Annotated in this window: 103 protein-coding genes (2 of these 103 cut by a window edge); 42 read left to right on the top strand and 61 right to left on the bottom strand. The window is 41.3% G+C overall.

All coding sequences use genetic code 11. From position 1 onward, the window contains the following. From AQ505_RS24540 to AQ505_RS24625, 18 genes are all read right to left on the bottom strand, one after another. Positions 1–248 carry the 5' portion of a hypothetical protein gene (locus tag AQ505_RS24540; RefSeq protein WP_062550588.1) on the bottom strand. The gene continues 151 nt to the left of window position 1, outside the view, so 248 of the gene's 399 nt are visible here — the first part of the coding sequence; the start codon lies at positions 246–248; its stop codon lies beyond the left edge, outside the window. Between the two features lie 51 nt (positions 249–299). After that, the gene (locus AQ505_RS24545) at positions 300–548 is read right to left on the bottom strand and encodes a hypothetical protein (RefSeq protein ID WP_062550589.1); all 249 of its coding nucleotides are present in this window, start codon (positions 546–548) and stop codon (positions 300–302) included. A gap of 119 nt (positions 549–667) precedes the next feature. Beyond that, positions 668–1,237, bottom strand: a complete 570-nt coding sequence (locus tag AQ505_RS24550; RefSeq protein WP_062550590.1) for a DUF420 domain-containing protein — start codon at positions 1,235–1,237, stop codon at positions 668–670. Between the two features lie 21 nt (positions 1,238–1,258). Continuing rightward, positions 1,259–1,966 (bottom strand): SCO family protein, encoded by a 708-nt coding sequence (locus AQ505_RS24555; RefSeq protein WP_062550591.1) that lies wholly within the window; start codon positions 1,964–1,966, stop codon positions 1,259–1,261. Next, positions 1,966–2,316, bottom strand: a complete 351-nt coding sequence (locus AQ505_RS24560) for a cytochrome C oxidase subunit IV family protein (RefSeq protein WP_062550592.1) — start codon at positions 2,314–2,316, stop codon at positions 1,966–1,968. The genes AQ505_RS24555 and AQ505_RS24560 overlap by 1 nt, the downstream gene beginning before the upstream one ends. A gap of 19 nt (positions 2,317–2,335) precedes the next feature. Then, complete coding sequence (locus AQ505_RS24565; protein ID WP_062550593.1) at positions 2,336–3,043, bottom strand: cytochrome c oxidase subunit 3; 708 nt, start codon at positions 3,041–3,043, stop codon at positions 2,336–2,338. 30 nt (positions 3,044–3,073) lie between these two features. Next, the gene (locus AQ505_RS24570; RefSeq protein WP_062550594.1) at positions 3,074–3,664 is read right to left on the bottom strand and encodes a cytochrome c oxidase subunit 3; all 591 of its coding nucleotides are present in this window, start codon (positions 3,662–3,664) and stop codon (positions 3,074–3,076) included. A gap of 10 nt (positions 3,665–3,674) precedes the next feature. Further along, positions 3,675–4,550 carry a heme o synthase gene (gene cyoE / locus AQ505_RS24575; RefSeq protein WP_062550595.1) on the bottom strand — a complete coding sequence of 292 codons (876 nt, stop codon included), beginning with the start codon at positions 4,548–4,550 and terminating at the stop codon, positions 3,675–3,677. A gap of 17 nt (positions 4,551–4,567) precedes the next feature. Next, the gene (locus AQ505_RS24580; RefSeq protein ID WP_062550596.1) at positions 4,568–5,626 is read right to left on the bottom strand and encodes a COX15/CtaA family protein; all 1,059 of its coding nucleotides are present in this window, start codon (positions 5,624–5,626) and stop codon (positions 4,568–4,570) included. Positions 5,627–5,717: 91 nt separating this feature from the next. Next, positions 5,718–7,598: a cytochrome c oxidase subunit I gene (locus AQ505_RS24585; RefSeq protein WP_197286264.1), complete on the bottom strand. Its 1,881-nt coding sequence runs from the start codon at positions 7,596–7,598 to the stop codon at positions 5,718–5,720. A 20-nt stretch (positions 7,599–7,618) separates the two neighbouring features. Next, positions 7,619–8,857, bottom strand: coding sequence for a cytochrome c oxidase subunit II (locus AQ505_RS24590; protein ID WP_062550598.1), 1,239 nt, complete (start codon positions 8,855–8,857; stop codon positions 7,619–7,621). A 68-nt stretch (positions 8,858–8,925) separates the two neighbouring features. After that, positions 8,926–10,140 carry a hypothetical protein gene (locus AQ505_RS24595; RefSeq protein ID WP_062550599.1) on the bottom strand — a complete coding sequence of 405 codons (1,215 nt, stop codon included), beginning with the start codon at positions 10,138–10,140 and terminating at the stop codon, positions 8,926–8,928. Positions 10,141–10,154: 14 nt separating this feature from the next. After that, positions 10,155–10,742, bottom strand: a complete 588-nt coding sequence (locus AQ505_RS24600) for a c-type cytochrome (protein WP_231634981.1) — start codon at positions 10,740–10,742, stop codon at positions 10,155–10,157. Then, on the bottom strand, positions 10,735–11,271 hold the full coding sequence (locus tag AQ505_RS24605) for a DUF3341 domain-containing protein (RefSeq protein WP_062550601.1): 537 nt from the start codon (positions 11,269–11,271) through the stop codon (positions 10,735–10,737). Before AQ505_RS24605 ends, AQ505_RS24600 begins: the two co-directional genes overlap by 8 nt. Positions 11,272–11,273: 2 nt before the next feature. After that, positions 11,274–12,746, bottom strand: coding sequence for an NrfD/PsrC family molybdoenzyme membrane anchor subunit (nrfD, locus tag AQ505_RS24610; RefSeq protein WP_062550602.1), 1,473 nt, complete (start codon positions 12,744–12,746; stop codon positions 11,274–11,276). Between the two features lie 23 nt (positions 12,747–12,769). Continuing rightward, the gene (locus tag AQ505_RS24615; protein WP_062550603.1) at positions 12,770–15,844 is read right to left on the bottom strand and encodes a TAT-variant-translocated molybdopterin oxidoreductase; all 3,075 of its coding nucleotides are present in this window, start codon (positions 15,842–15,844) and stop codon (positions 12,770–12,772) included. Positions 15,845–15,888: 44 nt separating this feature from the next. Next, a complete protein-coding gene (locus AQ505_RS24620) occupies positions 15,889–17,184 on the bottom strand; it encodes a cytochrome c3 family protein (RefSeq protein ID WP_062550604.1) in 1,296 nt (431 codons plus the stop codon). 252 nt (positions 17,185–17,436) lie between these two features. After that, the gene (locus tag AQ505_RS24625; protein ID WP_062550605.1) at positions 17,437–18,417 is read right to left on the bottom strand and encodes a deoxyhypusine synthase family protein; all 981 of its coding nucleotides are present in this window, start codon (positions 18,415–18,417) and stop codon (positions 17,437–17,439) included. Between the two features lie 161 nt (positions 18,418–18,578). Between AQ505_RS24625 and AQ505_RS24630 the strand changes: the two genes are divergently transcribed. Then, positions 18,579–19,712, top strand: coding sequence for a BamA/TamA family outer membrane protein (locus AQ505_RS24630; RefSeq protein ID WP_062550606.1), 1,134 nt, complete (start codon positions 18,579–18,581; stop codon positions 19,710–19,712). 8 nt (positions 19,713–19,720) lie between these two features. Here the strand turns inward: AQ505_RS24630 and AQ505_RS24635 are convergent, their stop codons facing one another. After that, complete coding sequence (locus tag AQ505_RS24635; protein WP_062550607.1) at positions 19,721–20,503, bottom strand: O-methyltransferase; 783 nt, start codon at positions 20,501–20,503, stop codon at positions 19,721–19,723. Positions 20,504–20,547: 44 nt separating this feature from the next. Between AQ505_RS24635 and AQ505_RS24640 the strand changes: the two genes are divergently transcribed. Then, entirely contained in the window at positions 20,548–21,417 is an 870-nt protein-coding gene (locus tag AQ505_RS24640) for a transglutaminase-like domain-containing protein (protein ID WP_062550608.1), read from the top strand. Here the strand turns inward: AQ505_RS24640 and AQ505_RS24645 are convergent. The 4 genes from AQ505_RS24645 to AQ505_RS24660 all read right to left on the bottom strand — a co-directional run bounded on the left by AQ505_RS24645 (position 21,414) and on the right by AQ505_RS24660 (position 25,383). After that, positions 21,414–22,334: an alpha/beta hydrolase gene (locus tag AQ505_RS24645; protein WP_335337980.1), complete on the bottom strand. Its 921-nt coding sequence runs from the start codon at positions 22,332–22,334 to the stop codon at positions 21,414–21,416. The genes AQ505_RS24640 and AQ505_RS24645 overlap by 4 nt on opposite strands. Next, a protein-coding gene (gene prfB, locus AQ505_RS24650) for a peptide chain release factor 2 (protein WP_157262551.1) occupies positions 22,334–23,411 on the bottom strand; the annotation gives its coding sequence in 2 pieces (ribosomal slippage) (positions 22,334–23,350 and positions 23,352–23,411; 1,077 coding nt in all). The genes AQ505_RS24645 and prfB overlap by 1 nt, the downstream gene beginning before the upstream one ends. An 83-nt stretch (positions 23,412–23,494) precedes the next feature. Then, entirely contained in the window at positions 23,495–23,995 is a 501-nt protein-coding gene (locus AQ505_RS24655; RefSeq protein ID WP_062550609.1) for a hypothetical protein, read from the bottom strand. Positions 23,996–24,078: 83 nt separating this feature from the next. Beyond that, complete coding sequence (locus tag AQ505_RS24660; protein ID WP_062550610.1) at positions 24,079–25,383, bottom strand: amidohydrolase; 1,305 nt, start codon at positions 25,381–25,383, stop codon at positions 24,079–24,081. A 100-nt stretch (positions 25,384–25,483) separates the two neighbouring features. Here AQ505_RS24660 and pgi point away from each other — a divergent pair, with 100 nt between their 5' ends. Together pgi and AQ505_RS24670 are read left to right on the top strand one after the other, a co-directional pair. Further along, entirely contained in the window at positions 25,484–27,130 is a 1,647-nt protein-coding gene (gene pgi, locus AQ505_RS24665; protein WP_062551205.1) for a glucose-6-phosphate isomerase, read from the top strand. A 75-nt stretch (positions 27,131–27,205) separates the two neighbouring features. Next, complete coding sequence (locus tag AQ505_RS24670; protein WP_062551206.1) at positions 27,206–27,733, top strand: DUF4251 domain-containing protein; 528 nt, start codon at positions 27,206–27,208, stop codon at positions 27,731–27,733. Between the two features lie 72 nt (positions 27,734–27,805). Here the strand turns inward: AQ505_RS24670 and AQ505_RS24675 are convergent, their stop codons facing one another. The 11 genes from AQ505_RS24675 to AQ505_RS24725 all read right to left on the bottom strand — a co-directional run bounded on the left by AQ505_RS24675 (position 27,806) and on the right by AQ505_RS24725 (position 40,936). Next, positions 27,806–28,882: a glutaminyl-peptide cyclotransferase gene (locus AQ505_RS24675; RefSeq protein WP_231634982.1), complete on the bottom strand. Its 1,077-nt coding sequence runs from the start codon at positions 28,880–28,882 to the stop codon at positions 27,806–27,808. A 7-nt stretch (positions 28,883–28,889) separates the two neighbouring features. Then, positions 28,890–29,252 (bottom strand): YraN family protein, encoded by a 363-nt coding sequence (locus tag AQ505_RS24680; protein WP_062550612.1) that lies wholly within the window; start codon positions 29,250–29,252, stop codon positions 28,890–28,892. Then, positions 29,253–31,253, bottom strand: a complete 2,001-nt coding sequence (dnaG, locus tag AQ505_RS24685) for a DNA primase (RefSeq protein WP_062550613.1) — start codon at positions 31,251–31,253, stop codon at positions 29,253–29,255. A 55-nt stretch (positions 31,254–31,308) separates the two neighbouring features. Continuing rightward, on the bottom strand, positions 31,309–31,974 hold the full coding sequence (locus tag AQ505_RS24690) for an SGNH/GDSL hydrolase family protein (protein ID WP_062550614.1): 666 nt from the start codon (positions 31,972–31,974) through the stop codon (positions 31,309–31,311). Between the two features lie 5 nt (positions 31,975–31,979). Next, on the bottom strand, positions 31,980–33,527 hold the full coding sequence (locus AQ505_RS24695) for a serine hydrolase (RefSeq protein ID WP_062550615.1): 1,548 nt from the start codon (positions 33,525–33,527) through the stop codon (positions 31,980–31,982). A 44-nt stretch (positions 33,528–33,571) separates the two neighbouring features. Then, a complete protein-coding gene (locus AQ505_RS24700; RefSeq protein WP_062550616.1) occupies positions 33,572–34,513 on the bottom strand; it encodes a hypothetical protein in 942 nt (313 codons plus the stop codon). 61 nt (positions 34,514–34,574) lie between these two features. Continuing rightward, positions 34,575–35,762, bottom strand: a complete 1,188-nt coding sequence (locus AQ505_RS24705) for a M20 metallopeptidase family protein (RefSeq protein ID WP_062550617.1) — start codon at positions 35,760–35,762, stop codon at positions 34,575–34,577. After that, positions 35,746–36,195, bottom strand: a complete 450-nt coding sequence (locus tag AQ505_RS24710) for an SPOR domain-containing protein (protein ID WP_231634983.1) — start codon at positions 36,193–36,195, stop codon at positions 35,746–35,748. The genes AQ505_RS24705 and AQ505_RS24710 overlap by 17 nt, the downstream gene beginning before the upstream one ends. A 70-nt stretch (positions 36,196–36,265) precedes the next feature. Next, positions 36,266–39,577 (bottom strand): preprotein translocase subunit SecA, encoded by a 3,312-nt coding sequence (gene secA / locus AQ505_RS24715; RefSeq protein ID WP_062550619.1) that lies wholly within the window; start codon positions 39,575–39,577, stop codon positions 36,266–36,268. Between the two features lie 218 nt (positions 39,578–39,795). Continuing rightward, a complete protein-coding gene (locus AQ505_RS24720; protein WP_062550620.1) occupies positions 39,796–40,446 on the bottom strand; it encodes a hypothetical protein in 651 nt (216 codons plus the stop codon). 4 nt (positions 40,447–40,450) lie between these two features. Beyond that, positions 40,451–40,936, bottom strand: coding sequence for an RNA polymerase sigma factor (locus tag AQ505_RS24725; protein WP_197286265.1), 486 nt, complete (start codon positions 40,934–40,936; stop codon positions 40,451–40,453). Between the two features lie 232 nt (positions 40,937–41,168). On the opposite strand from AQ505_RS24725, the gene purD reads away from it, so the two are divergent. Further along, entirely contained in the window at positions 41,169–42,440 is a 1,272-nt protein-coding gene (gene purD, locus AQ505_RS24730; RefSeq protein ID WP_062550621.1) for a phosphoribosylamine--glycine ligase, read from the top strand. Between the two features lie 103 nt (positions 42,441–42,543). Here the strand turns inward: purD and AQ505_RS24735 are convergent, their stop codons facing one another. Both AQ505_RS24735 and AQ505_RS24740 read right to left on the bottom strand, forming a co-directional pair. Continuing rightward, on the bottom strand, positions 42,544–43,554 hold the full coding sequence (locus AQ505_RS24735; RefSeq protein ID WP_062550622.1) for a hypothetical protein: 1,011 nt from the start codon (positions 43,552–43,554) through the stop codon (positions 42,544–42,546). Between the two features lie 86 nt (positions 43,555–43,640). Then, a complete protein-coding gene (locus tag AQ505_RS24740; RefSeq protein WP_062550623.1) occupies positions 43,641–44,498 on the bottom strand; it encodes a DUF6266 family protein in 858 nt (285 codons plus the stop codon). 490 nt (positions 44,499–44,988) lie between these two features. Between AQ505_RS24740 and AQ505_RS24745 the strand changes: the two genes are divergently transcribed. The 6 genes from AQ505_RS24745 to AQ505_RS24770 are packed head-to-tail and all read left to right on the top strand — an operon-like array spanning position 44,989 to position 51,036. Continuing rightward, positions 44,989–46,713, top strand: a complete 1,725-nt coding sequence (locus AQ505_RS24745; protein ID WP_062550624.1) for an HAD-IIIC family phosphatase — start codon at positions 44,989–44,991, stop codon at positions 46,711–46,713. Between the two features lie 11 nt (positions 46,714–46,724). Beyond that, positions 46,725–46,961 (top strand): acyl carrier protein, encoded by a 237-nt coding sequence (locus AQ505_RS24750; protein ID WP_062550625.1) that lies wholly within the window; start codon positions 46,725–46,727, stop codon positions 46,959–46,961. A 25-nt stretch (positions 46,962–46,986) separates the two neighbouring features. Continuing rightward, positions 46,987–47,394, top strand: coding sequence for a VOC family protein (locus tag AQ505_RS24755; RefSeq protein WP_062550626.1), 408 nt, complete (start codon positions 46,987–46,989; stop codon positions 47,392–47,394). Between the two features lie 2 nt (positions 47,395–47,396). Next, positions 47,397–48,851 carry an MBOAT family O-acyltransferase gene (locus AQ505_RS24760; RefSeq protein ID WP_062550627.1) on the top strand — a complete coding sequence of 485 codons (1,455 nt, stop codon included), beginning with the start codon at positions 47,397–47,399 and terminating at the stop codon, positions 48,849–48,851. A 5-nt stretch (positions 48,852–48,856) separates the two neighbouring features. Continuing rightward, positions 48,857–49,765 (top strand): hypothetical protein, encoded by a 909-nt coding sequence (locus tag AQ505_RS24765; RefSeq protein WP_157262553.1) that lies wholly within the window; start codon positions 48,857–48,859, stop codon positions 49,763–49,765. Positions 49,766–49,767: 2 nt separating this feature from the next. Further along, complete coding sequence (locus AQ505_RS24770) at positions 49,768–51,036, top strand: sialate O-acetylesterase (protein ID WP_062550629.1); 1,269 nt, start codon at positions 49,768–49,770, stop codon at positions 51,034–51,036. Between the two features lie 115 nt (positions 51,037–51,151). On the opposite strand, the gene AQ505_RS24775 is transcribed toward AQ505_RS24770, so the two are convergent. Continuing rightward, positions 51,152–52,300, bottom strand: a complete 1,149-nt coding sequence (locus AQ505_RS24775; protein WP_062550630.1) for a TlpA disulfide reductase family protein — start codon at positions 52,298–52,300, stop codon at positions 51,152–51,154. Positions 52,301–52,424: 124 nt separating this feature from the next. Further along, positions 52,425–53,606, bottom strand: a complete 1,182-nt coding sequence (locus AQ505_RS24780; protein ID WP_062550631.1) for a formimidoylglutamase — start codon at positions 53,604–53,606, stop codon at positions 52,425–52,427. 35 nt (positions 53,607–53,641) lie between these two features. Between AQ505_RS24780 and AQ505_RS24785 the strand changes: the two genes are divergently transcribed. The 9 genes from AQ505_RS24785 (at position 53,642) to AQ505_RS24825 (ending at position 67,819) form a co-directional block, all read left to right on the top strand. Continuing rightward, positions 53,642–54,658: an NAD-dependent epimerase/dehydratase family protein gene (locus AQ505_RS24785; protein ID WP_335337981.1), complete on the top strand. Its 1,017-nt coding sequence runs from the start codon at positions 53,642–53,644 to the stop codon at positions 54,656–54,658. A 4-nt stretch (positions 54,659–54,662) separates the two neighbouring features. Next, positions 54,663–55,961 (top strand): HAD-IB family phosphatase, encoded by a 1,299-nt coding sequence (locus AQ505_RS24790; RefSeq protein ID WP_062550633.1) that lies wholly within the window; start codon positions 54,663–54,665, stop codon positions 55,959–55,961. A 115-nt stretch (positions 55,962–56,076) separates the two neighbouring features. Continuing rightward, entirely contained in the window at positions 56,077–57,039 is a 963-nt protein-coding gene (locus tag AQ505_RS24795; protein ID WP_062550634.1) for a tryptophan 2,3-dioxygenase family protein, read from the top strand. A gap of 120 nt (positions 57,040–57,159) precedes the next feature. Then, positions 57,160–58,224, top strand: coding sequence for a branched-chain amino acid aminotransferase (locus AQ505_RS24800; RefSeq protein ID WP_062550635.1), 1,065 nt, complete (start codon positions 57,160–57,162; stop codon positions 58,222–58,224). Between the two features lie 99 nt (positions 58,225–58,323). Further along, a complete protein-coding gene (locus AQ505_RS24805) occupies positions 58,324–60,444 on the top strand; it encodes a S9 family peptidase (RefSeq protein WP_062550636.1) in 2,121 nt (706 codons plus the stop codon). A gap of 193 nt (positions 60,445–60,637) precedes the next feature. Then, positions 60,638–62,248 carry a tetratricopeptide repeat protein gene (locus AQ505_RS24810; RefSeq protein ID WP_062550637.1) on the top strand — a complete coding sequence of 537 codons (1,611 nt, stop codon included), beginning with the start codon at positions 60,638–60,640 and terminating at the stop codon, positions 62,246–62,248. Between the two features lie 338 nt (positions 62,249–62,586). After that, a complete protein-coding gene (locus AQ505_RS24815) occupies positions 62,587–65,361 on the top strand; it encodes a TonB-dependent receptor (RefSeq protein WP_062550638.1) in 2,775 nt (924 codons plus the stop codon). 95 nt (positions 65,362–65,456) lie between these two features. Then, positions 65,457–66,710 carry a hypothetical protein gene (locus tag AQ505_RS24820; protein WP_062550639.1) on the top strand — a complete coding sequence of 418 codons (1,254 nt, stop codon included), beginning with the start codon at positions 65,457–65,459 and terminating at the stop codon, positions 66,708–66,710. Positions 66,711–66,754: 44 nt separating this feature from the next. Continuing rightward, the gene (locus AQ505_RS24825; protein ID WP_062550640.1) at positions 66,755–67,819 is read left to right on the top strand and encodes a phytase; all 1,065 of its coding nucleotides are present in this window, start codon (positions 66,755–66,757) and stop codon (positions 67,817–67,819) included. A 41-nt stretch (positions 67,820–67,860) separates the two neighbouring features. Here AQ505_RS24825 and AQ505_RS24830 read toward each other — a convergent pair whose 3' ends face one another. The 9 genes from AQ505_RS24830 to AQ505_RS24870 form a co-directional block, all read right to left on the bottom strand. Next, positions 67,861–69,672 carry a hypothetical protein gene (locus AQ505_RS24830; protein ID WP_062550641.1) on the bottom strand — a complete coding sequence of 604 codons (1,812 nt, stop codon included), beginning with the start codon at positions 69,670–69,672 and terminating at the stop codon, positions 67,861–67,863. A 33-nt stretch (positions 69,673–69,705) separates the two neighbouring features. Then, on the bottom strand, positions 69,706–71,496 hold the full coding sequence (locus tag AQ505_RS24835) for a hypothetical protein (protein ID WP_062551208.1): 1,791 nt from the start codon (positions 71,494–71,496) through the stop codon (positions 69,706–69,708). A gap of 41 nt (positions 71,497–71,537) precedes the next feature. Next, positions 71,538–72,368, bottom strand: coding sequence for a DUF4249 family protein (locus AQ505_RS24840; protein WP_062550642.1), 831 nt, complete (start codon positions 72,366–72,368; stop codon positions 71,538–71,540). Between the two features lies 1 nt (position 72,369). Then, positions 72,370–74,919, bottom strand: coding sequence for a TonB-dependent receptor (locus tag AQ505_RS24845; RefSeq protein WP_062550643.1), 2,550 nt, complete (start codon positions 74,917–74,919; stop codon positions 72,370–72,372). Beyond that, complete coding sequence (locus AQ505_RS24850; protein WP_062550644.1) at positions 74,919–75,935, bottom strand: FecR family protein; 1,017 nt, start codon at positions 75,933–75,935, stop codon at positions 74,919–74,921. The genes AQ505_RS24845 and AQ505_RS24850 overlap by 1 nt, the downstream gene beginning before the upstream one ends. A gap of 10 nt (positions 75,936–75,945) precedes the next feature. Next, the gene (locus tag AQ505_RS24855; RefSeq protein ID WP_231634984.1) at positions 75,946–76,557 is read right to left on the bottom strand and encodes an RNA polymerase sigma factor; all 612 of its coding nucleotides are present in this window, start codon (positions 76,555–76,557) and stop codon (positions 75,946–75,948) included. A gap of 7 nt (positions 76,558–76,564) precedes the next feature. Beyond that, positions 76,565–77,044, bottom strand: coding sequence for a hypothetical protein (locus AQ505_RS24860; RefSeq protein ID WP_062550645.1), 480 nt, complete (start codon positions 77,042–77,044; stop codon positions 76,565–76,567). A 62-nt stretch (positions 77,045–77,106) separates the two neighbouring features. After that, positions 77,107–78,114, bottom strand: a complete 1,008-nt coding sequence (locus AQ505_RS24865) for a hypothetical protein (RefSeq protein WP_062550646.1) — start codon at positions 78,112–78,114, stop codon at positions 77,107–77,109. Next, positions 78,107–78,907: a TIGR04325 family methyltransferase gene (locus tag AQ505_RS24870; RefSeq protein WP_062550647.1), complete on the bottom strand. Its 801-nt coding sequence runs from the start codon at positions 78,905–78,907 to the stop codon at positions 78,107–78,109. Before AQ505_RS24870 ends, AQ505_RS24865 begins: the two co-directional genes overlap by 8 nt. Positions 78,908–79,079: 172 nt before the next feature. On the opposite strand from AQ505_RS24870, the gene miaB reads away from it, so the two are divergent. From miaB to AQ505_RS24915, 9 genes are all read left to right on the top strand, one after another. Further along, on the top strand, positions 79,080–80,528 hold the full coding sequence (miaB, locus tag AQ505_RS24875) for a tRNA (N6-isopentenyl adenosine(37)-C2)-methylthiotransferase MiaB (protein ID WP_062550648.1): 1,449 nt from the start codon (positions 79,080–79,082) through the stop codon (positions 80,526–80,528). Positions 80,529–80,547: 19 nt separating this feature from the next. Further along, entirely contained in the window at positions 80,548–81,777 is a 1,230-nt protein-coding gene (locus tag AQ505_RS24880; RefSeq protein ID WP_062550649.1) for a sigma-54 interaction domain-containing protein, read from the top strand. Between the two features lie 36 nt (positions 81,778–81,813). Further along, positions 81,814–82,326: an LPS assembly lipoprotein LptE gene (gene lptE, locus AQ505_RS24885; protein ID WP_062550650.1), complete on the top strand. Its 513-nt coding sequence runs from the start codon at positions 81,814–81,816 to the stop codon at positions 82,324–82,326. 31 nt (positions 82,327–82,357) lie between these two features. After that, on the top strand, positions 82,358–83,419 hold the full coding sequence (locus AQ505_RS24890) for a hypothetical protein (protein WP_062550651.1): 1,062 nt from the start codon (positions 82,358–82,360) through the stop codon (positions 83,417–83,419). A 14-nt stretch (positions 83,420–83,433) separates the two neighbouring features. Then, positions 83,434–83,784 (top strand): preprotein translocase subunit SecG, encoded by a 351-nt coding sequence (gene secG / locus AQ505_RS24895; RefSeq protein ID WP_062550652.1) that lies wholly within the window; start codon positions 83,434–83,436, stop codon positions 83,782–83,784. 237 nt (positions 83,785–84,021) lie between these two features. Further along, entirely contained in the window at positions 84,022–84,315 is a 294-nt protein-coding gene (gene groES, locus AQ505_RS24900) for a co-chaperone GroES (protein WP_062550653.1), read from the top strand. A 58-nt stretch (positions 84,316–84,373) separates the two neighbouring features. Next, on the top strand, positions 84,374–86,014 hold the full coding sequence (gene groL, locus AQ505_RS24905; protein ID WP_062550654.1) for a chaperonin GroEL: 1,641 nt from the start codon (positions 84,374–84,376) through the stop codon (positions 86,012–86,014). Between the two features lie 99 nt (positions 86,015–86,113). Continuing rightward, positions 86,114–86,770, top strand: a complete 657-nt coding sequence (locus AQ505_RS24910; protein ID WP_062550655.1) for an MgtC/SapB family protein — start codon at positions 86,114–86,116, stop codon at positions 86,768–86,770. A 78-nt stretch (positions 86,771–86,848) separates the two neighbouring features. Then, entirely contained in the window at positions 86,849–88,276 is a 1,428-nt protein-coding gene (locus tag AQ505_RS24915; protein WP_062550656.1) for an L-serine ammonia-lyase, read from the top strand. A gap of 23 nt (positions 88,277–88,299) precedes the next feature. On the opposite strand, the gene AQ505_RS24920 is transcribed toward AQ505_RS24915, so the two are convergent. The 5 genes from AQ505_RS24920 to AQ505_RS24940 form a co-directional block, all read right to left on the bottom strand. Continuing rightward, positions 88,300–88,920, bottom strand: a complete 621-nt coding sequence (locus AQ505_RS24920; protein WP_231634985.1) for an SGNH/GDSL hydrolase family protein — start codon at positions 88,918–88,920, stop codon at positions 88,300–88,302. Positions 88,921–89,009: 89 nt separating this feature from the next. Further along, positions 89,010–89,342 carry a DUF2752 domain-containing protein gene (locus tag AQ505_RS24925; protein WP_062551211.1) on the bottom strand — a complete coding sequence of 111 codons (333 nt, stop codon included), beginning with the start codon at positions 89,340–89,342 and terminating at the stop codon, positions 89,010–89,012. A 12-nt stretch (positions 89,343–89,354) separates the two neighbouring features. After that, on the bottom strand, positions 89,355–89,801 hold the full coding sequence (locus AQ505_RS24930) for a DUF5684 domain-containing protein (protein ID WP_062550657.1): 447 nt from the start codon (positions 89,799–89,801) through the stop codon (positions 89,355–89,357). Positions 89,802–89,877: 76 nt separating this feature from the next. After that, entirely contained in the window at positions 89,878–90,573 is a 696-nt protein-coding gene (lipB, locus tag AQ505_RS24935) for a lipoyl(octanoyl) transferase LipB (RefSeq protein ID WP_062550658.1), read from the bottom strand. Between the two features lie 10 nt (positions 90,574–90,583). After that, entirely contained in the window at positions 90,584–91,225 is a 642-nt protein-coding gene (locus tag AQ505_RS24940) for a 4'-phosphopantetheinyl transferase family protein (RefSeq protein ID WP_062550659.1), read from the bottom strand. A 66-nt stretch (positions 91,226–91,291) separates the two neighbouring features. Here AQ505_RS24940 and dcd point away from each other — a divergent pair, with 66 nt between their 5' ends. The 4 genes from dcd to AQ505_RS24960 all read left to right on the top strand — a co-directional run bounded on the left by dcd (position 91,292) and on the right by AQ505_RS24960 (position 96,255). Further along, positions 91,292–91,828 carry a dCTP deaminase gene (gene dcd / locus AQ505_RS24945; protein ID WP_062550660.1) on the top strand — a complete coding sequence of 179 codons (537 nt, stop codon included), beginning with the start codon at positions 91,292–91,294 and terminating at the stop codon, positions 91,826–91,828. An 85-nt stretch (positions 91,829–91,913) separates the two neighbouring features. After that, a complete protein-coding gene (locus AQ505_RS24950) occupies positions 91,914–94,607 on the top strand; it encodes a TonB-dependent receptor plug domain-containing protein (protein ID WP_062550661.1) in 2,694 nt (897 codons plus the stop codon). Between the two features lie 7 nt (positions 94,608–94,614). Continuing rightward, positions 94,615–95,376, top strand: coding sequence for an enoyl-CoA hydratase/isomerase family protein (locus AQ505_RS24955; protein WP_062550662.1), 762 nt, complete (start codon positions 94,615–94,617; stop codon positions 95,374–95,376). 3 nt (positions 95,377–95,379) lie between these two features. After that, the gene (locus AQ505_RS24960; protein ID WP_062550663.1) at positions 95,380–96,255 is read left to right on the top strand and encodes an SDR family oxidoreductase; all 876 of its coding nucleotides are present in this window, start codon (positions 95,380–95,382) and stop codon (positions 96,253–96,255) included. Between the two features lie 62 nt (positions 96,256–96,317). Here the strand turns inward: AQ505_RS24960 and AQ505_RS24965 are convergent, their stop codons facing one another. Next, on the bottom strand, positions 96,318–97,367 hold the full coding sequence (locus AQ505_RS24965; RefSeq protein WP_231634986.1) for a 3-oxoacyl-ACP synthase III family protein: 1,050 nt from the start codon (positions 97,365–97,367) through the stop codon (positions 96,318–96,320). 77 nt (positions 97,368–97,444) lie between these two features. On the opposite strand from AQ505_RS24965, the gene AQ505_RS24970 reads away from it, so the two are divergent. Continuing rightward, the gene (locus AQ505_RS24970) at positions 97,445–97,726 is read left to right on the top strand and encodes an ATP-dependent Clp protease adaptor ClpS (protein ID WP_062550664.1); all 282 of its coding nucleotides are present in this window, start codon (positions 97,445–97,447) and stop codon (positions 97,724–97,726) included. A 62-nt stretch (positions 97,727–97,788) separates the two neighbouring features. Here AQ505_RS24970 and AQ505_RS24975 read toward each other — a convergent pair whose 3' ends face one another. Further along, complete coding sequence (locus AQ505_RS24975) at positions 97,789–98,388, bottom strand: thioredoxin family protein (RefSeq protein WP_062550665.1); 600 nt, start codon at positions 98,386–98,388, stop codon at positions 97,789–97,791. A gap of 99 nt (positions 98,389–98,487) precedes the next feature. On the opposite strand from AQ505_RS24975, the gene AQ505_RS24980 reads away from it, so the two are divergent. Genes AQ505_RS24980 through AQ505_RS24990 form a run of 3 tightly spaced genes read left to right on the top strand, consistent with a single transcriptional unit; the run spans position 98,488 to position 102,301 of the window. Further along, on the top strand, positions 98,488–100,980 hold the full coding sequence (locus tag AQ505_RS24980) for an outer membrane beta-barrel family protein (protein WP_062550666.1): 2,493 nt from the start codon (positions 98,488–98,490) through the stop codon (positions 100,978–100,980). A gap of 14 nt (positions 100,981–100,994) precedes the next feature. Next, on the top strand, positions 100,995–101,549 hold the full coding sequence (locus tag AQ505_RS24985; RefSeq protein WP_062550667.1) for an NUDIX domain-containing protein: 555 nt from the start codon (positions 100,995–100,997) through the stop codon (positions 101,547–101,549). 17 nt (positions 101,550–101,566) lie between these two features. Beyond that, positions 101,567–102,301 (top strand): lysophospholipid acyltransferase family protein, encoded by a 735-nt coding sequence (locus AQ505_RS24990; protein ID WP_062550668.1) that lies wholly within the window; start codon positions 101,567–101,569, stop codon positions 102,299–102,301. 25 nt (positions 102,302–102,326) lie between these two features. On the opposite strand, the gene AQ505_RS24995 is transcribed toward AQ505_RS24990, so the two are convergent. Both AQ505_RS24995 and AQ505_RS25000 read right to left on the bottom strand, forming a co-directional pair. Next, positions 102,327–103,085 (bottom strand): LytR/AlgR family response regulator transcription factor, encoded by a 759-nt coding sequence (locus AQ505_RS24995; protein ID WP_062550669.1) that lies wholly within the window; start codon positions 103,083–103,085, stop codon positions 102,327–102,329. Then, a complete protein-coding gene (locus tag AQ505_RS25000) occupies positions 103,082–104,110 on the bottom strand; it encodes a sensor histidine kinase (RefSeq protein ID WP_062550670.1) in 1,029 nt (342 codons plus the stop codon). The genes AQ505_RS24995 and AQ505_RS25000 overlap by 4 nt, the downstream gene beginning before the upstream one ends. A gap of 255 nt (positions 104,111–104,365) precedes the next feature. Here AQ505_RS25000 and AQ505_RS25005 point away from each other — a divergent pair, with 255 nt between their 5' ends. The 4 genes from AQ505_RS25005 to AQ505_RS25020 all read left to right on the top strand — a co-directional run bounded on the left by AQ505_RS25005 (position 104,366) and on the right by AQ505_RS25020 (position 108,843). After that, positions 104,366–104,539 carry a hypothetical protein gene (locus AQ505_RS25005; RefSeq protein WP_157262555.1) on the top strand — a complete coding sequence of 58 codons (174 nt, stop codon included), beginning with the start codon at positions 104,366–104,368 and terminating at the stop codon, positions 104,537–104,539. A gap of 222 nt (positions 104,540–104,761) precedes the next feature. Next, positions 104,762–106,333 (top strand): M28 family metallopeptidase, encoded by a 1,572-nt coding sequence (locus tag AQ505_RS25010; protein WP_062551213.1) that lies wholly within the window; start codon positions 104,762–104,764, stop codon positions 106,331–106,333. 186 nt (positions 106,334–106,519) lie between these two features. Further along, complete coding sequence (locus AQ505_RS25015; protein WP_062550672.1) at positions 106,520–106,897, top strand: BlaI/MecI/CopY family transcriptional regulator; 378 nt, start codon at positions 106,520–106,522, stop codon at positions 106,895–106,897. Continuing rightward, positions 106,894–108,843 (top strand): TonB family protein, encoded by a 1,950-nt coding sequence (locus tag AQ505_RS25020; protein WP_062550673.1) that lies wholly within the window; start codon positions 106,894–106,896, stop codon positions 108,841–108,843. The genes AQ505_RS25015 and AQ505_RS25020 overlap by 4 nt, the downstream gene beginning before the upstream one ends. 94 nt (positions 108,844–108,937) lie before the next feature. Here AQ505_RS25020 and AQ505_RS25025 read toward each other — a convergent pair whose 3' ends face one another. The 4 genes from AQ505_RS25025 to AQ505_RS25040 all read right to left on the bottom strand — a co-directional run bounded on the left by AQ505_RS25025 (position 108,938) and on the right by AQ505_RS25040 (position 114,179). Then, the gene (locus tag AQ505_RS25025; protein WP_062550674.1) at positions 108,938–109,708 is read right to left on the bottom strand and encodes a succinate dehydrogenase/fumarate reductase iron-sulfur subunit; all 771 of its coding nucleotides are present in this window, start codon (positions 109,706–109,708) and stop codon (positions 108,938–108,940) included. A 22-nt stretch (positions 109,709–109,730) separates the two neighbouring features. Then, a complete protein-coding gene (locus AQ505_RS25030; RefSeq protein ID WP_062550675.1) occupies positions 109,731–111,710 on the bottom strand; it encodes a fumarate reductase/succinate dehydrogenase flavoprotein subunit in 1,980 nt (659 codons plus the stop codon). 29 nt (positions 111,711–111,739) lie between these two features. Then, a complete protein-coding gene (locus AQ505_RS25035; protein WP_062550676.1) occupies positions 111,740–112,420 on the bottom strand; it encodes a succinate dehydrogenase cytochrome b subunit in 681 nt (226 codons plus the stop codon). A gap of 220 nt (positions 112,421–112,640) precedes the next feature. After that, entirely contained in the window at positions 112,641–114,179 is a 1,539-nt protein-coding gene (locus AQ505_RS25040; RefSeq protein WP_062550677.1) for a trypsin-like peptidase domain-containing protein, read from the bottom strand. Positions 114,180–114,400: 221 nt separating this feature from the next. On the opposite strand from AQ505_RS25040, the gene dapF reads away from it, so the two are divergent. After that, the gene (dapF, locus tag AQ505_RS25045) at positions 114,401–115,186 is read left to right on the top strand and encodes a diaminopimelate epimerase (RefSeq protein ID WP_062550678.1); all 786 of its coding nucleotides are present in this window, start codon (positions 114,401–114,403) and stop codon (positions 115,184–115,186) included. On the opposite strand, the gene AQ505_RS25050 is transcribed toward dapF, so the two are convergent. Next, on the bottom strand, positions 115,187–115,343 hold the end of the coding sequence (locus tag AQ505_RS25050; RefSeq protein WP_062550679.1) for a helix-turn-helix domain-containing protein. 2,126 nt of this gene lie beyond the right edge of the window; 157 of the gene's 2,283 nt are visible here — the last part of the coding sequence; its start codon lies off the right edge, out of view; its stop codon occupies positions 115,187–115,189. It lies immediately after the preceding gene.

Raw genomic sequence — 115,343 nt, forward strand, 5'->3', positions numbered from 1 at the left:
CAACCACCAGATAAGATATAAGCAGCCACACCTAAACTGATCATTTCGGCACAATTCATCGCATAGCTGACATACATAGCCGCATAGAAATAGCCGGGTTCTATCTCAAATCGGAAACCACAATGACTGCAATTGGTATTCGTATGCTGGATGTTAAATCCATACAGACTTCCCGTAAAGATATCGCCTCTGCGGCATTGAGGGCATTTACCATGTACAACTGCATACAATTTTGACGTTTTCTTCATAGAGATCAGTAAATCGCAACAGGCGATGAGCGGGAATGGCAGGCTAAGATATTAGGCGACTTCTTCAGTGTTTTTCTTACGGAACTTCACATACCAAAGGATGCCCATTCCAGTAATTAACAAATAGGGAATTGACAAAAGGTAAAGAATTCCTGAATTCAGGCCATTTCCTTGTGTATTCCCATTTTTCACACTTTGCTCTGCACTTACCGTACACATGGCACATTGTGCATTTGCGGCAGGAACATTAGAGATCACCATAGTGACCATAAAAAGGAAGATAAAAACTATCTTTTTCATCCTGCAAATATAGAGAAAGAACGCTAAGAATAAGGCAATTGCTATTGTAAAAAATATCACATAAAAAAAGGTGGCTGAATTTAAATTCAGCCACCTTTTTTTATGTGTAAAGTCTAAAATTAGAAATTATAATAGGGAGAGATCATCAGGTATACAATCACTCCTGTTACCGCTACATATAGCCATACCGGATATGCCCAGCGAACAATCTTTCTATGCAGCTCTACCTGCATCGTTAATCCTCTGTAAAAACTAACCAGAATCAAAGGCAGTACCACTACCGCAAGGATAATGTGCGTGGCTAAGATGAAGAAATAAACATATCTCGTACTTCCTACTGCTGCCAGTTCTGCGGCAGATAGAATACCGTTATGGTCAAGATCACCAAATTTGGTATCCTTTTCATACAAATGGAACAGAATATAAAACACCAAAAATATCGCCGACAAGATAAAGGTGATGATATTGGTGATTTTATGCGCTGGAATGTTTCCCTTTTTAATGAAGATTAGGGATATGATCAGTAAAACTGAGCAGACCGCGTTGATTCCACCGATAATATGAGGCAGCAAATAAATGAAAGCAGGTTTATTGCTGGGCGGTGGAACTAGTTTCAAAGCAATTACAACGGCTAGTACCACTGCAGTCACTATCCAAATTAGTCTTAGAAAAAACTTATCATTATTCATCTTAAATGGTATTTCGAAAGGTTACCTTCCGTCGTTATTGTTTCTTAATTCTTCTGTGATCAATACTTTGATCTCATCGTTCAGCTGAGAGAGTGCTTCCTGACTACTTGCCGGGTAATAACCACGGATGCGGCGCTGAGGATCCAGCAAGACGAACATATTACTGTATATAAACTTACGGTTTCCGTTTTCTATCTCCTGATGTGCATCGATAGACAATCCTTTATTCACCAGACTATAAACTACGGTGCTGTCGCCGGTTAGTAAATCCCATTTTCCTGGCTGTGCACCTAAGGTCTGCGCGTATTTTGCCAGTACTTCTGGTGTATCTCTTGCCGGATCAATTGTTAATCCAACAAAATTAACCGTTTTATTATGGTCATAAGTCGCTTCAAAAGCTTTCATCGCTTTATTGGCAAAACTTACTTTCCCAGGATTTTCATTGGAATAGAAGACATTCAGTACCAAAATCTTTCCTTCGTAGTTTTTCCAGGTGATGCTATCCGCATTTTGATTGACCAGTTTGAAATCTGGAACCTGGTAATAAATCGTATCCGGAATCTGTTTCCCCTTTACAGAATGAAAGGTGGAGGCGACTTCTTTTTTACCAAAGATCGGAAGTGGTCTATACCTGTTCTTTCCTTTTTCCTGTAGTAAATAATACAAAAATCCTGGTACCGCTAAAATGGTGACCAGGATTAATATTTTTTTTATTTGTGAACTACTCATTAAACAAGGGGCATATGAAGATGCAGATATCCGCCTTCAATTAGCATTAGTGTTGTAAAATAGAAAATAAAAATAAACGATACGGTTAATGCTAATTGTAGTCCCAGCTTCTCATACTTTAAGTGCATGAAGTAAGCTACAATATAAAATGCTTTCACTAAAGTAAGCGCGATGTAGAAGAAGTTACCTACACCATGGCTCATGTAACCATGTGGCAATACCCAAAGGGCGATAAAGAATTCAATTACTGTGATGAGTAAAAGAATACCAAATACCTGCCATATTTTTTTCTTGGTTAAACCTTCGTGCTCTCCGTGTCCGTGCTCTGTGCTATGTGCGTGATCTGACATAATATTTTTTATTGAATGATTAAACTAAATAGAAGAATGTAAATACAAATACCCATACCAAATCCACAAAGTGCCAGTATAAACCAACTTTCTCTACCATTAGGTAATGTCCGCGTTTTTCGAATGTACCATTGATGGTCATAACCAGGATGATGATATTAATCAATACTCCAGTAAATACGTGAAATCCGTGGAATCCTGTGATCGTGAAGAATAGATTTGAAAACTGTAAAGCAGATACGGTAGAAACCTCTCCGTTAAACAAGTGGTGAAGCGTTTCCATCGGAGGAATTTTACCCCATCCAAATCCTTCATGGAATAAGTGCGTCCACTCTAAAGCCTGACAGCCTAAGAACATGAAACCACCAATGATTGTAGCAACCATCCACCATACTACTTCCTTCTTAGAACGTCTGTGACCAGCCTCTACAGCCAATACCATGGTTACAGAACTCATGATCAGAATAAAAGTCATGATACCTACGAACACCAACGGTGCGCCAGTATCTACAATACCAGGGATCGATTGGAAAACCAAATCCGGATCTGGCCAGGTTAACTTAGTGAAACGCTGCGCTCCATAATAAATCAATAATGACGAGAATGTGAATGCATCAGATAGCAAGAAAAACCACATCATTAATTTACCGTACTCTACCGACCACGGCGAGCGACCTCCGCTCCAAGGAGTAGTTTTTACCTGATCTAATTGTGATAATGAATTCATTTTATAAATTGTAATAGTTTGTTAACAAATCTAACTGTTCAAAAGTAAAAAAACATACAGATATATCCATAATATATCTATAAAATGCCAAAATATAGAGGCGATTTCCATTCTGTATTTCGCTCTAGGCAGTGATATCCCACCGTAAGCACCGAAGATACAATTCAATATGAAACAAAGTCCACCAAAAATGTGCAATAAGTGAAATCCAGAAACGATATAAATTAAAGATATCGCTGCGTTATTGTTCACTAATGTTGCTCCTGTTTGATACAAAGTGCTCCATGCGTCTACCTGAAGATAAGCAAAAACCAATGCTAATGCCATAGTTCCCCAAAGAAGAATTTTTTCCGAGCCGATATTTCCGGCCTTCAATGCTTTGGCTGCAAGAAACAGACAGATGCTGCTTCCGATTAAAATCAATGTACTGTACATAAAGGCGTCTGGAAGTACTAATCCATGTCCTTTACCTTTTGATGCTGCAAATACGATGTAGAAACTTGTAAAGCCCCCAAACATGATCGTGGAAGACACTACAAACAACCAAAGAATAAACTTCTTAGGCTTTGAGTTAACTACCTCTTCATATTTTACATCCTGCTCTTTTAACGTATGTACCATATTTAAATTATTAAGCTATAAAATCAAATAATAAAACCAACTGAACGATGGGTAGATAAAAGAAAGAACAAAACATGACCTTCCTCGCACTGACCAAATCCAGATTCATCCACATTTTGAACGCCAGCGCTGCAAAAACCAGCCCGCCGAGGATAGATACTCCTGCAATATAATAACCACCAAAGCCATAAAACGTAGGCATTAAGCTGACAGGGATTAGGATTAGTGTACTCAAAAACGTGATAAATGCACTGGTCTTGTCCCTTTTAGTAGTAGGTAACAATCTAAATCCTGCTTTCTTATAATCATCATCCAGTACCCAGGCGATGGCCCAGAAATGTGGAAACTGCCAAACAAATTGAATTAAAAATAAGATCACTGCAATCTGATCGATTCGTCCATGTGCTGCGACATAACCAATTAGCGGAGGTAATGCGCCAGGAATAGCACCTACAAATACCGCAATTGGACTTTTCCTTTTTAAAGGAGTATAAGCAAAGGCATATAAGAAGATAGAAAATACGGAAAGTAAACCGGTCTCGATATTTAGTTTACCTAATAACCAGGTTCCGATCAATCCCATCACCAAACCAGAAACCAAACCTTGTCCTGTAGTCATGTGACCCGCAGGCATCGGGCGGTCTTTAGTACGGGTCATTAGTTTATCCAGGTCCACTTCAATCACTTCATTGAAGCAATTGGCAGCAGAGGTCACCAGAAAACCACCCACAATGAGGATCAACCAGTTGGTCCAGTTGATATCCGGACTCAGGCCATCGATCGGCACTTTAGAACCAATTAAAAACGTAACTGATGCGGAAAATACAACCAGAAAAGTTAGTCTGAATTTAATAAGCTTAGAAAAATCTGCTAAAAACTGTTTCAATTTATAAAGTATTAATACTATTGATGGTAAGTCTCTGTTCTATACACCAGCAAATACAGGTAATACTGTAAAGTGAATAATGCAGTAGAAAACAGAATGTGTAATGCCTGCGCGTATGGAGGCAGCGCAAAGTTAGACAATAATAAGCCCGTAACAATCTGGATAATTAAAACTATGGCAATTCCATTACCAACTAACAACGCGGTAGCTTTACCATTAAACTTATCCTTTACAATTTTATAAATCACGACATTGAGGATCAAAACTAAAATGGCCACATCTCTGTGATACGAGAAAACCTCTCCTACTTTTCCAACCCAGCTTGCCCGATCATTGTACATCATGGCTTTTGAAATTGCATCGATCGCTTCCCTTACTTCTGTACCCAATACGACTTGTACTGTGCTCAGGGCAACTGAAGCCAAGGTTAATATTTTCAACCAGGTAATATTAGACATGATCACCAGCTGCTGTTCATGTAATTGCTTTGCATAATTATAGGTGTAAACTAAAATCGCAAGGATCACCAGGGCCAATAACATGTGTACCGTAACAATCCAGGGCATTAAATTAGTAGAAACTACGATCGAACCTAACCAGGCCTGAAAACCTACGATGATCACATTCAGAATACTCAATACCAGTATCCTTGTGGCTGTTTTACGATAAGTAAAGGAATAAACCAATAGGCCAACCAAAAAGAAGCCAGTGATCGCCCCCATTAAACGGTTCAAATATTCCGTCCATGTTTTGGCCACATTAAAAGTTTCAGGTTGTAAAATCGACTCATCATGACGGATACTATCCGCTAGATGTGCCTTTCCCATCTTCTCTAAAGTTTTTGCGAAGCGTTCATTTTTCGCTACACGCTCAGCAACATATTTGTCCTTATAATTGGCAGGCAACTGTGAAGCATGTGTTGGAGGAATGTACTGGTCAAAACATTTTGGCCAATCCGGACAACCCATACCAGAACCTGTACTTCGTACGATTCCTCCTGCCAGAATGAGCAATAAGGTCACGACAATGGTGAGAAGGTTAAGCGTGATAAATCTCTTTTCAGCTTTAGGAACCATGGTTGGTATTAGATTAAAAAAAATGGGGCATCTGTTGTAAGTATTTACCTACTGCAGATACCCCATTGTGTATTTAGAATACGATATATATCTATTTTTCTGCTACAGCAGGGTTTTTAGCTTCCCATTCTCTTTGGATTCGCTCAGCTTCTGTATTACCTTCAAAATCGTGAGGCATGTTAGAAGACATGGTTTGAGAGAAAGGAACCGTCTGAGGAATGAAATCTACATCAGAACCTGGTTTGCTATAATCATATGGCCAACGGTATACTGTTGGGATTTCTCCTGGCCAGTTACCATGTAGGTGTTCTACTGGTGTAGTCCACTCTAAAGTATTCGCTTCCCAAGGATTTTGAGGCGCTTTCTTTCCTTTAAAGATCGAGTAGAAGAAGTTCCATAAGAAAGCTACTTGTGCCAATGCCCCAATAATAGCTGCCCAGGTAACGAATACGTTCACTGTTAACCATTTTTGCATGAACTCAAATTCAGTAAATGCATAGTAACGACGAGGTACACCATCAAGACCCAAGAAGTGTAATGGGAAGAATACTAAATAAGCAGAGATGAATGTTAACCAGAAGTGAAGGTAACCCAATTTACTGCTCATCATTCTACCGAACATTTTAGGATACCAGTGATACACACCTGCAAGCATACCGAAGATCGCAGCAGAACCCATTACCAAGTGGAAGTGGGCAACAACGAAGTAAGTATCATGTAAGTTAATGTCCAAAGAAGCATTACCTAAGAAAATACCGGTTAAACCACCAGAGATGAAGAAAGATACCAAACCAATCGCAAATAACATTGCTGGTGTGAATCTGATGTTACCTCTCCATAATGTAGCCAGGTAGTTGAAAGTTTTTACTGCAGAAGGAACCGCAATAATCAAGGTTGTGATCATAAATACCCCACCTAATAACGGGTTCATACCCGTCACAAACATGTGGTGACCCCAAACGATGAATGATAATACCGTGATACCGATCAATGAATAAATCATCGCATGGTAACCGAAAATTGGTTTTCTTGAATTTACTGAGATTACCTCTGAAGAGATACCTAAAGCAGGCATGATTACGATGTAAACCTCAGGGTGACCTAAGAACCAGAATAAGTGTTGCCAAAGGATTGGGGAACCACCTTCATTAGGTAATACCTGAGTACCCATTACAATATCAGAAAGGTAGAAACTGGTACCAAAACTACGGTCAAAGATTAAAAGGACCACACCTGCCACTAATACCGGGAAGGAAAGTACACCTAAGATCGCTGTTAAGAAGAACGCCCAGATGGTCAATGGCATTTTCCAAAGATCCATACCTTTAGTACGCATGTTCAATACAGTACTCACATAGTTGATACCACCCATTAGAGAAGAAGCAACAAACATGATCATACTGATCAACCATAAAGTCATACCTAATGCAGATCCTTTGATTGCTGTTGGTAGAGCTGATAGCGGAGGATAGATTGTCCATCCCGCACTAGCTGGACCAGTTTGGATAAAGAATGAACTCATCATAATCACACAGGCTCCAAAGAAGAACCAGTAAGATAACATGTTCAGGAATGGCGATGCCATATCCCTTGCCCCTATCTGAAGAGGAATCAATAAGTTACTAAATGTACCACTCAGGCCGGCCGTCAATACAAAGAATACCATGATGGTACCATGTATCGTTACCAATGCCAGATAGAAATCCGGTTTAATTCGTCCGCCTTCTGCCCAAGTTCCCAGGAATGTTTCCAGGATAGGGAAGTTTTTCTCTGGCCAGGCCAGTTGCAAACGAAACAGGATAGATAAACCCATCGCAATAACAGCCATAATAATACCTGTTATCAGGAACTGCTTAGCGATCATTTTGTGATCCTGACTAAAGACATACTTCGTTAAGAAGGTCTCTTTGTGATGCCCATGATCATCATGGCTATCGTGGTTATGTGTATCGTGTAATGATATAGTTGACATAATGTGCTATTCCAGTATTATTATTTTTTTAAAGCTAATTGATTTGTTTTAACTGCAGCGGTGTCTTTTTTAACACTATCTGCGGGTGCAACTGCAGCTGGTGCTGCTGCTACTGGCAGGTTAAACTCTTTTCTCAAATCGTCAGTTAAATAAGTTCCCTGTTTTTTAACCCATGCCTCATACTCAGCTTGCGAAACCACTCTAACTTCTTTCTGCATTTTGTAGTGACCTTCACCGCAAATTTTAGCACATAAGAATAAGTAAGCAAATTTAGGATCGTTAGTTTTCACTTTCATCTCTTCAGTAGTGATGGTTGGTGTAAACTCGAAGTAAGAAGTCATACCTGGTACTGTATTCAATTGAATTCTGAAGTGAGGCATGTAGAAACTGTGTAATACGTCCTTACTGGTCAAAATTAAACGAACTGGTTTGTTCACAGGAATCACCATCTCATCAGCTGTCTGATCATCTAAAGTGTTTTTGTCTTTAAAATCAATACCTAATGCGTTAATAGAGTTGATCAACTTGTAGTTTTTTACCCCAACAATACCATCAGCTCCCGGATAACGGATCGCCCATGCAAACTGAGATGAAGTAATCTCAATGTTTAATGGTTTGTTGTTTGGATCTTCAATTTTGTAGAAAATCGATCTCCAGGTTAAGAAACCCATCAACACCAGCACGGTCAATACCAATGCAGGAACGATCGTCCAGATACGCTCTAAAGCGTTGTTATGTGGATAGTAGTAAGCTTTCCTTTTTCCAGTGCTTCTATAGATATAAGCAAAAACAAATAGGATGATGTGCGTAGCGATAAATACAATTGTGGTTATGATCAACGTAATGTTGAACATCTGATCAATTTTCTTACCATGCTCGGAAGCAGCTTCTGGAAGAATCATCTTACCGTGAACTGTATATTCCCAATAAACACCATATAGGCCTACAATCAGGAACAATGCGAACAACACACCGTTTACTGTATTCCAGTTGATTCCTTTTGGTTTGTCCTGAGCCTCACGGGTCAATTCATACACCTTTAATGATTTTCCAATAATTGCTATAAATAAGCAAAGTAGTAGAAATGCCATGGTATAAAATATAACCGTTTTATAAACCGGACCCATATCAATAGGTTTGGCAACGGTCTCAGCGGCAGCGCCGGCAGCTTGTGCAAATGCGCTTGTGCTTGCAAAAACAGTAAGAATCACTGCTAGTGCCGCTATTGTTTTGTTACTTATAAATTTTCTTAAACTCATTTCCTTAAAAGTAGTAACGCTGTACTTCTATTATACTATTATTTTATATACTCTATTAAGATCACCTATTACAAGTGGTGATTCAAACTTTCCTGTAGGAAAGGATGGTTCTTTGCGATTAAAGGCTGCTTACTTAGTGCTCTTAAAACGGTAAAGGTAAACAATCCTACAAAACCTACAGCTGTTCCAATCTCAATAATACCAAAAGCATGGTGTTCTTCAACCGTACCTGGCATAATCATTTGGTAATAATCAACCCAGTGACCGCACAATACAATGATACAAACTGTTAACATGATATTTTCCTGTCTCTTGTTGTCTCTGTCCATTAATAATAAAACAGGGGCTAAGAAGTTTAATACCAGGTTCAGATAGAACCAGAATTGGTAGTGATCAAATCTTTTGTAGAAGTAAACAGTTTCTTCCGGCATGTTTGCATAATAGATCAACATAAATTGAGCGAACCATACATACGTCCAGAAAATAGAGAATCCGAAGATAAACTGACCTAAGTTGTGTAGGTGGCTATTGTTAACCCATTTCATGTAACCTGCTTTTTTCAACAGGATGATGATGATGGCCATAGTCGCTAAACTACTTACCCACATTGCTGCGAAGTTATACCAGCCGAACATGGTAGAGAACCAGTGTGCCTCAAGAGACATGATGGTATCAAAAGCAAAGATTGGCGTAGTAAAACCGTAGATTACTAAGAAAATACAAGAGTATTTAAAACTTTTTCTGTAAGAATCCAAACCACCTTTTAAATCTTCATTCACTGACAATTTAGCGAACCAAACTGCGAAGAAGGAATAGACACCTAAGAAGATCACCTGACGTGCCATAAAGAATGGAACGTTAAGGAAAGCCGATTTACCATCGATTAATTTATCATAGTTAGGACTGTTCGGGTCTGTTAAACCTGGAGCATTCCAGTGATGATATAAGTTGTGTGTGTACAAACCAGCTGCCATTACTGCGATTAAAATAACCACCGCAATCGGCAAGGTTTTAGCCATCGCCTGTGGTACACGTAATATAGAAGCAGACCAACCAGCCTGTGCTACAAATTGAACAGCAAGAAAGAATGCACCTGACATGCAAACACATGCGAAGTAATAAGCCATCAGTAACAAGTTAGCAAAAGTACGCTCATGAAGCGCCTCTGCCGAAAAGCCATATCCTATAGCTAGTACCCCTAGGACAATAGCGATCAGACTTAAGGTTTTTGCTTTACCTGTAAACTCAAACTGCTCAGTTAAATTATAATTGTGAGTTCCCATTTATTTGTGCTTTTCTATTGTATTTTTTGTAATTGTTGAACATACATCACTACTTTCCATCTTTCATCAGGAGATAGTTGAGAGGCATGTGAACCCATGTTATTTAAACCATACTCAATAGTATGATAAATTTTTCCTGCAGTAAGGTCTTTCATCAAACCACCACGTGATGAAGCTGCATCACCATGGTAAGCTGGAATACCACTGATCTTATCGATTTTTACCAGGTGACCTTGTCCATCTCCTTTTTCACCATGACATGGCGAGCAGAATACAGTAAAGTAATGTTTACCTGCGATTAGATTTTGTTCTGTTTCAGGAAGCGGATTTTTCAGGTTAGCACCAGCAGCTTCATATCCTTCTTTAGTATTAGGATAATCGTCGTACTTGTTGAATCCTACTGGCGTAGTATTCGCTGGCGGCGTTTGTGCCGTTGCTCCGTTCTTAAAGTTTTTGTTTGGCTGGTCCGGATTATATGCAATCGGATCATACATGTTCCTTGCATACTCTAAACCTGTACTCTGCGGATCTTTACATGCTGAAAATACAACAGCACTTGCAAGAATACAAAATGAGGCTAAAACTACTTTATTCTTATTCATAGCTGATATACTTCCTTTCATTGTGCTTAATTTCTAAAGCACCTGCATCTTTTAATAAACCATCAATTTTATTATGGTCGGTATTTTCTTTTGCATCTACAGCGATAATAAATCTATCATCTGTAGCTCTTAAGTCCATTACTCTAGGTGCTCTTCCTGGGAATAAATGCGTTGAAGCATAATAAGCGCCCACTAAACTGAATGCACAGAATAAAACTGTTACCTCAAACATAATCGGAATAAAATCCGGAAGTGCTAAAGCAGGTTTACCACCAATGTTGTGTTTCCAATCTACCACCGAGGTTAAGTAGATCAATGCGAATGCGGAAATGGTTCCGGCTACCCCGCAAAAGAATGCAAGGATATCCAACCTGGATCTTTTGATCCCTAATTTAGCTTCGATGCCGTGAATAGGCATTGGTGTATAAACATCATGTATTTTAATGTTATTTGCCTGTAACTGGTCGATGCCGTGCATCATTTCGTCAGGATCACCAAAACTGCCTAAAATATATTTGATATTACTCATTGTTATATTTTTGCGTATTCTTCTTGTTTAACACTATCAAATTTCTCTAAAGACTCTACGTATTCTTTTACGTGTTCTTTGTCCAAATGACCTTCTTTAATTTGTTCCATTTTAGATTGCTCACTTGCACTCTTCAGTAACAGTTTCACCTCTGCAATTGCAATAGAAGGTAATACTCTCAAGAATAAAAGGAACAAGGTAAAGAACACTCCGATTGAGCCTACAAAGACACCCACATCTACCCAGGTTGGATAGAACATCGCCCAACTTGAAGGGATATAATCACGGTGTAATGAAGTCACGATAATTACGAAACGTTCGAACCACATACCAATGTTTACAACGATAGATAAAATCCAGGTTGCTGCGATCGAAGTACGGATCTTTTTGAACCATAGTAACTGAGGAGAGATTACGTTACACGTCATCATCATCCAGTAAGCCCACCAGTATGGTCCGGTTGAACGGTTAATGAAAGCGTATTGTTCGTATTCTGAACCCGAGTACCAGGCAATGAAGAACTCAGTGATGTAAGCTACACCTACGATCGATCCTGTTAGAATGATGATCTTATTCATCGATTCAATGTGGAACATGGTGATGTAGTTTTCAAGACCTAATACTTTACGAGCTACTAGTAATAATGTTAATACCATCGCGAATCCTGAGAAGATCGCCCCTGCTACGAAGTATGGAGGGAAGATCGTGGTATGCCATCCTGGAATTACCGAGGTGGCAAAGTCCATAGATACAATCGTGTGAACTGAAAGTACCAGTGGCGTAGAGATACCTGCTAAGATGATACATACTGCCTCAAAACGCTGCCATGTTTTTACGTTACCCGACCATCCGAAAGAAAGGATAGAATAGATTTTACGTCTTGTTCCTACTGCACGGTCACGGATAGTCGCGATATCAGGCAATAAACCTGTGTACCAGAATAAAAGTGATACGGAGAAGTAAGTAGAGATGGCAAACATATCCCAAACTAATGGAGAATTAAAGTTTACCCATAGCGATCCGAATTGATTCGGTAATGGAAGTACCCAGTAAGCCAACCATGGTCTACCCATGTGGGATACTACATACGTCGCGGCGCAGATTACGGCGAAGATGGTCATCGCCTCTGCAGAACGGTTAATAGAGTTCCTCCAGTTCTGTCGGAAGAGTAGCAGTACCGCAGAGATCAGTGTTCCTGCGTGACCGATACCTACCCACCAAACGAATCCGGTGATGTCCCATGCCCATCCAACTGTTTTATTTAATCCCCATGCACCGATACCAAACCAGAAGGTATATCCAACGGATACCAACCATAGTGTGGCACCACATAGTGCGAGTATAAATCCTATCCACCATGCCTTGTTAGGCTTGTTCTCAACTGGCATTAAGATATCATTCGTAATCTTTGCATACGTGATATCATTGCCGGTGATTAATGGCTCTCTTAATATTGATTCCTTATGTCCTGACATAATTTATTTTCTTTAATATCAGCTTACGCTTGTACTGTTGTATCTGTGTTTCTAATTTTTGTCATATAACCTATACCCGGTTGTACGTTGATCTCTTCCAATACATAGTAAATACGCTCACTACGTAATGCTTTAGATACTTCCGACTCAGGATCATTGGCATCGCCAAAGATGATCGCATTTGCCGAACACGCTTGCTGACATGCCATTTTGATATCACCGTCTTTTAATGGACGTTTTTCAATTTTAGCAGTTAATTTACCAGCTTGGATACGTTGGATACACATAGAACATTTCTCCATTACACCTCTTGAACGAGCAGTTACATCAGGGTTAAGAACCAGCTGAGTAAATTCATTGTTCAAATAGTTGTCGAAACGAGAATCATTCCAGTAGTTAAACCAGTTGAAACGACGCACTTTATACGGACAGTTGTTCGCACAGTAACGTGTACCTACGCAACGGTTGTAAGCCATGTGGTTTAAGCCGTCTGAAGAGTGTACTGTTGCCAATACCGGACAAACTGTCTCACATGGAGCATGGTCACAGTGCTGACAAAGCATTGGTTGGTGAACCACAGATACGTTATCAAGGTTGTCTAAATGAGCAATTTCTTTCTCTTTAGTTACCGCATTGATACCAGTACCATGAGCTCCATGTCCGCCTTCTGCATGTGCATCCGCTTCTACATTAAAGCTGTAATAACGGTCGATACGGATCCAGTGCATCTCTCTGCGCTTACGAACCTCTTCTTTACCTACAACAGGAATGTTGTTTTCTACGTTACAAGCTACAATACAAGAACCACAACCTGTACAAGCATTCAAATCGATTGCCATAACCCAGTTGTTACCTGGTTTCTCATATGCCGGCCATAAATCGTAAGTTTTATGTTTTGCATGGTCATTACCTGAACCTGCAGCTGGATTCTTTTTGTATTCTGTGAAAGTAGCTTCACGGATAATGTTTCTTCCTTCGAAAGAGTGGTGCGTTTGTGTTTGCGCCAATTCTTCTCTACGACCTGTTCCAGATAACTGAACTGTAGTTGCGTAGCTAGAAGTACCATTGCTGAAACTTACAAAAGGATAAGCATTTTTACCTACGTTATTTCCAGCTTTACCAGTCATCGTTCTACCAAATCCTAAAGCGATTGAAGCAGTTCCTTGTGCTTGTCCTGGCTGAATCAACACAGGTAAGTCAATAGTATAACCGTTTGCTGCTTTTACAGATACGATATCGAATTCTTTGTAACCTAATTTCTCAGCGAACTTAGGCGCAATAGCAATGTAATTGTCCCAGGTTACTTTCGAAACCGGATCTGGCAATTCTAATAAGAAAGCGTTATTACCATGTCTACCATCGCGCATTGATGCACTTTCATAAACTTGTAATTCGATATCTTTTGCTAATGATTTGCTGTTATTTAAAATGGTAGGAATTACAGCTGCTAATGACAAGTTGAAGTTATAAGCTCCAGCTGGTTTAGCGCCTGCAATGAATACACCAGTTTGTAATACCTCTTTCCAGGTTTTACCGAATAAAGGAAGGATGTTTTTATCCCAGTTGTTACGCACATACTGGTAGTAATCTTTAACCGCATTATCAGACCAGATCAATAAACTCTCTTCTGCCTGACGGGTATTGAATACTGGATTGATAGTTGGCTGAACGATAGAGTAAACACCTTCGTAAGCACTTGCATCACCCCATGACTCTAAATAGTTATGGTTTACTGCAATTACATCACATAAGCTAGCTGTCTCATCTTTACGATCTGCGAAAGATACTTTTAAAGCTACCTTAGCCAATGCATCAGCAAAAGCTTTCGCGTTTGCTACATCATAACCAGGGTTAGCGTTTAAGATAAATACCGCAGCAACTTCTCCTCTGTTCATTTCATTGATAAACTCAGCAAATTCTGCATCGTTACCTGCGTAACGTTTACAAGGATTGTCTAAGTCGATCGTAGTACCATAACTGCCAATTGCAGAGTTGATCGCATTGACCAGAATCTGAGTAGATACGTCATTTGAACCCGAAACTACTAATGCTTTTCCTTTGTTTTGCAACAATTCTTTAGCGACCAACTTAATTGCTTTATCAGCAGTTACGTTATTTGGCAAGCTAGCACCAGCTAAGTTATTTCCAGTAATGGTATTATATAAGGTAATTAATGCAGGTCCCTCTTCTGATAGTTTAACCGGTACACGCGTATCAGCGTTAGTACCTGTTACACTCATACCAGCTTCGAACTGGAAGTGACGTGACATTTTACCAGCCTTTAAAGACTTGTGATTTCTGTTCGCAACATACTGGGAAGTGAATTCTTCACCGCTGATCCAGGTAGATAAGAAGTCTGCACCGAAACTTACGATCAGGTCAGCTTTGTCAAATCTGTATTGTGGAACGACTGCTTTACCAAAGCTATTCTCATTTGCTTTGATAATACCAGTGTAAGATACTGCATCGTATTGTACGTGCTTAGTATTAGGATAAGCAGCAGCAAAGTCAGCAATTACTCCTTTAGTAGAAGGACTGCTTACTGAAGAAGAAACCACACGGATTTTCTTTCCTGATGCCTGAGCTTTATTTAATTCGCCTTTTACAAACTCATCAATCTTAGCCCATGATGCTTTTTCATCATCCTTCAAAACAGGACCATGTAATTTAGAAACATCATATAGATCTAAAACAGAAGCTTGCGCCTGTGCATCTGTACCTGTATTGAATACTCCTGAATTCGGGTTTGCGTCAATTTTAATTGGACGTCCCTCTCTGGTCTTCACCAATACACTCTGTCCATTGAAACTTGATACATAGTAATTCGGGATACCCGGAACTACCTCTTCAGGTCTGATGACATAAGGGATTGATTTATGAACCGGAGCTGTCTGACAAGCTGCAAGCGTTACCGCTCCCAGGCCGAAACCTAGTGCTTTCAAAAAGTCCCGGCGCGGGGTTACCGTACTTAACCCTGCTTCATTTAAAACATCTTCTATTGGAAGGGGCTCAGCAAATTCGTTTTTGTTGTTTTCAACAAAATCGGGAGTGTTTTTATACTCCTCTAAGCCTTTCCAGTATTTTTTATTGCTTTCCATTTAAGCTATATTACTGTTTATCGAACGTTCTTATTAAACTCTTATTAATAGTGGCACTTACCACACTCTAAACCACCCAATAATGCTGGTGTGATTTTTTCGCCTTTTTTGATTTTCTCATGGGCTTCAATCACTTTCGTATAGAAAGCATTGTCTTTACCTGAAATCTCAGCGTCTTTATGGCAATTGATACACCATTTCATCGTTAGCGGAGAGAACTGATAAACTTCTTCCATGGTATTCACCGGACCGTGACATGCGAAACATACCGGCTCATTTGGCTGAAGACCTTTTTGTTTTCTGATCGCTTCCTCACCTACTACTACGTGTTGAGAGTGGTTGAAATAAGCAAAATCAGGAAGGTTGTGTACACGAATCCATTCTACTGGTTTCTCTTTAGACTTGTCGTAAGTCAAAGTTGATGGATCGTAACCGATCGCAGTGTAGATCTTTTGGATCTCAGGAGAAATTTCACCATTGTACTTCTCAGTAGCCTGTACCGATTTGTGACAGTTCATACAAACGTTCACAGATGGAATAGAAGCATTTTTAGATTTAAATGCCCCTGAGTGACAGTACTGACAATCAATCTGATTCGTCCCAGCGTGTAATTCGTGAGAGAACTTAATTGGTTGTACCGGCTGATATCCAGTGTGTACACCTGTATTCCACATACCCATCCATCCGAATGAACCTAAGCTCACTACTAAACATAGAATGAAGAAGAATACAAATTTCTTGTTTTTGAATAATCTGCGAACACCTACTACTAAAGAAACGTTGTCTTCTTCTGTAAGCACTACACCACGTTTTTGTAAGATCAGACGCTCTAACATTTTAATCGCACGTCCTAGTACCACTAATACCGCAATCGATATTAATATAATAGCTACGATACCTGCGATAGAAAAATCAGATACACCTGTGTCAGCAGTTGCAGTAGTTGCTGCTGCATCGCCTTCTTTCTTAGGCTCGCCCGCTTTAGCGTAAGCGATCACACTTTTAATTTGTTCGTCTGTTAACGTAGGAAACGTTGTCATCTCCGATGGAGAGAACTTCGCAGCCTCAATCGCTTGCTTATCGCCAGCATCAACTAAAGCTTTCCAGTTCCTTACCCATTTGATGGTAAAGGCTTCGTCTAGCTCGTTCATTTTGGCAGTTAAAGCCGGACCTGTACTGTTACGGTCTAATTGGTGACAAGAAGAACATTTATCTTTAAATATTTTTCTTCCCTCCACTACATCTTGCGCTTGTGTTGCAGAAACGATTAAAACAGATAGAGCCGTGAACATGAATGCCGACTTCCAAACTCTTCTAATGATCAATGAGATATCCCTCATAATGAGTATTTTATGCTATTTTTTAAAAAACTTGTAAACCGCCTTTGGCAATCGAACTTAGGTTCTACACCAAAACGTCCACAAAAGTAAAATTTATTAACTTACCAATGACAAATAAATGACAGTAAATACAATTTATAATCAATCTAAATAGTTCGTTTTTGGGGCTTTAAACGAAGAAAATCAGCAATTTTTAAAAAACTGCTGATTCTTCTCAGCCAACCTCACATTGACAATATTTGTAAATTCAATTTACATTTTTAATATCCATGCAAAGATCAGTGGCGCAACGATTGTCGCATCTGATTCTACAATGAACTTTGGCGTGTTGATATCTAATTTACCCCAAGTGATTTTTTCATTCGGTACTGCACCTGAATAAGATCCATAAGAAGTAGTTGAATCAGAAATCTGACAGAAATAGCTCCAGAATGGAATATTCTCCATTTCCATGTCTTGATACAACATAGGAACCACACAAATGGGGAAGTCACCGGCAATACCTCCACCAATCTGGAAAAACCCGATACCTTTACCAGCACTGTTCTTAATGTACCAGTCTGCTAAGTAACCCATATATTCAATACCACCTTTTACAGTAGTCGCTTTAACTTCACCTTTCATCACATAAGAAGCAAAGATGTTACCCATCGTTGAATCTTCCCATCCCGGTACTACAATCGGCAAGTTCTTCTCTGCCGCTGCAAGCATCCATGAGTTTTTAGGATCAATCTCATAGTATTGCTCTAAATCACCACTCAATAACATTTTGTACATGAACTCATGTGGGAAGAAACGCTCTCCAGCATCTTCTGCATCTTTCCAGATCTTATTGATGTGCTTTTGTAACCTGCGGAAAGCCTCTTCTTCAGGAATACAAGTATCTGTAACCCTGTTGTAATGGTTTTCTAAAAGATCCCATTCATCCTGTGGACTTAAATCACGGTAGTTAGGTACTCTTTTGTAATGCGAATGCGCAACAAGGTTCATAATGTCTTCTTCCAGGTTGGCACCAGTACAAGAAATAATCGAAACTTTGTCCTGACGGATCATTTCAGCTAATGAAATACCCAACTCAGCAGTACTCATCGCTCCTGCAAGGGTAATCATCATTTTACCACCTTCATCCAAATGTGTTTCGTATCCTTTAGCCGCATCCATCATAGCTGCCGCATTAAAATGGAGATAATTCGTCTCCATGAATTGCGAGATAGGTCCTCTTGTTGTACTCATTTTTGATTAATTTATGTTGTTGCCGCAAAAATAGGCAAATAATCGTAAAGGACTAATCCTAACCCCGCTTTAAAACGGAAAGCTCATCAAATACTGGCGCTAATCTTGCTATGGGATCGCCAGTAACAAAATTTATATAAATCTTTCCCTATTTTAGGCCAATGAAGAGAATTTCGCTTTGCATCACTATCCTGATCATTACCGTCGCAAACGCATCCGCACAAAAGAAGTTTATCAAACGATACTTATCAGAAAAAACAGATAGCTCACGCAGAGCGAGCTTTATGCCGGTACCCATTTTCCGGTATTCCCAGGAAATTGGTGCAGAATTTGGCCTTGGTGCATTATACTCTACTTACCTTGATAGAAAAGACAGCACCAACCGCAGCTCCAACTTTTCTGGTGTTGCTTCTGTATCAACCAAAGGACAGTACAACTTTTCTTTAAAGAGCGACATCTGGACTAAAGGCAATGAATATCATTTCATCTCCGAATTCAGATTTAAAAGAATGCCTTTTGATTTTTTCGGGATCGGCAATGAGACTTTATTTGCGGATAAAGACAGATTGATTCAACGCCAGTCGAGAGTGATGCTCGAAGCAGAAAAAAGATTATTACCGCATGCCTATACTGGGCTCTCCCTTGGCTTTGAAAATTACAACTTCAAAGATGAGCTGACAGGCGGCTTATTTAGTACAGCTCCAGATCTATTTCACAGATCGGGCGGCAATGTTGCCTATATAGGTATCTCGCAAAGCTACGACACCCGGAATTCCAACAACTACCCTACCAAAGGATTCCTTGGCCGCGTTACCTACCAATACGCCCCTAAACTCTGGTCAGGCGAAAGCTTCAGTGGAAGTGTCATCAGAGCAAATGTGAGAAATTTTTGGTCGCTCAGCCCTAAATTCGTTTTAGGTGTCAATGCTTTATTCCATACCATACAAGGAAAAAAGATTCCTTTCTATCTATTGCCGCAAATGGGGAATGATGAAATGATGAGGGGATATTATACCGGGCGTTATCGCGATCAGAACTTACTGGCTGGACAGACAGAATTGCGTTACCGCTACAACAACCGTTTCGGTGCCGTCGTCTTTGCAGGAACCGGTCAAGTTTTTGCCAATGGCGATTTTGCCCTGAAAAGCTTTAAACCCTCTTATGGAATGGGCGGAAGATATTTCTTTGATCCGGAAAAAGGACTGAGTGTCCGTATGGATTATGCAGTAGGAGAAAAACGCAGCAATGAAAAACGCCAGAGTGGTTTCTATTTCACCCTGGCCGAGGCATTCTAAAAGAGATTTTAAAACTTAATCTTAAAATGTTCTTTTGCCTGTCCTTTTTTAAAGTACACCAATCCGATCCAAAACAGGTCTATGGTTACTGTAACCTCTGGATGGCGTTTGATCTCTTCCCAGGCTTCTTTCATCCCTTCACTCCAATAAATATCGTCAAAAATCAATAGCGAACCTTCATGTACTTTCGGCAAACACCAGTTGAAGTAATTGAGCGTCGCATCCTTTCTATGGTTTCCGTCTATATAGACAAAATCAAGCTGATCTGCCTGTGCGATTAAATCGGGCAGTAAGGTGTCAAAATTCCCAACCCTCAACTCTACATTTTCCAGTTCCAGATCCACAAAGTTCTTATAAGCTACTTTTGCCGTTTCCGGGCAGCCTTCAATCGTAATGATATCTGCTTCCGGACAGGCTTTAGAAAGATAAGCCGTGGTCAGTCCCAGACAAGTACCCAATTCTAAAATATGATTTGGCTGGTTCTCTTTCGCAAGGCGATAAATCAACTGCGCCAGCCTTGGGCTCTTCAAAGCGTTCTTTGCGATCTGTCGTACCTTTTTAGTACGGTTCTTATTCAAATGAGAACCTGCACCGAGGTCGGTCACCTTAATTAAAGAATCGTCATTTAAAAGTTTTTTTCTTTGTGCTTCAATGCTTTTGTAATCACTTTTAACGTTAAAATCGTAAATTACCTCATCTGTGAGCTTATAAACGAAAGGAGAATGAGTACCATGTCTGCTTTTTGAAGTCAATCGGTGCTGGAGATAGTCGCTGATAAAGTTGAAAACCATAGCTACAAAAATAAGCAATCACATGATTCTAAGTTGCATGTTTAATGGAAAATAGTAAAGAAATAAGCGCATTGGTCAAATTGTTGGACGATCCCGATCCGGAGATCTTCGACCATATTGAAAAACGCCTGCTGGAGTATGGAGAAGAAGTGGTTCATTTTCTTGAAAATGCATGGGAAGAATCTTTAGATACCGTCTTACAGGAAAGAATTGAGAATGTAGTTCACAAAATCCAGTTCAAAAGTGTAAAAGAAGACCTGAACCTCTGGTATCAAAGCGGAGCCTTCGATCTGTTACAGGGCGCATTGGTGGTCAACAGGTATCAATATCCGGATCTTGATGAGGAAAAGATCAAATTCCAGATGGAAGAAATCAAAAGAGAGATCTGGGTCGGACTGCAATATGAAATGAGTTCTATTGAAAAGATCAAACTGATCAATCATGTATTCTATAACGTATATGGCTTCAGTGGAAACACAAAAAGCCACCATGACCCTCAAAATTCTTACATCAATCAGGTATTGGACAGTAAGAAGGGAAATCAAATCTCTTTAGCCATCATCTATTCGACAATTGCCCAGAAGCTGGATATCCCGGTATATGGCGTCAATCTGCCACAGCATTTTATTCTCGGTTATATTGACGAGAGCAAAAGAGAAGACCATGAATTTGGCGTACTTTTCTATATCAATGCCTTTAACAAAGGTGCGATCTTCGGCAAACATGATGTTGACCAGTTTCTTCGGCAGCTGGGACTTGATCCTTTGCCTGGGTTTTATGCGCCATGCAGTAATGTAGAAATCATCAGAAGAATCATCAGAAACCTGATCTCCTCTTATGAGAACCTAGGTTCCACGGAAAAGGTAACAGAATTGAAAGAGCTGCAGGACATTCTAGACAACAGCAACCTCTAAATCATCTTATTGGCTTTCATCCAGTTGATCAGGCGGTCAAACCATTGATCCTGCGTCGTCTTATTGTTCAATCCGAAACCATGGCCACCAGCCTGGTAAGCATGAAGCTCTACTTTATTACCTGCTTTTGCCATTGCCCGATCAAAAGACAAACTATTTTCAACAGGAACAGATTTATCATCATTTGCATGCACTAAAAACGTCATCGGTGTTTCTGCATCCACATGGCGCTCATTGGAAAAGTATTCCTTTTGTGCATACGTTGCATCCGGACCAGTCAGATTTTTCGCAGAACCGGTATGTGGGGATTCCAGCAAAGAAATCACCGGATAAATTAATATCGAGAAATCCGGACGAAGACTCAATCCCTCTTTATTCTCTATTTTGACGTCCTTAAAATGTACCGTCAATGTGGATGCCAGGTGTCCACCCGCAGAAAAGCCCATGATCCCTATTTTTGCAGGATCAATATGATATTTCGCAGCATCTTTCCTGACTACGTACATCGCCTGCTGGGCATCCTGTAAAGGGCCGAAAGATTTGTCGATCATAATCGCATCATCCGGCAAGCGATATTTCAATACAAATGCAGCAACGCCGATGTCATTGAAGCGCTTAGCTACATGATCACCCTCATGGTTAATGGCCAGAATACCATAACCACCACCCGGACAAATGATCACTGCCGCACCTGTTGCCTTCTCTTTAGATGGCAAAAATACTTTTAATGTGGGTACAGATACCTTACTGACCCTAATGATTCCATCTTTTCCTGTCTCAGAAAGCTCTTTATAATCTGCAGGCGTAGACTTTGCCCCCGGAATAGCTCCAGGATAAATCAATATACTTTCCTGCGCCATCGCGCTATTTGTAGTAAAAAGACCGGTCATCAGTAGTACAATAAGGTATCTCATCATTAAAATTCCATTAAGTAAGCTTTCAAAAATTCATTCAAATCACCGTCCAATACGGCCTGAGCATTAGAAGTCTCATAATTAGTCCGTAAATCTTTGACCAATTTATAAGGATGCAGCACATAATTCCTGATCTGCGATCCCCATTCGATCTTCTTTTTAGAACCTTCAATCAAAGCAGTTGCTTCCATGCGCTTCCGCATTTCTGCTTCATACAGCTGCGATTTCAACAAGCGCATTGCATTTTCTTTATTCTGCAGCTGTGAACGCGACTCCTGGTTTTTAATTACAATTCCAGAAGGCTTATGGTACAGCCTTACGGCAGTTTCCACTTTATTCACATTTTGTCCACCAGCACCACCGGAACGGAAAGTCTCGAATTCAACTTCTGAATCCTTTACTTCAATCTCAATCGTATCATCCACTAATGGATATACATATACGGAAGCAAAAGAAGTATGCCTGCGGGCATTGGAATCAAAAGGCGAAATGCGCACCAAACGGTGAACCCCATTTTCCCCTTTCAGATAACCATAAGAAAAGTCTCCGGCAAACTGAAGCGTAACTGATTTTATACCGGTCACCTCTCCTTCCTGCGAATCCTGTTCTGTTACCTTATAACCGTTCTTCTCTCCCCACATGATGTACATACGCATCAGCATGGCTGCCCAATCACAGCTCTCCGTACCACCGGCACCTGCAGTAATCTGCATCACCGCGTGCAGCTGATCCTCCTTACTGCTCAGCATATTTTTCAGTTCCAGTTCTTCCACCATATTTAAACAGCGGCTGTATTGTTCCTGCATTTCTTCCGCAGTGGCATCGCCGGATTGGAGAAATTCAAACATGACTTCTGTATCTTCCAGTTCCTTATTTACTGCCTGCCAGGCATCAGTCCATACTTTCTTAGAATTAATTCCTGCCAAATGCTTTTCTGCTTTTTTAGGATCATCCCAAAAATCAGTTTGCAGGGTTAGCTCCTGCTCAATATAAATTTCCTCAAGACGTGTTTCTACGTCAAAGATGCCTCCTCAGCGACGCTACTCTGTCCCTTAAATCCTGAATTTGTTCTTTTGTCATAATCACAAATATATAATAATACAAAGAGGTTCTGTCCCTGTTTTCAAAAACAAGCACAGAACCCCTTTAAACCTTTTCTTTTGCTAACTAAAAAGTCCTTTTAGCTTATCAACAATTCCAGACTCCCCTTCTTTTCCAGGCTCGCTGCTGCTACTGAACAAATTCGTCAGATCCGATAACTGGAACTTCCCGTCTGGTCCTGAAATCTTCGATAACATATCCTGAAGATTAAAAGAGCTGTCGTTCGGATCATTTGTCTTACTCACCAACTTATCCATTACTCCTGGAATAATTGAGGCAGCAATGGCTTTCGCTGAATCCAGGTTGATGCCCATCCCAGACAGCTTGTCAATAAAGCCAGAGGAAGCATCCTTTACCACCGAAGAGTTGGTCACATCTCCACCCTTAAAGGCATCTACAAGATTACCAATGTTTCCCGACGACAATTGTTGTTTCAAGGAGTCAAAAATAGAACCGGAGGCCGCTTGAATCGCTGCTTCATTTTGCTCATTTGGAACGTCGGAATTGTTCACAATAGCATCCTGAGCGCTTTGTTTAACCAGTTCATTCAAATTTTCTAACATAAAATTGTTTTTCAAGGTGATGTACTAATATTAGTATATTAAATATAACCAATTAAAATGATCCCTAAATCAAAAAACTGTCCTTATTTTTTCAAGTTCATGTAATCAAGTGCCAGGTTACTAAGTGCTTCCACTCCCAATCCAAATCCACTTTCATCAATAAAGAAATCTGGGGTATGGTGTGATGGTGCCTTTAGTGGATCTTGTCCTTTAGGCATTCCGCCTAGAAAAATAAATAAGCCAGGAACCTTTTCCTGATAAAAGGAAAAGTCTTCCGCTCCGGTTACCGGCGGCTTTAACTTCACATGTGCTTTACCAGCAGTTGCCTGTAAACTAGGCAGCATTTTTTCTGTTAGGGCCACATCATTAAAAGTAACGGGATAATGATTGCTATATGGAATCTTTACTTCGGCAGTTCCACCACCTGCTTCTGCCGTTTTTTTAGCAATTGTGGTTACCCTTTCAATAAACATTGCTTCGTCTTCTTTAGAGAAATTGCGGATCGTACCAATCATTTCTACTTTTTCCGGGATAATGTTAGAACGAATTCCCCCGTTAATGGCACCAATTGTAACCACACCTGGATTTTCCGTCACATTCAGGTTCCTACTCACAATGGTTTGCAGGTTATTCACAATTTGTGCAGAAATTACAATCGGATCAATACTACTCCATGGATACGCACCATGTGCCTGTTTGCCGGTCACCGTAATTTTTAAATCATTCACTGCAGCCATAATACCCGCCGGACGATAAGTAATATCTCCCACCGGTGTTTGCGAGTTGATGTGTAATCCAAAAATCACCTCCACTTTAGGGTTTTCGAGTACCCCTTCTTTCACCATCAATGCAGCACCACCTTCTTCTCCTTCAGGAACCCCCTCTTCTGCTGGTTGAAAAATAAATTTAACGGTACCCGGTATGTCTTTTTTCATGGAAGCCAATACCTCTGCCACGCCCATTAAAATTGCCACATGGCTATCGTGACCGCAAGCATGCATTACGCCTACTTCCTGTCCGTTATACATCGTTTTCACTTTAGAGGCGAAAGGTAAATCAACCCGCTCTGTAACTGGTAACCCGTCCATATCTGCCCTTAACGCAACTACTGGCCCTGGCTTCCCACCTTTGAGAATTCCAACAACGCCTGTTTTCGCCACACCAGTCTGCACCTCAATCCCTAAGGACTTCAAATGTTTTGCCACCAAAGCTGCAGTTCTGTTTTCCTGGTTGCCCAATTCCGGATGCTCATGCAAATCCCGACGCCAGTCTACCACCTTTTGAGTAATGCTCAAAGCCTTTTTTGAAACCTCAGGTCTCAGATTTTGCTTTTGCGCAACCGCATTAGCTCCAAACAAAACCAACAGTATAAAGTAAAATCTTTTCATAAACCTATTTTTTATACGTTAAATATAAGATAATGAGCGGATATTCATTTCGAATAGAAATATTATTATAAACTCCTACATTTACAGAAATACTAATATGATGCTACCAACGATAAACTTTACAGAAACCGCAGCTTATAAATACTTGACCGATCATTTTATCGGGATCAACGAAAAAAGCTTAAAGGATCTTTTTACGGAAGATGCTTCCCGTTTTGAAAAATTCTCGATACTATTTGAAGACATCCTTGTGGATTATTCAAAGAACAGAATTGACGATACGACAATGGCTTTGCTGATGCAATTGGCCAGAGAGTGTAAATTGGATCAGGCTATTAAAGCCATGTTCAGCGGAGAGAAAATCAACCAGACAGAGGGCCGCCAGGTACTTCACATTGCTTTACGTAACCAAGGCAATGTGCCTATTCTTGTAGATGGCAAAAATGTCATGGAAGAGGTGAATAAAGTATTGGAAAAGATGGATAAATTTAGTCAGGCCATCATCTCAGGATCATGGAAAGGCTATACCGGCAAAGCAATCACAGATGTAGTGAACATCGGCATCGGTGGTTCTGATTTAGGCCCGGTAATGGTTACCGAAGGCTTAAAAGCATACAAGAACCATTTAAACATGCATTTCGTATCTAATATCGACGGCACACACATTGCAGAGACCTTAAAAAATGTAGATCCGGAAACCACACTATTCCTGATCGCTTCTAAGACTTTTACGACACAGGAAACCATGACCAATGCCAATAGTGCAAAGGACTGGTTCTTAAATAGCGGTGCTGCGCAGGACGATGTGGCCAAGCATTTTGCGGCATTGTCTACCAATGCAAAAGATGTTGCTGCATTCGGTATTGACACCGATAACATGTTCGAATTCTGGGACTGGGTAGGTGGAAGATATTCTTTATGGAGTGCAATCGGACTTCCTATTGCTTTAAGCATTGGCTTCGACAACTTCAAGCAATTACTTGCGGGTGCACATGCTGCAGATACTCATTTTGAAACTGCTGAATTTGAAAACAATGTACCGGTAATCCTGGCTTTAATTGGCATCTGGTACATCAATTTCTTTGATGCAGAAACTCAGGCCATCTTACCTTACGATCAATACATGCACCGTTTTGCCGCTTATTTCCAACAGGGAGATATGGAAAGTAATGGTAAACATGTAGACCGTAATGGCAATGATGTAACTTATGAAACAGGACCAATCATCTGGGGAGAGCCAGGAACCAATGGACAGCATGCTTTTTATCAGCTGATCCACCAGGGAACCCGTTTAATCCCTTGCGATTTCATCGCCCCTGCGCAAAGCCTGAACCCCTTGGGCGATCATCACCCGATCTTATTGTCTAACTTCTTCGCTCAGACAGAAGCTTTGATGAACGGAAAAACTAAAGAACAGGTGGTTGCAGAACTGGAAAAAGAAGGCAAAAGCAAGGAAGAAATAGAAAAACTGGCACCATTCAAAGTATTTGAAGGAAACAGACCAACCAACTCTATTCTTTTGAAGAAAGTAACACCATTCAGCCTGGGCAGTTTGATCGCTGTTTACGAACATAAAATCTTCGTTCAGGGCATCATCTGGAACATCTTCAGTTTCGACCAATGGGGAGTAGAACTGGGCAAGCAATTGGCCAAAAGCATTCTTCCGGAACTAGAAGGAGATCAAGAAGTTCAGTCTCACGACGCTTCAACAAATGGTTTGATCAACCAGTATAAAAGCTGGAGATAAATTACAAAAAATAGCGCTTGGAATTAAACCTTTTAAGCGCTATTTTGTTCTAACCAAATAAAAAAGGATATGATCATGAGAACATTTAAAAAATTGTTAGCACTTCTTATTGTTTTCTCTAGTGTGCAGGTAATGGCACAAACAGACAAAGCAACTACAGCCAAATTAGTCGCTGACAAGCATCTAGTGTTTGAAGCAACCTCTGCGACTCCTATGGCTAATGCTGATTTAAACAAAATAATGAGCAGAATGCCTGGTGGTATGGGTGGCGGTATGATTCAACTTACCGGATCTCAATATCAACTGATCATCAACAAGGATAGTGTAGAAGCTTATCTGCCTTATTATGGAAGAGCATATAATTCAACCATGAATCCAGATGATTCAGGTATAAAATTTAAGTCTAAAAAATTCGATTATAAAACCACTGCTAAGAAAAAGGGAGGCTGGATCATTGACATTACTCCTAAAGACACTAAAGATGTTCGCACATTATCATTAAGTGTTTCTACAAGTGGTTATGCGACCTTAAATGTGATGAGTATGAACAGGCAGCCGATTACTTTTAACGGGTTCATTGCTGAACCTAAGAAAGTAGAATAATAAGAAGAAATGCAACGAAAAAGCCGTCATATCCAGGATATGACGGCTTTTTTTATTACAAAATCTTTAAGATTAAGGTTTAGGAACCAGATTCACTTGGAATAGATGCGGCCATTTCTTGCCAGTCACGAATAAACGTTTACCCGCCTTGTCCCAGGCAATGCCATTCAGCACGTTATTTGCGATATCTACTTCATCTTTGTAGTATCCTGCTGGCAGCAATCCAGTAAAATCAATTTCTTTTTCAATTACACCTGTTGCCGGATCAATCACCACCACCACATTTTTTGTATAAACATTGGCATAAATTTTACCATCAATATATTCCAGCTCATTTAACTGAGGCACCGGACCATAGTTGTTGTAAACTTCAATAAAGCCTTCTTCCTTATAATTATCTTTATTCAGGAACCATATTTTGTTGGTACCATCAGATTTGTATAATCTATTGCCGTCAAAGCACAATCCCCAGCCTTCCATGCTCGACTGATAAGGAAAAGTAGCTTGCTGTGTCAATGATTTCGCATCAAACACTAAACCCAATCTATTCTGCCAGGTCAGCATCACGATCTTATCACCTACCAAACTAGATCCTTCGCCAAAATACTGGTCATCTAGTTTCGTTTGCTGTAAGATTTTCCCAGTAGCTACGTCTACCCACCTCACAGAAGAATGCTGTTCCTGACCGGTACTTTCCAAAAAGCGGCCATTGTGGTATTCCAATCCCTGTGTATAAGCAGCGGTATCATGAGGGAAAGTCTGAATCACTTTATAGCCGTATTGCGAAGGCGTTACAGCCGACTTTAACTCAAAGTTGATCGTTAACGTATCTTTCTTTCCATCCTCCTCAATAACGGCTGTAATCAGCTTATAACCCAAACTCAAACCTGTGGTAGGGATTGCAACAGGCTCAGCGTTGCTTTTCGTCGCCACCGGCTTGCCATCCAGGGTATAGACCGCAGAAGTAATGTTACTGCCCGAAGGAACTTCCAAAGCGACTTTTACCTCCGTTCCCAAAGGAAAACTCTGCCCTTGTTCCGGGGACTTAAAACTTACACCAGTTCCTACTGGCGCATTATTTTTACAGGAAATAACCAGCGAAACGCTTAATAATAAGCAGGCCGACAGGGCTAATTTAGATAAACTCATGATTTTTTTAACTTGGCCAGAATGCATCTTCAATGTGATTTATTTTATAACTATTTTTTTGCTCAAAAGTAATGGCAATAATATCAAAACGGATTTCTCCCTGATGTTGTTTTAACTCAATATAAGCAGTGGAAGCGAATTCCAATTGTTTCTCCTTTTTGCGGTCTACAAAATCTTCTGGCTCCCCAAATTCAATACTGGTACGCGTTTTCACTTCCACAAAAATCAGGGTTCCTCCCTGATCAGCTATAACGTCTACTTCTGCCCTTGCGTATCTCCAATTCACATTTAAAATGCGGTACCCTGCATTTTCCAGATAGGTTCTGGCGATCTCCTCCCCACGCTGACCGAGCTCGTTATGCGCCGCCATCTATTTTAAAATCACCGTTCCCAGGAACTTTGAAATCTCTCTCTCCACGCTTTTCATAAACATAAAACGCTGCATCAGAATCTCCAGATTTACCGGATCATTTTCGGCTTTAATCTCTTTGGAAATATCTGAGAGCATCCGCGCTACCTTTCCTTTTTTAAGGTGAAAAATCCCACCAAGAACAGTCGCCTTTAAGTTGACACTTTCATCCCTAACATAAATATTGTGTTTATTGTACCAGTTTTCACTTAGGGAATACGGAGAGGTAGACAGTGTAATTGCCAGTTCTACAATATTCCGGTTTTCATGGTTAATAAACTGGCTGGCTACCGGCAGGTGGCCATTCTCTATTTCTTCATTATAGGTATCAATGATGATTTTACAAGTCGGATCAGTAAAGCTCACATCAGCTAAATTCTGCATAATGAAAGAACCGATATACATGTTATCAATCTTATCCCAGCTCACCAGCTCATGCCCATAAGCCAATAGAAGACGTACCACTTCCTGCTCCTGCAGCAAGTCACTTTCTTCCGCCGCCGCTGCTTCGGCAGCTTCCCCTGCAGCACCTGGAACCTCGAAAAGATTGTCTGGCGGCCCATCAGGATAAGGCTGATACTGGTTTTGCTGTTGGAAACCAGAAGAACCGACCCCGGAATTTCCAGTGCCTGATTGACCAGCACTCGATTTCCTGAATTTCGCCATCCTGATCTTGTTCAGCTCAGAAAGCAAAATACGCTCTTCTACCTGCAGCAAACTGCTGCATTCCTTGATGAAAATCGAAGCCTTAATATCATCTGGAATCTTCGCAATACTTTCTACAATATCACGGATAATTCCTGCTCTCTTGATCGGGTCTGAACCTGCTTCTTTCAGCAGGATATTCGCTTTGTAAAGAATAAAATCTTTGCGGTGCTCTTCAATGTATTTTTTAAATGCTCCTGAACCTACATGGTGCATGTAAGAATCCGGGTCATGGCCATCAGGGAAGGAAACAACTTTTACGTTCAACCCCTCCTCCAGGATCATGTCTAGTCCACGTAAAGAGGCCTTAATCCCCGCAGCATCCCCATCATAAAGAATCGTAACATTTTCTGTAAAACGACCGATCAGACGAATCTGCTCCGTTGTCAATGAAGTACCTGATGAGGCCACCACATTTTCTATTCCTGCCTGATGTGCAGCAAGTACATCCGCATAACCTTCTACTAAATAACAGTTATCCGTATCACGAATGGCCTTTTTAGCATGGAACAACCCATAAAGAACATTCGACTTATGGTAGATGTCACTTTCCGGTGAATTGACGTATTTGGGGACATTTTTATCTGTTTTCAGCGTTCTACCGCCAAAGCCAATGATCCTGCCTGTAAAATTGTGGATTGGGAACATCACCCTGCCCCTGAAACGATCATACAGCTTGCCTTTATCATTTCTGATCGCCAGGCCTGTTTTCTCCAGATATTCTTCTTTATGTCCAGCCGAAACCGCATGCTGAATCAAGGCATCCCAAACATCCGGAGAATAGCCCAATTGGAACTTCTTAACGATGTCTTCCCGAAAACCCCGCTCTTTAAAATAGCTCAGACCAATGGCACGGCCCTGATCCCCTGTCCACAGTTCATTGGCAAAGAAACCCGCCGCAAATTCCGAAACAATGTATAAGCTTTCCCGCGCATTCTGCGCTTCAATATTTTGTGGAGACTGTACCGTCTCCTCCACCTCAATATGGTATTTCTGAGCCAGAAACTTTAACGCTTCCGGATAAGAATACTTCTCATGGTCCATAATAAAATGGACCGAATCACCTCCTTTACCACAGCCAAAACACTTGTAAATACCCTTCGCCACAGAAACGTGAAAAGAAGGTGTTTTCTCATTGTGAAAAGGGCAATTCCCTATCAAACTGGTACCACGTTTTTTTAAAGACACAAAATCACCAACCACTTCCTCAATGCGGACGGTTTCCATGATTTTGCTGATGGTATCCTGATTAATCATTCTTTAATATTTTTTATTATCTCTTTCTCTAATCACCTTATTTTTATCCTTTTGTTTATTTCAACAGCGGGATCAATACTTCTGCAAGGGTCTGATTCCCTTTATCGTTCAAATGTACACCATCAGTCGTTAAAACTCCCTTGGCCACATCTGCTATATTATTTTTTTCCTCATAGGTTTTAAACAAATCCCTCAAGTCGCATAGTGGCAATTTATTTTTATTTGCCAGCTCCCTTATCGCTCCTGAATACTTATCCAAATCGGCATCCATTTCATTTGCTCCATTTTTCTTCTCCCCGATCACAGCAGGCGTACATAACACCACCTTTGCGCCACTTGCCTGAATCTTATTGATCAATGCCTGATAAAAGGCAATAAACTTATCATAATCGGTTCCTGTACGCATCGATTGCTTATGCCATACATCATTCACGCCAACATAAATCACTACCAGATCCGGCTTTTTTGCCAGCACATCCTCCTCCATCCGTAGGTAAAGATCATAAACCTTATTTCCACCGATGCCAGATCCGATGACTTCATATTTCAAAGGATTCAGAGACTTACGGATCAAGTCTACATACCCACCAGGCGCTACCCCCATCTGGGTAATAGAATCGCCAAAAAAAATAATCTTTTTAGGCTTAAAATTCATCGCAGTAGATACGACAAGCAGTACCATTGGTACCAGCAGGAGACTTAACTTTTGACTATATTTCATGAGTATTATTTTTTTGCAGCACGTGTAAAATCAAGATCCTGGAAATCGTAACTGAAATCCGTTAATGGAGAAACAGCAGCCATTTTCATACCGGAAGCTTTGCCTTCTTTATCTAAAGAGAAGATCGCAAATGCATCTGCATGCATACTTCGGTCTGTCCATTTCACTACAAAAGCATTTCCTTTATAAGGCAGCATTTCACCAGTCAATTTTGGGGAATTCAGAGATTGAAACCAAGGTTTACCATTTACTTTTTTAATGACGACCTCACCAAACCATGGGTCAACAAAAGAACCTTCATAAATGCTCAGGTCAACTTTTTGGGTATTCTTTTGCTGTTCAGCCGTGATTGCCGCCCAAACTTCATCAGTTACCTTTTTACTTTCTGCTTTATCTTCCGATGCATACCCTTTATAAACCGCAATTCTATCCTTCCCTTTGATGCCAAAATAACCATCTTTTATCGTGTTGGTAATGGAAGAAAAAGCATAACCGCTCTCCTGATTGGTCAGCACAATAATGCCCAGTTTCAGTTCTGGTATTAAAGTCACCTGCGTCACAATGCCACTTAAACCACCGGTATGCGAAACTTCTAATTTCCCGTTAATAGCGCTCAAAAACCAGCCCAGTCCATAACTGTTAAAAGAACCACCTGCGATAATCGTTTGCGGGCTCCACATTTCCCGATGAACTTCTTCACTGAATAAACTCTTGTTTAATCCCTCTCCATATTTGCCATTAGCCATCTGCATGATCGCCCATTTGCTCATCTCTGTCACATTAGACCAGATACCACCTGCAGCATTAGAAATCTCCGGAAAACCTTTACTGATTACCGTTAATTTTCCATCAATCAAACTATGTGCGTCAATGGAGTTTTTTTTATCTTTCAGGCGAGGATAATCACCGGCACTCTGGCTCATTCCTATAGGACGCATAATCCTGGTTTCGACAAAATCTTCCCAGCTCATTCCCGATACTTTTGCCAGTACCTCTCCTGCGACAATATACAGCAGGTTATCGTAATCAAATTTAGTCCTGAACCCAGAAACAGGTTTTAGGTAACGCATATTATGAATCAGTTCCCCCTTAGTTACCCGGTTAGCATCCGGAAAAATCATTAAGTCTCCTGCGCCTAAGCCTAAACCACTGCGGTGGGACAATAAGTCTCTTACAGTAAATTCCTGCGTTACATAGGGATTATACAGCTTAAATCCAGGAATCAGATCTACCACCTTATCGTCCCATTTCAGTTTCCCTTCATCTACCAATATGCCCAATCCTGCGGCAGTAAAAGCCTTGCTATTGGAAGCAATTCCAAAAAAAGTATTTTCATTGACTGGCTCCTTAGTGCTGATAGAACGAAGTCCGTATCCTTTGGAATGAATCACTTTTCCATCTTTTACAATGGCTACTGCAATCCCGGGTACCTCAAAAGCAGCCAGCGTCTTTTCCACCAGGCTATCCACCTGTTTACTGGTCAGTACTTGTGCCTGAACTACTCCTGTAAAAAGAACTACAAAAGAAAAGACGATGAACTTAATTTTATTCATAACAGAACAATTTGTCTAGCAAATATATTTTAAAATTCGGAAATCTATTTCCCGGTATTATAGTCCTTATGCACGATTAAAAAACTTGCCCGCTCTTCCTTTTTAAAAGGATAATCCCAATTGCCTTGATAGGTGATCTTCGTGGGCAGTTTTTCCCCTCCAAAATAACTCATTTCTATGTTCATCTGCACATTGAAATCGAACAGCATATTGCTGTATTTCATGTCCACATAACGGCCGAGGATTTCAAAAGAACGCTGATCAAAAATAGTGGTCAGCTCCTTAATCATCAAACCATCTTTGGTGCCATTGCTCAAGTCGGGTTTGATGGTCACCTTAAACCGATATACCGGAATAGAATCCAGGTAAGTCCCGCTAGCATAGCTATAATCGTAATACTGGCGCATATTGGCCGTAAATATCTGGGTTTTACTACCAATAAATGGCAAGCCTTTGATTGGTCTTCCAGGAGCAAAAATGAGGGTCTTTAATTTATCTTTATAACTCTCATTACTTTCGGCACCCTTACCAATAGTCATTGGTCCTTCAGACACAAATTCAGACTGATACGCGTTCATAAAGATATAATCGAACATCTCAATCGTATACAGCTGGTATTTACCATTTTTCTTGTACACCTTTCCCGTATCCTGTTTTACCAGGTATTCCATCTTGACTGGCCCTTTAGGGCTATGTCTGATCTTCCGGTAAATTTTGCCGTTTACTTTATTCTTTTTATCGTAGGTGTAAATTCTGTTTTCGGCGATGAACCCGTACTTCTTCATATTCCGAAAAGCCTGATAAAAGCTATTATCGGTAATGATGGCATTGATAAATGTCTCTACACCGAACTTTTGCGACACGATATTGACCGCAGAATCCAGCTGGATAGTTTTAATGGTATCCGGGTTAAAGCGCGGAATCTCCTGGCTAAAACCTTTTCCAAAAAACAAGGTGCAAAATGCTGTCAAAAGTATTTTTTTCATTGGGAAATTCGGGAAGAGTACACAAAAATTCAGGCCAATCCGGTGGTTTAACAACCGCAACCTAATTACCCAATTGCTTTAATGCAAGATAAGCCATTAGGCCAGTCGACAATTTTAAAGCATCCTCATCAATATCAAAGTTTGGTGTATGCACAGAATAGCTGGTTCCTTTTTCTTTATTTCCGGTTCCTAACCTGTAGAAACAAGCATCGGTTACCTGCGAATAGTAAGCAAAATCTTCCGCTGCCATCCAGATATCCAATTCCAGCACATTCTCTTTTCCTAAATAATCTTCTGCATGCGCACGTGCATTATCGCTCAATACCGGCTCATTGATCAGGTAAGGATAGCCATTCATGATGTTAAAATCACAGCTGCCACCCATACTTTCGGCAATACCTTCCGCCATTTTCTTCATCAATACTTTTGCTTCCTTACGCCATTCTTCATTTAGTGTTCTGAAAGTACCTTCCATTTTCACTTCATTAGGGATGATATTCGTAGCTCCATTTGCCTGCACCTTTCCAAAAGAAAGTACTGAAGGCAAGCGTGGATCTGCATTTCTGCTGACAATTTGCTGCAAAGCGATAATGATATGCGAAGCAATCACTACCGGATCAATATTCTGGTGCGGTTGTGCACCATGCCCACCTTTACCATGCACAGTTACGTATAATTCGTCCGTTGAGGCCATATAAATACCTGAGCGAAAACCAACCTTCCCTGCATCAATTAATGGCATCACATGCTGCCCAAGGATCGCCTGTGGCTTTGGATTCTCTAACACCCCTTCTTTAATCATGATGCTGGCGCCACCTGGAAGAACTTCTTCTCCCGGTTGAAAAATCAATTTGATGGTTCCTGCAAATTCTGCTTTCAGACTGTTCAGGATGAAAGCCGTTCCCAATAACGAAGAACTGTGTACATCATGACCACAGGCATGCATTACTCCTGGATTTTTTGAAGCATAAGGTTTGTCATTTGCCTCTATAATTGGCAAAGCATCCATATCCGCACGCAATGCGATAATCTGATCAGATGGAATGTCCCCCTTGATCAATCCAACTACCCCTGTATTGGCCATCTCGGTATAAGGAATTCCCCATTCTTCCAGGTGACTTTTAATATAAGCTGAAGTTTCAAACTCTTTAAAGGAAAGTTCAGGGTTGGCATGAATATGCTGACGGTAGCCTCTCACCTGATCAAAAATATCAAGCGCTAGGGTTTGGATCTTATCTTTCATTGTCATTGCTATAATCTAGGTTAGGTGCATTTATTTTCTCCCTAAAAATAAATAGGGTTGGAAACATGGGTCTGAGTTCATTTAGCAGACGCTGGGCTTCCAGACGTGTTCTAAAATCGCCAACCCGCAAATAATAATTAGGTTCTTTGTAAGTAATATAGGTGTTTAAATTCTGGTAAGCAGATTTAAAGCGGGCTTGTTCCGAAAATACCTGACGCCTGTCGGAGCCATAAAATATCTGTACACGATAACCCATCTGACCAACAATTGCAGCCCCAGGTTTAACAGGAGCACCGCCGGCAGACTTGGTGTACAAAGCGATCCGCTTTGCAATCAAACTATCAATCATGGGATCTTTAACCACCACTACCTCTCCTTTCTGCTGGGCAAAAAGAACGATAGAGAAACAACACAATATACTGGTAAATAATATCTTCATGAAAGGGCTTAAAAAAAAGAATGCCGAATTTTTTGTTACAAAAATCGGCATTCTAAATGTGTATTACAAATTACAATCCTGCGCCGTGGCAGTTTTTGAATTTCTTACCGCTTCCGCAAGGGCACATATCATTTCTCCCTACCGTCACTTCTTTACGGATGGGTTGCTGTGGTGCTGCTTCACGGGTATCTTCCATAGTCATTGGCTCATTACCTACTGAGATTTCAAAATCCGGTTTTGACATTTTCAATTTGCTTGGAGCTGGTCTTGGTGCCTGAGCTTCTCTAACGTCATTAGGATCTGTTTCAATTGGAATACCACCTTTATATAAGAAACTAACTACTTCTTTATTTACGGCATTCAACATGTTTTTAAACAAGTTAAAGGCTTCCATTTTGTAAATGATCAATGGATCTTTTTGCTCGTATACCGCATTTTGAACTGACTGTTTCAACTCATCCATTTCACGCAAATGTTCTTTCCATGATTCATCGATCAAGGCTAGTACAATTGTTTTTTCGAATGATTTAGTCACCTCACGACCATGATTGTCGATTGCTTTTTTCAAGCCAACAGGCACCTGGATGCTACGAATACCATCTGTAAACGGAACAATAATTTGCTCAATGTGTTCTCCACGCTCTTCGAATACCTGGTTCAATACCGGCATGGCCTGCTGGATAATGCCTTCAGATTTTCTAGCATAGAATGCCGTTACTTCTTCAAACAATTTATCAGTCAGGTGGTGAACGTTTCTTGCACTGAATTCTGCTTCATCAATAGTCGTATCTGCAGAGAAGTTTTTGATTACTTCCAGTTTGAAACCTTCGTAATTTCCTTCTTCTTTATATTCTGTAACAATGTCTTCTGCTACGTCGAAAGTCATATTGTTCATGTCCACGTCTAAACGCTCACCGAACAATGCATTTTTACGTTTTGCATAAATTACAGTACGCTGTGAGTTCATCACATCATCATACTCTAATAGACGCTTACGGATACCAAAGTTATTTTCTTCTACTTTCTTCTGTGCACGCTCAATAGATTTGGTGATCATCGAATGCTGAATCACTTCACCATCTTCGATACCCATTTTCACCATGATGTTAGAGATTCTTTCAGAACCAAATAACCTCATTAAGTTATCTTCAAGAGAAACGAAGAACTGAGAAGAACCAGGATCACCCTGACGACCGGCACGACCACGCAGCTGTCTGTCTACACGACGAGACTCATGACGTTCTGTACCTACGATAGCCAAACCACCTGCTTCTTTAACACCAGCACCTAGTTTAATATCCGTACCACGACCAGCCATGTTGGTTGCAATCGTCACCTGTCCAGCCTGACCTGCTTCAGCTACAATATCTGCCTCTCTCTGGTGCATCTTCGCGTTCAGCACATTGTGTTTAATTCCACGAAGTTTAAGCATTCTGCTCAATAACTCAGAAATCTCAACTGAAGTTGTACCGACCAATACCGGACGGCCTGCTTCTGTTAATTTAACGATCTCTTCTGCTACTGCATTATATTTTTCACGAACCGTACGATATACATAATCTTGGTGGTCAATTCTAGAGATCACCCTGTTGGTAGGGATTTCCACTACATCCAGTTTATAAATCGACCAGAACTCGCCAGCTTCAGTAGTTGCTGTACCTGTCATACCACAAAGCTTATGGTACATACGGAAGAAGTTTTGAAGGGTTACCGTCGCATAAGTCTGTGAAGCATCTTCTACTTTCACATTTTCTTTTGCTTCAATCGCCTGGTGTAAACCGTCAGAATAACGACGGCCATCCATGATACGACCAGTTTGCTCATCTACAATTTTGATCTTTCCTTCATCGATGATGTATTCCACATCAATCTCGAATAAAGTATAAGCTTTCAGCAATTGGTTTACCGAGTGAATTCTTTCTGCTTTGATCGAGTAATCGCGCATCAGGGCATCTTTCTGTGCAATCTTCTCTTCGTTAGTCAGGTTAGATTTTTCAATCTCTGCGATCTCTGTACCTACATCTGGCAATACGAAGAAATGGGCATCTTCACCAGATTTGGTGATCAGCTCAATACCTTTTTCAGTCAGCTCTACCTGGTTGTTTTTCTCATCAATATAGAAGTACAATTCCGAATCTACTTTCGGCATGTTCTTCGACTGATCAGCCATGTAATGATTTTCAGTTTTCAATAAGGTTTGTTTAACACTACCCTCACTTAGAAACTTGATCAATGCTTTATTTTTAGGCAAACCACGGTGTGCACGTAAAAGTGCTAAACCACCTTCACCTTCCTCGGTTCCGGCCTTACCATCATTAATTAATTTTTTAGCTTCATTTAAAGCTTTAGTTACATATTCTCTTTGTGCAGCGACCAATCTTTCGATCCTTGGTTTCAGCTCATGGAATTCATGCTGATCTCCAAAAGGAACCGGACCAGAAATGATCAAAGGTGTACGGGCATCATCAATTAAAACTGAATCGACCTCATCCACCATCGCGAAATGTAATTTACGCTGCACCAATTGATCTGGCGTTTGCGACATATTGTCACGCAGGTAATCAAAACCAAATTCATTGTTGGTACCATAAGTAATGTCAGCAAGGTAAGCATCACGGCGCTCCTGAGAGTTTGGCTCATGCTTATCAATACAATCTACTTTAATCCCATGGAATTCGAATAATGGACCATTCCACTCCGAGTCACGTCGTGCCAGGTAATCATTCACAGTTACAATGTGAACTCCTTTACCAGCAAGCGCATTCAGGTAAGCAGGTAATGTACTTACCAAAGTTTTACCCTCACCCGTAGCCATCTCAGAGATTTTACCACTGTGTAATACCATACCACCGATCAACTGAACATCGTAGTGTACCATGTTCCATTTCACCAATGTACCGGCAGCATCCCATGAATTCGCCCAGAAAGCTTTATCGCCTTCAATGGTTACATTATTTCTGCGTACTGCATAGTCTCTGTCGTGCTGACTCGCAGTTACCTCTAAACGCTCATTTTCTGAGAAACGTCTGGAAGTTTCTTTAACCACGGCAAATGCCTGTGGCAATATATCTAGTAATACTACTTCTAATTCTTTATCACGCTCTTTAATCAGCTCATCGATCTGATCATATAAGGCCGTTTTTGCTGCCAATGACAAGTCCTGACTTTCACCATCGGCTTTTAAGCCACTGATTTTTCCATCAATCTCCGCTAAAGCCTGTGCAATCACATCCTTAAAATAAACCGTTTTGTTACGCAACTCATCATTGCTCAGTACAGAAAGCTTCGAATACTCTTCGTTGATTTTGATAACAATAGGCTGTAATGCCTTGATATCTCTTTCCGATTTGCTTCCAAATACTTTGGTTAAAAATCCTAACATCTTTTATGTTTGTGTTTATTGTTTATTAATATTGAAAAACGTACAAATTACAACAACCAAGCCATATCAAACAATAAGTCAGAATGGCAGTCATCGGGCGCTAAAATTACAAAATATCCTGTACTTTGCTTTAGCATCGTGATTTTATTTAAAAAACTTTAACAATTTAACAGCAGCGGAGAAAAAAGATGCTAAAAACCTATAAAAGAACACAATAGTTAAACTTGATCTTCCTTCAATTCTGCAGCAAGTTCGCGCAGCGCTTTCAGCTCCTGCTTCACCTGCTTCAAATTATATTGTCCTCCTGCTTTAGACCAACGAAACTTTTGCGGAATAAATTGTCCTAAACACATGACGGCAGACAAGCTAAATAACATTTCATAAGTATCTAAAACACCCCATAAGAGGCCCTGACTGGCTATATTTTCAGACAACCCCAAAGAAGGAAGCACAATAAGAAGGGTACTCAATCCGATGACACCAACTACGATGACCATCCGCATGGCCAGCACATAATGGGCCACCGTCTGCTCCAGGTGATTCAAGACATCTTGCTCATGATTGAGCTTTCGCATCTTCAGCCAGGCCAGGCTAAATACAAATAAAGCAAGAAACAATGCCCCCAGCCGCATCATCACCCGCTGGTTAAACCATTCTCCCTGATCAGAAGACCAGCCCAGCAGGCATGAAACCACAATATAAAAGCTACAAAACAAAATTCCATTGATATAAAATTTCCTGATTTTTGAGGCCATGGTTTCAGATTTTCTCCTGATGATTCCCCTAATTACCTCCGGCTTAATCGCTGAAGGAGGATTTAATTGCGCCTGATGTGCTACCCAGGCTAATTTTAGTGCTTCTAAACTCATCCCCTTATGCTTTAATTATCTTTTCCAGCTTCTGCTTGATTCTACTAATTTTCACTCCAACATTTGTCTTTGTTATTCCGGTGATGTCTGCAATTTCCTGGTAGTTCTTTTCTTCGAAATACAGCAGGATGACCGCTTTTTCAATTTTGGTTAATTGCCCGACAGCTTGTTTCAACAGCCCCAGCTGATCCTCTTGATCAGAAAAAAGACAACCATCAGGAATTTCAAATTCGGCAGCGGAAATGCTGTTGCCTGCAGGAATTTTACGTTCCTTCCGGAAATTGCTAATGGCCGTATTCAGGGCAATGCGGTACATCCATGTGCTCGCCTGTGCCTCTTGTCTAAAAGATGGAAAAGATTTCCATAGCTGTAAAACGATTTCCTGGAAAAGATCTTTCTGATCCTCCTTTTCCAGGCCATACATACTGCAGACCTTATAGACAATCCCAGCATGTTTGTTTATCATTTCGATAAAAGCTTTTTCCATCATTTATTGGTTTGTATAGTAAGTCGGCATAAGGGGTCCGAAAATTACAATAATTAAAAAATAAATGAGCTCCTGCTTCGGGAGATCATTCGGCCTAAAAATGAGCCATCCCTCCTCCTTTAATTTTAATATTCAAGTTAAACTGTGATAATTTCCCTAAAGCGGTATATTTGCCGGTAAGAACCGGGCAGGTACCCGATCCACCTACACAATTCAAACAAAAAACCATACATAGATGAATATCTTACTATTAGGTTCCGGCGGCAGAGAAAGTGCATTAGCCTGGAAAATGAGCCAATCTTCTCAATGTTCTCAACTGTTTATTGCACCAGGCAACGGTGGTACCGGCGCTTATGGAAAAAATATCAGCCTGAATCCTAATGATTTTGAAGCCGTAAAAGCTTTTGCATTAAAAGAAGCCATTGAACTTTTAGTAGTTGGTCCGGAAGAACCTTTGGTAAATGGTATCCATGATTTCTTTGCGAATGACTCGGAAGTATCGCACATCCCGGTAATCGGCCCTAAAAAAGAAGGCGCCATCCTGGAAGGAAGTAAAGATTTCTCTAAACAATTTATGGCACGCCATGGCATTCCAACTCCAGGATCAAGATCTTTCAGCAATGAAAGCCTGGAAGAAGGATTAAACTACCTGGCTTCACATTCCCTTCCAATTGTATTAAAAGCAGATGGTTTAGCCGCAGGGAAAGGTGTGTTAATCCTCGATACGATCGAAGAAGCACAATCAGAATTAAAACTGATGCTGGGTGGTAAATTTGGAAATGCCGGAAGTACGGTAGTTGTAGAAGAATTCTTAACAGGGATAGAGCTGTCGGTGTTTGTATTGACAGATGGTGAAAATTATGTTATACTTCCTGAGGCGAAAGACTATAAAAAAATCGGACAGGCAGATACTGGCCTGAACACCGGCGGAATGGGTTCTGTATCCCCAGTACCTTTCGCAGATGAAGCTTTCCTAAGTAAAGTAGAGCAGAAAATCATCATTCCTACGATCAATGGTTTAAAGAAAGACAAAATTGATTATACTGGTTTTATCTTCTTTGGTTTATTCAAAGTTGGTGATGAGCCATTAATTATAGAGTACAATTGCAGAATGGGCGATCCGGAAACGGAAAGCGTCATCCCACGTATCGAAAACGATCTGGTAGAGCTTTTCATGGCCACTGCTCAAAAGAAATTAAAAGACTATAAATTAACCATCAGCCCTAAAAATGCAGCAACCGTAATGATCGTTGCAGGTGGCTATCCTGGTGATTACGAAAAAGGTAAGACCATTACCGGTATTGACAACCTGCGCAATTCTCATGTGTTCCATGGAGGAACAAGCTTAGAAGGCGGTATTGTGAAAACTAACGGAGGTAGAGTACTTGCAGTAACCAGCTTGCAGGACAGCCAGTTTGATGCTTTACAATGTGCCACAGGCGATGCAGCACGCATTTACTTTGATGGTAAATACTTCAGAGAAGATATTGGGTTTGACCTGGTATAGGCTAAAGTAAAAAGGGGTTTGTTCTAAGAACAAACCCCTTTTTTATGTATATGAAACCTCCAAAAGAATCCCCGATAAAATAAATTATCCGGTATCAGAAATACTATTTCCTTTTCAGAGATTTACTACCAAAAAGATTATACCTCAATCCAAATGCCTGCTGACTGTCTACTACGCCATCCACAAAATGGAAAGATAAGACCAATTTAGCTTCCAGGTTTTTATAAACAATAGGACGCCAGGTCAGATCTGTTCTGTTGTAAGTTTTTGCCGTATAGAATTTATCGCCCATAATCAGGTGATGTCCTTCTCCTTTATAGAAGGAATTGACGATTCCAAATTTATGGTACTCCATATTTAATTCCAGCAACATGCCCTTTGGGGTCTTCCAGCCACCGACCGTACGAACACGTTCAAATGAGATCAATCCACCAGCACTCAGGGTTAAAGAATCCAGGAAAGTCTTCTTGGAAAGGTCCAATCCAACTTTTACACTTGCCGCACCATTGTCTTCCACATGGTCGTTAGGAATAGGAATACCTGGTCCTGCATTGTGCAGCATCATCGCATGATGAGATACAAAGAACAAATCCTTTTTATAAGTACCGGAGAAACCGAAAATAAAATTCTCTCTTGCGGTTGCAGTTTGTCTGCTGGTCCAATCAATGAAAATGATTTGTTTCCAATTTTCATTCTCATACTTCACCAACATCCCTTCAATATTAGGGCGGTAGTAGCTTAAAGTGTCATTTAATATGGCACGCGGAAAATCAGAGATCAATCCCTGTCTTGGAAAAGCCCCCAGATAAAAATTCCAGTCCTTTTTCATGTACTGGTAATAAGCTACCGGTGCAATACTGGTCGTAAATTTTGGCGATCCAAATTCATGGAACGCATTAAATCCAATTCTGATTCTGTGGGTGCTATCCACCAGCAAGCCTACTTCAGGAGAAACGCGCATTCCAAAAATAGTTTCAGAAAAGCGGTTTGATCTGGAGTATTCTCTGTTATCAGCAAAGCCATGGAAGTTTAAATTACCTTCCAATTCTTGGGCATAAGTATCCGTAATGGCCGTAAATAGTACAGCAAAAATGAGTAGTAAACGAATCCGCATAGGTTGTTTTTAGGGTTCAAATCGTTAAAATAAAACGAAGCCCAAAATTAATATATAATTCCACTATCCGGCAATTAAAAATAAGGCTAAAATCCCCTTGTTTTTGCTTGTCGCGATCGCCACTGATCCAGTAAAACTAAGTACTCCGTTTCTAGATTTCGAAAAACCTTGCCAGAGAGCCGCGCTGCAGGTTTCAGCTTCATTTGTGCCTCATATTGCGTACTGATCTGTTCATATCGCAGATTGAATTGCAAATCCAAACCACGTTTTTTCTCTTTAAATTCGGTAATTTTAGGATCTTCATAAGTACCGTTTAGATTGCCCAAATAGACCGTATCAGAAACGGAGTCATGGTTTGCAGCTCTTAAAAACAAATAAACCTCCATAGGCTGCTGCACTTCTTCTTCGGATAAATCCAGAAAAGCAGTACCATCTTTCCTTTTCGCAAAATTCAGCTCGATCTTTTTCTTTCCTATCGCCGGAAAACAAACCGCCAGTTGTAAAGTATCATCATATTGCGCTCCTGTACCATAAGAATAAGCCGAATCCCAGCTGATCTGTAGTCCTGCGGAGGTTTTCTCCATGCGAAGGTCATTCGGATTGATTAAAGTCCCCTTACTGAGCTGCACGCTCTTATAATTGATGCTAATGTTGGGGTATGCACCCTGCAGGGCATTCTTCTTAATCTGAGAAACAGCCAGATTGTGTTGGTTCCTGATTGTTCCACGCGTTTCCAATTCGAAACCATTATTGATAAAATCCTTCAGTTGGCTCAGAAAACGGGTAGTCACAGCCATCGACTGGTGATTTGCCTGCTGCTTTAAACTCGGTTTTCCGGGTTTGCCAATACCTCGCATCACGGGTTGTCCATTGAGCTCATAATAAACTATTCTCCCAATTTTACCACTTGGCCATCCATGAAGGCCCTTTTTTCCTATTGCCATAATATTATTCCTTTTTATATGTAAACAGGCAACAACAAGATGATGACACAATAGTTTCCCTACAATGCCAATTTACCTTAATATAGAATCATACTCAATATCATTAGGCATTAAAGAAGAGCGGCGTCATCCTTCGGGAACTGCTTTCATCTGAACAAATCAGCGGCGTACCAGAAGAGCCCTTGGAAGGGTATAAGGCCGGCTTAGGCCCCGGCAACCCCCTCAAAAAAACCATTAAACATCCAAAGAGATGAAGTCTCTTCCAGTGCAGTACTCAGTAGTTTTTTCCCTCATTTAACCAAACCTCTCCCCGAATCTCCCCAGCCAAATTACAGCTCACAGTACAACAACACTGTGCCAGCAAGTTAGCGAAACTTTACTCTGCTCTTAGTTAGAAAAAATAGCTATTTTCGCAAAAACAATTATTAGGTTTGGGTAGCTTATTCACTGAAATAAAAACCCCGAACTTTAGCATTCTTTTTATACCTATATGATATCTTTTAAAGAACTTAAACGCAATTTAAAAAAAGACAGCACAACACTTCCAACTCGGAAAGTTGCACTTCTGGGCGATGCCGCTACTCAATTCCTGGCGGTGGCCATCCAAGGAATGGGCTATGAAAGAAACTATAATATAGATTTATTCGAAGCAGAATACAACCAGATCGAGCGTCAGATATTAGATCCTACATCGGATTTTTATGACTTTGCTGCCGATTACTCCGTTGTATTTCAATCTACCCATAAACTGCTGGAAAAATATAGTACCTCAGCAGTTGCGGAACAGATAAACCTGGCCGATGATCGACTTGATTTTATCCGAATGCTCTGCAATTCCGTTTCAGGCCGCATTATCTATTATAACTATCCTGAAATCGAAGATACCGTTTTTGGCAGTTATGCCACAAAGGTTCCTTCCTCTTTTACCTTTCAAGTTCGTAAACTGAATTTTGAACTGATGAAAATTGCACAGGAATATCCGAACTTTTTCATCTGTGACATTGCAGGATTACAAAATAAATTCGGACGCGACCAGATGTTCAATAGCCATGTGTATGTGAGTACAGAAATGGTGCTGAGCCTCGACATCCTTCCTTATGTTGCTTCCCGGACACTGGATATTTTATGCGCCGTAGAAGGAAAGTTCAAGAAATGTCTGGTACTCGATCTTGACAATACCACCTGGGGAGGCATCGTTGGTGATGACGGATGGGAAAATATTCAGGTAGGTCATGGATTAGGCATTGGTAAAGCATTTACCGAATTCCAGCAATGGGTTAAAAAACTTAAAAATCGTGGGATCATCATCTGCGTATGTAGTAAAAACGATGAAGATAAGGCAAGAGCTCCTTTTGAACTCAATCCGGAAATGGTGTTAAAAATCGATGATATCGCCGTATTTGTAGCCAACTGGGATAATAAAGCCGATAACATCCGACTGATCCAAAGCATTCTTAATATCGGATTTGACTCCATGGTATTCCTGGACGACAATCCATTTGAACGCAATATGGTGCGGGAAAATGTACCGGACATTACCGTTCCGGAGCTTCCTGAAGATCCAGGCGAATACCTGGAATATCTGTATTCCCTAAACCTTTTTGAAACCGCTTCCTACTCTAATGCAGATGCCGAAAGAACACAGCAATATCAGGTAGAACACCAGCGCGCTTCTCTATTGAAAACATTTACCAATGAAGCAGATTTCCTAAAATCATTGGACATGGTGTCGGAAGTAAAAAACTTCGATTCTTTCAACAAAGTCCGTGTGGCACAATTATCGCAAAGGAGCAACCAGTTTAACCTCCGCACGGTTCGCTATACGGAGGCCGAAATTGAAGCTTTAGGACAAGATGATCAATATGCCAGTTTCTCTTTTGACTTGTCCGACAAGTTTGGAGATAACGGGCTGATTTGTGTCATCATCCTGAAGAAAGAAGACGCGGAAACGCTATTTATTGACACTTGGTTTATGAGCTGCAGAGTGCTGAAACGCGGCATGGAAGATTTCACCTTAAGCAGACTTATTGCTTATGCGAAAGAAAACGGCTTTAAACGCATTGTTGGCGAGTACCTGCCAACCGCAAAAAACCAAATGGTAGAGGCACACTATCCAAAACTTGGCTTCCAGAAATTGGAAGGCACTGCAGAATTGCAGTTTGAGCTGGATGTAGACCAATACCAAAGCAAAGAATTTTATATTAGCCACAAATAAAAAACACGATAATGGAACGTAATGAGATTTTAGGAAAAGTGCAGGAAATTTTCCGCGACGTATTGGATAACGAAGAAATTGTATTGACCCCTGAAACCACTGCCGATGATGTAGAAGATTGGGACTCATTGACACACATTCAATTGATTGTAGGTATTGAGAAAGAAATGAAAATCAAATTCACCTCTAAAGAGATCCTTTCCTGGAAAAATGTTTCGGAAATGATAGATTGTATTGCCAGTAAATAATTAAACGCCTAGCAAAAAAATAACGGTGCTCAAAGATTCTAACTTTCATCACATTGGCTATGTTACCGACAGCATAGCCAATACTTCCGACTTCTATTTACAGACCGGCTATCAGGCCACTGAAATCATTGAAGACGAAATTCAACGGGTTTACATCTGTTTTCTCCATAAAACAGGCTTTCCAAGAATAGAGCTGATCCAACCTATTGATGAGCTTTCTTCGGTTAACAAAATTCTAAAGAAAACCGGCGTTGCTCCTTATCATGTCTGCTATGAAGTTGCAGATATCCATCTGGCTTATGACGAGTTGGTAGAAACACTGGGATTTATTCCCTTGTTCCGCCCCGTGGAAGCCATTGCATTAGAAAACAGACTCATCTGCTACCTCTATAAAAAAGAGGTCGGATTTATAGAACTGGTAAATAAAGATTAATAATGGTCGTAAATTCTATCAACTTCTTAATATTTTTCGTGGTCGTTTTTGCCGTTTACTTTTTTCCCTTAAAAGGTAAAGCTGCTGCGCAAAATATTTGGCTGCTCCTGGCCAGTTATTTCTTTTATGGCTTCGCAGAATGGAAAATGATCCCATTGCTGCTCGGCGCAACCCTTGTATTCTATGGATTAGGCAAAGCCATCGGAAAATATAGAGATCACAATGAAAAGTTAACCTCCATCCTCAGTACGATTGGTGTTTCCCTCGGAATTGGCCTATTGCTCTATTTCAAATACCTGAACTTTTTCATCAAGTCCTTCAGCGACTTTTTCAATGCCATCGGCCTCCAAACACATTGGAGTACCTTTAACATCCTGATGCCTTTGGGAATCAGCTTTTTCACCTTTAAACTCATCAGTTATCTCATAGAGATCCACCGCGGTCATATCGAACCCGCCAGGAATTTTGTAGATTTCGCAACTTATATCTCGTTTTTCCCAACCATCCTTTCCGGCCCTATTGACCGCCCGAAATCTTTTCTGGCGCAATTGTCTGTTGGACGGGTATTGGATTACGATCTGGCCTCGATCGGCTTAAAAAGAATCTTTTGGGGAATGTTCATGAAGATGTGCGTCGCAGACCGCCTAGCGATTTATGTAGATGCCATATTCGACAATTCTATTCACCATAACGGAACTTCCCTGGCTTTTGCTTCCCTGCTTTATCCCATCCAGATGTACGCCGACTTTGCCGGTTATTCTGAAATGGCCATCGGTGTAGGCTGCTTGCTGGGATTGAAAATTACGGAAAACTTTAAGCGCCCGTTCTTCTCACAAAATATTGCCGAATACTGGCGTAAATGGCACATCTCCCTTACTGGATGGCTGACTGATTACGTATTCATGCCTTTAAATATCCGCTTTAGAAATTTTGAAAAATGGGGCTCTATTTTCGCCATCATCATTACTTTCGTCCTCATTGGATTATGGCATGGTGCAGACTGGACTTTCGCCATTTTTGGCTTGTACCATGGTTTATTATACATTCCACTCATGCTTTCCGGGGCCTTCTTTAAAAAGAGTAAAATCAAAAAGAATGAAAGCGGGTTACCGAACTTCAGCAGTACAATGAAGATGCTGGGCACCTTTTTGTTGGTGGCCCTCGGACTCATCCTGTTCAGGTCTACCAGTCTGGCTGAAGCCGGAAATATCATGTTTAAAATCGCTACAGATTGGGGCGCTTTATTCTTCGATTTCAATACCCTAAGTAATGGACTGTTATGTCTGTTCATCTTATTCTGCAAAGATTTCAGAGATGAATTCTTCCCGGAGAAACATGCTTTTAAAACTGGATTTATCAACAAATACCGTTACGAGCTCACTATATCCGCTTATATCCTATTGATTCTGTTTTTTGGAATACTGGATGGCAATCAGTTCATCTATTTTAAATTTTAATGGAGATGAAAAAGTTCTTACAAAGATTACTCATTATTATTGTCATCACATTTGTTGCCGACAGAGCATTGTCCTATGTGGTCAATATTTTTTATAAAACAACCACCACTACCAACGAGCACAAATTGATTGCGGTGACCTACAAAATGACCGACCCGGTAGTGTTTATGGGCAGCTCAAGAGCACACCACCATTATGTTCCATCCATCATTAGTGACACCCTGAAAAAGGGCGTTTACAATGCCGGATTATGGGGGATGCGCAACATTTATTTTCAATATGGTCTGCTCAGCAATATTCTGGAAAGGTATACACCAGAAACGATCTGCCTGGAAATACACCCAACTGATTATCTGGAAACACCGTTTTCTACCACAGAAGCGGTAGGCCCACTTACCCCATTTATCGGTTACAGCCCAGGTTGTGATACGGTATTGAAACAGGCAGGATTCTATTACAAAGGAGAGGTATCCCATCTGTACCGCTATAACGGCGAGTTCGCGAACTTATTAGCAGGTAACCTCAGTACCCGAACTTTGGATGCCGACAAAGGTTATAAAGCCTTATATGGCAAATTAGACACTGCTATTGTAGCAATTAAACCAGAGAAATTTCCATTCCCAGTCAGTAAAGATAAATTGAAATACCTGCAGGCCTTTATCGATAAATGCAAAGAGAAGAAAATCCAGCTGATCCTGATCTATTCGCCAATGTATGCCGTAGAAAAAACAAATTTGTTTCAGGTACCAGATAGCATTGCAAAAAAGAACAACATCCCTTTTATCAATAACTATCAACAAGCCGGAATTACTGGTGATTCTCATAATTTCTTTGATTTTGGTCACCTCAATGATGAGGGTGCTAAAAAATATTCTGCTCTGATTGCTTCCGAATTGAAACAATACATTAAATAACCATGAAACAGCGCTTCTCCTACCTCCTACTGCTAGCAGTACTGGCCTTTACTGGCTGCCAAACAAAAACTTCGGAAAAAAAGACTGTTCTGGCCATCCCTGTTTACGGACAAAGTTTAGCATTGGGAGAGGAAGCCATCCGAATTACCGATTTTGATACCTTAGCTGCCACAACAAACCATACCGTCCTGACTGAAAATCTGGATGAAAACTTCGGATACCTGTCGGAAACTCCATTTAAACAATGGGTGAAAAAGGTAGTAAATGACCGCCACCGGGCATTTGAGCTCTCTGTATATGGCATGGCTGAGGTGGTATCTGCACACTTGAAAGAAAAAGGTTATGGAGATAGCCTGCTCATTTCTACCTTTCCCGGTGGACAAGGTGCTTCCGGCATTGCCGAAATTAGCAAAGGCAGCAAAGCTTATAAAAAATTCCTGGATGAAATCGAAGGCGCTTATCAAAAGGCCCAAGACAATGGCTGGAACTTTATCGTTCCTGCTTTCTGCTGGATGCAAGGCGAGGACGACATCGTATGGCTAAAATCCAAAAACTATAAAAAAGACCTTAAGCAGTTTCAGGTTGATTTCAACAGAGACGTAAAAGCCATTACAAAGCAACGTCAGGACATAGTTTGCATCAGCTACCAAACCAATTGTTTGACCCTTTCCAAAGATTTCAATGAAAATCATTTCAACAGCAGAGAGATGGGCATTCCGCAAGGACAATTAGATTTAATTCGCGAAGACAGCCTGTTTGTAGGCAGTGGTCCTACCTATCCTTATTCTTTCGTAGACGATCGCGTACACATTGATGGACTTTCTCAAAAAAGGCTGGGTTATTTAACTGGCTTATCCGTGATTCGACTGCTGGAATCTAAACCAAATACCGGCCTGCTGCCTACTGATTTTAAAGTTTCCGGAAATACTGTACTCATTAAATTTAATGTTCCTGCACCTCCATTGGTACTGGATACTACCGCAGTAAAATATGCAGCCAATTATGGCTTTAGCGTCATCAACTCCGAAAATGAAAACATTTTACAGCAGGTAACCTTAAAAGACAATGTGCTGAAACTTCAGTGTAAAAAATCCCCTTCAGGAGCCAAAGTAAGGTACGCTGTAAATGGGATGAAGGAAAAAAGCGGCTTTAAGCAAGGTCCAAGGGGGAATCTCAGGGACTCACAAGGAGCAGCATTAACTGCAACAATTCTTAAAAAATCTTACCCGCTGCACAATTGGGCATACCAATTTGATAAACTGGTCAATTAATATCCTATCGGATATAGGAGAAACCGGCTGAATAAAAAAATACCATTAACCAGAAAAGGTTGCCTAAACAGGCAACCTTTTCTGGTTATAAATATCTTCAGCGATTAAGCTTAAACTATTTTGATTTTGCTGCTCCTAAGATTTCAGCAAGTTTCGTTTGCAATTCTTCACCTCTGATATTTTTAGCGATGATTTTTCCTGTTGGATCGATCAGGTAATTCGCTGGAATAGATTTGATGCCGTACAATTGTGCTGCAGCATTGTTCCAGAAGTTTAAGTCTGAAACATGAGTCCAGGTTAAACCGTCTTTTTCAATTGCTTTCAACCAAGCGTCTTTTTGACCTGGACGGTCTAGAGAAACACCAAGAACTGTAAAGTTTTTGTCTTTAAAGTTGTTGTAAGCAGTCACTACGTTAGGATTTTCCTGACGACAAGGTCCACACCATGAAGCCCAGAAATCAAGCAGGACGTATTTACCTTTGAAATCAGATAATTTTACTGGTTTGTCGTTCACATCATTCTGCGTGAAATCTAAAGCCATTTGTCCTACCTGTGTGTTTTTCGCTGAGGCGATCATACCGGCAATACTTTTACCTAGATCAGTCCCTTTAACTGCAGCTGAGAATTTGTTAAACTGAGGCTCAATCACTGCTGGATCAGCATCATTTAAACTGCTGCCAAAAGCAACTAAAGCAACATAAGAATTTGGATTAGCGGCAATAAATACATTATTGATGCCTTCTAATTCTTTTTGAATGGCTTCATCACGGGCATATACCGTTTTCATATAAGCCTCATCTTTACGCTCAGCTTCATTTTTACTGCGGTATTCAGCCATTAATGCGGCACTTTTTTCCGAAACAGATTTAGTTAAAGCTTTATATTTTGTATTTTCATCATTTACTGCAGAACCTTTAATAGTTGCATATTTGATCGAATCTTTAGGGGCAACGATTTGGATTTCTTTCGGTTCTATGTAAAAAGCAATCACATCTGGAGTCACACGTGACTGTGGATCTACTACCGCATTGTCGTGTTTAATTCTGATTTGTGCCTGAGAAATTCCATTTACAGGACCCTGAAAAGTAAATTTACCACCTACAATCGCAGCGGAATCAGTCGCCTGAGTCTGACCTACTCTATAAGCAATATAAGCCTTTGCAGGTGCATTTAAGTTTCCTACTTTACCTTGAACGGTAAATTTGCCTTGCGACATACCTGCAATTGGCAATAAGCAAATTGCAGCGATGATTGATCTTTTCATTTAATATGATTTTTCGTTAGTTTAAATTTTAATGCGCTATAAAACAGAAAACTTACCTGTTTTAGTCGTCTATACTTCAAATATAAGGAAGCGTATACAGAATAACGTGAAATTCCCTATAAAATTACAATAGCTTTTGATAGGTTCTCCACCATAAATCGGGCATTTCTCCATTTACGGCCATTGTATAATCGTCGTATCGGCAAGGCACCAAATGGTAGCGTTCGTTCTTGGTAATTCCAGATGGATAAGGGACTTGCATCCACCACCTGTCTGACTTTTTACTCTTCACAAACAGCATGTCCCCGGAGCCGTCATTTAAGCTGGCGCGATAGATCAGGTATTGCGATTTTGGGGTGAGTGGGAAATCCTTTTTGCGGTTATAAAAGCCCTCTATGAAGTACCAGACCATTTGTGCAAGCAATAAAGCCGTTTGTCCGTTCTGGTCGAATGCCGGGTTAAACTCATAGAAACCGATGGAAGTCAGCTTGTCACTCATCCCTGCATAACGGGTAATGCGGCAGGCTTGTTCGCCATAAAAACCATTTGGCCCCGCATTGGCATTGGCCACGGCATCGGAAGATCTGATCGCCCCAATATCAAAGCTGATCATATTCGCATTTCGGATAATCGGCTCTGTTAAAGTGATGTCATTACTGAATTCCCCCAGTCGGTGGGCATCAAAATATAACTTACTCATGACCTCCAGGCTTTCCTGATTCACGAAATAAGTCTGGTAGCCCACATTGCTGAAGTTGAACAGGTAATTGGGCTGATGTAATAATATTTTATTAAGGTAGGTATCTGATTTTGCAGCCAGTCCTTCCTGATCTTCTTCGTCGAGGTCAAATTTACTGTCTACCACCACCAGGTCTACCTTTTGCTCCAGACTTTCATAAGCCAGGTATTGCGCATAAGTCAGGTCTTGACCGCCGCCAATAATTACCGGGATGATGTTCAATTTGATCAGTTCCCCTACTGCCATCTTTACCGCTACATAAGTATCAGAAATGGAAGCGCCAGGTTTGATGTTCCCAAGGTCGATGATCCTGCTGTTGAAAGCCCCCTCATGTAAGGCGTAAAATTGCGCCCTGAAATAGTCGGGACCAAGCCCACAGCCTTCATTATTTACTGCTGCGCGATCATCTTGTACGCCAAAAATTGCAATATCGTATTGATTTTCCCCAAGTTCCGGAAATTTATCGGTGTAAAATCCGGCCCGTAAACCTAACTGACTGGCATAGAATCCTTGTTTCGGTGCAAATTTATCGGGGTTGACTGGGGAGAAAAAATCTGATAATGACATATTGTATTATAAATGTATCTGTCAAATATCTATTTTTGAGATCATATTTTAATGAACATCCTAAAAATAATGAAATGATATTGGTTACCGGTGCTACTGGATTTTTAGGGGCAGAATTAATACATCAACTTACGGGACAAGGAATTAAGCTTCGTGCATTAAAGCGCGAGCATTCTGTGATTCCAGCGATCCTGAAAGACAATACCCTGATCAGCTGGGTGGTTGCAGACCTGAATGATTTTTCTACGCTGGAAGATGCTTTTGAAGGCATTTCGCAGGTGTATCACTGTGCAGCCATGATTTCTTTTGATCCAAAAGACAAAGCGAAATTACTGAAAGTAAACATTGAGGGCACCAGTAATGTGGTGAACCTTTGCGTAGAAAACCAGGCGAGGCTTTTGCATGTCAGCTCTGTGGCAGCATTAGGAAACGCGAAAAAAGATGCGCTCATTACCGAAAAAGATTTCTGGGAATACGATTCCAAAGCACATAGCTATGCCATTTCCAAATATGAAGGAGAAATGGAAGTATGGCGCGGCATTGCCGAAGGACTAGATGCGGTGATCGTGAATCCATCTGTCATCATTGGTGCTCGGGCCGGATTTGAAGGCAGCGGTGCGATTTTTAAACTCGTAAGAGATGGCCTCTCTTTTTATACAAAAGGGGCTACAGGTATTGTAGATGTGGAAGATGTAGCGAAATGTATGATCGCTTTAATGAATAGCAGCATCAGCGAAGAGCGTTTTACGATCTCCGCAGAAAATTATAATTACCAGCGCTTCTTTGGCGAGATTGCTAAAGGTTTTGGTGTCAAAGCGCCATCAAAAGAAGCGAAACCATGGATGCTGGGTATCGCCTGGAGGGCTGCAAAACTGGCTTCCCTATTTACGGGAAAACCTGCTGCCTTAACCAGTGATGCCGCAAGAAGCAGTTTGAATGAAAGTTTATACAGCAATAAAAAGATAATTGATACGATTGGAATAACCTTTAAGCCCTTGGATCAGAGTGTGGCGGAAACTTGCCAGGCCTTGAAACAGGTTTCACTTCATTAAAATTATGAACCAGAAGAACATTTACATCATTGATTTCGACAGCACCTTTACACAGGTAGAGGCATTGGATGAGCTGGCCCGTATCTCCCTAAAAAAGCATCCTGATAAGGAAGCCATCTTCAAAAAGATTGAGGATTATACCAACCTGGCCATGGAGGGAAAACTTTCCTTCGGCGAGAGCTTAGCACAAAGGGTAAAACTTTTGGAGGCTACAGAAGATCATTTGAAACAGTTGATTACCCGCTTAAAGAAAAAGGTATCTGCCTCTTTCTCCCGCAATGCAGATTTCTTTAAGAAACATGCAGATGAAGTATTGATCGTTTCTGGTGGTTTTAAGGAGTTTATCACCCCTGTGGTGAGCCAATATCACATCAAAAAAGAAAACATTTATGCCAACACCTTTGTCACCACGGGAGACGGCAAAATTATAGATTATGACCATTCTAATCCTTTAAGTGAGGAAGGTGGCAAAGTGAAATTAATGCAGCAGCTAAACCTGGAAGGCAATCTTTATGGTATCGGCGATGGCTATTCTGATTTCCAGCTGAGGGAAAGCGGACTGATCAAGAAGTTTTACGCTTTTACAGAGAACATTTCCAGAGAAAGCATTGTTAAAAAAGCAGACCATGTAACGCCAAGTTTCGACGAGTTTTTATATGTGAACAACCTGCCAAGGGCAATTTCTTACCCTAAAAACAGGATCTTATGTCTAGTGATCGGGGATGTGAATCCTGAAAGTATCGCCTTGCTGAAAAAAGATGGGTTTTCTATCCGTCATAAAACTTCATTTGAAGACAAGTATGTGGCAGATGTACACATGCTGCTATTGGCTGATGGCGAGAAACTGACATTGGATCAATTGACCAAAGCAGTAAAATTAAAGACCATTGGTTACCTTGGGCAATCTAAAAACAAGATCGACCTGGCTGCTTGTACCAAACAGGGAGTAGTGGTATTTGACGATTTAAAATCCAACCCAAGAAACCTGACTTTCATTCCTAAGCGAATGATTGACTTTATGAATACAGGAACCACTCATTTGAGTAATAACTTCCCGAACCTGCAATTGCCAAGAATTGAAAAATCACACCGTCTGATCCATATTCACAAAAACGTTCCGGGAATTATGGCGAAAATCAATACCGTATTTGCAAAACACGACATTAACATTGTCGGACAGTTTCTGATGACTAATCCGGAGATCGGTTATGCGATTACCGACATCAACTCGGAGTACGACAAACAACTTTTTAAATCTCTGAAGAAAATTGAACATACCATTAAATTCAGGGTATTGTACTAGTGATTCAGGGGAATGCGCTGAGTAATCTGACTGATACTAAAATCGATTAAGGCTCTGCCTGTTTAGAGAAGATATCGTAAGGAACATTCAGCGCATTGGCAATATTGATTAAATCATGGAACTCACCCCACAAATTAAAGATAAACTGGACAAGCTGCAGGAAAAGTATGCAGCGATGGGCCAGGATATGTCGGCCTACCTGGATGGCTTATTATATGCAGATTTCTTAACGTATTGGGATTATATTCATTTGGATACCCTGCTCAGTTTGCAGCATCCAAAGACCTCTTTCCCTGACGAAGAGATTTTCATCATGTATCACCAGATTACAGAGTTGTATTTTAAACTTTGTTTACATGAATTCAACCAGATTGCAGCCGCTAAAGAAACCTTGACCGCTACCTTTTTTACGGATCGCGTGAAAAGAATCAACGCTTATTTTACAGCTTTGGTTTCTTCTTTTGAGGTCATGGTAAATGGCATGGAAAAGGAACAATTTCTGAAATTCCGCATGTCGTTATTACCAGCAAGTGGTTTTCAATCCGGTCAGTACCGGATGATAGAGATTTCTGCAACTGATTTTATACGCCTTGTAGAGAAAGATAAAAGAACAGCATTGAAAGATGCTTCTATTGAGGAGCAGTTTGAAAATATTTATTGGAAAGCTGGCGCGACAGAACTGGCCACGGGCAAGCAAACGCTCACTTTAAAGCAGTTCATCAACAAATATGCAACGCAATTTTTACAATTGGTGAAAGACCGTCAGGACAGCAATTTCTCCGCGCTTTACCATCAATTGAAAAGTCAGGGAGCTGAGCTCGGTGCTTTAGAAGAAGAGCTGAGAAAACTGGATCTTTTTGTGAATGTGGAATGGCCGCTTTCGCATTATAAATCCGCAGTGCGTTACCTGGAAAGAGATCCAGTAGACATTGCCGCAACCGGTGGTACAAACTGGCAGAAATATCTGCCTCCGCGTTTTCAAAAAAGAATCTTCTACCCTTTCCTATGGACGGAAGCACAAATGGAGGAATGGGGCAAAGGATGGGTGATCAGCGTACTGAAAGATTTACGGAGCTAGGCAAGAAAAACAAGGGAGCTTAGTGTAAGTTAAACACCAATAAAGCCCCTTTTTAAATACAAATAAAACAAATAAGAGTGGCAATTTTTAGTAGATTTGCCTATAGAAATACGAATTGAAATGAACGAGACACTGGATATAACCATCACGAAAACTGAACAAAGCAGACTAACTGTAACAGACTTTTCACAACTTCCCTTCGGAAAGGTGTTTTCCGATCACATGTTTATTGCCGATTATGAAGATGGTGCATGGAAAAACTTACGAGTGCTTCCTTATGGCCCTATTCCAATGAGCCCGGCAATCTCTGCCCTACATTATGGACAGGCGATTTTTGAAGGCATGAAGGCTTACCGTCAACCAGATGATACGGTTAGTGTATTCAGAGCGGACAAGAATTTTGAGCGTTTTAACAAATCAGCAGCGCGTATGGCGATGCCAGCTATTGATGAAGATATTTTCATGAAAGGCATTGCAGCTTTAATTGACATCGATAAAAATTGGGTACCTAACCAGGACGGTTACTCTCTATATATCCGTCCGGTAATGTTCGCTACAGACCCTTACCTGGGTGTTAGAGCATCAGACACCTATACTTTCGCTTTATTAACTACCCCAACAGGTCCTTACTACAGCAAAGCTTTAAAAGTAAAAATTGAAACAGAATATACCCGTGCCGATGAAGGTGGTGTAGGCTTTGCCAAAACTGCTGGTAACTATGCGCGTTCTTTATTCCCATTTGCGGAAGCTACGAAAGCTGGTTTTGACCAGTTGATCTGGACAGATGCGGTAACGCATGAGTTTATCGAAGAAGCAGGAACAGCGAATCTGATCTTTGTGATCGATGGTAAACTGGTGACCCCTTCGGTAAGAAGCACTGTGTTAGATGGCGTAACACGTGACACCATTATCAAATTGGCTAAACATGCTGGTATTGAAGTGGAAGAGAGACGTGTAAGCGTAAAAGAAGTGATTGAAGGAATTGAAAACGGTCGTTTAACAGATGCTTTTGCAGCTGGTACTGCCGCTACAGTGACGCCAATCGGTGAAATCGGTTACGAAGGTAAATTATATACTTTAACAGATCCTGCAACACGTACCATTTCTGCAGGGATCGCGAAAACATTAAATGACATCCGTTACGGACTTGCTCCGGATGAATTCGGATGGAATTTTATCTTGTAAATTTACAGCACATTGCTGTAAATAATTTTTGTGAGGCGCCTTTGAACCAGGGCGCCTTTTTTTTATTAGGTTTATCCTTAACACACAATTATAACCACAATGAAAAAAACATTACTTATCGGTTTAGCAGCATCGTTTTGCTTCAGCTATACGGTACAGGCACAGCTGAAAAGACTAAGCCAGCAACAAACCCTGGGGGGCCAGGCCTCATTAACGAAACCGATGAACATGGTAAATGGCTGGTCTGACGACAACCATTATATTGAAATGGACCTTTCCGATCGCAAACTATATGCGGTAGATGTAAAAACAGGACGTAGAACACCTTACACTCCTGCCCCGAAAAGCAATGTGAATGTGAACATCAGAAATAACGATGTTTTTATTCAATATGGAAAAGAAGCCTCAAAACAACTCACCAATACTAAAGCAGAGGAAAAGAACCCTACCTTATCTCCGGATGGAAAATACGTCGCTTTTACCCGCGACAATGACCTCTATTCCTTAGATGTAGCCACTGGAAAAGAAACAAGATATACGACAGACGGAACGGATGTGATTTACAACGGTTGGTCGTCATGGGTGTATTTTGAGGAGATCCTAGGTCGCGCTACTGCATATAAAGCCTTCTGGTGGTCGCCAGACAGTAAGAACATTGCATTTATGCATTTCGATGACACCAAAGTTCCGATGTTCCCGATCAATGGTTCAACCGGTCAGCATGGTTATGTTGAAAAAACAAGATACCCTAAAGCAGGAGATCCTAACCCTGAAGTGAAAATAGGTTTCGTCCCTGTTGCTGGTGGTGACATCACCTGGGCAGATTTCAATGAAAAAGACGATCAATATTTTGGTACGCCTTACTGGAGCTATGATGGCAGCAGCATGATGGTGCAGTGGATGAACCGTGGTCAGGATAACCTGAAATTCTACTCCGTAAATCCGAGTACAGGAGTTAAAAAAGAAATTTACGATGAGAAACAGCCTTCTTGGGTAGACCTTGATTATGATGGTCGTATTGAATACTTACAAGATAAAAAACACTATATCCTGAAAAGCGATAAAACAGGATGGGCACATTTTTACCTGTATACCTTAGACGGAAAACTGATCAATCCAATCACCTCTGGAAAATGGCAGGTAACGACTCTGGTTCATGTAGATGAGAAAAATAAAGTAGTTTATTTCAATGCCCGCAAAGAAGCTTCTACCCGTTCTGATTTTTACCGTGTAGATTACAGTGGTAAAAACTTAAAAAGACTGACTTTTGGGGAGTACAACCACCAGATCCAGCTTTCGCCAAATGGCCGTTATTTTGTAACGACCTATTCTAATGTGACTACTCCACCAAAAAGAACATTAGTAGACAATGAAGGTAAAATAATCAAAGAACTGGGCGATAGTAAATCAGCAGATTTTGCTCAATATAACTTTGGCAAAACGGAAATGATCACGATTCCTACGGATGATGGTTATCAATTGCCGGCAGTGATCACCTACCCTACAGATTTTGATGTCCATAAGAAATACCCAGTGGTGATGAGCATTTATGGCGGTCCGAATGCTGGTACCGTAACCAATACCTGGAAGGGCACTGCTCCGCAGTACTGGTCGAATGAAGGCATCATTCAGATTGCAGTAGATCACCGCGCTTCCGGACAATTCGGTAAGGAAGGTGTGGCTTTAATGCACCGTAATCTGGGTAAATGGGAGATGAAAGATTATACAACCGCAGCGAGATGGTTGAAAGCAAAATCTTATGTAAACAACAAAAAACTATTGATCACTGGTCATAGTTATGGTGGTTACATGACTTGTATGGCTTTGACTATGGGTGCCAATGATTTCGATTTCGGCATTGCAGGTGCACCGGTAACAAGCTGGGAGCTGTACGACAGTCACTATACAGAACGTTTCATGGATACGCCACAGGAGAATCCAGAAGGCTACAAAAACGGCTCTGTGCTGACTTATGTAAACAATTACAAAGGACTATTGCGCATCATGCATGGCGACATGGACGACAATGTGCACATGCAGAACACGATTCAGTTAATAGATAAATTGCAGGATGCGAACAAGCATTTTGAACTGATGATTTACCCAGGTGGCCGTCATGGCTGGGGTGGTCTGAAAACAGCACATGATAAGGCGGAAAGAATCCGTTTCTACTATGACCATTTGCTGGAGAAACCTGTTCCTGCAGATTTACTGAACTAAGATTTATTAGAAGCATGACACAATTTGAGCAGCACGCTTAAAGCATGTCATTTGATGAGGAGAAGCCTCTGAACGGTTAAATGTTCAGGGGCTTTTTTCTGCTCATTTTTGTTCCTTAATTATCCAATCCTCCCCCCTTCACATTGCAGATTGATTTAACATTAGCTTAATCTCGCTACGGTAATTTTAGAATGTGAAACAACAGAGTACATTACCATTCTACAACTACATCGGCCTAGTCCTATGTTTTGTCTTATTTTATGCTTTCCCAACAGCTGCAGAAGAAGTCATAAAACCTAAATTCCACCCGATAGATACGCTGACTAATAAGGCGCCCAACACTGCATTTCTCAAGATCAAAAAGACCTTAAAAGAAGCGCTGGAGAAGGACGATTTCTTAACTGAAGGTTTGTGTTATCAGGAAATTGGAGCCTTATTCTATTTCCAGGCTGCCTATGCCCAAGCCATCAATTATTATTATAAGGCCGATAAAATCTTCCGCGAGAAAAATGCCAGTCTGCAGCTTGCCGGAAACCTGAATAAGATTGGGGAAACTTATTACTATGCCAGGCAATACCGCATTGCCTTAGAAAAATATCAGGAGGCATTAAAGTTGTATCAGCAGCTGGGCATTCAGAAAGGCATTGCAGATTCTTATGGCCTGATTGGACAGACGTATGAGAAAACCCAAGACTACCTCGCGGCCATGAAATACCAGCAACTCGCCTTAGCAGTTTACCACAAAGAAAAGGACCAGACCGGCATCGCGAAGATCTATGAAAACATTGGCAGCATTTATGAAGATAAGCCACATTTAGATTCGGCATTGAAATATTATACCCTGGCCATGGCAGGCAATACCAGAGAAAATAACCTGCATGGCCAGATTGAGATCATCAATAACATCGGCGATGTGTATCGGAAAACCGGACGATATCCAGAGGCCTTAAACTACACCAAAAAGGCGGAAAGCATGGCTAAGGCCATGAATGACCAATATCAGCTCAGCAGCGCTTATCGGGATCTCTCCAAAACTTTTGACCTGATGAAGCGTTACGACAGCGCTTATCATTACAGCGAACTGGGACGCGATATTTTTCTTAAAATCTTTACCGAAGACAATAATAAACAGCTCGCTTTATTACAAACCTTATTTGAAATTCAACAGAAAGACGATGCCATTGCACAGTTTGAACAGGAAAAATCTGCGGATAGAATCCTGCTCATCGCCACCATTCTCATCATTGTACTCCTGGTCTGTCTGGCCGCAAGTGTCATCAGCAGACAGCGCCTAAAAATCAGAAATGAGCAGCAGGTTAACGAACAAAACCAGCGGTTATTTGAAGCGCAAAAAGACGCCATTAAAGATGCATTAGAATTAAAAAGTAAGGAACTCACCAGCACCACACTTCATACGATCCAAAGCAATCAGTTTCTGGAAGAGCTGAGAAGTACCATCGAAAGCCTGGTAAAAGATGACAAAAGAGACCAGAAAAAAGCTTTGCAGCAATTGATCCAGCGCATCAATCAGAACATCAATCAAGATCAGCACTGGAAAGATTTCAGCCGGATGTTTGAACAGATTCACCAGACATTTTTTGACCATTTGAAAGCCCATTGTGAGGACCTGACCGCGAATGATATTCGTCTGGTTGCGCTGATAAAAATGAACCTGAGCTCAAAAGATATGGCCGTACTTTTTGGTATTTCTCAGGACAGCTTAAGAGTAGCAAGGTACCGTTTGAGGAAGAAACTGAACCTTCCGCAAGGAGAAAATCTGAGCACATTTATCCAGACTTTATAATGAATTTCCAGAAATACATGCTGCTTAACAATTTGGTAACATTACGCTAATCAAATGGTAATGGCGATTCTGGTTACACAAAAAAACCTAATTATCAGTGATTTAACAAACTCATGTTCACGCTGTACGCGTTTTGTATCCCTAACATGTAACGCTGTATACATTTTGTTTACGGTCATAATTTTAAAGCCCGCCGGCCAGTATTCACTTTTGGAGAACGTTAGCAAAACGACAGCAATCGTCTAATTGATGACAAATGAACAACAACAGTAAAACAAATAGCAGCACGAACAAATCACAACAGCAAAATAAACAAATCCAACAAAATTAATCAGAAAATGAAGACACTATTATCCGTTCTTTTTTGCCTATTATTTAGCATTACTATCGCTCATGCTACGAGCCTGAAAGGTTATGTTTACGACCAGAAAACAGGAGAAGCAATGGTGGGTGCATCAGTGCAGCTGGAAAAAACAAACCAAGCTGTTTTAACCGGCCTGGATGGATCCTTTGAGATCAAACATCCTGCTGCAGGAACTTATACCTTGAAGGTATCCTACTTAATGTACAAAACCTTTTTCAAGCAGATCGTTATCCTGAAAGAGGACAATCCAGTACTAAAGATCTATTTATCTGAAACCAATGCCGGTGAGTTAAATGAAGTCTCTGTTTCTGCAAAAGGAGATGGGTCTTCAGAGAAAACAGCCAGAAGGATTGAGCAGAAAGCACTGCAATTGGTGAATGTGGTTTCAGGAAAAGCGATAGAAATTTCTCCTGACCTGACTGTGGCCAACGTGATTCAACGTGTATCCGGTGTATCTGTAGAAAGAAGCAGCAACGGCGATGGGCAGTATGCCATCCTTCGTGGAATGGATAAACGTTACAGCTATACCCTGGTAAACGGCATTAAAATTCCTAGTCCGGACAATAAATACCGTTATGTACCACTGGATATCTTTCCTGCTGAATTGCTGGAAAGATTGGAAGTTTCAAAAACACTGACTCCAAATATGGAAGGTGATGCCGTTGGTGGTGTGATCAATATGGTGATGAAAGATGCGCCAAACAAATTAAAAATTGATGCCAATCTCGCCACAGGCTATAGCCAGATGTTCCTCGATCGTGGATTTACTTCATTCGACAACAGCGGGAACAACCGCAAATCCCCTTATGAATTGCATGGAAAGGATTATAAAGCTACTCCCCTGGATTTCTCCACAGGAATGGTGGATTACAAAACCAAACACCCTGCACCAAATGTAGTGGGCGGTTTATCTATCGGACAACGCTTTCTGGACAATAAACTAGGTGTTTTAATTGCTGGTAGTTATCAGAACACCTATAGAGGAGCCAATAGTACTTTTTACAATTCCAGTGTAGTGGCTGCCGCAAATAAAGTAGGCACTATTATGAGCCAGGACGACAGGGAGTACTCTGAGCAGCAGAAACGCTATGGTGCCCATGCAAAACTGGACTACACCTTCAATAAAAACAACAAACTGAGTTTATACAATGCTTATGTTGATTTGAACAGCTTACAGTTGCGTGACTCCAAAGTAACCGATTTCAGCAGTGAGTATCATCCAGAAATAGGCAATGCCAAACTCACTTATTCTACCCGCTCCCGTTTTTCAGAGCAGCAGATTTACAACAGCACTTTACAGGGTGAGCATCAGCTGATCCCAGAAAGATTAAAAGTACGCTGGTCAGCAGTATACTCTGCAGCAAAAAATGAAACACCGGATCAAAGTATCATCAATATCTTAGGTGTAAAGGAGAATTTTGTAGACCGTCGCACTTATGCTCCTGCCATTGGCGATGCTTATACCCGCCGCTGGGAGCGCAGTACAGAAGAAGATAAAGCCGGTTACCTGGACATCGATTATACGCAGCCAATTGCTGGAATCAATGTACTGTTCAGTGCCGGTGGAATGTACCGCGACAAACAGCGCAGCAGTTTCTTCAATCAGTACACACTAACAAATGCAAATCCTACCGCACTCTTTGGCAAGGATTTCAACAGCTACACAGAAATTGTATGGAATGTTAAAAACCAAACAGGATCTGTAGACAACGCATTGACCTATGATGCTGCCGAAAAAACGGCTGCAGCTTACGGGATGTTCAACTTTACGGTAAAAGACCTGCAAGTAATTGGTGGTTTACGAATGGAGCATACGGATCAAAGCTATATGATGCTGTTTCCAGGTGCACAGCCTCGCCCGAATGGCAAACAAGTCTACACGGACCTGCTGCCAAGCTTGAATTTAAAATATAAACTGAGCAGCCACCAGGCCCTTCGTGCTTCTTATTTCCGCTCTTTAAACCGTCCAGGTTTTTATGAATTGGTTCCGGGAATCGGAGTGGTACAGGATGACTATAAAGAAAGAGGAAATCCAGATCTGAAACGCGCACTTGCAGACAATCTTGACCTTCGTTATGAGTTGTTCCCAAACAGCAGCGATCAGTTATTAGTTGGTGTGTTTTATAAAAACATCCAAAACCCTATAGAATATACCTTCCAGCCTGATCCGGTTCGTCCACAGGATACTTATTATACCCCTGGGAATTTCGGTACCGCTAAAAACTACGGATTGGAGCTGGATTACATCAAGTTCATCCACAAGTTCGGTTTCAAAGCAAATTATACTTATACCCATTCCAGAATTACGACGCCTAAAACATCAAGAATCCGCAATGCAAATGGCGACTTAGATCCGATTTTGGTAGATCAAACCAGACCTTTATTTGGACAATCAGCACACATTGCCAACTTATCCCTGCTTTTTAAAGACAGCAAAAGTGGATGGGATGGCCAATTGGCGGCATCTTATACCGGCCCAAGGATTAACACTATTTCTCAATTCTTAGACAACGACCTGTGGCAGCAAGGATTTATCCAGATGGATGCCTCTGCAGAGAAAAAATTCAAAAACAATTTAAGTGTTTTTGTTAAAGCTGGAAACCTGTTGAATACGCCATTGAAATTATTTATCAAAGGTACCAATACCGAAGCCAATGGAACATCGGGCACTGAATATGATGGCAAAACGCTGATCCGTAACGACCATTATAAACAAACTTATTTATTAGGAGTACGCTATAAATTATAATCGGCCTCCACATTTCGTATACAGTTATTACCATTTCACATAGTCATTTGATCATTTCACCTACATAATTGATCAGTTCATAAAATACAAACAAGATGAAAGCAACAAAAATATGGATGGGTCTGGCAGTATTAGTAGTCGGATTCAGCAGCTGCAAAAAAGCCAATAGCGATGTAGATCCTGATACAGGAAACGGTTCTGCCATCGGCGAGGTTTTCGGTACCTGGAAAAGAGGTAGCACACAAATCATTAAAGGGGACATCATCATTCCTGAAGGACAATCGCTCACCATTGAAGAAGGTGTAACCGTTGTGATGGATACACTGACTAAACCAGAGATCATTGTTAAAGGGAATCTATATGCAGAAGGTACTGCAGAATTTCCGATCAAATTCACCATTCCTGAGGATTCCAGAACCCTGAAAAACAAATTCGGCAGGTTATGGGGAGGGATTCTGGCAGCGCCAAGCTGTGCAGAATTATTGCTGAACCACACGATTATCGAATATGCCGGAGCAACCACCACCGCAGCCTCTACCTCAGTAAAAATGAGTCTTTATAAAGCAAAAAGCGGAGAGAATTTACCGGCCCTATGGTACTCTAATGTGAATGGAAAATTAGTGGTAACCAACAGTGTTTTCAGAAACCTACAGGAAGACTGCACCTATATTGAAGGCGGAAAAATCATTTTCTCCAACAACGTATTTTATACTACCGGAGTAACCGGCGGAGAAGCCATCAATCTGAAATCGGGATGTCTGGCAGATGTTGCCTTCAACCTGATGTATAGCACCAATACGAATGCGCTTAAACTTTCAAACAGTGGTGACAGAAGCCCTCAAACCTTTGTAGTTGCCTATAACAATACTTTTGTGAATACTGGCTGGCGCAGACCGAGTGCCAAAGGTGGTTCAATCTGGGTAGAAGCTACAGTAAGGGTCAACCTGTTTAACAATCTTTTTGCGAATACTCGTTTCGGGATCAAAAGAGATACTAAAAATCCGGAAGATGCCAGATCTCTGATTGGCAACAACCTGTATTATGGCGAGAGTCAAACGACCACAAACCAGTTTCAACCATCAGCTGATATCATTGCTGGCAGTAATGATGTGATTGGAAAAACTGCAGGAGCTAACCATCCAATGTTCCTGAATTATCCGGTTACCAATCCAATAGACAATCCTGATTTCAATACCGCCTGGAATTTCCACATCGCTTCTGGTTCTCCTGCAATTGGCAAAGGGAAAACGGACTTCTTCCGTCACCATGCAGCAGGATTAACCCTAAATGGAAACCTATATACCTCACCTGCACCTACCAGCTATATTGGTGCTTATGGTACTAATTAACCTTAAAACTAACCTGATTTATAAGTATCATAACATTAACAAAAATGAACAAACCTCATCTTATCCTTTCTGTATCCGCATTGCTGCTTACGCTTCATGTATCCTGTTCCTCTGTCCAGAAAGATCCGGCAGCAGTAAAACCGCTATACACCTCTGATCCGGTACAATTTGACTCTGATGATCCTGCCATTTGGGTAAACCCGGCAGATTCCTCACAATCTTTAGTAATCGGCACTGATAAAAACGAAAATGGCGGTCTTTATGTATATGATTTACAAGGAAAATTGATCAAAGATAAAGTGGTAAAAGGCCTGAAAAGACCGAACAATGTGGATGTAGCTTATGGATTGAACCTGGGCGGAAAAAAGACAGACATCGCTGTGACCACGGAAAGAATGACGCATAAACTCCGTGTATTCTCTTTACCGGATATGAAGCCGATCGACAATGGTGGTTTAGAAATGTTTGAAGGTGAAACTAAAGAAATGTACCGTGACCTGATGGGCATCGCCATGTATACTGATCCTAAAGGTCAGATTTATGCCATTGTTGGCCGTAAAAATGGCCCGGCAGATGGTTATCTATGGCAGTACCTCTTGGAAGACGATGGCACCGGAAAATTAAAAGCCAGTTTAAAAAGAAAGTTCGGTAAATACAGCGGCAAGAAAGAAATCGAGTCTATTGCGGTAGACAACGAGTTGGGTTACATCTACTACTCTGATGAGCAGTTTGGGGTTAGAAAATACCATGCAGATCCTGCGAAAGGAAATGAAGAACTGGCCTTATTTGCCAAAACTGGATTTAAAGAAGACAACGAGGGCATCAGCATTTACAAAACATCTGATTCTACTGGCTATATTTTGGTATCTGATCAATCGGCAAACCATTTCCAGGTATTCAACAGGGAAGGTAAATCGGGTCCGCACGACCATGAATTGATCACCAGTATTCCAGTATCGACAAACAATAGCGATGGCTCTGAGACTTATTCGAAGCCATTGAATAAAGACTTCCAGCATGGCTTATTCGTCGCCATGAGCGACGACAAAACTTTCCAATATTACCGATGGGAAGACCTTGCCGGAAAACTATTAAAAATTAACAAATAAGGTGGAATCAAATTTGGCGGCAGGCAATTCCCGGTCTGTCGTCAATTTTTGTGTCTTTTCGCTCTTTCTCTTTGTAACTTTCGCTTTTCTCTTCTGGCCTGTCTGGCCTCGCGATCATGCTTGATCTGCTCAAATCTAGCGATCTGTGTTTTAATCTTTTGCTCCTTTGCTTCCGTAATGCCCACACTATGCTTGATCCCCTGTAATAAGGATTTCCAGATGAAATGAAAGAAAGAGCCATTCTTTGCACGCTCTTCATGAATTTTTGCAGTGACCAGCATCCCTTCTTTACTTGGATTATTAGGGTTTAAGATGATTGCATTGGCTAAAAATGACATCCATCCCTGTCTCACCAAACGATTTTCGCCTTCTTCCCTTTTCAGTAAATTGACAGAAAGATTATTGTATTCAAATTTCATAACGCCATTTGCGACGCGGTCGTTGGCCTCTATCTTAAATTCCATCCGCTTCACATCTCCGCTTTTAATAGCAATCATCCCCAATGGTCTGGTGATCCGATTCAGGGACCGTCCATCCATACTGCCCAGCAAACCGGAATAAGAAAAGGCAGCATCTTTGGCCTCCAGATTAAATTTAAATCCTACATCCAGTCTTCCCCGCCCCATCAGGTAAGTCTTCAGGTCGGCTGTCATCCATGGATTTTTAGCTTTATACTTTGGCATATTGGTCACATTGCTAAAACTCCCGGAAGTGTTTTCAAAAGTAATAGTTCCTTTCTGCTGACTGTCTTCATCGTATTCCGAATAACTGATGTCTACATTACTCACATTCAATTTCTCGATGGTCAATTTCCCTTGTACCCTTTGCAGCAGCTGATGCGGATAGCGGCCTATCTTTTCGGTGATCAGTTTGGGCAGCGCTTTATTGTTAAATACCCTTACAGAACCATTGGCGACAGTCATTTCTTTAGCCAGTAATTCCTGTTTAAGAATATATAAAGGGAGGTTAATACCCTCCAGACTCAAGTCGCTCATCTGGATGGCATAGCGATCTTTTGAATAGCCTAATGATTTCGCAAATTCCATCTCATTGTATCTTGGCACTACTCCCAGGCTTTGAATATTCAATTTACCGGAAGCCGCCGAGAAATCCAGCTGATCTAAACGGATGTGGTACAAACTATCAGGTGTCGCATAGGTGTAATTGTTCAATTTAATGACTACATCTTTCAGCAGGTAGAGCCTAGTTTTATCTGCAGAAGAATGGGGATCGATTAAATAATCTTTCAACGTGATGTTCAGGTTTTTTACGGAATCTTCCCTTGGCTTTACTCCATTATTATTGATGTATTTAAAGCTGATGTTATTCAGATCGATGGTATGGATAGCCAGCTCCTTAAGGTATCCGGAAATGTAATCAAAAGGAGAGGCATTTGGCCTGCTGAGCTTATCCTCATTAAAATCAAACTGCTGGTTCACCATCACCACATCCGGACGGTCTAAGCGCAGCTGAGTAATGTGCAGTTTTCGGTGCCTGAGGAAAGTATAAAGGTGAAAATTCCGGATTTCGAGTTTCTCCAGTTCCAGGTGATAAACGTTATTGGGTGCTTTCTTTAAGGCGATCAGCTTTTTGAAAATCCGCAGATCAGGAATCACTTTCACCCCGGTTAGGGATGCATTCGCCGTGAGCAGGTTCATCCGGATGCCAGAAAATTCGATGTGATACAGGCTATCAGTAGATTGCAGCACCAGTTCTTTGATTTGTGCTTTAACTAAGGGCTTAAACTTATAGGCAAAGTATTTGGATGTCAGGGCCATGATCAACACCAATGCCAGTACCCCAAGACCTATTCGGATCAATATTTTCTTCTGCTTGCGGATTTTTTCGATCATAGGCCATACACGGGATATTCTAATATACTTTTTTTATGCCTTGTTTTTCTTGCGTTCTGCTCTTTTCTGCTGGCGCGCTGCTCTTTTCTCTTTTCGTTCTTCTTTCTTATCCTTAATCGCTTCCATTGCTTTTTCAGGAGTTTTGACAGGCACGATGCCCAGACCAGCACTTTCTCTCATCCCAATAAATACCCCTTTCCAGAGCAGATTAAAGAACGAGGCTGCTGGGGAACGCTCAAAGGTGACATTTGCCGTTCTTGGAGCTTCTCCTTTTGTGGGATTTGAATCGATGATCAGCAACTTATTGGCTAAAAAGGAAAGTAAACCTCTTTTCTCCGGCGCAGCACCGTCCTCTCCTTCTTTGAGTAGCTTTAATTTCAAATTGGTATAATAGAAATGAACTTTTCCTTTTGAGCCCGCCATATTCGCCTGGATGTCAAAATCTACTTTTTGCATATCTCCGGATTCAATTTCAATCAGACCTAATGGTTTGGATACCACATTCAAATCAGGTAAATGCATTGGCGCAACTGTACCTGAATAATGAAAAGCACCTTTTGAATCCGTCAGACTAAAATCTATCTTGATATTGATCTTCGATTTCTTCATCACCAATGCTGTTAAATTGGCGATGGCATGGTTGTTTTTTACCACACTTAATGAATCATTGGTCACATTGAGGATATTCCCTGTCAGATTTTGAAAATATATCGTTCCCCTTTTCTGGCTGATGGGATTGTATTCTGTATAGGCCACATCGATATTGTCGATCTTTACCGTATCCACCAGTGCAGGGATAGCCAATCTTCTAAGGGCGAGATGCGGGAAGTTTTTCCCTTTATCCAGGTTTGGTGGAGCGGGCATTTCCCGGTTTAAAAAGATCCCTGCTTTTGCCGGGCCTAAAGTAATCTTATCCGCATGAAAGGTCCTTTCGTCATTCAAACGAAGGAAATCGACCCCAGTAAAACTGATTTGGTCAAAACTCAGGTCATAACGATCTTTGCCATATTTATACATCCGGCTGAAGGCCAGATCAGGATATAATGGGGTCATTTTAAAACCCTTGATCAGCATATTTCTTTTTGCTGCAGACCCAGAAATCGTATCAATTTTTCTGAGGTACATTTTATCTTTAGAATGGTAGCCAGTGATTTCAAAAGAGATGTCTTTGGTATAGTAAAATCTGGTACTGTCGAATTGCGAAAGTGAGTCGATCAGCAGGTCTTTCACATTCAGATTAAGTTTTTTAATGCGGTGCAAGGGTTTATTACTTAGCCCATCTACATAATCAAAATCAGCGTTTACAATCCTGATGGCATCAATATCCAGTGACCTTAAACTTTTGGACAGCAGCTGATAAATGGTTTTGCTGCTGGTATCTTTTTTCTTCTTTTTCAACTGGTAATGCAGCATATTGATGGAAGGCTGATCCAGGACAATACTGTTGATGTGAATTGTTTTCTTAAAGTACGCATTGAGCAATCCCAGATGGTTGACCTGCAATTTTTTAACTTTCAATTGAAAGATATGAATAGGTGCAGCTCCCTGTGCTTTTAACCGGTTAAATACGGCGGTATCAGGAACAAGGCTGACTTCATCCAGGGAGGCCGTTCCGGTCAGCAGGTTGAGGTGAATGTCTTTGAAATCCAGGTTATAAAGTCCTGCGGATCCTTCTTGTATCCCTGTTTTAATCTTCTCAGAGATCAGTGGTTTCCATCTGGCACTGAAGTAAAGTGCTAGTCCGCCAATGAGTACCAAAATCACTCCTAAGCTTCCCAAAAGCCATTTCCACCATGTTTTTTTTCCTGATTTGTCTTTTTCCATATTGCCTTGCATACAGAATTACTGCAATATCGAGGCCATAATTAAAGTTCACTGGCTTTATACCTTCCAGCATCCACATCAATCGCAGAGAAGTACCCCTGTGCATTTCCCGTTATATTTCCTGTAGCATTCACCGGAACCGCAGAGAACAAGCCATTCCAATCCGTCTCCATGAACACATCATACAGGTATTTGGCATAACGCTCGGAAAGGGAGATTTTATAGATGTACAGGTAATCGTCTTTACCCAGCACAAAATCCCTTTTCAGATTATTGAGTGGGTACAAGGAATTTGGGGAGCCCAGGAAATGGGTATAACTGTAATATTTGGCCTGGTCGAACTTGCCAGGGTTCCACTGTGGGATTTCCTTATAGGAAATCATCCATTTATTAGGATTCAGGTAGCCGAAAGTATGTTTTGGAATGGTACCCGCATAAGTGCCATCTGGAAGTAAACGGGTAGAAAGTGGCAGGAAATCATCCACAATATTGACCACCTGTCTGAGGGTATCCACTGCGGTATAGGTTTGGCTATTGTAAACCACCTTTAGTTTATAGGCACCATTATAATTGGGTTCATTGCTGCTTGTTGCGGTATACAACCCTGCGGTAGCAGATTCTTTGAATATCATTTCCGATTTACCGTCATTAATACTCACTACTGCCTTTGAGATCGGCGTAGGCTGTCCATCTACGGTTAAGGCAGGTTTAGCTAAGCGGATAGATTGTGTGGAGCTGCGGGTATTGTACCCACCTTCCACTGCAAGGTCGTATTGATGCTTGGGAGATAGAAACCGTTCATCCAGTGTTTTCTTACAGCTTGAAAAGCCCAATAAGAGCAGTAGTGCTAAAGTGAAACGATGTATTTTCATCCTAAATTTTAAAACTGTAAGCTATCCAAGGATAAATTCCTAAACCATACTCAATACTACTCTTTTTTGCTTCAAAAGAAGAAGGATTCAAGTGGTAATACAATGGATTTTTGCGGTTATAAAGATTGTAAACACCCACAGAAAGCACGCTAGATAGGAATCTTTCGCCGGCGATCCTGCTCTTGAACTGGTATTGTGCGGAAAGGTCCAGTCTGCTGAACACCGGAAATCTGACTGTATTTCTTTCTTCAAAAATAGGTACGTTTAAGCCATCATGCTGATAATAACCAACAGGAAGGGTTAACGGTCTGCCTGTTGAACAAATAAAGAAACTTTGGAAAGACAGCCGCTTAGTCATATCGTATTTAGCGGTGATTTTTAGCTCATGAGGGATGTCGTAATTGGCGACAAACTCTTGTCCGAAATTAAGTGATTCTATTTTTCGGAATACCCTGGAATAGCTATAGGCAAGGGTACCGGAAAACTGTCCTTCGGTTTTACTGAGTTCCAATTCCATGCCATAAGCCCTGGCCATTCCGGATTTCAATTGTCTCCTGACCTCTGGGTTTTTGATGATCTGTGCATGGTCAATCAGTTCCAGCTGATTCTCCATCCGCTTGTAATAGGCATTTGCCGACCAGGTATACCGGTTTGGCATATAGCGGTAACCCAGAGAAAAATAGTCTGAGCGCTGTGGCTTGATACTTTTTGAAGCTGGAATCCAGGGTTCTAGAGAGGAAAATGCCAGCGTACTATTTTGGATCAGCTGCAGGTATTGAAAATTCCGGTTGTAAGTAAAGAAATAGCGCTGGTCTTTAGTTGGCAGATAACTCAGGTTGAAACGGGGTTCTGGATTTACAAAGAGTTTTACCTCATGCGTTTCTATCCGGTTCCCCTGGTCGTCAAACACATTATTGCGCAGTTCATTGTTTTTAAATAAACTCAGACGAAGGCCGTAATCCAGTTCAAAATGCGAACTTAAAGTGAGGCGCTGCGAATAGTAGAGTGCTGCTTCCAGACTCTTATCTCCAGGAATATTGAACTCATCATTGGGTGATTGTTTCGCCTCACCAGGATTAAACTGGTGATAGATACCCGAGCCACCAAATTTAATCTGATTCAAAGGATTCAGGTAATAGGTATAATCGGCTTTCAGTGTCACATCCCTTACCCGCGTTTGCCACTGTGTTTTTTGCGATAGCGTGTCTGCGTTTAAGTCCAGCAGATTGTTGTAATTGCTATAGATCAATGATACGTTTTGAAAAATGGTGGAGTTAAAAACATGGTTCCAGCGGAAGGTGGAAGTCAGGTTTCCCCAGTTGTTGGTATATGCGTTTTCAGAGAGTAATTTATCTTTTCCGGCGTAGACAGAATAGAAAATGGTGTTATTTTGGTTGAGCTTATAATTCGCCTTTGCATTGATATCATAATACACGGAAAAAGGATTGAACAGCTTAAACTTACTTTGAAAAACATCTAGTAAGCTCCTTCTAAAGGCAACAATAAAAGAACTTTTATCTTTTACAATCGGTCCTTCGGCGGCAATGCGTGCAGAAAGAGAATTGAGTCCCCCACTCAGCTGGAACTGTTTATTATTCCCCTCGGTCATCCGGTTAATGACTACGGCAGAGAGCCGTCCGCCAAAATTCGCAGGGATATAATCCCGGTACACCTGGATATTATTGACCACATCCGGATTAAAGACAGAAACCAGTCCATATAAATGGGAAGGGTTATACACGATGGCCTCATCGAGTAGAATCAAGTTCTGATCGGAGTTCCCTCCCCTCACAAATAGACCGGAGCTGCCTTCCGACAATGATTTTATACCGTTCTGCATTTGCAGTCTCTTCACTACATCTACTTCACCGGCATAATATGCAGCATTATTCAACTGTGTTGGGCCTAAATTCTGCTCATTTAGGAGAATAGGATTTGGCGTAATGTTGCTTGATTTTATCTCTACTTCCTCTAAGCGGTTGGTCTTTAAGGCAAGCTCGATATTGAGCTGCACATCCTGTTCTAAGCGAATCGTTTCTTCCCGCGTTTGAAATCCGGTATTGGAGATCATTAATTTATGAATCCCTTCAGGGATAAACAAGGAAAAGAAACCGTATTGGTTGGTATTAATACCTACGCCAAGGCTGGGCAGGTAAACAGTAGCTCCAATCAAGGCCTCCCCACTCGCCTGGTCCCGAACATGACCACTAATGGTCCAGTTTTTTTCTTTGAGCGGGCTGATAACAATGTCCTTTCCTACCAGCGTAAAACCTAAATTCGAGCCAAATAACAACTGGCTTAAAACCTCCGACAATGGTGTTTGAACGAAATTTAGCGCCGTTGATTTTTTATTTCTCAATAAGTCGGGATCAAAGGCAAAATTACATTTTGCTTTCTCTTCCAACAATTTCAATACGCGGATGAGAGAATCTGCAGGCACATGAATACTGACGGGATGATCAAGTAGGCTTTTATGCTGAGCAGAGACAAACGTTGTTCCCGCAGCAAATAATAGTAAAAGGCATATCAGCGTCCTAAAATAGAAAGCCATTATTTACCGGCTAAAACAAACTTTCCATTGCGCTGGATCAATTGACAATCTAAAGTAGCAGCAATCACTGCTAAGGCACTATCCGGCTGCTGATATTTCAATTTTGCAGTCAGCTTTCTATCCTTCAGCTCCTGCCCTTCCATCTCAATTTTAGTCTGATAAACTGTTTCCAGTTTTTGCAGTACTTCCGGCAGCGGAACGGCATTAAAGACGAAACTCTTGTCCAGCCATGCTTTATAGTTGGGATCAGGATTATCAATTGCCATTAATGTTTTATTCATAACGTCATAAATACCAAGTTTACCTGCAGTCAGGTTTACTTTTCTGGCGGTTCCGTATTCCCGTAACTCTACCTGTCCTTCTTCCACAGTCACTGCAGATTGATTTTCATTTCTACTGATGTTAAAGCGCGTACCAATATCTTTCGCTTCTACATCTCCAAGTTCCACTCTGAAACGCGAAGTAGGATTGGCCGCTACCTGAACAAAGGCTTCTCCTTTGATCAGCACTAGTTTACGATCTGCCAGAAAGTTATTTTTGCTATAGCTAATGCTAGTCCCTGCATTAAGTTTCAGGTCTGTACCGTCAGGAAGCACCACATTGGTGAGCACGGCAGTTCCGGTATTGATCACAATATCCTTATTTTTCCAAAAGAAGTAACCGTAGCCCAGTGTTGATAAAATCAAAAACATGGCTGCTATTTTGACCCAGAAATAAGGCATTGTCTTATTTCTCAAGGGTTGAACAGGCTCATTATGCTCCGAAAAGAATGACGTACTGTGGTCGAGTTTCTGATCCAGCACGGTCCAGGAATGATGCGCATCCAGCTCGTGTCGTTCCATCAATTTATCCAGGTTGATCTGTACCCCTAAAAATTCCTGGTAGAGTTTTTCATTTTCGGGGTCTGCATTTCTCCATTGGCTGAGGATTATTTTATTTTCCGCACTAATCGTTTCTTCGAGATCTTCAATGATCAGGGAAAAAATAAACGATTCATTTGTTTCAAAATTTTTCATATCAGGCGGTTTAACGTAACATCGTTTTTAGGAACATAACTATCGCCAGCAAGAGCGCTGCAGACTTTCCGAGGTGTTCCCTTAACTTCTGAAAGCCATATGTCAAATGGTTTTTAACTGTTTTCAACGAGATATTCATCTGGTCGGCAATCTCCTGTTGTTTCAATTTACCAAATCGGCTCAGGTACATCACTTCTTTACATTTCGGAGGTAATAGTGCCAGTGCTTCTTCCAGGTTTTTCAACAACAATTCTTCTTTGTTTAGGTTTTCTTCTTCCGGATTTTCAGGCTGCAGATCGGCCAGATAGGTCAGTTGTTTTGCGGCATCCTGCTTTTCCTTTTTTAGGAAGTTCAGGGACGCATTGACAATTGACCGGAACAAATAGCTTTTCATGGCATACTGAATATTTAACTGACCGGCTTTATTCCATATATTAATAAACAAATCATGTACAATCTCTTCTGCAGCTTCAGTTTTCCCTACATATCTAAAAGCGAGGATAAACAGCTGTCGGTAATACTTTTTATAAAAGGCTTCAAACACCTTTCTATCTTTATTTCTAATGGCATCCAACAGTAATAAATCATCATCAGGCCCGGTATTCATCTCTACTTTACTCATCCGCTGCTTAACTTTGTTTCAAGGTAAGCACTCCTGAAATTTCAGGAGAACGCTGTAAAGTATTGATGGCTACAAACCAGTATCCTTTCAGCAGGTTCCTTTCCTGCAGGGGTGTCAATACGATTGACCCGGACAAAGGAGCGCCCAATTTGGTACTCCCCGGCTTATAAAGCTCCAGGATTAAAGTTCCTTTTGAGCCCTTCACTCCATTTCTCAAACTAATTTGTTCAGGCACTATTTTATCATACTCCAGTGAATATCTTAATAATTTGGTTCCCTGATCATAATCACCCTTTAGTACCGCAGTACCTTCCGAGTCTGTATTTGTTCCCTTTTTATCTATCCTTGCAGTGACTACATAAGACCTCACCGGGGGTTTAATCTTCTGACTTTGCGCCGGTTCTTTTTTACAGCCCGCCAGCACAGCCATCATCCACAACACCCCTATCTTGAACAATGTAAATCCCTGACCTTTAACATCCCACATATTAGTATTTTAGTCGGCGACTAAAATACTAATTTATTGAAGATCCTTACTGCTACATTTTACTAATATATAAAGCTGTACTGAAAAGATCTTTTGGTGTATAAATTTTTATAATAACCCAGGAGAGAAAACATCAGGAACCGTCCTAAAACCCTATTGATCAACTCCATTTCATTGTTAATCTCATGAGGAATCAGATTGCGATCTGCAGTATTGATCCTTCGCTCGGCGATGGAAAGCGCTGTTACATAAGGTCTGTAAATTTGTTTGATCTGATTTCTGCTCAGCTGATAAATCGCATGTGTCAGCATATAGCTATTTTTCACAGAATAGCTGAAGCCATGGTAATGGTAAAACACAAGGTCAAACTCCTGACCGTTGGCTAATACAACACCACGTTGCTTTCCTGATTTTGACTTAAAGGCAAACTGCTGAATGTTCCAAGGCGCAATACCAGCACCTAGGTGCTGACAAACCTGTACACAAGAAAATTTTTCCGTCCAGTTGTCCAGGTATTTCTGATCTCCGAACTTACCATCCTCCACTCTATTGAAGCACCATTCTAAGCAGGAATCTACCCAGTAATTTAAAACTTCCATCCCTTCTATTGTATTCTTAAAGGTCATGTACTGCACGCAATAAATGCCACTGTTAACAGATTGATCGTAACAAGGCGTATAGCGATGTTCGGTAATGAGCACTGACTTACCCCCCATTTCGTCCATCAACACCTGTGGGTTGCTGAAAAATAACAGATCGGCATCTACATAAGTGCAATGGTCCAGGTCAAAACTTTCTATACAGTGTTTAATCGTAGAGGAAGCAGAAGTCCAGCAATATTCCTGTGCAGTCCGCCCAGGTTTTATCGCCAGCAGTGCTTCATTTTCAAATTCTTCCAGAGAGATGACACTCACCTTTGGGAGCGTCATATTCGACAGCACCTCATAGCAATGCGCATCAAACGCAAAAATATACAAATGAAAGTCCGGGCAATTTTGCTCCAGAGAATGGTACATGGCTAAGCCACGGGAAAGATAAGTGGTATTAAAAAGCGTACAGAATTTAAGCATATCCTGATGAATTAATAAAGTAAAAACCTTTGTCGTAACCCAGTTCTTTCCCATTGATCAGCATGGTTTCCTCTCCTTTTACAGAAGAAGTAAATTCTGCAATCTGTTGGTAATTGTTCTGGAAATGGCTTAAAAACCCCTGCTTATTAAAAAACCAAGAGGGATAAGAAGCCGCATATATTTGTGGAGGTACAATTTGTAAGGTGAGCCGATCCTGATCTCCATGATGGAAAGCAGTGCGATCGAACAATAAAAACGGGAACTGATACGCAACCAGTTCTTTCAAAAACTCATGTGGTTTTTCCAGGTACTGTAGGACTGATGAAAGGATGACCAGGTCGATTTCTGTGGACTTTAATACTTCAGAGATGCTGGAATGAAATTTTAGCTGATCATCTTCAAAATGCGCTTTACCACAGGTAACATAATGCTCCTGTTCTACTATGTTCCAGCTGGCACAAACCCCCTCGGTTAAAAATTCCTTAACCTGGAAATACGTACTGCCCAATGAGCCCCCAAAATCAAGTACATGTAGCGGCCTATTTTTCAGCGCTGCACTGTGCATTAAAAAAGAGATTAAAGGAAAAGGATACTCCTTTTGCGGCAGGTTTACAGCATCTCTTTCATATACTGCTTCTCCATTTTTCACTTTCAGGATTGCATTTTTTGTTTTTTCAAGAATCACTTCTGCGTCATATCCACTGGTTTCTGCGGCCAGCTCCGTCCAGGAAGAATAATCACCAAACCAGCCATACAGGTCCTTAGGGGTTTTCGCGAACAGGCATTTGAACATATTTAGAGGGAGTTTAGCTGTTATTTCTCCTCAAAGACAATGGATCATGAAAAAGGTCCTATATGTTTTTAGATTTTTTCCATAAAAATTTCTTTCCGTTTAAGATTCTGCCACTTTGTCATTTCTAAATTTAATTGTGTATTTTTGAAGCCCAGAAAAATGTTAACCATTTATGATTGATTTACAGCTTACAGATAAGACACACGATGAAGAGCGCCAGGGCGAGGCTTTAGTTATTGATGCACCAGAGGTACGTAATGGCCGAAAGTTATACATTGAAAGCTACGGTTGTCAGATGAATTTCGCAGATAGTGAGATCGTTGCCTCGATTTTAAAAGATCAGGGTTTTGAAACCACTGGTGATTATCATGAAGCAGATGTAGTATTTATCAATACCTGCTCTATCCGCGAAAATGCGGAGCAAAGAGTCCGTAACCGACTGTCGCAGTTTGGTGCGGAAAAACGTAGAAATCCCAAATTGGTGGTTGGCGTTTTAGGATGTATGGCAGAGCGTTTAAAATCAAAATTCCTGGAAGAAGAGAAATTAGTGGACATGGTGGTTGGCCCGGATGCTTACCGTGACCTTCCTCAATTGATCAGTCAGGTAGAAGATGGCCATAAAGCCATTAATGTATTGCTATCCCGCGAGGAGACTTATGCAGACATTAGCCCGGTTCGTCTAAATGGCAATGGCATCACTGCATTTATTTCAATCATGCGTGGCTGCGATAACATGTGTTCTTTCTGCGTAGTTCCTTTTACAAGAGGACGCGAGAGAAGCAGAGACCCTTATTCCATCCTTGCAGAAGCACAGGATCTGTTTGACAAAGGTTATAAAGAAGTTACTTTGCTGGGACAGAATGTAGATTCTTACAAATGGAAAGGCGCTGATGCGGAAGAGACTGCAGAAATCGAAGTAAACTTTGCACAATTACTGGAAAAAGTAGCCTTAATCAGTCCTGAATTGAGGATCAGATTTTCTACTTCTCACCCTAAAGACATTACTGACGAGGTATTATATGCCATCGCCAAATACGATAACATCTGTAATTACATCCACCTGCCAGTTCAATCTGGAAGCAGCAGGGTATTGGAACTGATGAACAGAACTTATACCAGAGAGTGGTATATCAATAGAATTGATGCCATCAGACGCATCATTCCAGGATGTGCAATTTCTTCGGACATTATCGCTGGTTTCTGTACGGAAACAGAAGAAGAACACCAGGAAACATTAAGCATCATGGATTATGTAGGTTATGATTTCGCATTTACCTTCAGTTATTCTGAAAGACCAGGTACACTGGCAGCCAGAAAACTGGCAGATGATATTCCTGAACCAGTGAAAAAACGCCGGCTAGCAGAAATATTACTGAAAGCACAGGAAACTTCTTTAATGCGCCTACAACAATTTGTTGGAAAAACTGTTAGAATTTTAGTGGAGGGTACTTCCAAAAAATCTGACCTTGACCTTTGTGGAAGAAATGATCAGAATGCGATGGTGGTTTTCCCTGCAGCGCCTGGTGTTAAAGCTGGAACTTATGTAAATGTTTATATTGACCGCTGTACATCTGCTACCTTATTAGGAACCATTGCTGTTGAAGTACCTGAAATTGTTTAATCAATAAAGACAAATTACTTTGGACATACAAGACATTAAAAACCGCTTCGGTATCATTGGTGGCTCTCCGCTATTGAACCGGGCAATAGATATTGCCAGACAAGTTGCGCCAACGGACATGTCTGTATTAATTACCGGAGAAAGTGGAAGTGGTAAAGAGGTTTTCTCTCACATCATCCACCAGATGAGTACCCGCAAACACGGTGCATTTATTGCCGTTAACTGCGGTGCTATTCCTGAAGGAACGATAGATTCAGAGCTTTTTGGACATGAGAAAGGATCTTTTACCGGGGCCCATGAGGCCCGTAAAGGTTATTTTGAAGTGGCCAATGGCGGAACGATATTTTTAGATGAGGTGGCCGAATTGCCATTGGGTACACAAGCACGCTTACTTAGAATTCTGGAAAGTGGAGAATACCTGCGTGTAGGTTCTTCTAAAGTACAGAAAACAGATGTCAGGATTATTGCTGCTACCAACGTTGACGTATATAACCGCGTTAAATCGGGTAAATTCCGTGAGGATTTATACTACAGGCTGAACACTGTGCCTTTGCGCATCCCTGCTTTGCATGAGCGTAAAGAAGACATTTACCTTTTATTCAGAAAATTCTCTGCTGATTTCAGCGATAAATACAGAAGCCCTGGGATCCAGCTGGAACCGGATGCGATACAAATGCTCAGCAATTACAGCTGGCCAGGTAACGTCCGACAGCTGAAAAACATCGCCGAGCAAATCTGTGTATTGGAAAAAGACCGTAATGTAACGGCTGCCGCCTTGCTGAATTATATTCCAAATGAAAGCGCTACCAATTTGCCTATGGCGATCAATGGCAGTTCTAAAGAAGATTATACCGAGCGCGATATCCTTTACAAAGTGCTTTTTGACATGAAGAAAGACATGATGGAATTGAAGAAACTGGTTGCAGAGATCATTCAAAGCGGCGGAAATACTTCTCACATCATTGCCGACAATACGCATTATATCAATCAGCTATATCAGGAAGTAGACCAAACCGTTAATGAGCCCACTTTTACCATTAAAAAGCCTGCTCAGAATGCGCCTTTAGACTATAACTATACACAGGAAGCTGAGGAGGTGGAGGAATCATTGTCGCTTATCGATAAAGAATCCGACCTGATTAAAAAAGCCTTGAAGAAACACAAAGGAAAACGCAAATTTGCTGCGCAGGAACTGGGCATTTCGGAACGTACGCTGTATAGAAAAATTAAAGAACTCAACCTAAACTAGTCTGGGCTCAATTGTCAAAGAATTAAAAACATACGAATGAAAAAGTTATTATTGCTGCTGGTTGTGGGCCTTTTCAGCGCTTGTTCCATTAAATTTAGCGGGGCATCTATCCCTGCAGAGATGAAAACAGCAAACGTGCTCTTTTTTGAAAACAATGCTACTTTAGTAGTCCCGACCATGTCGACCAACTTCACCGAAGCATTAAAAAACATGATTCGTAACCAGACCCGTCTGAACATTACGACAAATGATCCCGATGCAGTTTTTTCTGGCAGCATTACCAATTTCGACATTCGCCCGGCAACGATTGTTGATGCGAATAACTCTGGAGTTGGGAATACCTCTCCGCTAAACAGGTTGACCATTCGTGTCAATGTAAAATACACCAACAACCTGAATCCTAAAATGAGCTTTGAAGAGCCTATTGAACGTTATGCCGATTATGCAACAGCTGGTGGTAATGCCACTCAACTGGAAGCAGATAATATCAAAAAAGTAATGGATTTAATTACAACAGATATTTTTAACCGCGCATTTGCAAATTGGTAGAATTTGAAAATTCAATTGTTAACTTAGCAACGTGGAGCAGGAATTAGACATGAGACAAGAACTGGAAGTATTATTAGCGGAACCTGAAAAGGTAAGACCCGATCATGCGCCGATGCTCAAAGATCTGGTGTCGAAATATCCTTATTTTCAACCACTGCACCTTTTACTGGCAAAAGCCAATCTGGAAGCAGTGGAAAAGAACAGCTTCCTTGCTACTGCTGCTTTATATACAAATGGGCAATTGCTCCATCACTTCATTTACGAACCGGAATATTTAGTTGATACTAAGTTCAATGTTGTTTTATCTCCTGCTTTTGATCTGCTGAGTAATCAGGCAGAAACCTTGGATGAGGTCGTACTGGATGAAGTCCCTTCTGAATCAGAAGAAACAAATCCAGCGATGGAGGAATTGATGCCGGAGACTGATGATTTCGTTTTGGAAAATATTGTATCTACCGACTTTTTCGCTTTCCAGGATAACTTTAGTCCGGAGCCCGTTCCTGAATCCGTTTTACGGGAAGAAGCACGCCTGGCTGCAATAGAAAAAGAAATTGCAAAACAGGAAGATCCGGTGATCGTCAGCAAATATGATGACGACCAATTGCCTTTCACCTTTTTGTGGTGGTTACATAAAACCCGGAAAGAATACCAGCAGATATTTCAGCCCTATACCACGCCAAAGGCAAGTCCGGAAGCAAAAGAGGCAAAATCTGATGAGCCAGGCAAATCCAATGAACTGCAGCAGCAATATGTGGAACACATCTTCCATCTACAAAGCCCATTGACAGACGAACCTGCAGCGGAATATATTCCGGGAAATCTAAATCATAAAGGAACTGACATCATTGACAGCTTCCTGAAAAATGACCCGCAGATCAGTCCGCCGAAAGCCGAACATATCAATACAGAAAACAAGGCTAAAAAGAGCGCAGAGGACCATAATGACCTGGTATCAGAAACACTGGCGAAGATCTATATCGAACAAATGCTTTACGACAAGGCCATAGAGACTTATGAAAAATTAAGTTTGAAGTTTCCAGAAAAAAGCCGTTACTTTGCCGACCTTATCCAATCCATAGAAAAGAAAATTTAACCATATAACCGATTATGCTATTTTTAATTATTTTATTAATCATTGTCTGCATTGCCTTAGCGCTATTTGTTTTGATACAAAACCCTAAAGGTGGTGGCCTTGCAACAGGTGGATCAGGCAGCAATATGTTTGGCGTTCAACGTACAGGTGATGTTCTTGAAAAAGGTACCTGGGTATTATTAGCATTAATCGTAGTGCTTACACTATCTATTACGACCATTGCAAAAACAGGTGGAACAGCAGCAGCTGTAGACTCTAAAATCCAGGAACATTTGGACAAAATGCCTACCCCATCTCCAATTGGATCATCAGCTCCAGCGGCAACCGCTCCAGCTACTGCTCCTGCAGATACTGCAAAGAAATAAGAGATTTTAAAAAAATATCTAAAGTCCGGTATACTTATACCGGACTTTTTTTGTGCCTGCATTTTTCCTCTCGCCGATTCACAATTCTGCCACTCTGACACAAAAATAGTTTCGTCTAATCTATTAGCTGACAATGCCGTGTAAATTTGGCAAGCAAAACCTGCTTGGCATAGAAACTGATATATAGGGAGCACGTAATCCTTACATTAATTTTAAAATTAAAAACAAGAATAAGTTATGGCTTTAAACATTAAACCCATTGCAGATAGAGTAGTAATTGAAGCTGCTCCTGCCGAAGAAAAAACAGCTTCGGGTCTATATATCCCTGATACAGCTAAAGAAAAACCTCAGCAAGGAACAGTAGTTGCAGTAGGCCCAGGCAAATACGCCGAAGCTACAGGTAGCCTAATCCCATTGAGCGTTAAAGCTGGAGACGTGGTATTATATGGTAAATACGGTGGTACTGAAATTACTTTCGAAGGTAAAGAGTATCTTATTATGCGTGAATCTGACCTTTACGCAATTCTTTAGTCGTTGAATAAACCTATTCAACCTTATTACAATCAATCATTAATAACAATATTTTAAAATGGCAAAGCAAGTAAGATATAATGTAGAAGCCCGTGACGCCCTGAAAAGAGGAGTTGACATTTTGGCTAATGCGGTAAAAGTAACTCTAGGTCCAAAAGGACGTAACGTAATTATTGACAAGAAATTCGGTTCACCAGCGATTACTAAAGATGGTGTGACTGTAGCGAAAGAGATCGAATTAAAAGATCCTATCGAAAATATGGGTGCTCAAATGGTGAAAGAAGTTGCTTCTAAAACTGCAGATATCGCAGGTGATGGAACAACAACTGCAACTGTATTGGCACAAGCAATCGTAACTGCAGGTATTAAAAACGTTGCTGCTGGTGCAAATCCAATGGATTTGAAACGTGGTATCGACAAAGCGGTTACTGCAATTGTTGCTAACTTAAAAGCACAATCTCAAACAGTAGGTGAAGACAATAACAAAATCAAACAAGTTGCTTCTATTTCAGCAAATAATGATGAGGTGATTGGTTCCCTAATTGCTGAGGCAATGGGCAAAGTAGGTAAAGACGGTGTAATTACTGTGGAAGAAGCCAAAGGTACTGAAACTGAAGTAAAAACAGTAGAAGGTATGCAATTCGACCGTGGTTACTTATCTCCATACTTTGTAACTAACGCAGATAAAATGGAAGCGGAATTAGAAAACCCTTACATCTTGATCTACGACAAAAAAATCAGCAACATGAAAGAATTGTTGCCAATTTTAGAGAAACAAGTACAAACAGGTAAACCATTATTGATCATTGCTGAAGACTTAGATGGCGAAGCATTGGCTACATTGGTAGTAAACAAAATCCGTGGCTCTCTGAAAGTTGTTGCGGTTAAAGCTCCAGGTTTCGGTGACCGTAGAAAAGCAATGTTAGAAGACATCGCTATCTTAACTGGTGGTACAGTAATTTCTGAAGAAAGAGGTTATAAATTAGAAAATGCTGACCTTACTTACCTAGGTACTGCTGAGAAAGTTCTTGTTGATAAAGACAATACAACGATCATCAATGGTGCAGGTAGTTCTGATGACATCAAAGCTCGCGTGAACCAGATTAAATCTCAAATCGAGACTACTACATCTGATTATGACAAAGAGAAATTACAAGAGCGTTTGGCTAAATTAGCTGGCGGTGTTGCAGTTCTTTATGTTGGTGCAGCTTCTGAAGTTGAAATGAAAGAGAAAAAAGACCGTGTTGATGATGCTTTACATGCAACTCGTGCAGCTGTAGAAGAAGGTATCGTTGCAGGTGGAGGTGTTGCTTTCATCCGCGCTATCGAAGCTTTAGAAGGCATGAAAGGTGTGAATGATGACGAGACAACTGGTATCGCTATCGTTAAACGCGCAATCGAAGAGCCATTACGTCAAATCTGTCAGAATGCAGGTATTGAAGGTTCTATCGTAGTACAAAAAGTTAAAGAAGGTAAAGCTGACTTCGGTTACAATGCCCGTACTGATGTATATGAAAACTTAATCGCTGCCGGTGTGATCGATCCAACTAAAGTAGGTCGTGTAGCATTAGAAAACGCAGCTTCTATCGCAGCTATGTTGTTAACAACAGAATGCGTATTAGCTGACGATCCAGAAGATGCTCCTGCTGGTGCAGGTATGCCTCCAATGGGTGGTGGTGGTATGGGTGGAATGATGTAATTCATCAACCCAATACAATTACAAAAGCCTCAGAATTTCGATTCTGGGGCTTTTTGTTTTTTATGAGGAAAGCTTGCTATCTTTAACCAACAACAAGCTATGCAGAATATTTTAGAAAACAGTCATTTTCTGACACAAACGGAGGTTAACAAGTTTTTACTGGCCACCCTATTGTGTGGCCTGATTGGCGCAGAAAGAGAACTTAGAAGTAAGCAGGCCGGACTAAAAACGATGATCATGATTGGCTTAGGCTCCACCCTGTTTACCATTCTATCGATAAAAATCGGTATCACGAGTCATGACCGCATTGCCTCTAATATTGTGACCGGAATTGGTTTCCTCGGCGCCGGAGTGATCTTTAAAGAAGAAAATCAGGTCAAAGGTTTAACTACCGCCTGTGTGATCTGGATTGTTGCAGCAATTGGCATGGCCACCGGAGCTGGTTATTATGAGCAGGCTACCGGCGTCACCCTCATCGTACTTGCCGCCCTCTTTATATTTCCTTATCTCGAGGAAATGGTAGAGCAGCGATTTACAAAAAGAACCTACCGCATCGTCAAGAAATACGAAGAGGAGAGCCTGGAAAAATATGAGGAGGACCTTAAAGGTTCAGGATTACGGTTAACCCGAGGGAAACAGGAATTGGCGAATGGCACCATCAGCGGTACCTGGGTCGCTATCGGAAGCCCTAAAAACCATAAAATCTTTGTAGACCGCATGCTGCAGGACAAAAAGCTCATTGCCTTTGACTTTTAACGCTATTAACACCCATAAAATCAGCTTACAGGCCAATAAATAGCTTAAAATGTCCCGGAACTATCTTAGCTTTGTAAGATGCAAAGGGAACAGATCTCAGTTTTTGATATTTTTAAGATAGGTGTTGGGCCATCCAGCTCACATACTTTAGGTCCATGGCGGGCGGCTCAGCAATTTACGGCATTATTAAAACAGCAAGACCTGCTGGAACAAGTAGAGCAGGTCAAAATCCTATTATATGGCTCCCTGGCCAAAACAGGAAAAGGACACGGAACCGATGTGGCCATCCTATTGGGATTAATTGGCGCAGATCCGGTCACCTTTGATGTAAACTCTATTGATTCTACCGTAGAAGAAATCAAAACTTATAAAGTACTTAACTTAAACGACGAAAAAGACATCAGCTTCAATTACGACGAAGACCTGGTTTTTCTTTTCTTTGAAAGTCTTCCCTTCCACCCCAATGCGGTTACCTTTCAAGCCTTCCTGAATACAGGAAAAGCAATATCTGAAACCTATTATTCTATAGGTGGTGGTTTTGTGGTGAAAGAGGGAGAAAGCGGCAGTGATAAGGAACAGGTAGACTTGCCCTTCCCGGTGGAGAAAGCCGCAGACCTTTTACACTGGTGCCTGACTACCGGATTGAAAGTATCTGAGGTGGTGATGGAGAATGAACTGGCCTGGCGCACAGAAGTCGAAACCAGAAAAGGCATCATGCAGCATTTCAATGTGATGAAAGACTGTACTTATAGAGGCTGTCATACTGCAGGATTTTTACCTGGCGGACTTAATGTAGCCAGAAGGGCTTGTGCTTTAAATAAACGACTGGTTGGAAACCATACTTATACCAATTATGAAAGTTGGTTAATGGCCATCAGAGAAGGTGGCAATGGCTTTAACTATATCCTGGATTGGGTGAGCTGCTTCGCACTGGCAGTGAATGAAGAAAATGCTTCTTTTGGACGTGTGGTTACCGCACCTACCAATGGAGCAGCAGGTGTAATCCCAGCAGTTCTACAATATTATATCGCTTTTTGTGATGGTTACACAGATGAGAAAATCGCGCAGTTTATTGCCTGCGCTTCGGAAATAGGCAGTATTTTCAAGAAAGGTGCTACTATTTCAGCAGCAATGGGTGGCTGTCAGGCAGAAATCGGTGTTTCTTCCGCAATGGCCGCCGCAGCATTAACAGAATGTCTAGGTGGTTCTCAGCGTCAGGTTTTAATGGCCGCAGAAATAGCAATGGAACACCATTTAGGTTTAACTTGTGATCCTATTGGAGGCCTGGTACAAATTCCATGTATTGAAAGAAATACCATGGGTGCGATCAAAGCCATCACTGCAAGTCAGCTGGCATTACAGAGTAACCCTGATAAAGCAAAAGTAAGTCTAGATGCCGTAGTGAATACCATGTGGGAAACTGCATTGGATATGAACTCCAAATATAAAGAAACTTCAGACGGTGGGTTGGCCACCAACATCCCGATCAGTTTACCGGAATGTTAATCAGCAGTATTAAAGGGTTTAATTTATTTTAAGCCCTTTAATACTTTTGGTTCCAGCTGTACTGCCCAATCTAAGTACATTTTCCCGGAAGGATGTAATCCATCAGAGGCGACTAAAGCTCCATCTGATGCCGCCAAACGTGATGCCGCTGTAATGTCCGTATAACTGATGCCCTGCGCCAATGTTTCTTCTTTATTGATGGCATTAAAAGCATCAATATCCGCAGCAATAGCTGAAACATCCCTGCCACTTTGCTGCCCATAAGGGGTAGCTCCCCAGTCTGGAATAGAGACCACAAATACATGCGCCTTCTGTCCTCCCGCAAATGCGATGGCCGTTTCCAGCAAATCCTTAAACTCTTTACGGTAAGTGGTTTTCGATTCCCCGCGATATTGGTTATTTACACCAATCAGCAGGGTCAGGAGGTCAAATTTTTTGTTTATCGCTGCCGTTTTAATGCCTTGCTTTAATTCTGAAGTCGTCCAGCCTGTTTTGGCAATGATCTCTGGCCTGCCCACATCGAGTCCTTTTACTTTTAACAGTTTGCTCAGTTGATGAGGAAAACTACCGGACAGCGGAACAGCTTCTCCAATAGTATAAGAATCGCCAATGGCTAAATAAGTCAAGGTATCTGCAGGCATCATGGTTTTTGCATTATTTTTTTCGCAAGCCAATAATACCAATAATGATAGAGATATCAGAAAGGATTTCATAAAATAGATATACGGAAACACTAAGTATGAAGATGTCCCGTAAACAATTTATAGCCGTAATTGACCAGGATGATCGTTCCGCTGAGCAGATAGAGCACTTTAATCAGTTTATCGGCGTTGCCCTTATAGAAAAAATGGGCAGGTAATGCGATGCTGAAAGTGAGTAAAAGCGGTATTGTTGGCGGATATAGCAGCCAGCTATCTTGCCATTGCCCATTAATTAAGGCCAGTAAGGACCTTTGAAAGCCACATCCCGGGCAGTCTATCCCCGTCAGGTACTTAAATGGACAGGGTATAAAAAAACGATCCGCCTGACCTATAAAAGAAGACCAGCCGGATCGCAGATATATCAATAAGTCCAGCAATTACTGAGGTGTAGCTGGTGGCTGGTTAAAAGGATCATTGCCGCCAAAACCATTGAATCGCTGTGCTTCTGCCGCAGAAGGACCTAAATATTGCGCGCTGCCAAAACCTAACATCGGAATAAAAATGAAGGAAAGCAACACCAATCCAACCGTATAACTTTCTGTTTTACCAAAGCTTTTGCTCAATAAATTCAACAGCCAGATGCTAAAGATAGGTGCAGTACATGGGATCAGTAACCATAAAATCCAAATGGTCGGTTTACCGACAATCTCAATCAGGACAATACTATTGTAAATTGGAACAAGAGATGCCCAGCCAGGTTTGCCAGCTTTAACGAAGATTTTCCACATACCGATAATGTTCAGCAAAATCAGCACAAAAGAAAAAAGACCGAAGCCCAGTAGGAAACCTCCGGAAGTATCGGAGAGAGCGTTGTTATAGTTCATGATTTCGTTGTTTTACAGTAAAGATAATCTTTAAAGTAAAAAAACCAAGGAATATTTACAATTAACGATAAGAAGATTAGAATAACTCCATTTGAAAAAGACTGGCAATATGTCCTTTCAGTTTTCCTTTCACTTCTTCCATGTCCAGTTTGCGTCCCAATTCACGTTCCATAGAAGTCACGTCTTTATCGTCTATGCCACAAGGGACAATATTTTTGAAGTAATTGAGGTCGGCATTGACATTGAAAGCGAAGCCATGCATAGTGACCCATCTGCTGCACCTTACTCCCATAGCACATATTTTACGTGCCTTATCTGTATCTGCATCCAGCCAGACACCAGTAAAGCCGGGCGATCTGCCGGACTCAATACCATAGTCTTTTAGCGTCAGTATAATGGCATCCTCCAGTGTGCGCAGGTAAAGATGAATGTCTGTGAAAAAATTATCAAGGTCAAGAATCGGATAACCCACAATCTGACCAGGGCCATGATAGGTAATGTCTCCGCCACGGTTGATCTTATAATAAGTAGCTTCTTTTTCGATCAGCCCCTGCTCGTCCAGCAATAGATTTTCCGGATGTCCGCTTTTTCCAAGTGTATACACATGAGGATGCTCTACAAAAACGAGGTAATTGGGGGTTTCCAGTTCCGTCCCATTGTTCCGGTTACCGGTTTTTACCGCAATTGTGTCGTTAAAAATCTGTTCCTGCTTCTCCCAGGATTCCTGATAATCAGTTAGTCCCCAATCTATGAATGCTACTTTCTTATTCATCTTTTGAAAATTAAGCGACTACATAACCCAGCATGTAGCCGTCAGCAGTTTTAAAGTAATTCACGGTCAGCTCTTTCATCCCTTCAGGAAGTGTCACCAGGGCATTCAAACTACCTTCATTCTTTAATTTGAAAGGTTTAATGTAAATGTCCTGCTTAAACTCTAGGCCTTTTCTGCCATTCCATTTATAGATGGCTTCTTTGGCACACCAGCAAACATACAGGCCATTGATGTTGTCACCAATTTGCTTTTGAGCCAGCTCAATATCAGAAAGAAACTTATGTCTGATACTTTTGATTTTATGTTTGATCAACTCGATATCTACGCCAACTTTCCTGTTTTTACCGATAATCACCGCTGCATAATCATAAGAATGACTCAGCGAGATGTGGTAATCAAGGTTGGGCAGAAAGGGCTTCCCATGCTCATCCATCTGACAATCAATATATTCAGAAGTATTCAGCATGGTTCTCAGCAGCACACGGGTACTTAACCAGTGCAGCAGGCGTTTCCCGTTGCTTAAAGAGGAAATAAAATCCAGCTCATGCTGTTTCAATTGTAGGCCGGAAAGCAGCTGCTCTTCGGTCTCTTCGATTTTCCATACGGCAAGTATGGTATTCTCGTCAATATTTTTATTAAAAACTACGGGCATCTCTATTTTAGAAAACTATGCAAAAGTATCTTAAATTAATCATAATTTAGCCCAATACTTGATAAAATGATACTTTCCGACAAACGAATTCTCGAAGAAATTGAGAAGGGTACCATCATAATTGAACCTTTTAAGCCCGAATGCCTGGGTACAAACTCCTATGACGTACATTTAGGCAAATACCTGGCCACTTATACCGATAGAGTACTGGATGCAAAGGCACATAATAAAATTGAAAACTTTGAAATTCCTAAAGACGGATTTGTGCTGCAGCCAGGTACACTCTACCTGGGCGTAACCCTGGAATATACAGAAACTCATGCGCATGTTCCATTCCTGGAAGGTAAATCGAGTACTGGCCGTCTGGGTATCGACATCCATGCCACAGCCGGAAAAGGAGATGTAGGTTTCTGCAATACTTGGACGCTGGAAATTTCCTGCGCGCAGCCTGTAAGAATTTATGCAGGAATGCCAATTGGACAACTGATCTATTTTGCTGTAGATGGGGAAATTGAAACCATGTACAACAATAAAGGAGATGCAAAATATAACAACAAGACCACTAAACCGGTGGAGAGCATGATGTGGAAAAACGAGTTCTAACCGCTTAATTCCCTTTCTTTTAAATTTACTTTAAGCCTCAATATTTGTATATTGAGGCTTTATTATTTTTTAATGCTCCTAGCATATGAAACGTAAATTGCTGTATCCCCTTTTGTTAATCACCGGTGTGTTCCTCGCTTTTGCGTCGGGAGTCCTGAACGATAACTTTGATGTCCTCCTCGAAAGAATGAAGGAGTTCAATCTGAAGAATCCTCAGGAAAAGGTCCACCTCCATCTGGACAAGCCTTATTATGCCATAGGCGATAACATTTGGTTTAAAGCCTACCTCCTCAATAGCAGCAGTCAGGAACCATCAGATATTAGCAAATTGCTATATGTTGAACTCATTAACGAAAAGGATTCTGTACAGCAGCAATTGAAACTTCCCGTACTGGGCGGCATTTCCTGGGGAAACTTTAGCCTGCCAGACACCTTAGCAGAAGGAAATTACAGGATCCGCGCCTATACCCAGTGGATGAGAAATGCCGGTACGGAGTTCTTCTTCGACAAAACCATCAAAATAGGGTACTCCTGGACCAATAAAGTCTTCACCAATACCAATTATAGCTATAGTAAAGAAGATAAAGGGGAAAAGATGGCTGCAAACATCAGCTTCAAAGACAAAGAAGGAGCCCCTTATACCGGGAAAGAAGTCAGGTATGAAGTGATCCTGGATTCCAAAAGTTTTCTCAAAGGCAAAGCAACTACCAATGAAAAGGGAGAAATAGCGCTGAGCATTCTCAACAACCGACCGGACCTCAATAAACGGGGAAAGATTGTTGCCACAATCAACTTGGGAGAAGACCAAAAAGTAACCCGTGAAATTCCAATCATAGCCACTTCCAAATCAATTGATGTGCAGTTTTTCCCGGAAAGTGGAAACCTGATAGAAGGACTGCCTACCAAAATGGCAGTAAAAGCCGTCAATTCCTCAGGCCTGGGCGAGAATATCACTGGGGTCATTGTGGACCAGACTGGCATAGAGATCAATCGTTTTGAAACTAAACACCTGGGCATGGGCAACTTCGTCATCAATCCTCAGGGCGGCGTCAGGTACATCGCCAAAGTGAAATTTGCGGATGGCTCAGAAAAAGACTTTAACCTGCCAATCGTACAAAGTACAGGTTATACGATGGCCGTCACTGGCACCGACAAAGACAAGCTGACGATCAAGATTATGAGAAGCGCCGACCTGACTGGCCCTGCAAAGCTCAGACTCGTTGGTCAGCATGATGGCAATGTGATCTTCAGCCCTATTGTTTCTATGGCGGACCAGCTTGCCACCATCACCATTCCTAAAAAAGAACTGACGGAAGGCATCTTACAGCTCAGTCTATTTTCTGAAGACAACAAACCTATTGCCGAGCGACTTGCTTTTATTTATAATCCTGCAGACCGGGTCACTGTACAGTTGAGTACCGAGAAGAAAGTCTATACAAAAAGAGAAAAAGTAGACATCCAGCTTAACAGTACCTTTAATGGGGCACCAGTACAAGGCATGTTCTCCGTTGCGGTAACCAATAATAATGCGGTGAAACCTGAGCCGGACACGGAAAGCAATATCCTCAGCAACCTATTACTCACCTCCGACCTGATTGGCTATATTGAAAAACCCAATTATTACTTTAATGAAGAAGGACCAGAGGTGATCAAAAACATGGACAATCTGATGCTGACGCAAGGATGGAGCAGAATCCTATGGAAAAATGTCATCAACAACACTCCTCCGATCATCAAATTTCAACCGGAAAAATCTTTGGGCTTTAGCGGAACGATTGTCAATTATGGAGGTAAACCTGTACCAAATACCAAAGTAACACTCCTCTCTACAGCCAGTGGATTCTTCACACTGGATACTTTAACAGATGCACAGGGAAAGTTTAACTTCGACCGGTTACTTTTCCTTGATGATCCTAAATTCATCATTCAGGCAAGAACCGCTAAGGGAAAGACCCGACTGGATGTTAAAATGGATGTGGTTCCCGGACAGATTGTGACGAAGAGCAAAAATACTGGAGACATAGAAATCAACGTTAATGAAGCATTGTCTGCCTACTTAAAACAAAGCAATAACTATTTTGATGACCAGAGTAAACGCGGTCTCCTGCAAAAAGTATTACAATTAAAAGAAGTGAAAATCACCCAGGAAAAACCAAAGGTCAAAAACTCACAGAATTTAAATGGCAGCGGAAGAGCGGATGCGGTGATTACTGCCGAACAACTCTCTACCTGTCCGCAACTTTCCATGTGTTTACAAGGCCGTGTTGCCGGACTGATCATTACCAATGGGAAAGCTTACCTATCCAGAAATGGGGGTAGAATACCAATGGCGATCGTTCTGGATGGAATGCCTTTACAGGATGCGGACCTTGACTTCATCAACGTCCCTGATATTGAAACGATTGAAGTCCTTAAATCTATCGGAAATACCGCCATTTATGGCTCCAATGGTGCAGGAGGTGTATTGGTAATCACCACGAAGCGCGGAGTTGGCAATTTTTCAGCCGTACCTACACCGGGGCTCATCGTTTTTAACCCTAAAGGTTATTCCGTTCCAAAAGATTTCTATTCGCCTAAATATGATGTTCCTCAACCTGGCAGCGCGACAGATTTCAGGTCTACCGTATATTGGGGGCCGCAGCTGCTCAGCGATGCTGCAGGAAAAACTAATTTCACGTTCTTTAATACCGATGAAGCAGGTACTTACAGAGTCGTTCTGGAAGGAATGGACCTAATGGGCCACCTGGCGAGAACGGTCTACACTTATGAAGTAAAATAACAAACCTATGAATACGATAAAAGTCACTATAAAAGATCATTTAGCACTGATTACCCTAGACCGTGGAAGGTCCAACGCTTTAAACCGAGAAATGATCACGGAATTGAATGACCTGCTGAACAGCATCTCTTCAGACCCTAATATTGCAGGAGTGATCATCACTGGAAAAGAGAATTTCTTCTCTGCAGGCCTGGATTTAATTGAGTTATACAGTTATTCAGAGGAAGAAGCAGAATCTTTCTGGCACCTTTTTCTTGACTTTACGGCCAATATTACGGCTTTCCGTAAGCCACTGGTTGCGGCAATCAATGGCCACAGTCCGGCTGGCGGCTGCGTGATTGCCCTGGCCTGCGATTATAGAATCATGTCGGAAGGAAAGGCGATTATCGGTCTCAATGAAGTACCTGTGGGCATCATTGTACCCGGAAGCATTTTTAGCCTGTATTCGTTCTGGATTGGAACTGCCCATGCCACCAGAAGTCTGCTGGAAGGGAAACTTTTCAGTCCAGAGGAGGCACTTAAAATTGGTCTGGTAGATGAATTGATCAATCCGGAAAGCATCCTGACCGCAGCGGAACGCAAGATCAGAAAATATATGGCCATGGAAAGAAATACCTGGGAGCAAAGTAAGCTGAACATCAGAAAAGACCTGATTGCTGCCACTCGTGCCAACCAAACAGAAGCACTGGCCATTATGCTGAAACAATGGTGGGCACCAACCACCAGAAATATTTTGAAAACCATCATTGATAACCTGCAAAAAAAATAGCTCATGTACAATCAACCTATGTTAAGAGATGACGCTTTAAAAGGAAAAACGATCGTCATCACTGGTGGCGGAACCGGCCTTGGCAAAGCCATGGGCACCTATTTCCTGAAACTTGGTGCCAATCTGGTCATCACCAGCAGAAAAGCTGATGTGCTGGAAAAGACCGCTGCAGAAATGGAAAAAGAAACCGGTGGTAAAGTATTGGCCGTTGCCTGCGATGTTCGTGAATATGAACAGGTAGAAAATGTGCTTGCAGAAACACTGAAAACCTTTGGCCGTGCAGACGTCTTGCTGAATAATGCCGCAGGGAACTTTATATCCCCTACTGAACGTCTATCTGCCAATGCCTTTTCTACGGTAATTGACATTGTCCTGAAAGGTTCTGTAAACTGTACACTGGCCTTTGGCAAACACTGGATCAAAGAAAAACAGAGCGCTACCGTATTGAATATTGTCACTACCTATGCCTTTACCGGCTCTGCCTATGTGGTTCCTTCTGCCTGTGCAAAAGGTGGTGTACTGGCCATGACACGATCTTTGGCAGTAGAATGGGGTAAATACGGTATTCGTACCAATGCCATTGCACCAGGGCCTTTCCCGACTAAGGGAGCCTGGGAACGCTTGCTGCCGGGAGACCTTGCGGAGAAGTTCGACTTTAAAAACAGGGTTCCATTGAAACGTGTTGGAGAACATCAGGAACTGGCCAATCTGGCAGCCTTTCTAATCAGTGATTTCGCCGGGTATATTAATGGGGAAGTCATCAGTATTGATGGCGGAGAATGGCTGCAGGGTGCCGGTCAGTTTAACGGGCTCGAAGCCATCCAGGACGACATGTGGGATATGTTTGCACAAATGACGAAATCGGCCAAAGGAAGTTAAGCCTTTCCATAAAATAGACCAGCCAGCAATTGAAAGCAACAACTTTCCATTGCTGGCAAAAATTACCATCTGATTAAAGCACTGGCCCAGGTAAAACCTGATCCAAAGGCGGCCAGGCATACCAGGTCGCCTTCTTTAATTTTCCCCGCTTCCCATGCTTCACACAAAGCGATCGGCACAGAAGCCGCGGTGGTATTCCCATATTTTTGAATATTATTGAAAACTTTATCATCGCTCAGCCCTAGTAACTGCTGTACATACTGACTGATTCTTAAATTTGCCTGATGCGGAATTAGCATATCCAGATCCGCAGGTGTCAGGTTATTCGCTTCCAGCGCTTCCTTGATCACTTCCGGAAACTTCACTACCGCCTTTTTAAATACAGCAGGGCCATCCATGTGGGCCAATGCAGCACCGCTCTCCAGCTGTTCTGTGGTCATAAATAAACCACCTAATTCCTGGTCCGGGTACCCTGGCTTGTCCTTCAGCCATTTATTAGCACTTGCACCGGGATAATACATGGCCAGAATTTCTGCATCTGCACCATCACTATGTAAATGTGTACTCATAATCCCTTGTCCATCTTTTGTAGCAGGCTGCAAAACTACTGCTCCTGCACCATCACCAAAGATCACAGACACATTCCTGCTGCGGGTTTCGAAATCCATGGCAAAAGAATGTTTCTCACTGCCCACCACCAGGATATTCTTATACATTCCGGTTTTAATGAACTGATCGGCAATGGAAAGGGCGTACACAAATCCTGAACATTGGTTTCTCACATCCAATGCTCCAATCTCTTTCATCTTCATTTCCCGCTGCAGCAAAACGCCGCATCCAGGAAAATAATAATCCGGACTTAAGGTGGCAAAGATGACAAAGTCAATGTCTTGTGCTGTTGTTCCTGCACGTTCGATGGCAATTTTCGCGGCCTCCACACCCATTGTAGTGGTCGTTTCTTCCAGGCGATCTGCAAATCTGCGCTCTTTTATTCCTGTACGCTCCTGTATCCAGGCATCATTTGTATCCATGAAACGGGACAAATCATCATTGGTATAAACATTCTTAGGCACGTAATAACCTATTCCGGCGATTTTTGAACGATGCATCATATTTGGATTTAATACAAATTTTAGGCAAAATAAACTTTAACTACAACATTATTTTGAAATTAGCTTATTTTTGTAAGATGTCAACAGAAACAAAAGAAGAAACCTTTACATTAGAAGAGATCTTAACCTCATTAAAAACCGTCCATCGGCTGATCCTTTGGAATGATGATGTAAACACATTCGACCATGTCATTTACTGTATGATGAAATACCTGGATTACTCAGAAAGCCAGGCAGAGAAAATTGCTATGGAAGTCCATAACAAAGGAAAATGTGCGGTATTGGAGGGTTCCTTCACAGAAATGGAAGTTTACCGTAAAATCTTACAGCAGGAAGGTTTAACCGTTACTGTCGACTAAAACCTCCCTTATTGTTTCTTGATTCGGTAGAAGACTTATTTCAAAGGCCTTTTAGTACCGATTTAATCTAACTGTTGAATCACTTCGCGAAGCTCCTCTTGTGTGCTTTGCGTTTTATCTTTGGCGTACCAGCCATGGAGCTGTTCGGCGATCAGCATCATATCCGTACTGGCATTCTTCCATTCCTTTAATAAAGCTTGCAGCACTTTCGGCCTAGGTCCCCATTTACAAACTACCTGTCCGGCCTCATCCAAAATCAGTAATACGGGAATCGCTCTGCCACCATTTGTCAGGTGTGCATCTATCAAGGATAAATGCTGATCTCTCAACACAAATTTTAAATTAATTTTTTCCGGGAAAGCGCTCGCAATTTTGTTAAAAATAGGAACAATCTGTGCCGCATCACCACACCATCCTTCAGAAATGACCAGGAAACGATATTGTTTTTTAAGGTTTTTTAAGGCTTCCAACAAGTCTTCATTTAGCGCCACGGTTTTATCTACCCGACTCATTCTCTGCACATTCATCTTGGTATAATGCAGCATGGCTTCCGAATCATCTTCGCCTGTGGTCTTTTTTTCCAGCAGCAGCTGATCTATCAATTCGCGATAGGCCGCATAGCTGATCCCATCCTTATCAAAAATATTACTGTAATTTACCATATTTAAGCTGTAATAAAATAGTTACGACTCCCTTTTTAAACTTCGGCCCCCTTTCTTTGTCCATCCTAAACTACACCAAAACTAAGAGAGAAAGTTCCGATGAAGAATCCGTTGCACAAAGTACTATTTTTAACCCTTGCCATTTGTATTACAACTGTAAAACTTAATGCTCAGACTACCGGCGACGGTAAGATTACCGCAAAAGTAGTAGATGCAAAAACCAATGAAACCATTCCATTTGCCACGGCCGTTATCCTCAACCGGAAAACAAAAGCGCTGGTAAAAGGTGTCCAAACTGATATCAACGGAAATTTATCCATGGTAGGCTTGCCAAAAGGAGTTTTTACCTTTAAACTGAGTTATGTGGGCTACCAGACCATGGTCCGTGATTCCATCTCCATCAATGGTACAGTCAATAACATCAACCTGGGCACCATCAAAATGAGCACTGCCAAAGGAACAGCCTTGAATGAGGTGACGATTACCGCACCAAAAAGCACTATACAATTGGGGGTGGATAAGAAAATATTCTCCGTGGACCAAAGTTTAGTGAGTGAGGGTGGCTCGGCCTCCGATCTTTTACAAAATGTACCTTCTGTTACCACAGACATTGATGGAAATGTAAGCTTAAGAGGTTCTACAGGGGTTAAAGTACTCATCGACGGAAAACCTTCGCTGATTGCTGGCGGAAATGTGGCGCAAATCCTGCAGTCTATTCCGGCAAGTTCTATTGAAAGTGTCGAGCTGATCACCAACCCATCTGCGAAATACGATGCAGAAGGCCAATCAGGGATCATCAACATCGTGTTGAAGAAAAACAAGAAACTAGGGCTTAATGGAAACCTGGCTTTAACTGCTGGAAACCGCGACAATTACAATGCAAGTACCAGTTTAAGCTTCCAGAATAGCAAAGTAAATCTTTATGGAAATTACAGCTACCGTTATGGCAATAGAAACGGTGGTGGTTATAACAACATCAGCTACCTGAATTCTGCCTCACCTATTGCCTTTGCCAATCAGAATACCATTTCGGAATCTTTAGATAAAGGACACAATGCGAAAGCAGGTCTGGATTATTACCTGACGGATAAAGACGTGCTGAGCTTTGCTGCAGGTTTTAACCTGAGAGACAACGATAGAACCGAGTTCCTGGACATCAACAAATTAAACGCGCTCAATCAGCCTGTGGAACTGAGCAACAGAGTAAATTCCAATCTGGGATCTGGCGGTAGTTATGACCTAAACCTGGATTACAGCCATAAGTTCAAAAAACCAAGAGAAGAAATCACCTTTAACCTAAGTTTTTCTGAGGGAACCAATGACAATCTGCAGCTCTACAATACGGATATTTACAACATTAATGGTGTTCCGGTTAGTCAGCGTCCGGAATTGATCCGTAACGATGGAAGCGGCCTCAACAGAAATTATAACGCACAAACAGATTATACACTGCCAATAGGAAAAACAGGAAAACTGGAAGCTGGTTACCGTAGCCAGATTCGCATTGCGGAAAACAGTACTTTTTCTGAAATCTACCACAACAATGTAGAAGGATACCGACCAAATCTGGATTTAACCAATGATTTTAACAGTAAAGATCAGGTACATGCCATTTATGCCAATTATCAAAACAGCGTTAAAAACTTTGGGTACCAGGTAGGATTGAGAGCCGAAGATGCCACATTAGACACTAAATTAGGCGTATACAACACTGCAGGGCAGCTGAGTTACATCCCTGGAAAAGTAGCTTACACCAGGTTATATCCAAGTATCTTTTTAACACAGAAACTAGAAAAAGAGCAGCAGGTACAACTGAGCTACAGCAGAAGGGTAAACAGACCGAGAGGCTGGGATACCAACCCTTTCCTGGATGTTTCAGATCCATTAAATTACCGTCAGGGGAATCCTAACCTTAAGCCAGAGGATGTACATGCCTTTGAATTGAGCTACAGTAAATTCTGGCCAAAGGTAACTTTCATTTCTACCGCTTATATGCGTCAAACAAATGATGTGATCCAAAGGATCAGAACAGAACCTGATGATAATGGAATTACCATTACGACTCCTGAAAACTTAACCAAAGAAATCTCTAGCGGACTGGAATTAATCGGTAGATTTGACGTGGTAAAAGCCTGGAATTTCACGGCCAATGCCAATTTATACCAGAGTAAAATCAACGGTGTTCCTGCATTTGGAATCATAGAAAACTCAGGTTTTACCTGGAATGCCAACCTGACGAACAACTTCGTATTGCCTTACGGCATTACCTTGCAGGTAAAAGGAGATTATCGTGCACGTCAGGTGATGGCACAGGGAACCAGAAATGCCATGTATGGCCTGGATGCCGGTGCTAAGTACGACTTCAAAAACAAGAAATCATCTTTAAGTCTGAATGTAAGAGATATTTTCAACACCCGTGCCTGGAGCATGACCACCAGTACGAACAATTCTATTACCGATTTCAGACGTTACATGCAGGGAACGATGGGTAACATCACTTACTCTTACCGCTTCGGAAAAACAGATTTCAAGTCTAAAAAAGGCAAAAGACCTGACCAGTCGGAAATGCGTTCCGATGAAGAGTCATTTTAAGTATATTTGCGTCCATGGAAGAAAACAATCCCTGGACCACTCTGGAAAGCCGTAAGGTCTATGAAAATAACTGGATCGGATTAACAGAACACCAGGTGCTCAATCCATCAGGAGGCAAAGGAATATATGGCGAAGTACATTTTAAAAACTACGCCATAGGCATCCTTCCTTTAGATGATCAATTGAACACCTGGCTTGTTGGACAATATCGCTTTCCCATGAAAGCTTATAGCTGGGAAATTCCTGAAGGCGGAGGCCCATTAGATGCTGATCCTCTGGACAGCGCAAAGCGCGAACTCGCGGAAGAAACCGGTATTATCGCTGCCCATTGGGAAGAAATCCAGCGCATGCATTTATCCAATTCTGTGAGCGATGAACTGGCCATTATTTACATCGCCCGCGACCTCAAGTTTGGCGAATCTGAACCCGAAGAGACAGAACAGCTGCAAATCAGGAAACTCCCTTTCGAAGCCGCTTATCAAATGGTCTTAAATGGTGAAATTACCGATAGCATGAGCGTTGCCGCCATTCTTAAAACCAAAATACTTTTACAGGAAACACCTATTTAACGATACCACCTCCCTTTATGAATAAGTTCTTAGGATATATTTTCAGCCCGATATTTTATATATTATTCCTACTGAGTCTGATTATTTTTCAACCAGTTCAATGGATTTGTTTCCATCTTTTTGGCTATAAAGCACACAAAGCTTCGGTAGATGCGCTGAATTTCTGTCTCACCTATTGCGACCTGTTTATGGGTGCTTCCATTAATTTCATCAATACCCAGGATCTGCCAACAGACCGCCCGATTATCTTCATTGCCAATCACCAAAGTATGTATGACATCCCGGGACTGATCTGGTTTTTAAGGAAACATCATGTCAAATTTATTTCTAAGATTGAACTGACCAAAGGCATTCCTTCCATCTCTTTCAACCTGAAACATGGTGGTGGTGCCAATATCAACCGTAAAGACAGTAAGCAAGCGGTTGGAGAAATCATCAAACTAGGAGAACGCATGAAAGCAAATAACTGGTCGGCAATGATCTTTCCAGAAGGTACCCGTTCTAAAGACGGACTACTAAAACCCTTTCATGTAGGCGGTATTGCCACTTTACTTAAAAAGGTACCAAATGCACTGATTGTGCCTATTGCTATAGAAAATTCATGGAAGCTGGTACAATATGGAAGTTATCCATTAAGTTTTGGGGAAAAGATCCGATGGACTGTATTGAACCCGATAGAGCCTGCAGGAAAAGGTCCTGAAGCCGTAACTCAGGAAGCAGAAAAGGCCATTCGCCATAAATTGGGTCAATAGCCTTTCCTTCAAATATTCGGTAATTCTAAATGTTCTTATTGTCGATACGCTTGAAAAACTCATCGCGATAAGTATCTCCTATTGGAATTACCTTACCGAAAATGGTGATTCTACTGCGTTCAATACTTTCAATTTTATCCAGGGAAATGATGTAAGATTTATGCACCCTAATAAACTGACTGCTCGGTAGGGTTTCTTCCATCTTCTTCATATTCTGCAGGGTAATCACCCTTTCTGCCTTGGTATAAATAGAGATATAATCTTTTAAGCCTTCGATATAAAGAATGTCATCCAGTTGAATCTTCTGGATTTTATGCTCTGTTTTCACAAAGATAAAATCCTGTACCGGATGTGCAGTTGGTGCTGGTGCTGCTACTGGAGCAGCAACTACCGGAGCTGGAGGAGGGCTCTGCTCCACCGCTTTCTGCTGTTGATTGTGTACTTTTTCTACCGCTTTATAGAACCTGTCGAACGCAATCGGTTTCAATAGGTAATCGGAAACATTTAAATCATAACTTTCTAAGGCATATTGAGAGTAAGCGGTAGTCAGGATATAATTAGATTTACCATTCGCAATTTTCAGAAATTGAATTCCGGTAAGCTCAGGCATTTGAATGTCCAGAAATACCAGATCAATTCCCCCTGCCTGTACCAATTGTAAGGCTTCAATGGCATTTTCTGTTCTTTTGACCAATTCTAAGAATGGTACTTTAGACACGTAATCTTCTATAATATCCAGCGCCAATGGTTCATCATCGACCGCTATACATCTTAACTTTGTCATAAATCTAGCATTAATTCACTCGTGTAATGGGTAGCCGAATTTACAATATTTAATTTATATCTGTCAGGATATAACAATTGTAACCTACGTTCTACATTGTTCAGGCCTACGCCCCCTACCTCATCCTTATTGTGTTGGTTTTTCTTATTCGTGATACTGAAATGGAGGATCTTTTGATTGGCGATGATGTTGATTTTAATCGGATCTTTAGGATCATTGGCCACCCCATGCTTGAATGCATTCTCCACAAAAGAGATTAAAATAAGGGGAACAATCTGCTGGTCATCAATTTCTCCATTCAATTGAAACTGTACTGCAGCACCATCTCGGAACCTCAGTTTCTGCAGTTCTATATAACTGTGCAGGTATTCAATTTCTTTGCTGAGGGATACCCAGCTGTCATTACTTTCATAAATCATATACCTCATGATCTCTGAAAGTTTCATAATGGCATCTGCCGTTTTATCGGACTTCTGATAAGCCAGGGAATAAATATTATTCAGGGAATTGAATAAAAAATGAGGATTCAGCTGAGACTTCAAAAACTGAAGTTCCATTTCTTTCTTCTCAGACTCCAGGTCCCGTTGAATGCGTTCATTCCCAAACCAGTCGATCCCGAACTTAAGCAGAGAACTGACTACGATAAAAAATCCGGAAGTAAAAACAGCCGCTAATGCATATTTGCCCAGCGTTACAAATTCCCTTCTACCACCGTCACTCACCAGCAATACGATGTCCGCATTTAAGCTTGCCAATACCGTTTTAATTGCACTCATCACCACAATCAGCAATAAGATTGCGCCCATGTAAAGGCCATACTTCTTCTGCTCCTTCACCAGTAAAGGAATCAGTAAAGTATAGTTGATGTAAAAGATGGAAATATTGATCAGCCCGGAATATCCAAAATTAACAGCGATCGTATATACAGTTTGAGGTTCCTTAGAAAAGAGCACACTCAATACCAGCAGAAATATAATGAACGACCAAAAAATCAGATGTACAATAAGAGGGCCTTTGTTTTTCATTCAGAAATTTTAGTTACTTAATACGTCTAAAGTATATTTTTTTCGGTGTTTTAGGTAATTCCTTTCGACGAACGGGCATTATTTTTCTACCAAATCGACAAATCAGGCAATCAATCACAAAACTTGCTTAAACAGGCGTTTATCTAGGATAATATGTGCTTGGTCTAAAAGATTTTAGCAGTATTTTTTATTTTATTCTATTTGTTTCATCAAAACGAAACAATTATGAAAACTGCATCTATAAATACAAACATCATGAAAAGATTAGCAAATGTATCTCCATTCTTATTGTTATTGGTACCTGTATTCATGATGATGGTGCTGACCATTGCTACTAGCATTAGCCATGCACAAGATGAAGAAATCGCCGCAAAAGCCAACACTTCCGTAAAAGGAATTGCACAGGTAAGCAGTATTTCTTTCAAATAAAAGAAATTCCAGATCTCCTGTCAGGATTGGCCATAAACCTCGCCATCTAAAAGGGAAAAATATAGTTTTTAGTTTAGTTAATGTCAGAAAATGGTGGTCTTGTACCGCCCTTTTCTTTTTACGGACCTCCCTGCCTGCTGTAATAATTTAGCTAAAAAAATACAAGCCATTGTCTTTTCCTGTAAATTCAGGTATTCAAACAGACCAAAAGAACCTTATTATATGAGAAAATTTACCCTTACCGCGCTGGCCATTAGCCTCAGCATCTCCTTGTTTGCACAGGAAAAGCTAGACTTGCCAGCGATCCAAAAGATTCGCCAGGAAGGACTGGAAAATTCAAAGGTGATGGACATTGCCTTCCAGATTACTGATGTGGCAGGACCGAGATTGTCTAATTCACCCGGACTCAAGCGTGCGCAAGACTGGGCCGTACAGCAATTTACTTCCTGGGGATTAAAAAACGTGCAGCTGGAAGCCTGGGGTCAATTTGGAAAAGGATGGCAGATCGATAAATACTATGCCGCCACTACTCTTCCTTATTACCATGCGATTATCGGCGCACCTAAGGCCTGGACTCCAGGAACGAAAGGGCCGACAAAATCTGAAGTTATCCTGCTTAAAGCAGATACGGTGACTGATCTCGCTCCCTACAAAGGAAAGCTAGCCGGAAAAATCGTACTCTTTGACCAGATCACCCTGCAGCCTTTAGCGCCTTCCTACCAACCGGATGTCGTTCGCCATTCAGATTCCACGTTGAGTAAAATGGCAGCAGCCGACCTGCAAGGTCAGGCGCAGCGTTCTCCGCGTGCGGGAGCTGCAAACAACATGATGGCCCAGATGATGAAAATGAGAGCCACACGCGCCGCAATGGCCAGTTTCCTGAAGGATGAACAAGTAGGCATGATCCTTACTTATGCCAGAGGCAGCTATGGTACCTTCTTTACCAGCAATGGTGCTTCCTATGCCTTGGATGCACCGGCAGTTTCACCAGAGCTGGAAATCTCTTCCGAGGATTACCTGCACATCCTGCGCTTACTGCGTGCCGGACAAAAAGTAGAGATCGAGGCCGACATCAAAACCTCCTTCTACGATCAGGACCCAAATGGTTATAACGTAATTGCGGAGATTCCGGGTACCGATAGAAAACTAAAAGATGAAGTCGTGATGATTGGCGGCCACTATGATTCCTGGCATTCCGCTACTGGTGCCACAGACAATGCCGCCGGTGCTGCCGTGATGATGGAAGCCATACGCATCCTGAAAGCCATCAATTTCAAACCTAAACGCACCATCAGAATCGCTTTATGGAGTTCAGAAGAACAAGGTCTCCATGGCTCCAGAGGTTATGTGGCCAAACATTTTGGAGATCCCAAAACCATGATCCTAACCAAAGACCAGAAAAAAATCAGTGCTTATTATAACCTGGATAACGGAACGGGCGCCATCAGGGGAATCTATGCACAGGGAAATACCGCTGTTGCTCCTATTTTCCAGGAATGGCTGAATCCTTTCCAGGACCTCGGTGCAAAAACAGTGACCCTCAACAATACCGGAGGTACAGATCACCTTGCTTTTGACGCCCTGGGTATCCCAGGATTCCAATTCATCCAGGATCCAATGGATTACAATACCCGTACACACCATAGCAATCAGGATACCTTTGACCGCCTTGCAGAAGAAGACTTAAAAAGAGCCGCTACCATTGTCGCCTCTTTTGTGTACCATACCGCACAGCGCGACACACAAATTCCAAGAAAAGAATTGCCTAAAGCACCTGAAGCAGCAAAAAATTAAAACCTCTATATCTTGTTAGAAACCTCCTTTATGGAGGTTTCTTTGTATTAGGCAAAAAATAACCGCACAAATATTATGAAAACTAAAATATTAGTTTTAAGTTTATACTAAGGTTTTAGTTGTTTGTTTACTGACGAGTAAACATGATGCTGAAATCAATTAGAAAACCGGTAAAAAATAAACACGATGGAGATTAAAGATTTAACAAAAGCAGAGGAACAAATTATGCAGATTCTGTGGCAAATAGAAAAGGGTTTCGTGAAAGAAGTAATGGACTTTTTACCAGAGCCAAAGCCCGCTTACAATACGGTATCTACGATCATCAGGATCCTGGAAGTCAAAGGTTTTGTAGGGCATGAGGCCTTCGGGAAATCGCACCAGTACTTTCCACTCATCAGCAGAGAGGATTACAAACGCCATGCAACAGAAAAGCTCTTGGGAAACTACTTTGAAAACTCGGTGGAAAGCATGTTCTCTTTCTTTGTAAAAGAAGAGAAACTTGACCTGGGTGATGTGGATGAAATTCTTAAAATGATTAACAAATTTAAAAACAGACCGCGATGAGTTGGGCACATTACATCCTGCAGGCCAATATCTATTTAGTGATATTCTATGCCTTTTATAAATTGTTTTTAGCAAATGAAACTTACTTTACCATGAACAGGCTTTACCTGGTCATGGCGGCGATTTTATCTCTGGCCATTCCATTTTTACGCATCGAATGGTTCACCAAGCAACCTGCTGTACAACCGATATACACGGGAGTGGATCAGCTGCAGGACTTTGTCACACAGGTAAGCATCAGTCCGGACGTACCAGAAAGGTTCAGTATGGGGAATTTGCTGGTCTTGATTTATCTGGCAGGTGTAATGATTTTTACCCTACTTTTCATCTATAAACTGACAGCGGTATACCACCTCTTAAAGCGCAGTACCTCTGGCAACGCCTTTTCTTTCTTTAGTAAAAAGAGAATAGATCCAAACCTGCCGCAGCTGAATACCATCAATAAACATGAAGAGATTCACATGACTCAGCTGCACAGCCTGGACATCTTGTTTTTTGAGTTGTTGAGCATTTTCACCTGGTTTAATCCCATCATTTATGGTTACAAGTACACCATAAAAAACATCCATGAATACCTGGCAGATGAGGAAGCTGCCAAATTCCAGGGAGACAAGGAGCAATACGCCTTACTGCTCTTGAGCAAGGCATTCGGTATTGCTCCCAACAGTCTCACAAATACTTTCTTTAATAAATCACTGATAAAAAAGAGAATATTTATGCTACACAAAAAACGATCAACGAGAACTGCCATCTTAAAATACGGGCTGTTCCTCCCTCTTTTTGCCATCACGCTGATGCTTTCTTCTGCCACAATCCGCAGTAATGAAACCATCCTTGCAGTAACAGAAGAGATTCCTTTAAACGAACCACTAAGCACCATTAATGAGGTCATTGTTGCACCTGTTAAAGCCAGCCTGAGTCCAAAGAAAGCAGCGGCAAAGCCTATCGCTCTTAAAAAGATGAACCTGGATCTAAATTCTCCAGCATGGGACAAATTCTATGATTTTTCCAGAAAAAGAATACGCTATCCAGCCGCCGCAGTAGAAAGTGGTTTACAAGGCCATAGCCAGATTAAATTCAGTATTAAAGCTGGGGAAGTCAGTAACATTAGCATCCTCCACAAATTAGGGTCTGATTGTGATGCCGAAGTCATTAGGATCCTGACCGCTTACGAAGGATTTACTGCTGCGCAGGATGGTAATTATACATTTGCTGTATTATTTAAGCTGGATGGACCCGCTAGTCCAATAAAAAATCCCGTATTGACTAAACTTAAAGGTTATATGACTTTAAATATGATTACTGTTATAAGCTACGTAAAAGCAACAGCCATTGCATTTGAAGGAAAAGACATCACTCTGAATCAGGTTCCCATCAGTGCCGAAGACGTAAAAGTCTATGATTTTGTAAATATCGACAGGCAGCCTAGCTTCCCTGGGGGCATGGCCAACTTCTATACTTATATAAAGAACAATGTTAAATATCCTAAGGAAGCTTATGCCAATAAAATAGAAGGCAAAGTTTTCTTGTCATTCGTGGTAGAAAAAGATGGAAAGCTAACCGATATTAAAGTGGAAAGAAAACTAGGATATGGTACTGATGAAGAAGCCACTAGAGTACTAAGAGAATCTCCAAAATGGGATCCTGGCGTGCTGAATAATACGATTGTCCGTGTGAAATACAATATCCCGATCAGCTTCAGCTTATCCAGCTCCCCTCAGAAAACAGGTCAGGTACAGACTATTCAGATCAGGGGCATCAGCACCGAACAAGATCCCCTAATCTATGTCAATGGAAAAAAAAGCGCTGAAAGCCTATCAAGTATCCCGAAAAATAGGATCGAGTCGGTAGAGCTCTTAAAAGGGAAAGCTGCCACAACTTTATATGGCACAGAAGCAGCTAAGGGTGTGCTCAACATCACGCTGAAAAAAGATACTAAAGAATAAATCAACCACAAAAACAACCTGCTTAAAACACGAAAGCCCAGCTATTATAGCCGGGCTTTCGTGTTAAATATCCTTGTCTCGTTACTTAAAGCTATTAAATAGATTCCTCAGATACAAATTTTGCTGATAAAAAGTCTCTATTCATTCGAGCAATATTCTCTAAAGAAATTCCTTTAGGGCATTCGGCTTCACAAGCTCCGGTATTGGTACAATTTCCGAATCCTTCGACATCCATTTGAGCCACCATACTCTGTACCCTACGGTAACGTTCTGGCTGTCCCTGAGGCAATTGCGCCAGCTGAGAAATCTTTGCAGAAACGAATAACATCGCCGAAGCATTTTTACAAGTCGCTACACAAGCACCGCATCCGATACAAGCTGCAGCTTCGAAAGCTGAATCCGCCTGTACTTTTGGAATTGGTAGATTGTTCGCATCCTGTGCATTCCCTGTATTCACTGAAATAAATCCACCAGCTGCAATAACGCGGTCAAATGCAGTACGATCTACTGTTAAATCTTTGATTACCGGGAAAGCTTTTGCTCTCCATGGTTCTACAACGATCGTATCTCCATCTTTAAATGAACGCATGTGCAACTGACAAGTAGTTACTCCTTCTTTTGGTCCGTGAGGACGGCCGTTGATGTACATAGAACAGGCACCGCAGATACCTTCTCTACAATCGTGATCAAAAACAACCGGCTCATCACCTTTTGAAATCAACTCCTCATTCAACACGTCAAACATTTCTAAGAATGACATATCAGGAGAAATCTCTGACAACTTATAATCCACCAATTTACCATTGGTTTTGCTATTCTTCTGACGCCAGATTTTCAGCGTTAAATTCATATTTCCTGTACTCATGATATTGAGATTTTAGTACTTGCTATTTATAACTTCTTTGTGCAACCTTGATGTTTCCGAACTTCAATTCCTCTTTATGCAGATTGAAAGTCACATCTCCTTTGTATTCCCATGCTGATACATAAGCATAGTTTTCATCATCACGAAGTGCTTCCCCTTCTTCTGTCTGGAACTCTTCTCTGAAGTGACCACCACAAGATTCATTTCTGTTCAAGGCATCGATACACATCAACTCACCCAACTCGATAAAGTCGGCCACACGACCTGCTTTCTCTAGTTCAGGATTGAATTCATTTGCTTCACCTGGAACACGTACATCCGACCAGAAGTCTTTACGCAGCTGCTGAATTTCAGCAATAGCTTCCGTTAATCCTTTTGCATTACGGGCCATACCACATTTATCCCACATGATCTTTCCTAATTTCTTATGGAAATGATCTACAGATTTGGTTCCTTTAATGGCGAATAATTTATCGACAATACCTTTCACACTTGCCTCAGCTTCCACAAATGCAGGGTGATCCAATGGAATCGCTTTAGTAGCAATCTCTTTAGATAAGTAAGCACCGATAGTCAGTGGGATCACGAAGTAACCATCTGCAAGACCCTGCATCAATGCAGAGGCACCCAAACGGTTTGCACCATGATCTGAGAAGTTAGCTTCACCTAAAGCGTACAATCCTGGAACTGTAGTCATCAAGTTGTAATCTACCCATAGTCCACCCATTGTATAGTGAACAGCAGGATAAATACGCATTGGCAACTCATAAGGATCTTCTCCGGTGATTTGCTTGTACATATCAAACAGGTTACCATATTTTTCCTTGATCACCTCACGGCCTAAGCGCATGCAGGTTTCTTTATCAGGATTATGGATGTTGTGTTTATTAGCTTCAATACGGCCGTAACGTTCTGTATTTGCTTTGAAATCCAGGTATACTGCCAATTTAGATTTACCTACGCCATAACCTGCATCACAACGTTCTTTTGCAGCACGAGAGGCTACATCACGAGGAACAAGGTTACCGAAAGCAGGGTATCTGCGCTCTAAATAATAATCTCTTTCTTCTTCAGGAATGTCTGTCGCAGTACGATTATCATCTTTTTTCTTAGGTACCCAGATTCTTCCATCATTACGTAATGACTCAGACATCAGGGTTAATTTACTTTGGTGATCTCCTGAAACTGGGATACAAGTAGGGTGAATCTGCGTATAGCAAGGGTTACCGAAGAACGCACCTTTTTTGTGTGCTTTCCAGGCTGCAGTTACGTTACTGCCCATTGCATTTGTAGAAAGGTAGAAAACGTTACCGTAACCACCAGTTCCTAGTAATACTGCATGACCGAAATGGCGTTCCAGTTCACCAGTGATTAAGTTACGGGCAATGATACCACGTGCTTTACCATCGATGACTACAACTTCCATCATTTCATGGCGGGTAAACATTTCTACTTTACCCATACCAATCTGACGCTCTAGCGCGCTATATGCTCCTAAAAGCAATTGCTGACCCGTTTGACCGGCAGCATAGAATGTTCTTTGAACCTGTGTACCACCAAAAGAACGGTTGTCTAAAAGACCGCCATATTCTCTAGCTAAAGGCACACCTTGCGCCACACATTGGTCAATAATGTTTGCACTTACTTCTGCTAAACGGTAAACGTTAGCTTCGCGGGCACGGTAATCACCACCTTTAATCGTATCATAGAATAGACGGTAAGTACTGTCTCCATCATTCTGATAGTTTTTTGCGGCGTTGATACCACCCTGAGCAGCGATAGAGTGCGCTCTTCTTGGTGAATCCTGGAAGCAGAAACACTTCACTTTATAACCCATTTCAGCTAGAGTTGCTGCTGCAGAAGCACCTGCCAACCCAGAACCTACTACAATAACTTCTATGCTTCTTTTATTTGCCGGGTTAACTAATGGCATCGACGACTTTAATTTCGTCCATTTTTCCATTAAATCACCTTCCGGTATATTTGCATTTAATTCAGCCATTTTATTTAAGCTTTATATAAGTTCAAAAATTATTTAATATAACCTGCATAAATTGCAACAGGCATAATAGCAAATAGAATTGCGATGATAATTGAATACCATACACCAAATGCTTTTATTAGCGGCGTGTATTTTTTATGATTCCATCCTAAAGTCTGGAATGCAGAAGCAAAACCATGTAATAAGTGATAACATAGGGAAGCCATTGCGATTGCATATAAAATCACTACCCAAAGGGTTTGAAATCTTGCGACCATCACTGCAAAAAGGTTCTCATGTCCATTCGCATCTACTGTAGGAATTCCTGTAAAACGAGAAACAACCCAGAAATCAGATAAATGCACGATCAGGAAAATTAAAAGGATCGTTCCTAATAAACCCATTGATCTGGAATACCATTTACTGTTTGCTGCGCCATCTACTACCGCATACTTTATCGGACGAGCAGCCTGGTTCTGAAAAACCAAACGTAAACCCTGGATAATGTGTGCCAGTAATCCAGCCATCAATACGACTTCCATCGCTCTGATCAGCCAGTTAGTAGCCATAAAATGTGCCCCTACATTGAAGGTTAAGCCACCGTCATTTACAAATATCAATAAATTGATAAAGCAGTGAACTGCGAGAAATGAAATAAGAAACAGGCCGGTGATACCCATTATTAGTTTTTTTCCTATAGACGAGGAAAAAGCGTTTCCGAAACTAGCCATTTGATTGTATTTTAGTTCTATTCATGCAAAAGTATTTAATAAAAGAATTAATTGGTTAAGGATTGTCATAAAAAACCGACAATTGGTTTATTTAGAAACGTTCTAGACTTTAGAATAAATAAACCCTGCCTATTCCCAAGAAAAGGCATACCATTAGACAAAAAAAACGGGAAGCAGTAAAACTGCCTCCCGTTTAAATCATTTATGAAAATGAGATTCCTTAGAAAGTGAAGGAATAATTCTGACCATCGGCACCTACACCAGTGATCGTTGTCATTCCATTTTTAGAAGTTGGCAATGCCGCTTCTACATCTTTTGCAGAGTTCACTGGTTTGCCATTCACACCTGTAATCAACAATCCTTTTGGAATATCCAAAGAGTCAAACAGTTTTCCTGGCTCAACAGCAGTTACGACTACACCAGATCTTGCTCCTAATTTTGCTTTCAGCGTAGCTGGAGCTGGGGCAAAACTCGCACCCAATTTACCGATTGTTGCACCTGTTGCTTTACCTGAAGCTGCAGTCTTAGGTGCAGTTACACTGCTTTCACCTTTTAAGGTTACATTGATATCTTTCAAAGTACCATCTCTCAAAATGGTCAGATTGATTTTATCACCCGGGCTCATACGGCCAATTTTTTCCTGTAAATCAGGAGAGTCATAAATTGGCTGACCTTCTACTTTCTTGATGATATCACCTTTCTTGATACCCGCAGCGGCACCACCACCGTTTTCTACCACATCCATTACATACAGACCATTGATGTCTTTAACTTTCAAATCTTCTGCAGCATCTGCATCCAGCGGACGGAAAGAAACGCCAATAAATCCACGTTTTACCGTACCATATTTCCTGAAATCTTCCAGGATCTTTTTAGCAAGGTTCACTGGAATCGCGAAACCATAACCTTCATTGGTACCTGTTTGAGAAGCAATCGCAGCATTGATACCGATCAGCTCTCCATTTGCATTCACTAAAGCACCACCACTGTTTCCAGGGTTAATCGCTGCATCAGTCTGAATGAAAGATTCAATACTGGTATTGGTACGCTGAGGCGCTTTACCTGTTCTGCGGTATTCCTCATACTCTTGTTCCGTTAACTGGTTTTGCTGTCTGGCAAGAATACCAATACTTCTGGCTTTTGCACTCACAATACCTGCAGTAACGGTAGTTTGAAGATCCAATGGGAAACCTACTGCCAATACCCATTCTCCAATTTGAACGTTATCAGAGTTACCCATTTTCACCACTGGTAATCCGGTTTCTTCTACCTTAATCAAGGCAAGGTCAGTATTTGGGTCAGTACCAATTACTTTAGCCACTACCTTCCGGCGATCAGAAAGAATCACCTCAATTTTATCCGCATTTTCCACGACGTGGTTATTGGTTACAATATATCCGTCCGGTGTTAAAATCACACCTGATCCTGAAGCAGCTCTTGGTGCACGCGGCATACTGCGGCCACCACGACCAAAGAATTCTTCGAACATATCTGCTGGAGAACCCCCACCTGATTGCTCGCTGCTTTTACCACCATAAGTAGTCTTAATATGCACTACCCCTGGCGATACTGCTGCCGCGGCCTGTACAAAATCTACCGCTCCCGTAGAGGAAACCTTCGCAGGGTTATTTGCGAAAAGTACATTTTGCTGTTCAGTTAGTGTTCTACTATCCTGATTACGTTCTAATAATTTATAGCCACCTAATGCAGCCGCTCCACCCATTAATGCGGCTAATGCTATCAATCCTATTTTTTTCATTTGTCTCTTATTTTTTGTATGTTTTTAATTATGTCCATTCCTTCTGGTTCAACCGATCTGCCCGATTGGCGAAAAGCCAGAAGCTGTTTATTAATTTTACCTGTTAAGAACTTTTCTTTTCAATGATATAGTCAAATTTAATACCATATCAACGATATTTGCATTAGTAACAGCCCTTTAAAACTGTTAAAAAATGTTAAAATAAAAACCACATACCGTTTATGAAAACCAAGTTCTTCAAGTACCAGGGCGCAGGAAATGACTTCATTTTAATTGACAACCGCGATTTATCTTTCCAATATAAGGATAATAATACGGTTTTAGACCTGTGTAACAGGCGTTTTGGAATTGGAGCAGACGGATTAATGCTGCTTCAGGACCATGAAGACTATGATTTCGAGATGTTGTACTTCAATGCAGATGGAAAATTGGGCAGCATGTGCGGGAACGGTGGAAGGTGTATTGTTGCATTCGCCAAGTACCTGGGCATCATTGATATAGAGACTGAATTTTTGGCAGTTGACGGCCCTCATTATGCCAAAATTTCAGCAGAAGGTGATTGGGTAAACCTCCAAATGATCGACATTGATACCATCGAAAAAGATGGAGACGCCTATGTTTTAAATACGGGATCACCACATTATGTACTACAGGTGACCGGCTTAAAGGACAAGGATGTATTCACAGAAGGAAAAGCGATCCGCAATAACGATACTTATAAGACCGAAGGAATCAATGTAAACTTTGTAGAAAATCAAGGTGATCATTTCTTTGTACGCACATTCGAAAGAGGCGTGGAAGATGAAACCTATGCCTGCGGAACCGGCGTCACTGCCGTAGCCCTATCCATGGCGCAGCACTTAAAACAAGCAGGTCATATAGAAACCCCAATCAAAGTACTGGGCGGTGATTTAACCATCCAGTTTGATTATGATGGTTCAAAATTCAGAAATATATTCCTTTGTGGCCCTGCAGTTCAGGTGTTTACAGGGTCAGTAAACCACTAGTTACTCCCCTTCTGCAAGGTGTGCGGCCACACCGATTTTAATTTCGCCGAACGTATAGTCCCTACCCAGGTGTTCCCTAATCGGATTCATCTGGAGGGTCTTTAAATCCTGAATGGCCTTCAGAATATTATCCAGTTTCCTTTTACCAAGGATATCT

The sequence above is a fragment of the Pedobacter sp. PACM 27299 genome, assembly GCF_001412655.1.
Classification (GTDB): domain Bacteria; phylum Bacteroidota; class Bacteroidia; order Sphingobacteriales; family Sphingobacteriaceae; genus Pedobacter.

What these genes read in the sequence shown, in the direction of transcription:
- AQ505_RS24545 (WP_062550589.1), bottom strand. Translation starts at nt 548, where the DNA reads ATGAAAAAGATAGTTTTTATCTTCCTTTTTATGGTCACTATGGTGATC.
- AQ505_RS24550 (WP_062550590.1), bottom strand. Translation starts at nt 1,237, where the DNA reads ATGAATAATGATAAGTTTTTTCTAAGACTAATTTGGATAGTGACTGCA.
- AQ505_RS24555 (WP_062550591.1), bottom strand. Translation starts at nt 1,966, where the DNA reads ATGAGTAGTTCACAAATAAAAAAAATATTAATCCTGGTCACCATTTTA.
- AQ505_RS24560 (WP_062550592.1), bottom strand. Translation starts at nt 2,316, where the DNA reads ATGTCAGATCACGCACATAGCACAGAGCACGGACACGGAGAGCACGAA.
- AQ505_RS24565 (WP_062550593.1), bottom strand. Translation starts at nt 3,043, where the DNA reads ATGAATTCATTATCACAATTAGATCAGGTAAAAACTACTCCTTGGAGC.
- AQ505_RS24570 (WP_062550594.1), bottom strand. Translation starts at nt 3,664, where the DNA reads ATGGTACATACGTTAAAAGAGCAGGATGTAAAATATGAAGAGGTAGTT.
- AQ505_RS24580 (WP_062550596.1), bottom strand. Translation starts at nt 5,626, where the DNA reads ATGGTTCCTAAAGCTGAAAAGAGATTTATCACGCTTAACCTTCTCACC.
- AQ505_RS24585 (WP_197286264.1), bottom strand. Translation starts at nt 7,598, where the DNA reads ATGTCAACTATATCATTACACGATACACATAACCACGATAGCCATGAT.
- AQ505_RS24590 (WP_062550598.1), bottom strand. Translation starts at nt 8,857, where the DNA reads ATGAGTTTAAGAAAATTTATAAGTAACAAAACAATAGCGGCACTAGCA.
- AQ505_RS24595 (WP_062550599.1), bottom strand. Translation starts at nt 10,140, where the DNA reads ATGGGAACTCACAATTATAATTTAACTGAGCAGTTTGAGTTTACAGGT.
- AQ505_RS24600 (WP_231634981.1), bottom strand. Translation starts at nt 10,742, where the DNA reads ATGAATAAGAATAAAGTAGTTTTAGCCTCATTTTGTATTCTTGCAAGT.
- AQ505_RS24605 (WP_062550601.1), bottom strand. Translation starts at nt 11,271, where the DNA reads ATGAGTAATATCAAATATATTTTAGGCAGTTTTGGTGATCCTGACGAA.
- nrfD (WP_062550602.1), bottom strand. Translation starts at nt 12,746, where the DNA reads ATGTCAGGACATAAGGAATCAATATTAAGAGAGCCATTAATCACCGGC.
- AQ505_RS24615 (WP_062550603.1), bottom strand. Translation starts at nt 15,844, where the DNA reads ATGGAAAGCAATAAAAAATACTGGAAAGGCTTAGAGGAGTATAAAAAC.
- AQ505_RS24620 (WP_062550604.1), bottom strand. Translation starts at nt 17,184, where the DNA reads ATGAGGGATATCTCATTGATCATTAGAAGAGTTTGGAAGTCGGCATTC.
- AQ505_RS24625 (WP_062550605.1), bottom strand. Translation starts at nt 18,417, where the DNA reads ATGAGTACAACAAGAGGACCTATCTCGCAATTCATGGAGACGAATTAT.
- AQ505_RS24630 (WP_062550606.1), top strand. Translation starts at nt 18,579, where the DNA reads ATGAAGAGAATTTCGCTTTGCATCACTATCCTGATCATTACCGTCGCA.
- AQ505_RS24635 (WP_062550607.1), bottom strand. Translation starts at nt 20,503, where the DNA reads ATGGTTTTCAACTTTATCAGCGACTATCTCCAGCACCGATTGACTTCA.
- AQ505_RS24640 (WP_062550608.1), top strand. Translation starts at nt 20,548, where the DNA reads ATGGAAAATAGTAAAGAAATAAGCGCATTGGTCAAATTGTTGGACGAT.
- AQ505_RS24645 (WP_335337980.1), bottom strand. Translation starts at nt 22,334, where the DNA reads ATGATGAGATACCTTATTGTACTACTGATGACCGGTCTTTTTACTACA.
- AQ505_RS24655 (WP_062550609.1), bottom strand. Translation starts at nt 23,995, where the DNA reads ATGTTAGAAAATTTGAATGAACTGGTTAAACAAAGCGCTCAGGATGCT.
- AQ505_RS24660 (WP_062550610.1), bottom strand. Translation starts at nt 25,383, where the DNA reads ATGAAAAGATTTTACTTTATACTGTTGGTTTTGTTTGGAGCTAATGCG.
- pgi (WP_062551205.1), top strand. Translation starts at nt 25,484, where the DNA reads ATGCTACCAACGATAAACTTTACAGAAACCGCAGCTTATAAATACTTG.
- AQ505_RS24670 (WP_062551206.1), top strand. Translation starts at nt 27,206, where the DNA reads ATGAGAACATTTAAAAAATTGTTAGCACTTCTTATTGTTTTCTCTAGT.
- AQ505_RS24675 (WP_231634982.1), bottom strand. Translation starts at nt 28,882, where the DNA reads ATGAGTTTATCTAAATTAGCCCTGTCGGCCTGCTTATTATTAAGCGTT.
- AQ505_RS24680 (WP_062550612.1), bottom strand. Translation starts at nt 29,252, where the DNA reads ATGGCGGCGCATAACGAGCTCGGTCAGCGTGGGGAGGAGATCGCCAGA.
- dnaG (WP_062550613.1), bottom strand. Translation starts at nt 31,253, where the DNA reads ATGATTAATCAGGATACCATCAGCAAAATCATGGAAACCGTCCGCATT.
- AQ505_RS24690 (WP_062550614.1), bottom strand. Translation starts at nt 31,974, where the DNA reads ATGAAATATAGTCAAAAGTTAAGTCTCCTGCTGGTACCAATGGTACTG.
- AQ505_RS24695 (WP_062550615.1), bottom strand. Translation starts at nt 33,527, where the DNA reads ATGAATAAAATTAAGTTCATCGTCTTTTCTTTTGTAGTTCTTTTTACA.
- AQ505_RS24700 (WP_062550616.1), bottom strand. Translation starts at nt 34,513, where the DNA reads ATGAAAAAAATACTTTTGACAGCATTTTGCACCTTGTTTTTTGGAAAA.
- AQ505_RS24705 (WP_062550617.1), bottom strand. Translation starts at nt 35,762, where the DNA reads ATGACAATGAAAGATAAGATCCAAACCCTAGCGCTTGATATTTTTGAT.
- AQ505_RS24710 (WP_231634983.1), bottom strand. Translation starts at nt 36,195, where the DNA reads ATGAAGATATTATTTACCAGTATATTGTGTTGTTTCTCTATCGTTCTT.
- secA (WP_062550619.1), bottom strand. Translation starts at nt 39,577, where the DNA reads ATGTTAGGATTTTTAACCAAAGTATTTGGAAGCAAATCGGAAAGAGAT.
- AQ505_RS24720 (WP_062550620.1), bottom strand. Translation starts at nt 40,446, where the DNA reads ATGAGTTTAGAAGCACTAAAATTAGCCTGGGTAGCACATCAGGCGCAA.
- AQ505_RS24725 (WP_197286265.1), bottom strand. Translation starts at nt 40,936, where the DNA reads ATGATGGAAAAAGCTTTTATCGAAATGATAAACAAACATGCTGGGATT.
- purD (WP_062550621.1), top strand. Translation starts at nt 41,169, where the DNA reads ATGAATATCTTACTATTAGGTTCCGGCGGCAGAGAAAGTGCATTAGCC.
- AQ505_RS24735 (WP_062550622.1), bottom strand. Translation starts at nt 43,554, where the DNA reads ATGCGGATTCGTTTACTACTCATTTTTGCTGTACTATTTACGGCCATT.
- AQ505_RS24740 (WP_062550623.1), bottom strand. Translation starts at nt 44,498, where the DNA reads ATGGCAATAGGAAAAAAGGGCCTTCATGGATGGCCAAGTGGTAAAATT.
- AQ505_RS24745 (WP_062550624.1), top strand. Translation starts at nt 44,989, where the DNA reads ATGATATCTTTTAAAGAACTTAAACGCAATTTAAAAAAAGACAGCACA.
- AQ505_RS24750 (WP_062550625.1), top strand. Translation starts at nt 46,725, where the DNA reads ATGGAACGTAATGAGATTTTAGGAAAAGTGCAGGAAATTTTCCGCGAC.
- AQ505_RS24760 (WP_062550627.1), top strand. Translation starts at nt 47,397, where the DNA reads ATGGTCGTAAATTCTATCAACTTCTTAATATTTTTCGTGGTCGTTTTT.
- AQ505_RS24765 (WP_157262553.1), top strand. Translation starts at nt 48,857, where the DNA reads ATGAAAAAGTTCTTACAAAGATTACTCATTATTATTGTCATCACATTT.
- AQ505_RS24770 (WP_062550629.1), top strand. Translation starts at nt 49,768, where the DNA reads ATGAAACAGCGCTTCTCCTACCTCCTACTGCTAGCAGTACTGGCCTTT.
- AQ505_RS24775 (WP_062550630.1), bottom strand. Translation starts at nt 52,300, where the DNA reads ATGAAAAGATCAATCATCGCTGCAATTTGCTTATTGCCAATTGCAGGT.
- AQ505_RS24780 (WP_062550631.1), bottom strand. Translation starts at nt 53,606, where the DNA reads ATGTCATTATCAGATTTTTTCTCCCCAGTCAACCCCGATAAATTTGCA.
- AQ505_RS24790 (WP_062550633.1), top strand. Translation starts at nt 54,663, where the DNA reads ATGAACCAGAAGAACATTTACATCATTGATTTCGACAGCACCTTTACA.
- AQ505_RS24795 (WP_062550634.1), top strand. Translation starts at nt 56,077, where the DNA reads ATGGAACTCACCCCACAAATTAAAGATAAACTGGACAAGCTGCAGGAA.
- AQ505_RS24800 (WP_062550635.1), top strand. Translation starts at nt 57,160, where the DNA reads ATGAACGAGACACTGGATATAACCATCACGAAAACTGAACAAAGCAGA.
- AQ505_RS24805 (WP_062550636.1), top strand. Translation starts at nt 58,324, where the DNA reads ATGAAAAAAACATTACTTATCGGTTTAGCAGCATCGTTTTGCTTCAGC.
- AQ505_RS24815 (WP_062550638.1), top strand. Translation starts at nt 62,587, where the DNA reads ATGAAGACACTATTATCCGTTCTTTTTTGCCTATTATTTAGCATTACT.
- AQ505_RS24820 (WP_062550639.1), top strand. Translation starts at nt 65,457, where the DNA reads ATGAAAGCAACAAAAATATGGATGGGTCTGGCAGTATTAGTAGTCGGA.
- AQ505_RS24825 (WP_062550640.1), top strand. Translation starts at nt 66,755, where the DNA reads ATGAACAAACCTCATCTTATCCTTTCTGTATCCGCATTGCTGCTTACG.
- AQ505_RS24830 (WP_062550641.1), bottom strand. Translation starts at nt 69,672, where the DNA reads ATGATCGAAAAAATCCGCAAGCAGAAGAAAATATTGATCCGAATAGGT.
- AQ505_RS24835 (WP_062551208.1), bottom strand. Translation starts at nt 71,496, where the DNA reads ATGGAAAAAGACAAATCAGGAAAAAAAACATGGTGGAAATGGCTTTTG.
- AQ505_RS24840 (WP_062550642.1), bottom strand. Translation starts at nt 72,368, where the DNA reads ATGAAAATACATCGTTTCACTTTAGCACTACTGCTCTTATTGGGCTTT.
- AQ505_RS24845 (WP_062550643.1), bottom strand. Translation starts at nt 74,919, where the DNA reads ATGGCTTTCTATTTTAGGACGCTGATATGCCTTTTACTATTATTTGCT.
- AQ505_RS24850 (WP_062550644.1), bottom strand. Translation starts at nt 75,935, where the DNA reads ATGAAAAATTTTGAAACAAATGAATCGTTTATTTTTTCCCTGATCATT.
- AQ505_RS24855 (WP_231634984.1), bottom strand. Translation starts at nt 76,557, where the DNA reads ATGAGTAAAGTAGAGATGAATACCGGGCCTGATGATGATTTATTACTG.
- AQ505_RS24860 (WP_062550645.1), bottom strand. Translation starts at nt 77,044, where the DNA reads ATGTGGGATGTTAAAGGTCAGGGATTTACATTGTTCAAGATAGGGGTG.
- AQ505_RS24865 (WP_062550646.1), bottom strand. Translation starts at nt 78,114, where the DNA reads ATGCTTAAATTCTGTACGCTTTTTAATACCACTTATCTTTCCCGTGGC.
- AQ505_RS24870 (WP_062550647.1), bottom strand. Translation starts at nt 78,907, where the DNA reads ATGTTCAAATGCCTGTTCGCGAAAACCCCTAAGGACCTGTATGGCTGG.
- miaB (WP_062550648.1), top strand. Translation starts at nt 79,080, where the DNA reads ATGATTGATTTACAGCTTACAGATAAGACACACGATGAAGAGCGCCAG.
- lptE (WP_062550650.1), top strand. Translation starts at nt 81,814, where the DNA reads ATGAAAAAGTTATTATTGCTGCTGGTTGTGGGCCTTTTCAGCGCTTGT.
- secG (WP_062550652.1), top strand. Translation starts at nt 83,434, where the DNA reads ATGCTATTTTTAATTATTTTATTAATCATTGTCTGCATTGCCTTAGCG.
- groES (WP_062550653.1), top strand. Translation starts at nt 84,022, where the DNA reads ATGGCTTTAAACATTAAACCCATTGCAGATAGAGTAGTAATTGAAGCT.
- groL (WP_062550654.1), top strand. Translation starts at nt 84,374, where the DNA reads ATGGCAAAGCAAGTAAGATATAATGTAGAAGCCCGTGACGCCCTGAAA.
- AQ505_RS24910 (WP_062550655.1), top strand. Translation starts at nt 86,114, where the DNA reads ATGCAGAATATTTTAGAAAACAGTCATTTTCTGACACAAACGGAGGTT.
- AQ505_RS24915 (WP_062550656.1), top strand. Translation starts at nt 86,849, where the DNA reads ATGCAAAGGGAACAGATCTCAGTTTTTGATATTTTTAAGATAGGTGTT.
- AQ505_RS24920 (WP_231634985.1), bottom strand. Translation starts at nt 88,920, where the DNA reads ATGATGCCTGCAGATACCTTGACTTATTTAGCCATTGGCGATTCTTAT.
- AQ505_RS24930 (WP_062550657.1), bottom strand. Translation starts at nt 89,801, where the DNA reads ATGAACTATAACAACGCTCTCTCCGATACTTCCGGAGGTTTCCTACTG.
- lipB (WP_062550658.1), bottom strand. Translation starts at nt 90,573, where the DNA reads ATGAATAAGAAAGTAGCATTCATAGATTGGGGACTAACTGATTATCAG.
- AQ505_RS24940 (WP_062550659.1), bottom strand. Translation starts at nt 91,225, where the DNA reads ATGCCCGTAGTTTTTAATAAAAATATTGACGAGAATACCATACTTGCC.
- dcd (WP_062550660.1), top strand. Translation starts at nt 91,292, where the DNA reads ATGATACTTTCCGACAAACGAATTCTCGAAGAAATTGAGAAGGGTACC.
- AQ505_RS24950 (WP_062550661.1), top strand. Translation starts at nt 91,914, where the DNA reads ATGAAACGTAAATTGCTGTATCCCCTTTTGTTAATCACCGGTGTGTTC.
- AQ505_RS24955 (WP_062550662.1), top strand. Translation starts at nt 94,615, where the DNA reads ATGAATACGATAAAAGTCACTATAAAAGATCATTTAGCACTGATTACC.
- AQ505_RS24960 (WP_062550663.1), top strand. Translation starts at nt 95,380, where the DNA reads ATGTACAATCAACCTATGTTAAGAGATGACGCTTTAAAAGGAAAAACG.
- AQ505_RS24965 (WP_231634986.1), bottom strand. Translation starts at nt 97,367, where the DNA reads ATGATGCATCGTTCAAAAATCGCCGGAATAGGTTATTACGTGCCTAAG.
- AQ505_RS24970 (WP_062550664.1), top strand. Translation starts at nt 97,445, where the DNA reads ATGTCAACAGAAACAAAAGAAGAAACCTTTACATTAGAAGAGATCTTA.
- AQ505_RS24975 (WP_062550665.1), bottom strand. Translation starts at nt 98,388, where the DNA reads ATGGTAAATTACAGTAATATTTTTGATAAGGATGGGATCAGCTATGCG.
- AQ505_RS24980 (WP_062550666.1), top strand. Translation starts at nt 98,488, where the DNA reads ATGAAGAATCCGTTGCACAAAGTACTATTTTTAACCCTTGCCATTTGT.
- AQ505_RS24985 (WP_062550667.1), top strand. Translation starts at nt 100,995, where the DNA reads ATGGAAGAAAACAATCCCTGGACCACTCTGGAAAGCCGTAAGGTCTAT.
- AQ505_RS24990 (WP_062550668.1), top strand. Translation starts at nt 101,567, where the DNA reads ATGAATAAGTTCTTAGGATATATTTTCAGCCCGATATTTTATATATTA.
- AQ505_RS24995 (WP_062550669.1), bottom strand. Translation starts at nt 103,085, where the DNA reads ATGACAAAGTTAAGATGTATAGCGGTCGATGATGAACCATTGGCGCTG.
- AQ505_RS25000 (WP_062550670.1), bottom strand. Translation starts at nt 104,110, where the DNA reads ATGAAAAACAAAGGCCCTCTTATTGTACATCTGATTTTTTGGTCGTTC.
- AQ505_RS25005 (WP_157262555.1), top strand. Translation starts at nt 104,366, where the DNA reads ATGAAAAGATTAGCAAATGTATCTCCATTCTTATTGTTATTGGTACCT.
- AQ505_RS25010 (WP_062551213.1), top strand. Translation starts at nt 104,762, where the DNA reads ATGAGAAAATTTACCCTTACCGCGCTGGCCATTAGCCTCAGCATCTCC.
- AQ505_RS25015 (WP_062550672.1), top strand. Translation starts at nt 106,520, where the DNA reads ATGGAGATTAAAGATTTAACAAAAGCAGAGGAACAAATTATGCAGATT.
- AQ505_RS25020 (WP_062550673.1), top strand. Translation starts at nt 106,894, where the DNA reads ATGAGTTGGGCACATTACATCCTGCAGGCCAATATCTATTTAGTGATA.
- AQ505_RS25025 (WP_062550674.1), bottom strand. Translation starts at nt 109,708, where the DNA reads ATGAGTACAGGAAATATGAATTTAACGCTGAAAATCTGGCGTCAGAAG.
- AQ505_RS25030 (WP_062550675.1), bottom strand. Translation starts at nt 111,710, where the DNA reads ATGGCTGAATTAAATGCAAATATACCGGAAGGTGATTTAATGGAAAAA.
- AQ505_RS25035 (WP_062550676.1), bottom strand. Translation starts at nt 112,420, where the DNA reads ATGGCTAGTTTCGGAAACGCTTTTTCCTCGTCTATAGGAAAAAAACTA.
- AQ505_RS25040 (WP_062550677.1), bottom strand. Translation starts at nt 114,179, where the DNA reads ATGAAAAAAATAGGATTGATAGCATTAGCCGCATTAATGGGTGGAGCG.
- dapF (WP_062550678.1), top strand. Translation starts at nt 114,401, where the DNA reads ATGAAAACCAAGTTCTTCAAGTACCAGGGCGCAGGAAATGACTTCATT.